103 protein-coding genes (2 of these 103 running past the window's edge) are annotated in these 113168 nt (G+C 61.8%); 53 read left to right on the top strand and 50 right to left on the bottom strand.

The window, feature by feature from the left end:
- From BLW55_RS07840 to BLW55_RS07815, 6 genes are all read left to right on the top strand, one after another.
- A protein-coding gene (locus BLW55_RS07840; RefSeq protein ID WP_090328025.1) for a polyamine ABC transporter substrate-binding protein crosses the window boundary here: on the top strand, positions 1 to 309 show its 3' portion. It extends 714 nt beyond the left edge of the window; only the last 309 of its 1023 coding nucleotides appear in the window; its start codon lies off the left edge, out of view; it ends in the stop codon at positions 307 to 309.
- 73 nt (positions 310 to 382) lie between these two features.
- Positions 383 to 1210: an ABC transporter permease gene (locus BLW55_RS07835; protein WP_090328023.1), complete on the top strand. Its 828-nt coding sequence runs from the start codon at positions 383 to 385 to the stop codon at positions 1208 to 1210.
- Complete coding sequence (locus tag BLW55_RS07830; RefSeq protein ID WP_025030355.1) at positions 1207 to 1986, top strand: ABC transporter permease; 780 nt, start codon at positions 1207 to 1209, stop codon at positions 1984 to 1986. Before BLW55_RS07835 ends, BLW55_RS07830 begins: the two co-directional genes overlap by 4 nt.
- Positions 1979 to 3004: an ABC transporter ATP-binding protein gene (locus tag BLW55_RS07825; RefSeq protein WP_090328020.1), complete on the top strand. Its 1026-nt coding sequence runs from the start codon at positions 1979 to 1981 to the stop codon at positions 3002 to 3004. Before BLW55_RS07830 ends, BLW55_RS07825 begins: the two co-directional genes overlap by 8 nt.
- Before the next feature lie 16 nt (positions 3005 to 3020).
- Positions 3021 to 3938, top strand: coding sequence for a nucleoside hydrolase (locus BLW55_RS07820; RefSeq protein ID WP_090328018.1), 918 nt, complete (start codon positions 3021 to 3023; stop codon positions 3936 to 3938).
- Positions 3935 to 5713 (top strand): adenine deaminase, encoded by a 1779-nt coding sequence (locus BLW55_RS07815; protein ID WP_090328016.1) that lies wholly within the window; start codon positions 3935 to 3937, stop codon positions 5711 to 5713. Before BLW55_RS07820 ends, BLW55_RS07815 begins: the two co-directional genes overlap by 4 nt.
- 34 nt (positions 5714 to 5747) lie before the next feature.
- On the opposite strand, the gene BLW55_RS07810 is transcribed toward BLW55_RS07815, so the two are convergent.
- A complete protein-coding gene (locus BLW55_RS07810; protein ID WP_007008934.1) occupies positions 5748 to 6917 on the bottom strand; it encodes a M20 aminoacylase family protein in 1170 nt (389 codons plus the stop codon).
- Positions 6918 to 7063: 146 nt separating this feature from the next.
- Between BLW55_RS07810 and BLW55_RS07805 the strand changes: the two genes are divergently transcribed.
- The 7 genes from BLW55_RS07805 to BLW55_RS07775 all read left to right on the top strand — a co-directional run bounded on the left by BLW55_RS07805 (position 7064) and on the right by BLW55_RS07775 (position 15507).
- A complete protein-coding gene (locus BLW55_RS07805; protein ID WP_007008933.1) occupies positions 7064 to 7774 on the top strand; it encodes a phosphoribosyltransferase in 711 nt (236 codons plus the stop codon).
- A gap of 65 nt (positions 7775 to 7839) precedes the next feature.
- Positions 7840 to 9621, top strand: a complete 1782-nt coding sequence (locus tag BLW55_RS07800) for a sugar phosphorylase (protein ID WP_007008932.1) — start codon at positions 7840 to 7842, stop codon at positions 9619 to 9621.
- A complete protein-coding gene (locus tag BLW55_RS07795) occupies positions 9618 to 10412 on the top strand; it encodes an HAD-IIB family hydrolase (RefSeq protein WP_090328013.1) in 795 nt (264 codons plus the stop codon). Before BLW55_RS07800 ends, BLW55_RS07795 begins: the two co-directional genes overlap by 4 nt.
- Before the next feature lie 14 nt (positions 10413 to 10426).
- A complete protein-coding gene (locus BLW55_RS07790) occupies positions 10427 to 11650 on the top strand; it encodes a glycosyltransferase family protein (RefSeq protein WP_090328011.1) in 1224 nt (407 codons plus the stop codon).
- A 175-nt stretch (positions 11651 to 11825) separates the two neighbouring features.
- On the top strand, positions 11826 to 12839 hold the full coding sequence (ftsZ, locus tag BLW55_RS07785; RefSeq protein ID WP_025030346.1) for a cell division protein FtsZ: 1014 nt from the start codon (positions 11826 to 11828) through the stop codon (positions 12837 to 12839).
- Positions 12840 to 13067: 228 nt separating this feature from the next.
- The gene (locus BLW55_RS07780) at positions 13068 to 14318 is read left to right on the top strand and encodes a glycoside hydrolase family 5 protein (RefSeq protein WP_090328008.1); all 1251 of its coding nucleotides are present in this window, start codon (positions 13068 to 13070) and stop codon (positions 14316 to 14318) included.
- Positions 14319 to 14343: 25 nt separating this feature from the next.
- The gene (locus tag BLW55_RS07775; protein ID WP_090328005.1) at positions 14344 to 15507 is read left to right on the top strand and encodes a Gfo/Idh/MocA family protein; all 1164 of its coding nucleotides are present in this window, start codon (positions 14344 to 14346) and stop codon (positions 15505 to 15507) included.
- A gap of 4 nt (positions 15508 to 15511) precedes the next feature.
- Here the strand turns inward: BLW55_RS07775 and BLW55_RS07770 are convergent, their stop codons facing one another.
- Both BLW55_RS07770 and BLW55_RS07765 read right to left on the bottom strand, forming a co-directional pair.
- Complete coding sequence (locus tag BLW55_RS07770; protein WP_090328002.1) at positions 15512 to 16582, bottom strand: Gfo/Idh/MocA family protein; 1071 nt, start codon at positions 16580 to 16582, stop codon at positions 15512 to 15514.
- A 77-nt stretch (positions 16583 to 16659) separates the two neighbouring features.
- The gene (locus BLW55_RS07765) at positions 16660 to 17097 is read right to left on the bottom strand and encodes an Lrp/AsnC family transcriptional regulator (RefSeq protein ID WP_007008925.1); all 438 of its coding nucleotides are present in this window, start codon (positions 17095 to 17097) and stop codon (positions 16660 to 16662) included.
- A gap of 130 nt (positions 17098 to 17227) precedes the next feature.
- Between BLW55_RS07765 and rocF the strand changes: the two genes are divergently transcribed.
- Positions 17228 to 18148 carry an arginase gene (gene rocF, locus BLW55_RS07760; protein WP_090328000.1) on the top strand — a complete coding sequence of 307 codons (921 nt, stop codon included), beginning with the start codon at positions 17228 to 17230 and terminating at the stop codon, positions 18146 to 18148.
- A gap of 2 nt (positions 18149 to 18150) precedes the next feature.
- Entirely contained in the window at positions 18151 to 19236 is a 1086-nt protein-coding gene (locus BLW55_RS07755) for an ornithine cyclodeaminase (protein WP_090327997.1), read from the top strand.
- Here BLW55_RS07755 and nadE read toward each other — a convergent pair whose 3' ends face one another.
- The 5 genes from nadE to BLW55_RS07730 form a co-directional block, all read right to left on the bottom strand.
- A complete protein-coding gene (gene nadE, locus BLW55_RS07750; RefSeq protein WP_090327995.1) occupies positions 19237 to 20229 on the bottom strand; it encodes an NAD(+) synthase in 993 nt (330 codons plus the stop codon). It abuts the gene before it with no gap.
- On the bottom strand, positions 20226 to 21785 hold the full coding sequence (locus BLW55_RS07745; RefSeq protein ID WP_090327992.1) for a class I adenylate-forming enzyme family protein: 1560 nt from the start codon (positions 21783 to 21785) through the stop codon (positions 20226 to 20228). Before BLW55_RS07745 ends, nadE begins: the two co-directional genes overlap by 4 nt.
- Before the next feature lie 10 nt (positions 21786 to 21795).
- The gene (locus BLW55_RS07740) at positions 21796 to 22074 is read right to left on the bottom strand and encodes an acyl carrier protein (protein ID WP_007008922.1); all 279 of its coding nucleotides are present in this window, start codon (positions 22072 to 22074) and stop codon (positions 21796 to 21798) included.
- A 17-nt stretch (positions 22075 to 22091) separates the two neighbouring features.
- On the bottom strand, positions 22092 to 24038 hold the full coding sequence (gene asnB / locus BLW55_RS07735; protein ID WP_090327989.1) for an asparagine synthase (glutamine-hydrolyzing): 1947 nt from the start codon (positions 24036 to 24038) through the stop codon (positions 22092 to 22094).
- Between the two features lie 72 nt (positions 24039 to 24110).
- Positions 24111 to 25220 (bottom strand): hypothetical protein, encoded by a 1110-nt coding sequence (locus BLW55_RS07730; RefSeq protein WP_244509014.1) that lies wholly within the window; start codon positions 25218 to 25220, stop codon positions 24111 to 24113.
- Positions 25221 to 25482: 262 nt separating this feature from the next.
- Between BLW55_RS07730 and BLW55_RS07725 the strand changes: the two genes are divergently transcribed.
- Complete coding sequence (locus BLW55_RS07725; RefSeq protein WP_090327986.1) at positions 25483 to 26376, top strand: LysR family transcriptional regulator; 894 nt, start codon at positions 25483 to 25485, stop codon at positions 26374 to 26376.
- Between the two features lie 15 nt (positions 26377 to 26391).
- On the opposite strand, the gene BLW55_RS07720 is transcribed toward BLW55_RS07725, so the two are convergent.
- The 10 genes from BLW55_RS07720 to BLW55_RS07675 all read right to left on the bottom strand — a co-directional run bounded on the left by BLW55_RS07720 (position 26392) and on the right by BLW55_RS07675 (position 37184).
- Positions 26392 to 27759: an N-acyl-D-amino-acid deacylase family protein gene (locus tag BLW55_RS07720; RefSeq protein WP_210184095.1), complete on the bottom strand. Its 1368-nt coding sequence runs from the start codon at positions 27757 to 27759 to the stop codon at positions 26392 to 26394.
- Positions 27760 to 27866: 107 nt separating this feature from the next.
- Entirely contained in the window at positions 27867 to 29267 is a 1401-nt protein-coding gene (locus BLW55_RS07715; RefSeq protein ID WP_090327985.1) for an amidase, read from the bottom strand.
- A gap of 68 nt (positions 29268 to 29335) precedes the next feature.
- A complete protein-coding gene (locus tag BLW55_RS07710) occupies positions 29336 to 30553 on the bottom strand; it encodes an amino acid ABC transporter substrate-binding protein (protein ID WP_177175044.1) in 1218 nt (405 codons plus the stop codon).
- A gap of 47 nt (positions 30554 to 30600) precedes the next feature.
- Positions 30601 to 31344 (bottom strand): ABC transporter ATP-binding protein, encoded by a 744-nt coding sequence (locus BLW55_RS07705; RefSeq protein ID WP_090327982.1) that lies wholly within the window; start codon positions 31342 to 31344, stop codon positions 30601 to 30603.
- Between the two features lie 2 nt (positions 31345 to 31346).
- The gene (locus tag BLW55_RS07700; RefSeq protein ID WP_090327979.1) at positions 31347 to 32054 is read right to left on the bottom strand and encodes an ABC transporter ATP-binding protein; all 708 of its coding nucleotides are present in this window, start codon (positions 32052 to 32054) and stop codon (positions 31347 to 31349) included.
- Positions 32055 to 32058: 4 nt separating this feature from the next.
- On the bottom strand, positions 32059 to 32940 hold the full coding sequence (locus tag BLW55_RS07695) for a branched-chain amino acid ABC transporter permease (protein ID WP_007008912.1): 882 nt from the start codon (positions 32938 to 32940) through the stop codon (positions 32059 to 32061).
- 22 nt (positions 32941 to 32962) lie between these two features.
- Positions 32963 to 33925 (bottom strand): branched-chain amino acid ABC transporter permease, encoded by a 963-nt coding sequence (locus tag BLW55_RS07690; protein ID WP_090327976.1) that lies wholly within the window; start codon positions 33923 to 33925, stop codon positions 32963 to 32965.
- Between the two features lie 229 nt (positions 33926 to 34154).
- Positions 34155 to 34943, bottom strand: coding sequence for an ABC transporter permease (locus tag BLW55_RS07685; RefSeq protein WP_007008910.1), 789 nt, complete (start codon positions 34941 to 34943; stop codon positions 34155 to 34157).
- A 1-nt stretch (position 34944) separates the two neighbouring features.
- Positions 34945 to 36120, bottom strand: coding sequence for an ABC transporter permease (locus tag BLW55_RS07680; protein ID WP_090327973.1), 1176 nt, complete (start codon positions 36118 to 36120; stop codon positions 34945 to 34947).
- Entirely contained in the window at positions 36117 to 37184 is a 1068-nt protein-coding gene (locus BLW55_RS07675; protein ID WP_007008908.1) for an ABC transporter ATP-binding protein, read from the bottom strand. Before BLW55_RS07675 ends, BLW55_RS07680 begins: the two co-directional genes overlap by 4 nt.
- Here BLW55_RS07675 and BLW55_RS20770 point away from each other — a divergent pair.
- Positions 37168 to 37344: a hypothetical protein gene (locus BLW55_RS20770; protein ID WP_177175043.1), complete on the top strand. Its 177-nt coding sequence runs from the start codon at positions 37168 to 37170 to the stop codon at positions 37342 to 37344. The two genes, BLW55_RS07675 and BLW55_RS20770, sit on opposite strands and share 17 nt — an antisense overlap.
- On the opposite strand, the gene BLW55_RS07670 is transcribed toward BLW55_RS20770, so the two are convergent.
- Both BLW55_RS07670 and BLW55_RS07665 read right to left on the bottom strand, forming a co-directional pair.
- Entirely contained in the window at positions 37300 to 38343 is a 1044-nt protein-coding gene (locus BLW55_RS07670) for an ABC transporter substrate-binding protein (RefSeq protein ID WP_425286776.1), read from the bottom strand. The genes BLW55_RS20770 and BLW55_RS07670 overlap by 45 nt on opposite strands.
- Before the next feature lie 56 nt (positions 38344 to 38399).
- Positions 38400 to 39785 (bottom strand): aspartate aminotransferase family protein, encoded by a 1386-nt coding sequence (locus BLW55_RS07665; protein ID WP_090329923.1) that lies wholly within the window; start codon positions 39783 to 39785, stop codon positions 38400 to 38402.
- A gap of 293 nt (positions 39786 to 40078) precedes the next feature.
- Here BLW55_RS07665 and BLW55_RS07660 point away from each other — a divergent pair, with 293 nt between their 5' ends.
- The 7 genes from BLW55_RS07660 (at position 40079) to BLW55_RS07630 (ending at position 48605) form a co-directional block, all read left to right on the top strand.
- Positions 40079 to 40660, top strand: a complete 582-nt coding sequence (locus BLW55_RS07660) for a cupin domain-containing protein (RefSeq protein WP_025031753.1) — start codon at positions 40079 to 40081, stop codon at positions 40658 to 40660.
- A 141-nt stretch (positions 40661 to 40801) separates the two neighbouring features.
- A complete protein-coding gene (locus tag BLW55_RS07655; protein ID WP_090327968.1) occupies positions 40802 to 42415 on the top strand; it encodes an ABC transporter substrate-binding protein in 1614 nt (537 codons plus the stop codon).
- 23 nt (positions 42416 to 42438) lie between these two features.
- Positions 42439 to 43428 (top strand): ABC transporter permease, encoded by a 990-nt coding sequence (locus tag BLW55_RS07650; RefSeq protein ID WP_090327965.1) that lies wholly within the window; start codon positions 42439 to 42441, stop codon positions 43426 to 43428.
- A 20-nt stretch (positions 43429 to 43448) separates the two neighbouring features.
- Complete coding sequence (locus BLW55_RS07645; protein WP_177175120.1) at positions 43449 to 44258, top strand: ABC transporter permease; 810 nt, start codon at positions 43449 to 43451, stop codon at positions 44256 to 44258.
- Positions 44255 to 45052, top strand: a complete 798-nt coding sequence (locus BLW55_RS07640; protein WP_090327961.1) for an ATP-binding cassette domain-containing protein — start codon at positions 44255 to 44257, stop codon at positions 45050 to 45052. The genes BLW55_RS07645 and BLW55_RS07640 overlap by 4 nt, the downstream gene beginning before the upstream one ends.
- Entirely contained in the window at positions 45045 to 45830 is a 786-nt protein-coding gene (locus BLW55_RS07635; protein ID WP_090327959.1) for an ABC transporter ATP-binding protein, read from the top strand. The genes BLW55_RS07640 and BLW55_RS07635 overlap by 8 nt, the downstream gene beginning before the upstream one ends.
- Before the next feature lie 99 nt (positions 45831 to 45929).
- Positions 45930 to 48605, top strand: coding sequence for a bifunctional acetate--CoA ligase family protein/GNAT family N-acetyltransferase (locus tag BLW55_RS07630; protein WP_090327956.1), 2676 nt, complete (start codon positions 45930 to 45932; stop codon positions 48603 to 48605).
- Positions 48606 to 48667: 62 nt separating this feature from the next.
- Here the strand turns inward: BLW55_RS07630 and BLW55_RS07625 are convergent, their stop codons facing one another.
- From BLW55_RS07625 to BLW55_RS07595, 7 genes are all read right to left on the bottom strand, one after another.
- The gene (locus BLW55_RS07625) at positions 48668 to 49813 is read right to left on the bottom strand and encodes an iron-containing alcohol dehydrogenase (protein WP_090327954.1); all 1146 of its coding nucleotides are present in this window, start codon (positions 49811 to 49813) and stop codon (positions 48668 to 48670) included.
- Positions 49810 to 51198 (bottom strand): aldehyde dehydrogenase family protein, encoded by a 1389-nt coding sequence (locus tag BLW55_RS07620; protein ID WP_090327951.1) that lies wholly within the window; start codon positions 51196 to 51198, stop codon positions 49810 to 49812. The genes BLW55_RS07625 and BLW55_RS07620 overlap by 4 nt, the downstream gene beginning before the upstream one ends.
- Before the next feature lies 1 nt (position 51199).
- On the bottom strand, positions 51200 to 52567 hold the full coding sequence (locus tag BLW55_RS07615) for a glutamine synthetase family protein (RefSeq protein ID WP_090327949.1): 1368 nt from the start codon (positions 52565 to 52567) through the stop codon (positions 51200 to 51202).
- A gap of 71 nt (positions 52568 to 52638) precedes the next feature.
- The gene (locus BLW55_RS07610; RefSeq protein ID WP_025030459.1) at positions 52639 to 53691 is read right to left on the bottom strand and encodes a TRAP transporter substrate-binding protein; all 1053 of its coding nucleotides are present in this window, start codon (positions 53689 to 53691) and stop codon (positions 52639 to 52641) included.
- A gap of 91 nt (positions 53692 to 53782) precedes the next feature.
- Positions 53783 to 55105 (bottom strand): TRAP transporter large permease, encoded by a 1323-nt coding sequence (locus BLW55_RS07605; RefSeq protein WP_090327946.1) that lies wholly within the window; start codon positions 55103 to 55105, stop codon positions 53783 to 53785.
- Entirely contained in the window at positions 55102 to 55611 is a 510-nt protein-coding gene (locus tag BLW55_RS07600) for a TRAP transporter small permease subunit (RefSeq protein ID WP_007008895.1), read from the bottom strand. The genes BLW55_RS07605 and BLW55_RS07600 overlap by 4 nt, the downstream gene beginning before the upstream one ends.
- 65 nt (positions 55612 to 55676) lie before the next feature.
- The gene (locus BLW55_RS07595; RefSeq protein WP_090327943.1) at positions 55677 to 56477 is read right to left on the bottom strand and encodes an N-formylglutamate amidohydrolase; all 801 of its coding nucleotides are present in this window, start codon (positions 56475 to 56477) and stop codon (positions 55677 to 55679) included.
- Positions 56478 to 56635: 158 nt separating this feature from the next.
- On the opposite strand from BLW55_RS07595, the gene BLW55_RS07590 reads away from it, so the two are divergent.
- Positions 56636 to 57481, top strand: a complete 846-nt coding sequence (locus BLW55_RS07590) for a MurR/RpiR family transcriptional regulator (RefSeq protein ID WP_007008893.1) — start codon at positions 56636 to 56638, stop codon at positions 57479 to 57481.
- Positions 57482 to 57538: 57 nt separating this feature from the next.
- Here BLW55_RS07590 and BLW55_RS07585 read toward each other — a convergent pair whose 3' ends face one another.
- From BLW55_RS07585 to BLW55_RS07555, 7 genes are all read right to left on the bottom strand, one after another.
- Positions 57539 to 58303, bottom strand: coding sequence for an isocitrate lyase/PEP mutase family protein (locus tag BLW55_RS07585; protein WP_090327942.1), 765 nt, complete (start codon positions 58301 to 58303; stop codon positions 57539 to 57541).
- A gap of 109 nt (positions 58304 to 58412) precedes the next feature.
- The gene (locus tag BLW55_RS07580) at positions 58413 to 59093 is read right to left on the bottom strand and encodes a GntR family transcriptional regulator (RefSeq protein ID WP_090327939.1); all 681 of its coding nucleotides are present in this window, start codon (positions 59091 to 59093) and stop codon (positions 58413 to 58415) included.
- Positions 59094 to 59295: 202 nt separating this feature from the next.
- Positions 59296 to 60306 (bottom strand): ABC transporter ATP-binding protein, encoded by a 1011-nt coding sequence (locus tag BLW55_RS07575; protein WP_090327938.1) that lies wholly within the window; start codon positions 60304 to 60306, stop codon positions 59296 to 59298.
- A gap of 9 nt (positions 60307 to 60315) precedes the next feature.
- Entirely contained in the window at positions 60316 to 61380 is a 1065-nt protein-coding gene (locus tag BLW55_RS07570) for a Gfo/Idh/MocA family protein (RefSeq protein ID WP_090327935.1), read from the bottom strand.
- A complete protein-coding gene (locus BLW55_RS07565; RefSeq protein ID WP_090327933.1) occupies positions 61377 to 62216 on the bottom strand; it encodes a carbohydrate ABC transporter permease in 840 nt (279 codons plus the stop codon). The genes BLW55_RS07570 and BLW55_RS07565 overlap by 4 nt, the downstream gene beginning before the upstream one ends.
- 16 nt (positions 62217 to 62232) lie before the next feature.
- Entirely contained in the window at positions 62233 to 63156 is a 924-nt protein-coding gene (locus BLW55_RS07560; protein WP_090329922.1) for a carbohydrate ABC transporter permease, read from the bottom strand.
- A 68-nt stretch (positions 63157 to 63224) separates the two neighbouring features.
- Positions 63225 to 64481: an ABC transporter substrate-binding protein gene (locus tag BLW55_RS07555; protein WP_007008885.1), complete on the bottom strand. Its 1257-nt coding sequence runs from the start codon at positions 64479 to 64481 to the stop codon at positions 63225 to 63227.
- A gap of 402 nt (positions 64482 to 64883) precedes the next feature.
- Between BLW55_RS07555 and BLW55_RS07550 the strand changes: the two genes are divergently transcribed.
- From BLW55_RS07550 to BLW55_RS07525, 6 genes are all read left to right on the top strand, one after another.
- On the top strand, positions 64884 to 65777 hold the full coding sequence (locus BLW55_RS07550) for a glucosamine kinase nucleotide-binding domain-containing protein (protein ID WP_090327931.1): 894 nt from the start codon (positions 64884 to 64886) through the stop codon (positions 65775 to 65777).
- A complete protein-coding gene (locus tag BLW55_RS07545) occupies positions 65774 to 66532 on the top strand; it encodes a GntR family transcriptional regulator (protein ID WP_025030448.1) in 759 nt (252 codons plus the stop codon). The genes BLW55_RS07550 and BLW55_RS07545 overlap by 4 nt, the downstream gene beginning before the upstream one ends.
- A gap of 26 nt (positions 66533 to 66558) precedes the next feature.
- The gene (gene nagA, locus BLW55_RS07540) at positions 66559 to 67719 is read left to right on the top strand and encodes an N-acetylglucosamine-6-phosphate deacetylase (RefSeq protein WP_090327929.1); all 1161 of its coding nucleotides are present in this window, start codon (positions 66559 to 66561) and stop codon (positions 67717 to 67719) included.
- 84 nt (positions 67720 to 67803) lie between these two features.
- Complete coding sequence (locus BLW55_RS07535) at positions 67804 to 70050, top strand: heavy metal translocating P-type ATPase (RefSeq protein WP_090327926.1); 2247 nt, start codon at positions 67804 to 67806, stop codon at positions 70048 to 70050.
- Positions 70051 to 70636: 586 nt separating this feature from the next.
- Positions 70637 to 71539 (top strand): LysR family transcriptional regulator, encoded by a 903-nt coding sequence (locus tag BLW55_RS07530; protein WP_244509013.1) that lies wholly within the window; start codon positions 70637 to 70639, stop codon positions 71537 to 71539.
- 121 nt (positions 71540 to 71660) lie between these two features.
- On the top strand, positions 71661 to 71918 hold the full coding sequence (locus tag BLW55_RS07525) for a hypothetical protein (RefSeq protein WP_090327922.1): 258 nt from the start codon (positions 71661 to 71663) through the stop codon (positions 71916 to 71918).
- 50 nt (positions 71919 to 71968) lie between these two features.
- On the opposite strand, the gene BLW55_RS07520 is transcribed toward BLW55_RS07525, so the two are convergent.
- Positions 71969 to 72757, bottom strand: a complete 789-nt coding sequence (locus BLW55_RS07520; RefSeq protein WP_090327920.1) for an IclR family transcriptional regulator domain-containing protein — start codon at positions 72755 to 72757, stop codon at positions 71969 to 71971.
- 56 nt (positions 72758 to 72813) lie between these two features.
- On the opposite strand from BLW55_RS07520, the gene BLW55_RS07515 reads away from it, so the two are divergent.
- From BLW55_RS07515 to pcaF, 3 genes are read left to right on the top strand one after another with little or no spacing between them, the layout of a single operon-like run.
- Positions 72814 to 73671 (top strand): CoA transferase subunit A, encoded by an 858-nt coding sequence (locus BLW55_RS07515; RefSeq protein WP_007008876.1) that lies wholly within the window; start codon positions 72814 to 72816, stop codon positions 73669 to 73671.
- Positions 73668 to 74444, top strand: coding sequence for a CoA-transferase subunit beta (locus BLW55_RS07510; protein WP_007008875.1), 777 nt, complete (start codon positions 73668 to 73670; stop codon positions 74442 to 74444). The genes BLW55_RS07515 and BLW55_RS07510 overlap by 4 nt, the downstream gene beginning before the upstream one ends.
- Before the next feature lie 47 nt (positions 74445 to 74491).
- Entirely contained in the window at positions 74492 to 75697 is a 1206-nt protein-coding gene (gene pcaF, locus BLW55_RS07505; protein ID WP_090327917.1) for a 3-oxoadipyl-CoA thiolase, read from the top strand.
- Positions 75698 to 75878: 181 nt separating this feature from the next.
- On the opposite strand, the gene BLW55_RS07500 is transcribed toward pcaF, so the two are convergent.
- From BLW55_RS07500 to puuE, 4 genes are read right to left on the bottom strand one after another with little or no spacing between them, the layout of a single operon-like run.
- A complete protein-coding gene (locus tag BLW55_RS07500) occupies positions 75879 to 76472 on the bottom strand; it encodes a nucleoside deaminase (RefSeq protein ID WP_090327916.1) in 594 nt (197 codons plus the stop codon).
- Complete coding sequence (locus BLW55_RS07495) at positions 76469 to 76969, bottom strand: ureidoglycolate lyase (RefSeq protein ID WP_090327913.1); 501 nt, start codon at positions 76967 to 76969, stop codon at positions 76469 to 76471. The genes BLW55_RS07500 and BLW55_RS07495 overlap by 4 nt, the downstream gene beginning before the upstream one ends.
- Entirely contained in the window at positions 76966 to 77802 is an 837-nt protein-coding gene (locus tag BLW55_RS07490; protein ID WP_090327912.1) for a bifunctional allantoicase/(S)-ureidoglycine aminohydrolase, read from the bottom strand. The genes BLW55_RS07495 and BLW55_RS07490 overlap by 4 nt, the downstream gene beginning before the upstream one ends.
- Positions 77803 to 77818: 16 nt before the next feature.
- Positions 77819 to 79255 (bottom strand): allantoinase PuuE, encoded by a 1437-nt coding sequence (gene puuE, locus BLW55_RS07485; RefSeq protein ID WP_090327910.1) that lies wholly within the window; start codon positions 79253 to 79255, stop codon positions 77819 to 77821.
- Positions 79256 to 79438: 183 nt separating this feature from the next.
- On the opposite strand from puuE, the gene uraH reads away from it, so the two are divergent.
- From uraH to BLW55_RS07455, 6 genes are read left to right on the top strand one after another with little or no spacing between them, the layout of a single operon-like run.
- On the top strand, positions 79439 to 79804 hold the full coding sequence (gene uraH, locus BLW55_RS07480) for a hydroxyisourate hydrolase (protein WP_007008869.1): 366 nt from the start codon (positions 79439 to 79441) through the stop codon (positions 79802 to 79804).
- On the top strand, positions 79804 to 81267 hold the full coding sequence (gene xdhA / locus BLW55_RS07475; RefSeq protein ID WP_090327908.1) for a xanthine dehydrogenase small subunit: 1464 nt from the start codon (positions 79804 to 79806) through the stop codon (positions 81265 to 81267). The genes uraH and xdhA overlap by 1 nt, the downstream gene beginning before the upstream one ends.
- Positions 81268 to 81269: 2 nt before the next feature.
- Positions 81270 to 83612 carry a xanthine dehydrogenase molybdopterin binding subunit gene (xdhB, locus tag BLW55_RS07470; protein WP_090327906.1) on the top strand — a complete coding sequence of 781 codons (2343 nt, stop codon included), beginning with the start codon at positions 81270 to 81272 and terminating at the stop codon, positions 83610 to 83612.
- 5 nt (positions 83613 to 83617) lie between these two features.
- The gene (gene xdhC / locus BLW55_RS07465; protein ID WP_090327902.1) at positions 83618 to 84421 is read left to right on the top strand and encodes a xanthine dehydrogenase accessory protein XdhC; all 804 of its coding nucleotides are present in this window, start codon (positions 83618 to 83620) and stop codon (positions 84419 to 84421) included.
- A gap of 38 nt (positions 84422 to 84459) precedes the next feature.
- Positions 84460 to 84768 carry a BrnT family toxin gene (locus tag BLW55_RS07460; protein ID WP_090327900.1) on the top strand — a complete coding sequence of 103 codons (309 nt, stop codon included), beginning with the start codon at positions 84460 to 84462 and terminating at the stop codon, positions 84766 to 84768.
- Positions 84734 to 84991 (top strand): CopG family antitoxin, encoded by a 258-nt coding sequence (locus BLW55_RS07455; RefSeq protein WP_065815836.1) that lies wholly within the window; start codon positions 84734 to 84736, stop codon positions 84989 to 84991. Before BLW55_RS07460 ends, BLW55_RS07455 begins: the two co-directional genes overlap by 35 nt.
- Positions 84992 to 84994: 3 nt before the next feature.
- On the opposite strand, the gene BLW55_RS07450 is transcribed toward BLW55_RS07455, so the two are convergent.
- Complete coding sequence (locus tag BLW55_RS07450) at positions 84995 to 85915, bottom strand: LysR family transcriptional regulator (RefSeq protein WP_090327898.1); 921 nt, start codon at positions 85913 to 85915, stop codon at positions 84995 to 84997.
- 125 nt (positions 85916 to 86040) lie between these two features.
- Here BLW55_RS07450 and BLW55_RS07445 point away from each other — a divergent pair, with 125 nt between their 5' ends.
- Genes BLW55_RS07445 through BLW55_RS07435 form a run of 3 tightly spaced genes read left to right on the top strand, consistent with a single transcriptional unit; the run spans position 86041 to position 89853 of the window.
- Positions 86041 to 87255, top strand: coding sequence for a urate hydroxylase PuuD (locus tag BLW55_RS07445; protein WP_090327895.1), 1215 nt, complete (start codon positions 86041 to 86043; stop codon positions 87253 to 87255).
- 3 nt (positions 87256 to 87258) lie between these two features.
- A complete protein-coding gene (gene guaD, locus BLW55_RS07440; protein WP_090327893.1) occupies positions 87259 to 88566 on the top strand; it encodes a guanine deaminase in 1308 nt (435 codons plus the stop codon).
- A 15-nt stretch (positions 88567 to 88581) separates the two neighbouring features.
- Positions 88582 to 89853: a glycerate kinase type-2 family protein gene (locus BLW55_RS07435; protein ID WP_090327891.1), complete on the top strand. Its 1272-nt coding sequence runs from the start codon at positions 88582 to 88584 to the stop codon at positions 89851 to 89853.
- 3 nt (positions 89854 to 89856) lie between these two features.
- On the opposite strand, the gene BLW55_RS07430 is transcribed toward BLW55_RS07435, so the two are convergent.
- The 5 genes from BLW55_RS07430 to BLW55_RS07410 form a co-directional block, all read right to left on the bottom strand.
- A complete protein-coding gene (locus BLW55_RS07430) occupies positions 89857 to 90246 on the bottom strand; it encodes a VOC family protein (RefSeq protein WP_090327888.1) in 390 nt (129 codons plus the stop codon).
- Between the two features lie 36 nt (positions 90247 to 90282).
- Positions 90283 to 90933: a sigma-70 RNA polymerase sigma factor region 4 domain-containing protein gene (locus tag BLW55_RS07425; protein WP_177175041.1), complete on the bottom strand. Its 651-nt coding sequence runs from the start codon at positions 90931 to 90933 to the stop codon at positions 90283 to 90285.
- Between the two features lie 89 nt (positions 90934 to 91022).
- Positions 91023 to 91997 carry a WD40 repeat domain-containing protein gene (locus tag BLW55_RS07420; protein ID WP_090327883.1) on the bottom strand — a complete coding sequence of 325 codons (975 nt, stop codon included), beginning with the start codon at positions 91995 to 91997 and terminating at the stop codon, positions 91023 to 91025.
- A 3-nt stretch (positions 91998 to 92000) separates the two neighbouring features.
- Positions 92001 to 93107: a CobW family GTP-binding protein gene (locus tag BLW55_RS07415; RefSeq protein ID WP_090327880.1), complete on the bottom strand. Its 1107-nt coding sequence runs from the start codon at positions 93105 to 93107 to the stop codon at positions 92001 to 92003.
- Between the two features lie 63 nt (positions 93108 to 93170).
- Complete coding sequence (locus tag BLW55_RS07410) at positions 93171 to 93935, bottom strand: creatininase family protein (protein ID WP_025030477.1); 765 nt, start codon at positions 93933 to 93935, stop codon at positions 93171 to 93173.
- Positions 93936 to 94107: 172 nt separating this feature from the next.
- Here BLW55_RS07410 and BLW55_RS07405 point away from each other — a divergent pair, with 172 nt between their 5' ends.
- The 4 genes from BLW55_RS07405 (at position 94108) to BLW55_RS07390 (ending at position 97418) form a co-directional block, all read left to right on the top strand.
- The gene (locus tag BLW55_RS07405) at positions 94108 to 94584 is read left to right on the top strand and encodes a MarR family winged helix-turn-helix transcriptional regulator (RefSeq protein WP_007008854.1); all 477 of its coding nucleotides are present in this window, start codon (positions 94108 to 94110) and stop codon (positions 94582 to 94584) included.
- 241 nt (positions 94585 to 94825) lie between these two features.
- On the top strand, positions 94826 to 95845 hold the full coding sequence (locus BLW55_RS07400; protein WP_025030476.1) for a LacI family DNA-binding transcriptional regulator: 1020 nt from the start codon (positions 94826 to 94828) through the stop codon (positions 95843 to 95845).
- An 84-nt stretch (positions 95846 to 95929) separates the two neighbouring features.
- Positions 95930 to 96883 carry a 2-hydroxyacid dehydrogenase gene (locus tag BLW55_RS07395; protein WP_090329921.1) on the top strand — a complete coding sequence of 318 codons (954 nt, stop codon included), beginning with the start codon at positions 95930 to 95932 and terminating at the stop codon, positions 96881 to 96883.
- A gap of 133 nt (positions 96884 to 97016) precedes the next feature.
- Entirely contained in the window at positions 97017 to 97418 is a 402-nt protein-coding gene (locus BLW55_RS07390) for a hypothetical protein (protein ID WP_090327877.1), read from the top strand.
- On the opposite strand, the gene BLW55_RS07385 is transcribed toward BLW55_RS07390, so the two are convergent.
- The gene (locus tag BLW55_RS07385; RefSeq protein ID WP_090327875.1) at positions 97419 to 98192 is read right to left on the bottom strand and encodes a gamma-glutamyl-gamma-aminobutyrate hydrolase family protein; all 774 of its coding nucleotides are present in this window, start codon (positions 98190 to 98192) and stop codon (positions 97419 to 97421) included.
- A gap of 269 nt (positions 98193 to 98461) precedes the next feature.
- On the opposite strand from BLW55_RS07385, the gene BLW55_RS07380 reads away from it, so the two are divergent.
- Positions 98462 to 99568 carry a TRAP transporter substrate-binding protein gene (locus BLW55_RS07380; protein WP_090327872.1) on the top strand — a complete coding sequence of 369 codons (1107 nt, stop codon included), beginning with the start codon at positions 98462 to 98464 and terminating at the stop codon, positions 99566 to 99568.
- A gap of 67 nt (positions 99569 to 99635) precedes the next feature.
- On the opposite strand, the gene BLW55_RS07375 is transcribed toward BLW55_RS07380, so the two are convergent.
- Together BLW55_RS07375 and BLW55_RS07370 are read right to left on the bottom strand one after the other, a co-directional pair.
- Complete coding sequence (locus BLW55_RS07375) at positions 99636 to 101495, bottom strand: TRAP transporter large permease (RefSeq protein WP_090327870.1); 1860 nt, start codon at positions 101493 to 101495, stop codon at positions 99636 to 99638.
- The gene (locus BLW55_RS07370; protein WP_007008848.1) at positions 101488 to 102096 is read right to left on the bottom strand and encodes a TRAP transporter small permease subunit; all 609 of its coding nucleotides are present in this window, start codon (positions 102094 to 102096) and stop codon (positions 101488 to 101490) included. The genes BLW55_RS07375 and BLW55_RS07370 overlap by 8 nt, the downstream gene beginning before the upstream one ends.
- A gap of 346 nt (positions 102097 to 102442) precedes the next feature.
- On the opposite strand from BLW55_RS07370, the gene BLW55_RS07365 reads away from it, so the two are divergent.
- Entirely contained in the window at positions 102443 to 103537 is a 1095-nt protein-coding gene (locus BLW55_RS07365; protein ID WP_090329920.1) for a TRAP transporter substrate-binding protein, read from the top strand.
- Between the two features lie 67 nt (positions 103538 to 103604).
- On the opposite strand, the gene BLW55_RS07360 is transcribed toward BLW55_RS07365, so the two are convergent.
- Positions 103605 to 104996, bottom strand: coding sequence for a TRAP transporter large permease (locus BLW55_RS07360; RefSeq protein ID WP_090327867.1), 1392 nt, complete (start codon positions 104994 to 104996; stop codon positions 103605 to 103607).
- Entirely contained in the window at positions 104996 to 105568 is a 573-nt protein-coding gene (locus BLW55_RS07355) for a TRAP transporter small permease subunit (protein ID WP_090327863.1), read from the bottom strand. Before BLW55_RS07355 ends, BLW55_RS07360 begins: the two co-directional genes overlap by 1 nt.
- A 429-nt stretch (positions 105569 to 105997) precedes the next feature.
- On the opposite strand from BLW55_RS07355, the gene BLW55_RS07350 reads away from it, so the two are divergent.
- From BLW55_RS07350 to BLW55_RS07335, 4 genes are all read left to right on the top strand, one after another.
- Positions 105998 to 109495 (top strand): indolepyruvate ferredoxin oxidoreductase family protein, encoded by a 3498-nt coding sequence (locus BLW55_RS07350; protein ID WP_280140490.1) that lies wholly within the window; start codon positions 105998 to 106000, stop codon positions 109493 to 109495.
- A gap of 49 nt (positions 109496 to 109544) precedes the next feature.
- Entirely contained in the window at positions 109545 to 111893 is a 2349-nt protein-coding gene (locus tag BLW55_RS07345; RefSeq protein WP_007008843.1) for a putative bifunctional diguanylate cyclase/phosphodiesterase, read from the top strand.
- Positions 111894 to 112057: 164 nt separating this feature from the next.
- Positions 112058 to 112843 carry an N-acyl amino acid synthase FeeM domain-containing protein gene (locus BLW55_RS07340; protein WP_025030469.1) on the top strand — a complete coding sequence of 262 codons (786 nt, stop codon included), beginning with the start codon at positions 112058 to 112060 and terminating at the stop codon, positions 112841 to 112843.
- A gap of 61 nt (positions 112844 to 112904) precedes the next feature.
- Positions 112905 to 113168, top strand: the 5' portion of a protein-coding gene (locus tag BLW55_RS07335; protein ID WP_007008842.1) for a Crp/Fnr family transcriptional regulator. 411 nt of this gene lie beyond the right edge of the window; the window shows 264 of its 675 coding nt (coding positions 1-264); the start codon lies at positions 112905 to 112907; the stop codon falls past the right edge of the window.

The following is a 113168-nucleotide window of genomic DNA, read 5'->3' as shown; positions in this document are numbered from 1 at the left end:
GCCTGGGCCACCCCGAAGGAAGGCCAGACCGGCGGCATGAACGTCATGATCCTGACCAAGGGCGCGAAGAACGAAGATCTCGCCTATGAGTTCATGGATTTCTGGCTTTCCACCGAGATCCAGACGAAGCTTGCCGAGGCGCTGGTGGACAGCCCCGCCAATTCCGAGGTGAAGGTCTCCGACGAGATCGCCGAAAACCTCACCTATGGCGCCGAGACCGTCGAGAGCCTCCAGCTTCTCGACCCGGCCGTCATCCTCGACAACCGCGAGAGCTGGCTCTCGGAGTGGAATGCTCAGATCGGCCAGTAAGCCGTTAAGCTGATGCGATGGTCCGGGGGCGGGCGGAGCGCCTGCCCCCGGACCCAACACAAGGTTCCAACACATGTTTCAGAATCGGATGGAAGGACTGGCGCTGGCGTTGCCCGCGGCGGTCTTCGCGGCGATCGTTTTTCTCGTTCCCGTGGGCATCCTGCTTTCCGAGGGCTTTCGCGCCGAGGGAAGCTGGACGCTGGCGTCCTATGCCGGCTTCTTTGAAAGCGAGCTCAACCGCACCGTCTTCTGGCGCACGCTGAAGCTCGGCGCGATCGTAACCGCCGTGTCGGCGGTCATCGGCTATGCCACGGCCTATTCCATCGTCACGCTGCCGCCCACCGCGCGCGGTCGCATGATCGGCCTCGTCGTCATGCCGCTGATGATTTCGCCCGTCGCCCGCACCTATGCCTGGATCGTCATTCTGGGCCGCACCGGCTTCGTCAACGAAACCATTGTCTGGCTCGGTCTTTCCGACACGCCCATCCGGTTCCTGTTCACCGAAACGGCCGTCTTCATCGGTCTTCTGCAGCTCTTCCTGCCGCTCATGATCCTGTCGCTGATCAGCGCGCTGGAAAACATGCCCAAGGATGCCGTGCCCGCCGCGCGCGTTCTGGGCGCCAACTGGCTGCAGGTTTTCGTCAAGGTCATTCTTCCGCTGACCAAGGAAGGGCTCGTCATCGGCGGCACGCTGGTCTTCACCGGCTCGCTCACGGCCTACATCACCCCCGCCATTCTCGGCGGCTCCAAGGTCTTGATGCTGGAAACGCTGCTCTATCAGCGCGTCACCGTCGCCAACGATTTCGCCTCGGCAAGCATCATCGCCATGATCCTCATGGTCATGAGCTTCTCCGCCAACCTGCTTCTGAAACGCCTGGCCACCGCGAGGAACAAGCGATGACCTCCCGCCTTCTGTCCTACGTCACGCTGACGCTCGTCCTCATCTTCCTGCTAGGGCCGTTCGTCATCATCGTCGCGGCGGCCCTTTCGGGCGGCGAAACGCTCGCCTTCCCGCCGCAGGGCCTGTCGCTCAAATGGGTGATGAAAGTGTTCGAGGTGGAGAGCTTTAGGGCAAGCTTCGCGCTTTCCATGTTCCTCGCCATCTTCGGCACGCTCGCCGCCCTCGTGCTTGGCGTGCCGGTGGCCTATGCCGCCTCGCGCTATCGTCTGCCGTTCGGCGAGACCATCCGCACCATCGTCTCCGCGCCGATCATCGTGCCGGGCATCATCGTCGGTCTCGCGCTTCTGCGCTATCTGGTGATCCCGCTCGATGTCAGCGTCGGCGTGGCGCTGTTCATCGCCCACACGGCGCTGATCCTGCCCTATGCGGTGCGCGTGGTTTCGGCCTCGCTCGACAATCTGCGCAGCGACATTGAGGAGGCTGCGGTCATCCTCGGCTCTTCGCGGGTCGCGACCTTCTTCCGGATCGTGCTGCCCAACATTCAGAGCGGCATTCTGGCGGCCTTCATTCTGGGCTTCGTCACCAGCTTCAATCAGGTGCCGGTGTCGCTCTTCCTTTCAGGACCGGGCGTGCGCACGCTGCCCATCGACATGATCTGGTACATGGAAATCACCTATGATCCGTCGGTGGCCGCTCTTGCCGCGCTGCTCGCCTTCCTGTCCATTTCCATCGTTTTCCTCGCGGAACGTTTCCTGGGGTTCTCCCGCTATGTCTGATGAAACCTATCTCGATCTGAGCGATCTGACGCTCGCCTATGGCAAGACCGTTGCGGTCGAAAGCCTCAACCTGTCCATCCGCAAGGGCGAGCTGATTGCGTTGCTCGGCCCCTCCGGTTGCGGCAAGACCACCACCATGCGCGCCATCACCGGCCTTCTGCGTCCGGCGTCCGGCAAGATCACGCTGGATGGTGCGGACATCACCTATGTGCCGGCCAACAAGCGTCATGTCGGTCTGGTGTTCCAGTCCTACGCGCTGTTCCCGCACCTGACCGTGTTTGAGAATGTCGCCTTCGGCCTGCGCCTGAAAAAGCTCCCCACGGTGGAGATCAACCAGCGGGTCGAGGCCGGCCTCGCCATGGTCGGGCTCGGAAAATTCCACAGCCGAAAGCCGGCGGAACTCTCCGGCGGTCAGCAGCAGCGCGTTGCGCTTGCCCGCTCGCTGGTCATGGAGCCCAAGGTGCTTTTGCTCGATGAGCCGCTGTCCAACCTTGATGCGCGCCTGCGTCTGGAAATGCGCACCGAGCTGCAGCGCGTCCAGCGCGAGAGCGGCGTCACCATGGTCTTCGTCACGCATGACCAGAACGAGGCGCTGGCGCTGGCCGACCGCATCGTCGTCATGAAGGAAGGCGCAATCGAGCAGGTCGGTTCGCCCGAGGATGTCTACAACCGTCCTCGTTCGCGCTTCGTTGCCGATTTCGTCGGCTTTGAAAACATCTTTGCCGTCAAGGACGGGAAGATCGTTACAGACAACGGCGCAGTGGATCTCGCCGGTGCGTCTGCCGTCAATGCGCCGGGGCTTGCCTGGCGTCCGCACATGGTCACCCTCGGGGAGGGGCGCTTTCAAGGCGAGGTGCTTGGCGCTGCCTTTGCCGGTGGCTCGCGCGAATACCTTCTGAAGAGCCCGCTCGGCCCCATCAAGGCCGAGATGGATGCATCCGCCCCCGCCTTTGAACCGGGCAGCACAGTTGCCTTCGACCTGCCGCCGGAGCGCGCTGCCGTTCTCGAACGCATGTAGAAAGGGAGTGTCCGCCTTGGTCTGGATCGACACGGATATGGGCTTCGACGACATTCTGGCGGTGATGATGGTCGCCGCCTCGTCGAAGCCGGTCGCTGGCGTCTCGCTGGTGTTCGGCAACGCGCCGATGGATGCGGTGCGCGCCAATGCCGCCGGAGCCGTATCGCTGCTTGGCTGGCGCTTCCCGATCCACACCGGCGCGGAACGGGCGATCCTGGGCGGGGTGGAAACACCCGCCCATGTTCTCGGGCCCACCGGCATTCCCACCCGTGGGCGCAGCCTTCCTCAAGCCGAGGCGTTACCGCGCACCGATGCGCTTGCGGCCCTGACCGCGTGGCTTGAAGGGCTCGATGCGCCGGGCGAAATCCTGGCGCTCGGGCCGCTTACCAACATCGCGATCCTGTCGCTCGCCCGCCCGGATCTGCTTTCAAAGATCGACAGCGTGACCTGGATGGGCGGCGGCGCGACGCGCGGCAACCACACGGCGTCCGCCGAGTTCAACGCCTTCGCCGATCCGGAGGCCGTTGCCATCGTTTTCGCAAGCGGCATTTCGCTTCGTGTTGCCGATCTCGATCTCTGCCGTCAGGTGCTCGTCGGCCCTGAAGATGTGGATGTCGTGCGCGCCGTTGGCACGCAAAAGGCAGAAATTCTCGCCGATCTTCTTGGCGCCTATGTCGACATTGCGCTCAACAGCGGACGGAGCGCCATGGCCCTTTACGATCCCACCGCCGCCGCCGCCTTTGTCGCGCCCGACGCCTTCGTCTTCGAAGACGCGGAGGTGACGATGGAGCTTGCCGGCGCGCACACGCGTGGCCGCACCATTGTCGACCAGCGCCCGCATGTGAAACCCAACGCCCTGTGGGGCATGCGCGCCGATGCCGCCCGCGTTCGCGCGCTGGCGCTCGACGCCCTCGTGGAGGCAGCCCGCTCATGACCGCTGAACCCCACGACCTCAACGATCCTACCCTGCGCGACCGCGCCGTTGCCGCAGCACGCGGCGATGCGCCGTTTGATCTTCTCATTCGCGGCGGCACTCTGCTCGATGCGGTGACCGGCGAACTGCGCCCCGCCGATATCGGCATTGTCGGCGCGCTCATCGCCAGCGTCCACGAGCGGGGCGCGCGCGACGACGCAGCCGAGATCATCGAGGCAGAAGGGCTCACCGTCACGCCCGGCCTGATCGACATGCACATGCATGTGGAAAGCTCCATGATCACGCCTGCCGCTTATGCAGAGGCCGTGCTGCCGCGCGGCGTCACCACCGTTCAGTGGGACCCGCATGAATTCGCCAATGTGCACGGGCTCGACGGCGTCAGCTGGGCGCTGGAGGCGGCAGCCGATCTGCCGCTGCGCATGATCGTGCTCGCGCCGTCCTGCGTTCCCGCAGCCCCCGGGCTTGAATGTTCCGCCGCCGATTTCGGCGGCGCCGAGCTTGCCGATATGCTGGCGCGTCCCGGCATTGGCGGCGTTGCCGAGGTCATGAATATGCGCGGCGTCATCGACCGCACCGCGCCCATGCGCGATGTGGTGCAGGCCGGCCTTGAAAGCGGCAAGCCCGTCTTCGGCCATGCCCGCAGCCTCAAAGGCGCAGACCTCAATGCCTTCATGGCCGCTGGCGTCAGCTCCGATCACGAACTCGTCTCCGGCGATGATCTGATGGCCAAGCTGCGCGCTGGCCTCGCCATCGAGATGCGCGGCTCGCACGATCACCTCCTGCCTGAATTCGTCGAAGCGCTGAACGCGCTCGGGCGGCTGCCTTCCACGGTCACGCTGTGCACCGACGACGTTTTCCCGGATTCACTTCTGAACGAAGGCGGGCTTGATGATGTGGTGCGCCGTCTGGTGCGCTACGGCATGCCGGCCACCTGGGCCATTCAGGCGGCAACGCTCAACGCCGCGCACCGGCTTGCGCGCCCTGATCTCGGTCTTGTCGCCGCCGGTCGTCGCGCCGACATCGCGCTGTTTGACGATCTGGAGAATTTCCGCGCCGCCGCCGTCGTCGCCGATGGCGTCGTGGTCGCGCGCGATGGCGCTTTGACCGCCCCGGTGAAGGCGCATTCCACCGCGCCGCTCAAAGGCTCCATCAAATGCCCCATTTTCACGCCCGATGATTTTCGCGTCCGGGCGGATGGGAAGCGTGTGCGCGTCGCCACCATTCACCGCCCCCGCTTCACCGAGTGGGGCGAGGCGGAAGCGTCGGTGCGCGGCGGCTTCGTCGTGCCGCCCGAAGGCGCGACGCTCATCAGCGTCATTCACCGACATGGCCGCGCGCCGGCCATTCCGCGTGTGGGCTACCTCACCGGCTGGGGCTCCTGGCGCGGCGCGTTCTGCACCACGGTTTCCCACGACAGCCACAACGTCACGGTCTTCGGCGGCAATGAAGAGGATGTGGCGGCAGGGGCCAATTGGGTGATCGAGGCTGGCGGCGGCATGGCCGTTGCGCAGGGCGGTCGCATCGTCGCCTCTCTGGCGCTGCCCCTGTCGGGCCTCGTTTCCGATGAACCGCTGGCCGATGTGGCGGCGGGCTTTGCGGCCCTGCGCTCCGCCATGGACGACATTGTCGACTGGGAGCCGCCCTATCTGGTGTTCAAGGCCTGTTTCGGCGCAACGCTCGCCTGCAATGCCGGCCCGCACCAGACCGATCTCGGCATTGCCGACAATGCCCGCCCCGCCGTTATGGAAACACCGGTTCTCGAAATTCTGGGATAGGTTTCAGAAGCCGGCGCTCGCCCCTCATCAAAAATCAGGCAGCCAGTTCCTGCTCCACCAGCGTCGTCCAGAATTTTACGCCGGTGCCAATCGCCCCGTCATTGAAGTCATAAGCCGTGTTGTGGTGCAGCGCGCCGTCCACGGCCGGGCCATTGCCGAGCCACACATAGGCCCCTGGCACATCTTGCGAGAAAAACGCAAAATCGTCGCCCGCCGTCGAAGGCGGAAAGTCGGTGCGCACCTTGTCGCCGCACACGGCCTGTGCCGCCGCCAGCGCACGCGCCGTCGCATCCGCATCGTTCACCACGGGCGGAATGCGGCGGATGAAGCGGTATTCCGCCTCGATGCCGAACATCGCAGCAACGCCGTTCGCCAGCCGGCCGATCTCTTCTTCCAGCTGGTCGCGCACGCGTGGCGTATAGGCGCGCGCCGTGCCGGCAATGTCCATGAAATCGGGGATCACGTTGAGCGCATTGGGGTCGCCCGCCTGCACCGAGCAGGCGCTCACAACGGCGGGCTGGAGCGGGTCCACCACACGGCCGACAATCGTCTGCAGGCTGGAAACGAAGTGCCCGCCCGCCGTCACCGGGTCCTTGCCCAGATGCGGTTTTGCGCCATGGGTGCCGACACCGCGAAAGCGCACCTGCCAGCTGTCGGAAGAGGCAAGCTGCGGGCCGGCCACAACCGCCATCTCGTCGGTGTCGAGGCCGGGCATGTTGTGCAGGCCATAGACCGCATCGCATGGGAAAAGCTTGAAAAGACCGTCCTCCACCATGCGCTTTGCGCCGCCACGACCTTCTTCCGCCGGCTGGAAGATGAAATGCACGGTTCCGGCGAAATTGCGCGTGCGCGCCAGTTCGCGCGCTGCGCCCAGAAGCAGCGTCGTGTGTCCGTCATGGCCGCAGGCATGCATCTTGCCGGGCACGGTGGATTTATAGGGGCGGTCGGCGGTTTCGGGCATGGCGAGCGCGTCCATGTCGGCGCGAAGGCCGATGGTGCGCGGGCCGTTGCCCACCGTCAGCGTGCCCACCACGCCGGTGCCGCCAAGGCCGCGATGCACCTTCATGCCGGTCTCTGTCAGATGTTCGGCGACGATCTGGCTGGTGCGCTCTTCCTCGAAGCCCAGTTCGGGATGGGCGTGCAGGTCGCGTCGCAATGCGGCGAGAAAATCCAGCTCCGCGCGAACATCCTCGTTAACAGCCATCAATACGCCCTTTCCATTTACGCGTCTGCCCGGATAAAAGGTGCCTTCCGCAGCAAGGCGGCCGGCGTGGAGATTGTCGCTCTGTCCGGGAACAGAAATCCAAGGTGAAAACAGCTCATTCTTAACGCGGGGCCTTTCGGCAGACAATGACGCATTCCGATTTCCAGATCGATCCCCAGGCATTCTGGCAGGTGCTCGAACCGGCAGGAACCTTTGAGCGCGCGCCGCACGGCGGCCACAAGGGGTTCTTCCCCGCGGAGCTGCCCGATGGGCGTCAGCTCGGCCTCCCGATCCGCGTTCTTTCAGGTGGGGAGCGGGCGCTTGCCTCGCTCATCGTCAACCAGGCGAGCTTCACCGTTTCCGACGCGCTGGCAAAGGCGCTCGCCGAAAAGGCGTCGGCCTTCAGGCCGGATGTTGTCGTCGGCCTGCCCACCCTCGGCCTCACGCTCGCCTCGCAGGTCGCGCGTGCGCTCGGTCACAGCCGCTATGTGCCGCTCAGCACGTCGCGCAAGTTCTGGTATGAGGAAGAGCGTTCGGTTCCGCTGCGCTCCGTCACCAGCCCCGATCAGCAGAAGCGGCTTTACGTGGACCCGCGCATGCTGCCGCTCATCGAGGGTCGCCGCGTGCTTCTGGTGGATGATGTCATCAGCACCGGCAGTTCCATTGTCGCCGGTCTCAAACTCCTCAAACTGTGTAACATTGAGCCCGTCGCCATCGGTGCTGCGATGCTCCAGACGACGCGCTGGCGCGAGGCGCTTTCGGCTGAAAGCGCAGGCATCTGCGAACGCGTGGTCGGCGTGTTCGAAACGCCGGCACTGGCGCCGACGCCCGAAGGCGGGTGGCTGCCGGAAAACTGATGGCCCCTTGCCATTGTCGTCGTCGCACGCCATCATGTTGCAATGCAGCATGACCGGTTCGGCACATGACGGTAACGGGAGCAGAGCGCAGGGCGCGAGCGACGACGCCCGTCAGGCTGCACAATGGTCTCAGCCAGCTCCTAGGCTCCATTTATCCTGACCAGGACCCCGTCGCGCTCGCAGAGCGGGTGCTGGCCGCGTTCTTCGGAAAGAAGGGAAAACCGCGCAGACGTGGCAGGGTCCCGGCAAACTCCCTGTGGAGCGAGAAAGACAACTACGTCATCACGTATGGCAACACGCTGGTGGATGGCGAACACAAGCCCCTCGATCTGCTGCATGATTTTTCCGAGCGCTATCTGGCGGGCGTCTTCACAGGCATTCACATCCTGCCCTTCTTTCCGTTCACTTCGGATGATGGGTTCGCCGTTACCGACTATCGCGAGGTGAACAGCCAGTTGGGCGACTGGGCCGATATTTCGCGCATCGCCGGCCGTTTCCGTCTCATGTCCGATCTGGTGATGAACCATTGCTCCAGCCAGAGCCGCATGTTCTCGGATTTCCTGCAGGGCCACGAACCCTGGGATCGGTTCTTCAAGATGGCGAGCCCCGAAGATGATCTGAGTGCGGTGGTGCGACCCCGCACGCATCCACTCTTGCGCGCCTTCGAAACGGAAAGCGGTACCAAACATGTCTGGTGCACCTTCAGCCACGATCAGGTGGATTTCGATTTTTCCAATCCGCGTGTCCTGTTCGAATTTCTCGATATCATCCGCGAACATATAGAGCGTGGCGTGCGCACCATTCGCCTCGATGCGGTAGCCTTCCTCTGGAAGGAGATCGGGACTAGCTGTATCCATTTACGCCAGACGCACGAGATCATCCGCCTTATCCGGCTCTTGTGCGATTATCGCGAAGAGCCGATTGTTCTCATCACCGAGACCAATGTCCCGAATGTCGAGAACCTCAGCTATTTCGGCAATCGCAACGAAGCGCACATGATCTACAATTTTGCGCTGCCGCCGCTTCTCCTGCATGCGCTGCTTGGCGGTACGTCGAAATATCTCAACGCCTGGCAGATGGCGATGCCGCCGGCGCAACTCGGCTGTGCCTATTTCAATTTTTCCGCCTCGCATGATGGCGTTGGTCTGCGTCCGGCGGAGGGGCTGATCCCTGAAAACGAGATCGCGCGGGTGATCGAAACCGTGCAGGGTTTCGGTGGCCGCGTGTCCTATTACAGTCGGCCTGATGGAGACAGGCCCTATGAGCTAAATGTGGCCCTCTTCGACGCCTTCGCCGGCACACATCAGGGCACGGACCACCTGCAGGTCGAACGCTTCCTGTGCAGCCAGGCCATTGTCATGGGGTTGGAGGGCATTCCCGCATTTTACATCCACTCCCTGCTGGCCACGCGCAATGATTATGACGGTGTTGAAAAGCTGGGTTACAATCGCGCGATCAACCGGAAGCGACTGGACTATGCGATGCTGCGCAAGGAGCTCGATGACCCGAACACGCTCTCGGCCCGTGTCCTTTCAGGGTTGAAGGAGATGGTGCGCGTGCGCTCAGCGCAGCCCGCGTTCCATCCCAATGCCACGCAGTTCACACTCCAGCTTGGCGAAGCATTTTTCGGGTTTTGGCGCCAGAGCCTCGACAGGTCGCAGAGCATTTTCGCAGTATCGAATCTGACCAGTCAGAAACGATCTATCCCCTCCATGTCACTCAACCTCATTGAGGGGGATGCGTGGCATGACCTTCTGTCTGGTGAGCCGGTGGCACAGCTTTCCGGCGAGATAGCCTTTGCTCCGTATCAGACTCGCTGGATCTCCAACCGGCAAACGGTTTCATGATCATCAGGCCGCGCCTCGTCGTGTTCAGCGACCTGGATGGTACGCTGCTGGATCACGAGACCTATGATTTCACGCCCGCTCTGCCCGCGATAAAGGCGTTGCGCGCGCGCTTTGGCGCGCTCATTCTCGCCTCCAGCAAAACGGCTGCTGAAATCGCGCCGCTGCGTCGCGCTCTGGATTTTTCCCACTGTCCGGCCATCGTGGAAAATGGGGCTGGCATCCTTGCTTCCGAGCGGGGCAGTCAACATGAGAGCGGTGGCCGCTACGAGGAGCTCATCGGCCATCTCGATGCTCTGCCTCCAGAGCTGCGGCAATGCTATTCCAGCTTTTCGGACTGGGATGAGCAGGAGGTGGCCGCGCGCACGGGCTTGAGCTTGGAGGCAGCGCAACTGGCCAAACAGCGTGAGTATTCCGAACCGGGCATCTGGAGCGGAACGGAAGAGGCGTTTGCCGCGTTCTGTCAGGCACTGAGCAGGAGGGGCATTTACATCCAGAAGGGCGGTCGGTTTGTCACGCTGTCGTTTGGTGGCACAAAGGGACAAAGGGTCAGGGAGCTTCTGGCCCGGCTTGAAGACAAGCGCGTGCCAGCGATCAGCATCGCACTTGGTGATGCACCGAACGACAGGGACATGCTGGAAAGCGTCGATATTGCGATTGAAATTCCCAACCCTGCGCACGCAGGGATCGGCAAGATTGCCCGTGGTCGAAATCAGGTGCTGAGAAGGGCGCGTCTTGCGGGGCCGGCAGGCTGGAACGAAGAAATGCTCGCAGTGCTGGAAGAGATCGAATAGCGGGGAGGAACATCATGTCGGATTTTCAGCAGAGCGGAAGCGTCGCCACGCTGCACAATCTCGGCACCATTGCACCCGAAGAGATGGAGCGACAGCTCAACCTTTTCGCCGGCCGTCGCAAGATCACGCTCATCCTGCCCTCGCTGTTTTCGGAGCTTGAAGCCCCGGCGCTTGGCCAGATCGTCGATGAACTCTGCAAGGTGGGCTACATCAATCACATCGTCATCGGGCTTGATCGCGCGGACGAAAGTCAGTTTCGTTTCGCGCAGGACTACTTTGCGCGCCTGCCGCAGCAGCATTCGATCCTGTGGAATGATGGTCCGCGCCTCAAAGCGGTTCAGGAGCGCCTCGCCTCTCTTGGGCTCGCGCCGGAAGAGCCCGGCAAGGGGCGCAATGTCTGGTATTGCATGGGTTACACGCTTGCATGCCAGGACAGCGATGTGGTGGCCCTGCACGATTGCGACATCACCACCTATTCGTGCGAAATGCTCATGCGGCTTGTCTATCCGCTGGCCAACCCTTCCTTTCCCTACCAGTTCTGCAAGGGATACTATCCGCGTATCGCAGACGGAAAACTGAATGGCCGGGTCAGCCGGCTGTTGATCGCGCCGCTTTTGCAGGCGTTGCAGCGCACCTTCGGCCACAGCGATTATGTCGAATATCTGCAGGCTTTCCGCTATCCGCTGGCGGGCGAGTTCGCCATGCGAACGTCCATCCTCCCGGACATCCGCATTCCCTCCGACTGGGGGCTGGAGATCGGCGTTCTTTCAGAAGTCTGGCGCAATCTCGGTCGCCACTCGGTCTGCCAGGTGGACATCTGCGACCGCTACGACCACAAGCACCAGCCGCTGTCGGCAGAAGATGCCGCACGTGGGCTTTCGCGCATGTCCATTGACATTTCCAAGGCGATTTTCCGCAAGCTGGCAACCGACGGCATGGTGTTCAGCCAGGAGCATTTCAGGACCCTCAAGGCCACCTACTACCGGCTCGCTCTTGATCTAATCGAGCGCTATTACAATGACGCCATCATGAACGGTCTGCATGTCGATCGCCACAAGGAGGAAAAGGCCGTGGAACTCTTTGCCGCGAATATCGTCGAGGCGGGGCACACCTTTCTGGAGCACCCGATGGAAACGCCTTTCATCGCCAATTGGAGCCGTGTGCAGTCGGCCGACCCGGATGTTTTGAGGCTCCTGCGTGAAAGCGTCATTGCCGACAATGCCGAGGTTCCGTCCTGACGGTTACCAGTCGAGCGTTACAGGACGTCATCAGATTTGTATTGGAGCCGTATTGTGGCGGCATTCGTGGCGTAGCGCGCACTTGAACTAGCGTGCGCACTCTGATTCCCTGATGCGGACGCGCGGGCGGAGCGATTCGCTGTCGCCGCCTGCCCCCAGGAAGGACCAAGGCCCAATGACGGACGAAAAGAAGCCCGAAATCTCAGAAATGCGCCCCAAGATCACCATTGTCGGTGTCGGCGGCGGCGGCGGCAACGCCGTCAACAACATGATCACGCAAAATTTGCAGGGGGTGGACTTCATCGCCGCAAACACGGATGCGCAGGCGCTCACCATGTCGAAGGCCGAACGGCTGATCCAGCTTGGCGCGAACTCGACTGAGGGGCTGGGTGCGGGGTCGCTGCCGGAGATCGGCCAGGCCGCCGCCGAAGAGACCATCGACGAGATCATGGATCACCTGTCGGGCACGCATATGTGCTTCGTCACGGCCGGTATGGGCGGAGGCACGGGCACGGGTGCCGCGCCGATCATTGCCGCTGCGGCCCGCAATGCCGGCATCCTGACCGTCGCCGTGGTGACCAAGCCGTTCACCTTCGAGGGCAATCGCCGCATGGCCATCGCCGAGCAGGGGATAGAACTTCTGCGGCAGGCGGCGGATACGGTCATTGTCATTCCCAACCAGAATCTTTTCCGCATCGCCGACGCCAAGACCACCTTTGCCGAAGCGTTCGAACTGGCCGACAAGGTTCTTTATTCGGGCGTTCGCTGCATCACCGATCTGATCGTCAAGGAAGGTCTGATCAATCTCGACTTTGCCGATGTGCGTTCGGTTATGCGCGACATGGGTCGCGCCATGATGGGCACTGGCGAGGCGACGGGCGACGCCCGGGCGATGAAGGCGGCTGAAGCCGCCATCGCCAACCCGCTTTTGGACGAAGCCAACATGAAGGGTGCGCGCGGCGTGCTGGTCTCCATTTCCGGTGGCCGCGACATGACACTCTTCGAGGTGGACGAAGCAGCCACCCGCATCCGCGAAGAAGTCGGCGACGATGCCGAGATCATCGTCGGCGCTATCTTCGATGACAAGCTGGAGGGTGTCTTCCGGGTCTCTGTCGTCGCCGCCGGGCTGGCAAGCGAGACGGATGTGCAGGTCGGTGAGAGCGGTCACGCCGAGGCACTGCGCGCCTAGGTGGCGCGATGATTTTTCGGGCGGTACAGAGCCGCCCGAATTTCGGAATTTGACCGGTTTTCCATTATTTCAGAGCGAATTTCAGAATTTCAAACCGGAATTTCCCAAATTTGTAAGGGCGTGCTGAAGCACAGGTTGCCAACGTCTATCACCATGTTTCGTTAATCCGCGGCTGGTATCCGGAGGGTGTGGTGATTGCCGCACGGATCAGGAAACGGGGGCCGCTGAATGGCGAGCAGAACGGCATGGTTGAAGCGCGGGCTGGCCGCGGCCGGCCTTTTGGCGCTGGCTTCCGGGCCGCTTGAGGCCGCAACCTTCTCGCCCGAGCGCGGCCTCAATCTCGATCTGTGGGATACCTGGCCGAACGAGGCAGAGTGGTCGCGCGACGGCGTGCTCCTGCCATATCCCGAATGGCGACGCAGGCTGGATGCGGAAGATCTGGTATTTCTGAAAAATGTTGGGTTCGATTTCCTGCGCATGCCGGTCGATCCCATTCCATTTCTCTCTCCGAAGGCAGACCACTTGCGCGAGCGCCTTCTGATGTCGGTTCTGGAGGGCGTGCGCACCATCAACGCCGCCGGGCTGAAGGCGATCGTCGATCTACACCCCATCCCGCGTGGTGCCGACCGGTTTGCAGGGGTAGAAGAGCTTCTGCGCGACGATGCGCTGTTCGAGCGCTATCTGGATCTCGTGCGTGACATGGGCCGTACGCTGGCCGCAGAGGACCCCGAGCGCGTTGCCTTCGAACTGTTGAATGAGCCCGTGACGGGCTGCGAAGGCGCGGAGGCTGCAACCTGGGACGATCAGCTTGGCCGGCTTTTCGCAGCGGCCCGATCTTCTGCGCCGCGCACTACGCTCATTCTGTCCGGTGCGTGCTGGGGATCGGCCAGCGGGCTTGCCGCACTCAACCCCAACAGCATTCCGGACGACAACATCCTGTGGGGGTTTCATTCCTACGATCCCTTCATCCTGACCACGCAGGGCGCCCTGTGGGCAGGCGACTTCATTCGCTATGTGACGGGCGTTCCATACCCTCCCTACGAGCACAAGGCGGAACTGGAAGCTGCGCTTTCAAAGGCGCGCGCGCGTATTCGCGCTGACGCACCCTTTATGCGCCGCTCCGGCATGCTTGATTATCTTGATGAGCAGATCGCGGGCATCGACACGGAGCAGGAACTGGATGCTCAGATGGATGCGCCCTTCAAGACGGTGGCGGACTGGACCGCGCGATATGGCGTCGACCCGGAGAACATACTGCTCGGCGAGTTCGGCATGATCCGGCAGGAATACGGGAATCCCGACGTGATCCCCGGCGCGTGGCGCGCAGCCTATATTCGAGACATGATCGAAAAGGCAGAACAACGCGGTTTTGCCTGGTCCATCTGGGGTTATGGCGGGGCTTTCGGCATTGTCGAGGAATTTGGTGGCAATCCTGCCGAAGACGATGTGCTGCGCATGATCCGCTCACTGAAGAAGTAAGGTCAGGACCTGTTTGAGACTTCCAATGACGAAAATCGCTTTTGTCGGCACGGGCTTCGTTGCCGATTATTACATGACGACGCTCCAGAACCACCCCGGTCTCCAACTGGCGGGTGTCTGGGACCTTGATGCGGCAAGGCTCAGCCAGTTCTGCGATTTTCATGGTGCGCGCGCCTATGCGGACATGCAGTCCCTTCTTGATGACGGGGATGTCCGGATCGTCGTCAATCTGACGAACCCGGAGAGCCACTACGCGGTCAACAGGGCGTGTCTCGAAGCCGGCAAGCATGTCTATTGCGAGAAGCCGCTGGCCATGAACGTCGATGAGGCGGAAGCGCTGGCGAAGCTTGCTGCAGAACGCGGCCTGACCGTCTGTTGCGCCCCCGCCAATGCGCTAAGCACCGCGCACGAGGCTTTTGTCCGCCTCATGGCCAAAGGTGAGATCGGCCGCCCGCGCCTCGTCTATGCCGAGATGGAGGACGGCCCCGTCTTCCGTGCCGACTGGCAGAACTGGCGAAGCCGGTCGGGCGCGCGCTGGCCTGGCGCGGAAGAGTTCAAGATCGGCTGCACGCTGGAGCATGCAGGCTATGCGCTGAGCTGGCTGGTCGATCTCTTTGGCCCGGTTGTGCATCTTTCAGCGTCTTCTGCGCTGTGCTTTCCGGACAAGGGTGTCGGGTGTGACGAAGTGCTCGCGCCTGATTTTTCCGTAGGTCTCCTGACCTTCGAGAGCGGCGTCAGGGCGCGACTGACCTGCGGGCTCGCCGCACCGCGCGATCGCTCGCTCACCGTTCTCGGAGACAGGGGCAGTCTGATCCTGCGCGATCTCTGGGATGACAATTCGCCTATTCATCTGTCCGCGCCGGGACGTGAACGATCTTTTCTGGAACGGGCGCTGAACGCAATCGAACATCGAATCGGCCGAACCCTGCCGGTAAGCGTTTTTCCGGGAAAGCGGGTGTCCAGCCATAGGGCAGGCAGGAAGAAGACGCTGCCGTCCTATCCTTCGCAGATCGACTTCATGCGCGGTATTGCAGAGCAGGCTAGCGCGCTCGAGGATGGAACCACACCCTTCTTTTCGGGAGATGTGGCGTTGCACCTGACCGAGCTGGTTCTCGCGCTCAATGCCGGAGAACACGACTACACGCCGAAGACCCGTTTCGATTTCAGCCCGCGCTGGGGCGAAGGCTGACAAATCAGGTCAGACGATTGGCCTCGTCGAGAACGGTTTCCACGATCTCCAGAGTGCGCGCACTGTCCAGCGGGGACATGAGGCGATGATGGGTGTTGCCCGAGCGCATGGCTTCTGAAGCCGCTTCAATTTCAAAGCCGAGGCCATGTCCCGCATAGGGAAAGGCATGTTGCCGGATTCCCGGGAACGGCAGGCGGGCGGCGAGTTTGCGGATCGTACGCGACGGGACGGATCGACCCGGAAACGCCGCGAGCTGCGCGGCAAGCCCATTTGAGCATTGCAGAACGGCCCGTGCCGCGATGAACGGGGCGGGAAGCACCAGCGTGCCCCTGCTGCCTTCGATGATGAAGCAGTTTTCGCCCTCGTGATCGAACGCGCAGGAAAGATGCGCCTTCACGTCGCCAGAGAAGTTGAGGGTCAGGGATGCGGACATATCGACACCTGTCGGCGCTGCGCGCCATTCTCCCGCAACTTCAATGGGTTCACCCATCAAAAGCCGGGCAAGCGAGATGCCGTACACTCCTAGATCCAGCATCGCGCCGCCCCCATGCTCTTTCGCGTAGAAACGGCTTTCGGGATCGAAGGGGTGGTAGAAGGCGAGGCTTCCGCGCAGGCGCGTCACCTCACCGATTGCGCCTTCCTCGATCAGCGACCTGGCTTTGGCGATGGCCGGCAGGAAGCGTGTCCACATCGCTTCCATCAGAAAGACACCCTGTTCCGCAGCGAGCGTGGCCAGGCGGACGGCCTGCGCGCTCGTGGTGACAAGCGGTTTTTCCACCAAAACACCCTTGCCGCTCTCGGAGGCCGCGCAGGCGAGGGGGAAGTGCGTGTCATTGGGCGTGGCGATATAGATGGCATCCACTGTGCTGTCGCCCAGCAGGTCCGTGTGCGTGGTGTGGGCCGTCACGTGGTCGCCGTAGCGCGCCGCGAAGGCCTTTGCCTTGTCTGCGTTTCTCGAAGAAACGGCAGCAAGCTCGGCGCCCTCCGACAGACGCAGGTCTTCGGCGAATTGTCCGGCCATGGTTCCCGTGCCGACAATTCCCCAGCGAATGGGTTCGGAGCTTCTGTCTGGCATTGTGGTTCGCTCGTCGGTTTGCGGTGGGGCAGGGCCTCAGGCTAGGGCCTTCAGGTTAACGCAGCCATAAATGGCGCTCACAGTCTGGCGCGGGTGCTGTGGGGGGTGGCCAGAAGCAGGCTTGTTTCGCTGTTCATGATGCCGGGAATGAGACGAATGCGGCGCAGCACCGCGTCGAGATCGGTCAGTGTCGATGCACCGAGCTCCACCACGACGTCCCAGCGGCCATTGGTGGTGTGAACGGCGGAAACTTCTGGAAAACCCTCCAGCGCGTGGATCACCCGGTCGGCGGAGCGCCCTTCGATCTCCACCATGGTGATGCCGCGCACGGGCGCTTCCACCGTGTCGGCCCGCAGGATGACTGTGTACCCGACAATGTGCCCGGCCTTCTCCAGCCGCTCCATGCGCGCGCGCACGGTGGCGCGCGACACGCCCAGATCCATCGCCAGATCCGAGATGCTGCGGCGCGCATCATGGCGCAGAAGGGTGATCAGGCGTTCGTCGAGTTCATCCATGATTGTGCAAAATGAAATCCATAATTAGCAAAATGATAAATGCTTATAGAATTTTTGGCAATTTGGTTTGTTCATTCTGCCGACGATCCGGGGTCGAATAATGGGAACTGTTCAATGGGTCGGTGGCGCTATGCATTGCAAGATCTTGGGTATTCCGGTGCAGGATGGCGCCGGGCGCATGGGGTGCGAAATGGGACCGAGCGCCTTGCGTACGGCCGGTCTCGTGGCGGCGCTTGGCGAGCTTGGCCATCAGGTTTCCGATCTCGGAACCGTTGTTCCAAAACAGCAGGATGTGAAGCCGCATGGCAACCCCGCGCTGAAGGCGTTGCCGGAGATCGTCGCCTGGACGGATGCGATCAGCGAGGCGGCTTACGCTGCGGGAGAAGACGGCATGCCGATCTTTCTTGGCGGCGACCACAGCATGGCGGCGGGCACGCTTTCCGGGATGGCGCGCCGGGCAGCGGAAGCCGACAGACCGCTTTTCGTTCTCTGGCTCGATGCGCATCCGGATTTTCACACGCTCGACACCACCGCCAGCGGCAATCTGCATGGCGTGCCACTCGCCTATGCGAGTGGGCAGGCGGGTTTCGACGGTTTCTTTCCGCGCCTTCACACACCGATCGATCCCACCCGCATCTGCGCGCTTGGCCTGCGCAGCGTGGACCCGGCAGAGCACACGGCGCTGCGCGGGGCGGGCGTGACCGTTCATGACATGCGCGCCATCGATGAGCATGGGATAGCGCCGCTGCTGCGCGCTTTTCTGGAGCGGGTGGCCGCCGAGGGCGGACGCCTGCATGTGAGCCTCGACGTGGACTTTCTCGATCCCGCCATCGCGCCGGCGGTGGGCACCACAGTGCCCGGCGGCGCAACCTTCCGCGAGGCGCATCTGGCGATGGAGATGCTGCATGACAGCGGCCTCGTCACCAGCCTTGACCTCGTGGAACTCAACCCTTTTCTCGATGAGCGCGGTCGCACGGCGACCCTGCTTGTCGACCTCACAGCCAGTCTGCTTGGCCGGCGCATCATGGATCGGCCTACCAGGAGCCATTGACGATGACCTACACCCCTTCGATCGACAAGCTGAACCTCGTTCCCTTCGTCAGTGTGCATCACATGATGGAGCTGGTGCTGGAGATTGGCGTGGAGCGCGTTCTGGCGGAACTGACAGGCTATATCGAGGAAGACTTCCGCCGCTGGGAGGATTTCGACAAGACGCCGCGTGTGGCCGCGCATAGCCGCGAAGGCGTGATCGAGCTGATGCCGACGAGCGACGGCAGGCATTACGGCTTCAAATATGTGAACGGTCACCCCAAGAACACCCGCGAGGGGCGGCAGACGGTGACGGCATTCGGCGTCTATGCCGATGTGGGCAATGGCTATCCGCTGCTGATCACGGAAATGACGATCCTGACGGCGCTGCGCACGGCGGCGACATCTGCTCTGGCGGCGAAATATCTTGCGCCCGAGGGCTCGCGCACCATGGCGCTCATTGGCAATGGCGCGCAGTCTGAATTTCAGGCGATGGCGTTCAAGGCGGCACTCGGCGTCGACCGGCTGCGGCTCTATGACATCGATGGCGGCGCGACGAAAAAGTGCCTGCGCAATCTCTCAGGGCTGGGTTTCGAACTGACCGTCTGCACGACGCCGGAAGAGGCGGTGGAGGGAGCGGACATCATCACCACCGCGACCGCCGACAAGCAATATGCGACGATCCTGACCGACAACATGGTTGGCTCCGGCGTGCACATCAACGCGGTGGGCGGCGACTGCCCGGGCAAGACCGAGCTGCATCGCGACATTCTCACCCGTTCCGACATTTTCGTGGAATATCCGCCGCAGACGCGCATCGAGGGCGAGATCCAGCAGCTTGCGGAAGATCATCCGGTGGAAGAGCTGTGGCAGGTGATCGCCGGAAAGGTGAAGGGGCGGCGCGAACCGCGTCAGATCACGCTGTTCGATTCCGTCGGTTTCGCAACGGAGGATTTCTCGGCGCTGCGCTATGTCTATGACCGGGTGCGCGAGACCGATCACTTCATCGAGCTCGACCTTCTGGCCGACCCCGATGAACCGCGCGATCTCTTCGGCATGCTTCTGCGTTTCCCCGGCTCTTCGCTGCTCGCGGCCAAAAAGGCTGGCTGATCAGGAGGCGGTGATCTCCTCGACCATCTGCGGCGGCAGGTGCAGATAGTGGGCGACCTTGCGTTTTGCGGCAATGTCGCGCCACACAAGCCCCACCTGCCGCTCGCTGAGACCGGTGGCGCAGGCGACCTTCTTGGCGGGAATGGCGTGGTCGAGCCCGTAGAGGCACAGATCCATCTCGCGATAGGGGAGCGCGAAATAGAACTCCTCCTGTGACTGGGCGAGCGAATAGGTGTCTGTCGTGGGCATGCGGCGGCGGATTTCGGCGGGGACGCCGAGATATTTCGCGAGCTGGTAGACCTGCGACTTGTAGAGGTGGGCGATGGGTTTCACATCGGCTGCGCCATCGCCATTCTTCACGAAGAAACCCTGATCATATTCCAGCCGGTTGGGCGTGCCGATGACCGCATAATTCAGCCGGTCGGCATGGTAATATTCAAGCTGTTTGCGGGTGCGCTGCTTCATGTTGGTGGCGGCGACGATGCCGAGATAGACCTCTGGCGGGAGCCGGTGCTTCTCGACCGTGCCGTCGGGCCGCCGCACCACCAGATAGGAGATGTTGTAGGCTTTGGTGGTGAGGGCGTTGGCAATGGCGATTTTCATCGACCAGCCTGCGCCATAGTCCGGCACGACCTGGCGAATGAAGGCGTCGCGGCGCTCATAGCAGCCCATGGCGGCGAGCGACGGGCCGATATCCTCGATCACGCTGGAGAGACCGAAAGTCGTTGCGACTTCCTGGCCGAGCCGCAGGCTCTCCGGGTCGGAATCATATTCCGGCATGAACAGGCAGAAGACGCGCTCTGGCCCGAGCGCACGGGCGGCAAGCGCCGCGCAGACGCTGGAATCGATGCCGCCGGACAGGCCGAGCACTAATCCCCGCTTGCGCAGTCTGCTGCGCATCTGCGCGCGCAGCGCGGTGACGATGCGCTGGGTCTCGGCGGCGGGATCGATCTTCAGATCGTCGATGGAAAAGCTGATGTTCATGTCGTTCATGATGCTTTCAGAGCCTCCATGGCGGCGAGGCGGCGGCTGGTTTTTCCGTTTGCCGTTTTCGGCAGTTCCGCCTGGAAAATGAATGACTTCGGGACCATCGTGTCCGGTAAGCGATGCTTGCAGTGCCGGGCGAGCATGCGCTCGGTGAGGCCGGGATCGTCGGCAACGACGAGCGCGTCGAGCCGATGGCCGAAGACGGGATCGGGCGTGGTGAATGAAAGCGCCTCGCGCACGCCGGGGCAGGCGACCAGAACGGCGTCCACCTGTCCGGGCGAGACCTTTTCGCCGCGGATCTTCACCACCTCGTCCCGGCGGCCGACGAAATGGAGGAAGCCTTCCGCATCGCGTTTGAAGAGGTCGCCCGTGTGGAGCCGCTTTCCGCTGCCGTCCGGCGCATCGCGCAGCGCAAGCGCGGTTGCCTCCGGATTGTTCCAGTAGCCCTGCATGACATGTGGTCCGCGGATGACGAGTTCGCCCGTGACGTCCGTCTCGGCTTCGTTGCCGTCTTCATCGATGACAAGGGCCTCGGTGCCCGGCAGGGCCTTGCCAACGGAGGTGGGATGCCGGTCGAGATCTTCCGGCGCGAGAAAGGTTGCCCGCGCGCATTCGGTGAGACCGTACATGGAGTAGATGCGCGCCGCCGGGAAAAGCGCGCGCAGCGCCTGAATATGGGCGGGGGGCAGATGGGCTGCGGCATTGGTGATGTAGCGCAGCGGCGGCAGGCGATCGGGCTTCAGTCCTTCGAGCGCGGCGAGCATGGCCGCCATGGTGGGCACGAGGGGAAACCCGGTGACGCCTTCGGCATGCGCCTTTTCCAGAACCGCATGCGGGAAGGCGAAGCTCTTTTCCAGAACGAGCGTCGCGCCGCTGCGCACGGCCACGAGGAGCTGATACAGCCCGTAGGTGAAGGAAAGCGGCAGTGCGGACAGCACCACGTCCCTGTCGTCGTTTTCCAGATAATCGGCGATCATCGCCGCTGCCGCATCGACATTGCGGTGGCTCATCATCACGCCCTTCGGCCTGCCGGATGAGCCGGAGGTGTAGATCAGAAAGGCGAGATCCCGGTCGTTGTCCCGCCGGGCAGGTAAGGGCACCTCTAAATCGAGGCAGGCGTCGAAGGCGATGGCGTCGCTGAGCGTGGCCCTGTCCGTTCGCGTGACGATGTCCGTCCGGGCGACGATGGAAAGGGGCGTGTGGCCCGCCGCAGCAATCGCCTCGTTGCACAGACCGATGTGCCGGGCCTCGTGAATGAGGGCTTTCGGCGTGCAGTCCATTAACAAGTGGGCGAGGCCCTCGGCCCTGAGGCCGGGGTTGACCGGAACGACCGTCGCGCCGGCCCTGAGACCGGCAAAGATGGCGATGGCCATCTCCCGGCTGTTGTCCATGCAAAGCGCAACCCGGTCGCCGGGCTCGACCCCGTGAGCGCATAAGGCCCCGGCCAGACGGTCGGCCAGACGGTCGAAATCGGCGTAGCTTAACCGGTCCGGCCCCGTGACGAGCGCGGTGGGGGAGGGGGCAAGCCCTGCACGGTCTTTCAGTAAGGTCTCAACGCGCATTGCGTCGCTCCTATGCGCCGGCTGGCGCGGTCTCCCTGGCCTTCTTCTTGCCCGCGACAAAGGCGCTTAAGCGGGCAATCGTGTCGAAGTTTTCCGGCACGATCTCCGGGTCGGCGACATCGATGGCGAAGTGCTCCTCGAGAAACGAGACCATCTCCAGAATGCCGGTGGAATCGACAATGTCGTTCTCGATCAGAGAGGCATCGTCTTCCGGGGCGTCCGCCTCATCGCCGAACAGGAAGTTTTCGATAATGAAGGCGCGGATATCGGCATTGATGGACTGGGGCATGGTGCTTCCTTTCACGGTCAGGCACGAACCGCCAGAGGTTGATCCGTTATCCGAACCGGCCTGGCGAACTGCTGGGACCAAAGCTGTGTCGACAGAATGCCGACGAATGCTGCGTTGTCTCGAAAACCGGTGAAACTATTTAGCCGGCTTTTTTTATACAATCTGGCTGTTTTTTCAACGTGGAAGTTTCCGTTTTCTTCCAGCGCCGATTTCTCGAATGCTTCTTCCACATAGGCCTGCGCGTGATCGGTGAAGGCGCTTGCCTCTGGCGCGCGATAGGGCTGTTTGGGCCGGTCGGCGATCTGTGGCGGCACGACATCGCGCATCGTTTCGCGCAGAAGATGCTTCTCCCGGAGCCCTTTGAGCTTGATGCTTGCCGGTGTCTGCGCGGCATGCATGACCAGCCGGTGGTCGAGGAAGGGAAAGCGTGTTTCGATCCCGTGCGCCATCGCCATGCGGTCGCCCTGGCTGGAGAGAATGTAGCCGGGCAGGAGAAAGCGGGTTTCCAGATACTGCGCCTGATGCAGGGGATGCCATTCGCTGAAGGCGTCGGGAAGTGTGGCGGCGAGTTCGTCTGCCGCATCATAATCGCCGAGCGTTGCCTTGAGCGCATCGGAGAAGAAGAGTTTCGTGCCGGCGGTGCTGCGCATGCGCGGACGATGCGAGAACAGCGGATCGTTCAGATCGTCGCTGGCAACGCCGAAAAAGGCGGCGAGATAATCCGGTGTCTGGCGCTTCAGATTGGAGAGATAGGGGTAGATGCGGCGGAACAGGTGCGGCCGCAATTGCGAACCCGGCTGGCGCGCGCAGAAGCGCCGGATGCGCGCCTCCTTGAAAATGTCGTAACCGGCAAAGACCTCGTCTGCCCCTTCGCCGGAAAGAACCGCCTTGATGCCTTTCGAGCGCACCAGACCGGACAGCCGGTAGAGCGGCGCGGGACCGGTGCGCAGGATCGGCTGCTCCGTGTGGCGGATGACCTGCGGAAACACGGTGGCGATCTCATCCATGTCGCAATCGACCGTGTGGTGCTCCGTGCCGAGCGCACGCACCATCTCGTTCTGAAACGCGCTTTCGTCGAAGGCAGGGTCGGAAAAGGTGACGGCGAAACTGGTCAGGCCAGCAGGCGCCATGCGCCTGGCGAGTGCAGCGATGATGGAGGAATCGAGCCCGCCCGACAGATAGGTTCCCACCTCCACATCGGCGCGCAGGCGAATGCGCGTTGCGTCTTCCAGAAGCGCGCGGGTCTCCTCCGCCATCTGCGTCTCGGAACGGTCGTGCCGGACGTTTGAGAAATCCAGATCCCAGTAGCGCTGCGTGCGGGCTGCGCCGTTCTCGACGATCATCCAGTGCGCCGGCGGCAGTTCGCTGACGCCTTCAAACGCCGTGCGCGGTGGAATGGGGGCCCAGAGCGTAAAGATCTGGTCGAGCGCGAAGGGATCGAGCCGCGCCTCCATGCCGGGAATGGTCAGGAGCGCCTTGATCTCGGACGCGAAATGGAACCGGCCCTGACGCCATGTGTGGTAAAGCGGGCGCACGCCCATGCGGTCGCGGGCGAGGAAAAGGCGCTTGCGGTGCGCATCGTGGATCGCGAAGGCGAAGTCGCCATTGAGCTGCTCAACGCAATCCGGCCCGAACGCATCATAGAGGTGCAGAATGACTTCGGTGTCGCTTGATGTGCGAAAGCGATGACCGCGGCTTTCAAGCTCCTGCCTCAGTTCGGCGTGATTGAAGATCTCGCCATTATAGGTGATGTGGAGCTGCCCGTCGGCGCTCGTCATGGGCTGCTGGCCATCCACCAGATCGACAATGGAAAGACGGCGATGGGCAAGGCCCACATCGTCTGTCACGTGGATGCCGGCTTCGTCCGGGCCGCGATGGGCGATTGTGGCGGACATGGCCGCAAGAAGCCTTTCAGCTTCCTGCGGGTGAAGACCCGCTCCGCAATAACCCGCTATTCCGCACATTTACAAATCACCCCTGAAGGCCATTCGGCCCTGTCTCGCTCTGGCTGCACGTCCGCTTTTTCTGGAATTGCTCTAGTCGAAACGGTCGCCCAGAAGCCGCGTCCAGGATTCTCCCGCAAAACCGTTGAAAAAAGCCTGTCCCGTGATGAACGGTTCGAGCAGCGTCTTGTCTTTCGCATGAACAATGCTGGACGACGCATGGACGAAAGCGAAGCGGCGACCGAGCATAGCGTTGATGAGGGGCGGCTGTCCGCGCCCGCGCAGAGCCACCAGCCCGCGTTCGGTCGCGTCCGCCAGCATCGCGTCGATGACCGCACCTTCCTGACCGGGGAGTGACAGGATCTGGATCACGCGCCCGATGCCGCCCGTATTGCCGTAGAAAAGGAAGAGGCCGACCGGCTTGCCGCTGCGCGAGAGCACTTTGCGGCGCACCATCGCGCCGTAATCCGCCTTGCTCTGCGATTCATCCACCATGCGTTGAAGCTCGCTCTCCGTCCATTGAGGATGCAGGGCGAAGGCGGAGACGAATTGCTGGAACAGCGACACCGTTTCAGCCGCGTCGGCGTCCTCGGTGGTGAGTGTCTTGCCCGCAAATTCCGCATCCGACACATGGGTCCACTGGGGTGGAGCGCCTCTGCGCCGCAAAAGGGCATCGAAGGGCCGTGCGAGCGGTTTTGCGATGGCGGCAGGCGCGAACGCAGATGCGGCCATGGCGGCGATGAAGCCGGCCGGGCGCAGGATGCGCAGCCATTCGAGACTGTAGTCGGGCAGGATCGTGCCGCGCAGCTTGCGCCACATGGTTGTGGAAACATCGTTGGCTGTTTCGGTCAACGAGAGATCCTGCGGGCCGGACTGGAAGGCGCGTAGAAGACGCGCGCCGGCATAGGGGTCCTGTTCGTGACCGTCGACCATGAAGCTGCCGCCGATGGCGCTCTTCAGGGTCTTGCCCTGATAGACGAAGGGCATGGGAAGCACACCCATGAAACCGTTGACCGTGCCGTCTTCACGAAGATGCACAAGTGAATGGATGTCGTCGTCGCGGTAGGGTGGATCGAGAAAAAGCGTCTCTAGATATTCGCGCGCGCCAAGCGGCGCAGGGCCGTGTCCCTTGCGCAATATGCGCTGGAACATCTCCGCAATGGCGGAAATGTCATCCCGCTCCAATGGACGGATTTCACTCACGGACAACTACGCGCCCCGGTTGAATACGAATACTCTCGGGGCCAATGTGTGGCCTAAAGTTGTTTATGAATTCTTTTGCGTCGGAAAGTTTTTGTGCATGGCATTCCGGTGAGCGTGTATGATTGCTGGCAAGCGCAGCCACAAGACTGCGGATGGGAACACGCAGTAGCAAAATCGGGCGAGGGCAGAACCTGCTGATGTGGCTGCAATGGTCGGCCTGATTTGCACAGGCTACTTTGTCGAAAGCCCTTGAAAGACGTTAATGAATCTTCGGCACATAGAGGTTTTTCACGCGATCCGTCTGGCCGGGTCAATCAATGCTGCGGCTGAAAGACTGAATGTCTCGCAGCCGGCGCTCAGCCGGACGCTTAAGCACGCGGAATCGCTTCTCGGCTTCAAGCTGTTCGATCGCGTGAAGCAGCGCCTCGTTCCGACGCGCGAGGCGGAGCTTCTGTTTGCCGAAGCGGTGGATGTGCATGGCGCGCTGGAGCGTTTCCGCACGCTCGCCCGCAATCTCGGGCGCAATCCCGACGATGTGCTGCGGGTTGGCTTTCTGCCGAGCCTCGGCGTGGGGCTTGCGCCGAAAGTTGTGTCGAACCTGCCCAAGCACTGGGAAGGTTTTAAGGTCGAGCTGTTCACCCATCATTACGACGTGCTTTTGAAGCGCCTTCACGCGCTTGATCTCGATCTGGCCGTGGCGTTCAATCTTGTAGAGACGCCGGGGATCAACTCCACCACGGTGGGCACGATGAGCCTGACCTATCTGGAGACGGACGATCCAGCAAAACCGTTCAACCCCTCGCCGGTGCATCTGAGCGAGATCGACATGCAGTCCTTTGTCGGACTTGAGAAGGAATCGCCCGTGGGCGTGTTCCTGAAGGCGGCATTTGACGAGCAGGGGCTTCCTTATGAGCCACGGATATCGGTGCACACCTATTCGGTGGCGGCGGCCTGTGTCAGCCAGGGCGTGGGCTGCGCTATCGTGGACGAGTTTTCCGCACGGTTCACGCGCGGTGTGCGACTGCGCCCGCTGGTGCCCGACCTGAAATTCTCGATCACGGCGCTGACGTCGGAGAACCGTGCGATCTCAAACGCCGAGGAAATGTTCATCAGGATTCTGAAATCGGCCTGCCAGGAACTGCACCGCGAAGCGTGACGCGTCTCCTGCCGGTCAGGCCTCGCCATGGGCCACGAACCGGCCGCCACGCGCGCCGGTGACCGCGCCATTGGCCAGCACTGCGACGCCATTGACGAAGACATGCTCAATGCCGGCCGAAGGGCGGTCTGGCGTGTCGTAATCGGCTAAATCCAGAACCGTTTCGGCATCAAAGGCCACGAGGTCAGCGTGGAAGCCTTCCTGCAGCCTGCCGCGCCGGGCGAAGCCGAAGATCTGGGCGGGCAGGGAGGTCATCTTGCGGATGGCTTCTTCCAGCGGCAGGACGCCATCTTCGCGTACATAGCGGCCAAGCACGCGGGGGAAGGTGCCCCAGAGGCGCGGATGGGCCTGCGGGCCGGGAATGCCGTCGGAGCCGATCATGGTGCGCGGATGCTGCATGATGCGGTTGATGTCTTCCGGCGACATCTGGAAATAGATGCCGCGCGCGGGCGAAAGCCTGCGGGCCGCTTCTTCCTGATCACAGCCCATTTTCTCCGCGACTTTGGAAAGCTCCAGCCCGTTGAACTCGGGATGGGCGGCGGAATCGATGACCAGAATGCGCTCCGCATGACGGGTCAGCTCCGGCAGGAGCACGGTCGAGCTTGCCTCATAGGGATAGACATCCATGGCGATGTCCTGATGGCGAAGCGCGCTGTCGATCATTGACAGTGTTTTCGCCGAGCGCCCGTAATTGTGGCGGCCGATGCATTTGTGATGCGAGATCACCACCGGGACGCCGGCGCGCCGACCGATGGCGATGGTCTCGCCGACTGATTCTTCCACCCGGTCGCGTTCATCGCGCATATGGGTGACGTAGAGCGCGCCGGGGAAGGCGGCGAGTGTCTGTGAAAGAGCCACCACCTCGTCGGTGGGCGCGTGGCGGGCGACCGGATAGGCAAGGCCGGTGCTGAGGCCCAGAACGCCTGCCTCCAGCGCTTCTTCGAGCAGGACGCGCATGGCCGCGATCTGGCCTTCCGAGGCGGGTGCATCCGTGTCTTCGAGCGTCATGGCGCGCAGCGTACCATGGCCGGCAAGCGCGGCCACATTGACGGCGACGCCGGCTGCATCCACCGCCTTGCGGTAGGCGGCAAAGGAACCGAAGCGATAGTCTTCCGCTGTGCCGAGAAGGCCGAGCGGGGGCACCAGTTCGGCGGGCTTTTCGTATGGTGCGAGGCTGATGCCGCAATTGCCGACGATCACGCTGGTTACGCCCTGCGTGATCTTGGGCTCCATCGCGCTGTCGTTCAGGACAGCGAGATCGTCATGGGTGTGAACGTCGATGAAGCCGGGCGCGAGGCTGAGACCGTCTAGGTCGATCGTCTCTTTTGCCTGCCAGCCGGAAACATCACCGACCGCGGCGATGCGGCCATTGCAGAGTGCCACGCCGCCGCGGATCGGTTGCCCCCCAGGCCATCGAACAGCAAAGCGTTTGTCAAAAGCGTGTCGCAGGTGGATTGCGTCATCGGAAACTCCTTGCTGTCCGTATTGATTCAGGCTGCCGTGAGGTGCGGTTGCCGGTCCGTCGTCGAGATGCACTGCTCAAGCGCTGCGCCGAGCGCAAGCAACGGCTCCTCGGCGAAGGCTGCGCCCATGAGCTGCACGGAGAGTGGCAGGCCCGTTTCGGTGAAGCCGGCCGGCAGCGCCAGGCCGCAGGCACCGACATAGTTTGCCGGGCGGCCATAGGCGGCCATCGGAACCGCACTCTCGTCCACCTCCGACACGGGGATGGCGGGGAAGGGCACCGTCGGTGTGAGCAGCGCGTCGAAAGGCTTCATGAAGTCGGCATAGACCGCCTTCATGCGCCTGTGGTCGGCGAGCGTCTCGATATAGTCGTTGGCGCTGACATTGGCCCCGGCGAGCACGCGCTGGCGCACATAGGGGCCGATGGGTACGCTCTCGTCGTGGATGTAATCGCGATGAACCGCATAGGCTTCGGCGGCGATGATGCGGCCGTTGCTCTCCGTCAGCTCGTTGAAGGCGAAGGGCAGGTCGGCAGGAACCAGCGTCACGCCGAGGCTGATGAGCGCTTCCTTTGCCTGATCGTAGCCGGCCTGGCTTTCGGCATCTAGCGGGATCGGGAAATCCTCTTCGCGCATGACCGCGACCCGCATGCCCTGCGTGCGCATGCCCTGCCATGCGTCGGGCTTCAGCGCCGGTGCAAGACGGGTGGCCGGATCGCTGGCGTCAGGCCCGGAAAGCGCGTCGAGCAGAAGGGCCGCATCGGCGACGGTGCGCGTCATCGGGCCGATGGAATCAAGTGTGCTGGAAAGCGGGAAACAGCCTTTCAGGCTGATCCGTCCATAGGTGGGTTTCAGGCCCACAATGCCGTTGAGTGCGGCGGGAATGCGCACGGAACCGCCCGTGTCGCTGCCGATGGCCGCCGGCGCAAGGCCGGCGGCAACGGCCACGCCCGAGCCGCTGGAGGAGCCTCCGGGAATGCGGTGTGTCTGCATGTCCCAGGGATTGCGCGGTGTTCCGCATATCGGATTCGTGCCCCAGCCTCCGAATGCGAATTCGACCATTGCTGTGCGGCCGATTGGAATCATGCCGGCGGCAAGCAGTTTGCGCATGACGGTGGCGTCGCTGGTTGAGCGCCGGTCTTTCCAGGCGGCGCTGCCCACCGTGCAGGTTTCGTCCTGCCAGTCGACCAGGTCCTTCACGGCAATTGGCAGGCCGTGAAGCGGGCCGTAGACCACGCCAGACGCGCGCAGCTTGTCGAGCCCCTCCGCCATGGACATTGCCTGCTCGGCATCGACATGAACGAAGGCGCCGAGGGCCTTGTCATGCCTGGCGATGCGCTCCAGGAAATGTCGGGTGATGGTGCTGGACGTGAGCGAGCCTTCGCTCAGCGCTTTCGAGAGGTCCGCGAGGGACGCGAATGACGGATCCATGATATTCTTTTCTTGAGAAAATGCGCCCGACGCCGAGGGAGACGTTTCGGAAGCCGGGCGCAAGGTCGCTAGTCTCGTTGATCCCAACCGGGGATCGGGTACACAGGCTCGGCAACGGCGACTTCTTTAGGCCACACGGTCACAAGCCCCTTGCCCGGCTGCAACTGCACGACCGGGAAAGGCATTTTCAGCTGCTTGCCGGTTTCGTCGATCGCGTAAGGACCGGCGAGGACCGTCAGATTGTCGCTGAGTTCCATGGCCGCCTTCTTCATGTCGGCGGCGTCGAAGCTGTCTGCGTTCTCGATGATTTCGCCGGCGATGACGGCGGCGCCATAGGCGAGAACGGTCTGGAAGTCCGGCTCATAGGAGACGTCCGGGAAGAGCTTTTCATAAGCTGCCAGGAAGCCTTTACGGTCGAGGCCGGCATTGACCTCCCAGTTGATGGTCGGATGGAAATTGGTGTGGCTGTAGATGTACTGCGCGTCGTCGCCGATCTCGATGAACTGCGGCGTCGAGGCGTAGACCATGAACGAGAACGGGAAGTTCACGTTCATCTGGTGCATCTGCCGCACCATGGAGATCAGGTCGCCCTCATAGCTGGTGGGGAAGAACACGTCGGCGCCAGCCGCGCGCGCCTTCTGCAGGAGCAGGCTGAAATCCTTCGTGCCCTTCGGATAGTCTTCCTTCAGGACCACTTCCATGCCGAGCTTTTCTGCTATCGCTTCCGCGCCATCGGCGAGACCGGCCGGGAAGGGCTCGTCCACATTGACGATGGCGACCTTCTTGTTGCCAAGTGCGGCAGCGGCTTCGAGACCGGCCGACGGCATGCGCGACACCGGCATCTGGGTTGCCGAGACGATGTTCTTGAAGCCCTGGTCGTACAGCGCGTCGGAAGCCGCGGACCAGATGACCATGAACTTGCCGAGACGCTCGGTCACCGTGGCGGCGGCTGCCGTCAGGGTGGAGCCGAACGGAGCCATCAGCACGTCGACATTCTCATTGGCGATCAGGTCTTCATAGACGCGCGCCACCATCTGCTTGTCGGAGCGGTCATCGCGCTTGACGAGTTCGACGAGGCGCTTCTCGCCATTCACTTCCAGGCCGCCATTGGCGTTGACTTCATCGACCCAGATTTCCACGCCGCGCACACCCGACTGCGAGGCGAGCGCGAAGTTGCCGGACGACGAAACCGTCATGCCGATCCGGATCTTTTCCTGCGCCTGGCCGGCGACCGGCAGCGCAAAGCAGGCAAGCAGCGTGCCTGCCATGAAGCTTCGTTTGGTCATATTCCACATGGGCATTCCCCTTTTGTTGATCTTGGATAAACGACGCCTCACACGTCGATCTTGTAGTTCATCCACTCGGCGACCATCTCCTTGAGCTGGCCATCGGTGGCGAAGTCCTCCCTGGTGCCTTCCGCCTTGTTGCGGCCAAGCTCCAGAATGTAGAGGCGGTCCGAAATCGTGGCGCACTGGCGCACGTTCTGGTCCACCAGAATGATGGTGGCGCCCTGGTCTGCGAGATCGCGGGTGAGCGCGTAGATGTCCTTGGAAATCTTCGGCGCGATCATGGCCGTGGGCTCATCGAGCAGGATCACCTTCGGCTCGGTGACGAGCGCGCGGGCGATTTCCAGAAAGCGCTGCTGACCGCCGCTCATGGAGCCGGCAAGACTGGAGCGCTTTTCCTTCAGGATCGGGAACCGCTCGAAAATGCCATCGATGGCGCGTTCGATGCGGGCCTTGTCCTTGCGGAAGGGCCAGCAGCCCAGAAGCAGGTTGTCGTAGACCGACAGGCCCGCAAAGGCGCTGCGGTTCTGCGGCACGAAGGACACGCCTTCGAGTGCGCGCTGGAACGCCTTGAGATTGGTGATGTCGCGGCCGCCCATGGTGATGGTGCCGGTCTTGGTGGAGAGAAGGCCGAAGATGGTCTTCAGAACGGTCGACTTGCCCGCGCCGTTCGGCCCGATGATGCCGGTGACCTCGCCGGGCTTTGCCCGCAGCGCCACTTCCTTGAGAACCGTGATGTCTCCGTTGTAGGCGACGGAGATGTTCTCCATGCTCAGTTCAACGCCATGCATGGTCAGGCTCCCAGATAGGCTTCGATGACGTCCGGATTCTTCTGGATCGCTTCGGCGTCGCCCTCTGCAAGGACACGGCCTTCATGCATGACCAGAATGTTGTCGGACAGTTCGTAGACGGAGGTGAGGTCGTGGCTGACGAGAAGCACCGAGCAGCCCAGCTCCTTCGGCATTTCGCGGATGATGTTGATGAGCAGCAGTGCGAGGCTCGGATTGACGCCGGCGAACGGCTCGTCGAGCAGCACCAGCTTCGGATTGGCCACCATGATGCGGGCGAGTTCCAGAAGCTTCTGCTGGCCGCCCGAAAGCTCTTCCGCATAGTTGTGGCGCAGACGGTAAAGCTCCACCTTTTTGAGCCAGTAGGCGCTGATCTTGGCAATCTCGGCATTGCTCAGCCCCTTGTTGAGGAGCGCGACCGAGAGATTTTCCAGGAGCGACATCTGAGGGAAGATGCGCGGCACCTGGAAGGTGCGTCCCACGCCTTCGGAGAACACCGCATGCGGGGCCTTGCCAATGAGACTAACGCCGTCGAGCGTGATTTTGCCGGCGGTCGCGTCATAAAGACCGTTGATGCAGTTCAGCATCGTCGTCTTGCCGGAGCCGTTCATACCCAGAACGCCGAGGATCGACCGGTCGGGGAGGGTGAGGCTGATGCCGTCGAGTGCTGTGACGCCACCGAATTTCTTTACGAGGTTTTCGACTTTCAGCATGAGGTCACCGCGAGTTCTGCACGCCGAACAGGCCGGCGGGGCGAATGAGAATGACGGCGATCAGGAGCACGAAGCCGAGGAGCATCGCCACGGTTCCGCTGAAGAACACCATGGCCGTCTGCTCGGCCAGCCCGAACAGGATGCCGCCGGCGACTGCGCCGATCGGATGGCCGAGGCCGCCCAGAACGATCACGATGAAGCCGATCAGGGTGTAGTCCTGGCCGATGAAGGGGGAGAAGGAGGGGAAGATCATCGACACGAGGATGCCGGTGATGCCCGCCAGGCCAAGGCCGAGACCGAAGGTCAGGGCCGACAGGTGGTTCAGGTCCACGCCGACGATCTGGATCGCATCACGGTTCATGATGATGGCGCGCAGCGCTTTGCCCGGCAGTGTGCGGTAGAGGAAGAACGCCAGCGCACCGGTGACCACGACCGCAACCGCAAGACCAAGCAGCTTGGTGGTCGGCAGGATGATGTTGCCGAACATCAGGAAGGGCGGGTCGAGCGTGAAGTTGAGCGAGCGTGCATCCGCCTCGAAGGCGAGCAGCATGAGTGCGCCCAGCACGAGCGACAGGCCGAACATGACCAGAAGCGAGGCGTGCTCGGGATCGTTGGAGCGCGCAAGACGCTTCACCAGCACGAAATAGAGGCCGTAACCCATCATTCCGAAGACGACAAAGATCAGCGGCATTGCGAGCAGCGGAGACAGGCCGAGCCAGGCCTGGGCGAAATAGGCGCCGTAGGCACCCAGCACGATGAATTCGCCATGGGCGAAGTTGACGACGCGCAGGACGCCGAAGATCACGTTGAGGCTGACGCCGATCAGCGCGTAGATCAGCCCGACGACGATGCCGTTGACGAGGCCTTGAAGCAGAAGTTCGTTCATCTTTGTTTCAATCCTGTACGTCTTACGGAATGAAGCGCCGGAGGCGCGAGAAGCGCTGGGCGAAGGCCCCGACGATGCCACGCGGCAGGAGCAGCATCAGTGCGATGATGACCACGCCGAGAATGAGCAGGTTGAGGGTCGGGAAATGCCGCCAGATCAGCTGGTCGATGCCGTAGAGCGTGGATGCGCCGATGATCGGGCCGACCAGGAAGCCGAGGCCGCCGGCCATGGCGTAGACGATGCTCTTTGCCGTCACCAGCAGATTGAAGGAGGAATCGAGGTCGATGGCATTCGTGTACCAGGCCTCGACGCCGCCCACGAGGGCAGGGAACATGGTGGCCATGATCCAGGCCTTGAGGCGGGTTCCCACCACATTGACGCCGACCACTTCTGCGGCCTCGCTGTCATCGCGGATGGCGCGCAGCGCCGTGCCGAGGCGCGACATGGTAAGCCAGGTGCCGGCTGCCAGAGCGCCCATCAGCACCACGAACATGGCGTAATAGGCGGCCACGGGATCGTTTGCCGCTGAAAGGATAAGGCCGAGGCTGCCGCCGGTGATGTCGCTCGGCATGAGCGAGATCACGAGCTTCATGGCCATGGCGAGCGCGAGGCTGACAATGCCGAAATAAACGCCCTTGAGCCGCAGTGTGGGCGCGACCAGAAGGCCGATGGTGACACCGGCCAGCGCCGCACCGGCAAGCGCCACGGGAATGGGCAGGCCGAAGGTCTTGTACAGAACGCCGGTGGCGTAAGCGCCGATGCCGTAGAACGCCACATAACCAAAAGGCATATATCCGGCCAGGCCAGCGACGAAATTGAACGACGTCGCCATGGTGATCCACAGCATCATGTAGAAGAGGAAGGAGAGATTGCTGGCAAACAATGGAGCCGGCAAAAAGACGGCGACAATGGCCGCGACCACGATGCCCCATATCAAGAATTTGATATGGCTTGATTTTTCAGTATTTTCCTGGGGCGCGGACATCGGCACACCTGTACCCTCCCGCGTCTCCTGAATTTGATCTGTCACTGTTGGACCTCAATAGGGAACGCTTTCCGCGACCCTATAGCGCAGGAAGTGCGCTGTCCTATCGCAATTTCAGACTCAATTATAACTTAAAAACATAAGCCTGTTTTGCTGAGCGAAAACAGCCCGCAACCGGAAGGGTTGCGGGCTGTTCCATGGTTACGAAAGCGCGGGTTTGCGGGGTGAGTTAGCCTCCGCGCCGCGCGGCAATCTGCCGGCGCACAAGCAGTGCGATGATGGCGAGTGCGATGGTGCCGACAATGAACAGGAAGGCTGCGGCGGCGATGGCCGGGCTGATGTTCTCGCGGATCGTGGCGAACATCTGCCGCGCCAACGTGCGCTGGTTGGGGCCTGCCACGAAAAGCGTGAGAACCACCTCGTCCAGCGATGTGGCGAAGGCCAAGACAGCGCCGGACAGGATGCCGGGCATGGCGAGCGGCAGGGTCACGCGCCGGAACACGGTGACCGGGGATGCGCCGAGGCTGGCCGCCGCCAGTTCCACACGCCGGTCGATGCCGCCGAGGCCGCCGATCACGCTCACCACCACGAAGGGGATGGCGACGATGGTGTGGGCGACGATGACGCCGAAATAGCTCGACGCGATGCCGAACTGCACGAACAGCACCTGCATGCCCACGCCCATGACCACGGCGGGAACCACCATGGGCAGAAGGAAGAGGGTGCGCACCGTGCCCTTGAAGGGCAGGTTCCAGTTGCGCAGGCCAAGGGCGGCGAGCGTGCCCAGAACGGTGGCGAGCACGGTCGTGCCGCCGCCGATGACAAGGCTGTTGAAGATCGCCCGACGCCAGGCGGCGGCGGTGAACAGCTCGTCGAACCAGCGCAACGAGAATTCCGGGATCGGATAGGTGAGGAACTGGCTGGAGGTGAAGGCCAGCGGCAGGATGGCAACCAGCGGCGCAAGCAGGAAGATCACTGCCAGCGTGCCAAATGTGAGCCGGGCGCTCTTCAACAGCATGTCAGTTTCTCCTTTCTTCGGCCGCCGACAGTCGACCGTAGACCGCATAAAGCAGGAGGGTGACGACAAGCAGCACGATGCCGAGCGCTCCGGCCATGCCCCAGTTGGCCGAACCGGTTGCGTAGAATGCGATGACGGAACTGATCATCTGGTCGCCCGCGCCGCCGATGAGCGCCGGCGTGATGTAGTAGCCGATGGCGGTCATGAACACGAGCAGCGAGCCGGAGGCGACGCCACGCAGGCTGAGCGGCAGAAGCACCCGCACGAAGGCGCGCAGCGGATGCGCGCCGAGCGAGGCGGCTGCCGGCATCAGGTTGCCCGGGATCGAAATCAGGACGCTGTAGATCGGCAGCACCATGAGCGGCAGAAGCACATGGGTCATGGCGATCACGACGCCGGTGCGGTTGAAGATCAGGGCCAGCGGTTCGCTGGAGATGCCAAGCCCGGTGATGACCGCATTTATGAGGCCGTTGTCCTGCAGGATGATGAACCAGGCGGCGGTGCGCACCAGAAGCGAGGTCCACAGCGGCAGGAGAACCGCGCCGAGCAGGAGCTGGCGTTTCCACCCTTCCGTGGAGGCGATCAGCATCGCGTAGGGAAAGCCGATGGCCAGGCAGGCGAGCGTGACGAGCGCGCCGATCCAGAAGGTTCGGATCATGATATCGCGGTTGGCGGACGCCTCTTCGGGCATGGCGACAATATTGCCGGAAACATCGCGCTCCAGATCGACGGCGGCGAGCAGATAGCGGTCCGTGGTTGGTGAAAGCGCGCCGGTGATCGCCTGCCAGAAACGGGGATCGTCCCAGCGTTCGTCGATCTCGGAAAGCGGTGGCGCGTCATCCTTGCGCAGCGCGCGCGTGGTGCGCGACATGAGCGTGCGGAAGCCGGGCTGGGCGCTGTTGAGACGGCGCGTCATGTCGCCCACGGCCTGTCGGTCATCAGCGGCGCGAAGATCGGCGGCGAGCGCTTCCTTCATCTCTGCCGTCGGTGGCGTTTCCGGATCCCACTTCGCTGCGACCTTCGCCGTCTGCGGGAGGATGCGCAGGACGGCGGTGTCGGAGACGGCCTGTGACATCATCGTGCCAAGCGGCCACAGGAAGAAAACCGCGATGAAGAGGAAGAGCGGCGCGACCAGCGCGATCGCGCTCAGATGTCCTTTTCCGCCCGTGCCGCTCATGAGCGGATCACCCAGCAGTCGTCCGGCTGGAAGCGGGCGGTGACATCTGCGCCGGGCGCGTGCTGCTCGGCCTTGCGGTCCAGATGGATGACGAAATCATGCGCCTGCTCGTCGAGCTGGATGCGCAAATGATTGCCCTGATAGACGCTGTCGGCAATTTTGGCCGCAAACTGGTTGTCGCCGCCATGCAGCGCGTCGAGGCGAATGCGCTCCGGCCGGATGGAGACGAGCACGTTTTCGCCCGGTGTGTAATTGTCGGACGCCGAGGCCGTCAGTTCCGCGCCATTGGCGAGGCGGACGCGCAAACCGTCTGCGGACCTGCCCGCGACTGTGCCTTCCAGAAGATTGGTTTCGCCGATGAAATTCGCGACGAAGCGCGTCTGCGGATGGTCGTAGATCTCGCGCGGGGTGCCGATCTGCTCGATCTTGCCCTTGTTGAAGACGGCGATCCGGTCGGACATGGTGAGCGCTTCCGACTGGTCGTGCGTGACGAACACGATGGTCAGGCCGAGCCGGTTGTGCAGCGCGCGGATGTCGAGTTGCATCTGCTCGCGCAGATTTTTGTCGAGCGCGCCAAGCGGCTCGTCCATGAGCACCACGCGGGGCTCGAAAACGAGGGCGCGGGCGAGCGCCACGCGCTGCTGCTGGCCGCCGGAAAGCTGGGCCGGCCACCGGTCTGAAAGTGCGCTGAGCTGCACCATGTCGAGCGCTCTGGCGACGCGTTCGGCGATTTCGGCCTTGCCGACGCCGCGCATCTGGAGCGGGAAGGCGATGTTGTCGCCGACACTCATATGCGGGAAGAGTGCGTAATTCTGGAAGACGACGCCCATGTCGCGCTTGTAGGTGGGGGTCGTGTCCACCACCGCGCCATCGACCAGAATGCGGCCTTTGGTCGGGCGCTCGAAGCCGGCGAGCATCATCAAAAGCGTGGTCTTGCCGGAGCCGGACGGTCCAAGAAGGCTGACGAACTCGCCTTTTGCGATATCCAGTTCCAGATCGTCGACCACGCATAACGACCCAAAGCACTTGGTCACATGGTCAAATCGAATGCGTAATTCGCTCAAGAGCCTCTCCCCCGGCTGGCTTGATGTCGCGCTGTCGGAAACGATGGATCGTTTCGATGAGAGCCGCGCCGGTCAGGGGATGGACGCCCTGCCCGGTGCGGCTCTCGACTGGTTCTTATTGAGCCAGCCAGGCGTTGAAACGCCCGGTCAGGGCTTCTGAATTGTCGATCCAGAAATCGACATCGAGCGCGATTGCGTCGGTGAGGTTTTCCTCGGTGGTCGGCAGCTCTGCCTTCTGCTCGTCGCTCACCATTTTGGCGGCTTCGTTGTTGGGCAGGCCGTAGGCCACATATTCGGGCAGCTTCTTCTGGTTTTCCGGTTCGCTGGCGAAGGCGATGAAATCCATGCCCGCATCGCGGTTCTCGGCGTCCTTCAGGATCACCCAGCTGTCGACCGCATAGATGCTGCCGGGCCAGACGACCTTGAAGTTGCGGCCCTCGGTGCGGTTGATGCCGGTGATGCGGCCATTGTAGGCGGACGCCATGGCGACTTCGCCGGAGGCCAGGAACTGGAGCGGCTGCGCGCCGGCTTCCCACCAGACCACATCGTCGCGGATTTCTTCGAGTTTGGCGAAGGCGCGGTCGATGCCCTCGGGCGTGGCGAGCACGTCGTAGATCTCGTCCTTGTCGACGCCGTCGGCAAGGAGCGCGAACTCCAGCGTGTATTTCGGGCCCTTGCGCAGCGAGCGCTTGCCGGGGAAGTTTTCGGTGTCCCAGAAATCGGCCCAGGAGGCCGGGCCGCCATCGGGCAGCTTGTCGGCGTCATAGGCGATTGCCGTGGACCAGACGATTGCGCCGACGCCGCAATCATGCACGGCGCTATCCAGGAACTTGTCCTCGCCGCCGAGCCTGTCCCAGTCGATATATTCGAAGAGACCGTCGCCGCAGCCCAGCTCAAGCTCCTCGGCTTCGACCTGAACGACATCCCAGTTGGGTGCGCCGGCCTTCACCTTGGCCTGAAGAACGCCGTAGCCGCCGTTCCATGCCTCATCGAGAAGCGGTTTGCCGGCCTTTTCGGCAAACGGCTTGAAGTAGATCTCGCGCTGGGCGTCCTGATAGGTGCCGCCCCACGAGACGACCGTGAGGTCGCGTGCGTTTGCGGTGGTGGCGGAGAAACCCGCCACCGCAGCAAGCGCGGTCATTGCAAGCCAGTTCTTCATCTTCATAAGCATTCTCCTCCCATTGTGCTTTTCCGATTATGTGCTGGCGGTGCCCGTTATGCCGGCATTGCCTCCCTGGGCAGTTCGGCGAGCGCCTTGTCGAGGCCGGTCTTGAAGCGAGCGAGCAGGTCGTCGACCTCGCTTTCGGAGATGATGAGCGGCGGGCAGAAGGCGACGGCATCGGCCATGGCGCGGCTGATGAGGCCGGCTTCCTGAAGATGCGCGTTGACCAGTGCGCCAAGCGCGCCGGGTGTCTCGAGCGCCGTCTTGTTTGCCTTGTCGGTGACGAGCTCGACGGCAGCGATGAGGCCGACGCCACGCACTTCGCCAACCAGCGGATGATCGGCCAGTGCGGCAAGTCCGTTGCGCAGGCGTTCGCCCATGCGTGCGGCATTGCCCACCAGATCGCGCTCCTCGATGATCTTGAGGTTTTCAAGCGCAACGGCTGCGACAACTGGATGGCCGCTTGCCGTGTAGCCATGGCCGAGCGTGCCGATGCGGCCGCTTTCTTCCATGATCGGCTCGAACACCCGGTCGTTGATCATCAGGGCCGAGGCCGGCAGGTAGGACGACGAAAGCTGCTTGGACATGACCATGATGTCCGGCTTGATGTCGTAGGTGGTGGAGCCGAACATGGTGCCCGTGCGGCCGAAGCCGCAGATCACTTCGTCGGCGACCAGCAGGATGTCGTATTTGTTCAGGACGGCCTGCACCTTTTCCCAATAGGTGGCGGGCGGGACGACCACGCCGCCGGCGCCCTGCACCGGCTCGCCGAAGAAGGCGGCAATGGTTTCGGGGCCTTCGGCCAGAATGGTGTCTTCCAGTTCTTTGGCAAGGCGGGTTGCGAAATCTTCCTCGCTTTCGCCCGGCATTGCTTCACGCCAGTGGTGCGGGGCGGTCATGCGCAGCACGTTCGGCACGATCAGATCGAAGGATTTGTGGTTTGCCGGCAGGCTGGTGAGGCATGCGCCGGCGATGGTCACGCCGTGATAGGCGCGGTTGCGGACGATGATCTTCTTCTTTTCCGGCTTTCCGAGCGCGTTGGAGCGGTACCAGATCAGCTTCAGCGCGGTGTCGATGGCTTCCGAGCCGGAATTGGTGAAGAACGCCTTGCTCATCGGCACCGGGGCCATGCCGATCAGCTTTTCGGAAAGCTCGATCACCGGTCCGTGCGATTTGTGCGTGAAGGTGTGATAGTAGGGCAGCTTCTCCATCTGCTCGGTCGCGGCCTTCACAAGGCGCTTCTCGTTGAAGCCGAGCGCGACGCTCCACAGGCCGGCCATGCCCTCGATGTACTGCTTGCCATTGTTGTCGTAGACATGGACACCTTCGCCGCGATCGATGATCAGCGGTCCGGCCTCGAGATGTTTTTTCGCATTCGTATAAGGATGCAGGTGATAGGCGATATCGCGCGCTTCTGGGGAATTTGGCTTGTCGGTCATCGGCTTGTCCTGCGTCGAAATGAAGGTATTGTTGCGGGATGAGGCTGTCTCATCGCCTCTCTCCTCTTTCTCTAGCGGTAGCACTCATTTTGCGGCTAGGCAATTCTCTGTTCTATATTTTGAGCGCTCATTCTCATTGTGACTTCGAAGTTGCTGAAAATTATGCGCATCTGCGCATTGTGAAATTGCCTGGAGGCTAATATCTTGAGCGGATAGCAGCGTGTTTGCACGGTTCTGGCCCTGCGAGCGCGATGATGGAAACCAGAACGGGCAAAGGGTGCGGCGAAGGATTTATGGACGATTTCGACATTGGCTCCCGTCTGAAGGCCATGCGTACGGCCGGCAATCTCTCGCAGCGGCAGCTCGCCGAGCAGGCGGGCGTGCCCCATGCACAGATTTCCAACATCGAGAAGAACAAGATCAGCCCGTCCATCTCCACTCTGCGTAAAGTGCTGGGCGGCATGGGCGTCAGCATGGCGGATTTCTTCGAGCCTGAGCGGGAGGACAATCCCGGCCCCTTTTTCGGCAGGGATGAGCTTATCGATCTCACTTCGCGGGTGGCTATAAATGCAAACGCGCCGGAGAGCGGGCTTCTGGTTCTCAGGCAGATCGGCGACGCGCGCCTGCACAATCTCCAGATCCTGCACGAGGTCTATGAACCGGGGGCGGATACGGGCGAGACCATGCTGCAACACGCCTCAAGCGAGGGCGGCTATGTGGTGGAGGGCGAGCTGGCGCTGACCGTGGGTGACGAAATGCGCGTTCTGAAGGCGGGTGAGGCCTATCTGTTCGACAGCCGCCAGCCGCACCGTTTCCAGAATCTCTCCGACAGGCGCACAATCGTCGTTTCCGCCTGCACGCCGCCTTATCTTTGATGGTCCGTCTTCAACAGGCTGGACCAACGCAACGCAATCATGGCCCTGTTCGCGCGGGGCGCTGCTTTTAAACTCCAGCAATGACGTTTTCGGGAACCCGAACCACCCGGAAACGGTTGGCTCGTAGAACGAGGGTTTCCGATGGCCGGTCTTTTGATTTCGAGGCGCAATCTTCTTCTTGGCGCGGGCGGTGTGCTGGCGACTTCCGGCCTGCCGCGCAGCATGGCGTGGGCCGACGACGCGCCGCGTGGCGGGCGGCTGGTGGTGGCAGCCGATTCCGAACCGCGCACGCTGAACCCGGCAATCGTTGCGTCGAACGGTGTGTTTTTCATCGCCAGCAAGGTGATCGAGCCGCTGGCTGAAGCCATGATGGATGGCGAGGGCGGGCTTGCGCCACGCCTGGCCACAAGCTGGGAAGGCTCCGAAGACGGGCTTTCCATCACCTTCAGACTGCGCGAGGGCGTGACCTGGCACGATGGCGCGCCGTTCACCTCGGCGGATGTGGCCTTCTCCGCAATGGAGGTCTGGAAGCCGCTGCAAAATCTCGGCCGCGTGGTGTTCGCCAATCTCGACACGGTGGAAACGCCCGACGCGCACACTGCCATTTTCCGCTTTTCCGCGCCCACGCCGATCCAGCTCATTCGCAATGCGCTGCCGGTGGTGACGAGCGTTCTGCCAAAGCATCTCTATGAGGGCACAGATATTGCCGCCAACCCGACCAACAAGGCGCCGGTGGGAACGGGGCCGTTCAAATTCGCCGAGCACAGGCCCGGCGAATATTATCGCCTTACCCGCAATGACGCCTATTGGGGCGAGGGGCTGCCGAAGCTGGACGAGATCATCTTCCGCGTTCTGCCCGACCGGGCGGCGGCGGCTTCCGCGCTGGAGGCAGGCGAAATCCAGCTTGCGGCCTTCTCGCAGGTGCCGCTGGTGGATCTGGAGCGCATTGCCAGCGTGCCGGGGCTGAAAGTGGTGACGGAAGGCTATGAGGCGCTCACCTATCAGCTTGTGGTGGAGATCAACCACCGCAACGAGATCCTCGCCAACCGGAAGGTGCGGCAGGCCCTGTCGCACGCCATCGACCGGGATTTCGTGGTCGATACGGTGTTTCTTGGCTATGCGCAGGCGGCCACCGGCCCGGTGCCGCAGAACGCGCCGCAATTCTACAATCCCGATGTGAAACCCTATTCCTTCGATACCGAGCGGGCCAACGCGCTTCTCGACGAGGCAGGCTATCCGCGCGGCGAGGATGGCAAGCGCTTCTCGCTGCGCCTTCTGCCGGCGCCGTTCTTCAGCGAAACGCGCCAGTTCGGCGATTATCTGCGTCAGGCGCTCGGCAAGGTGGGCATCGACGTGACGCTGGTGAACAACGACACGCCGGCGCATCTGAAGGCCGTCTACACGGATCATGATTTCGACATTTCTGTCGGCTCGCCGGTGTTTCGCGGCGATCCGGCCATCTCGACCACGATCCTCGTGCAGTCGGGCATTCCTGACGGCGTGCCGTTTTCCAACCAGGGCGGCTATGCCAATGCCGAGCTCGACACGATCATCGATCAGGCGGCCGAGACCATCGATACGGAAGCGCGCACCGCGCTCTACAACGACTTCCAGCGCATCGTGGTGGAAGACCTGCCGCTGATCAATGTGGCCGAGTGGGGCTTTACCACGGTTGCCAGTGACACCGTTCTCAATGTGGGCAACAATCCGCGCTGGGCGGTTTCCAATTGGGCGGATACGGCACTCGCTTCCTGAGAACGCAAGGAACACGCAATCGCATGCACCGGGCCCTGACTTTGACGCGGCGGCGTATCGTCAGCAGCATCCCGGTGCTGCTGATCGTCATTGTGGGCACGTTTCTGCTTCTGGAAGCCGCACCTGGCGATGCGGTGGACGCTTATCTGCTTTCGCTGGGCGGGGGCGATGCGGGCCTCGTGGCGGAGCTTCGCCAGAGCTATGGGCTCGACCAGTCGCTCGTGAAGCGGCTGACGCTTTATGTGGGCGCGCTGCTGCGGTTCGATCTTGGCTGGTCGGTGGCGTTCGACCGGCCGGTTCTCGACCTGATCGCGGAGCGACTGCCCAACACGCTGTGGCTGATGGGAGCGGCGACGGCGCTTGCCTTCTCGCTTGGGTCGCTTCTGGGCATTGTTGCCGGCGCGCGGCCGGGCAGCCTGACGGACCGGGCGCTTTCCATCGGGTCGCTGGCGCTTTACGCGGTTCCGAGCTTCTGGCTTGGTCTTGTTCTGGTTCTGGTGTTCGCGGTCGATCTGCGCTGGTTTCCCACGGCGGGCATCGAAACCATCGCTTCCGGCAAGACCGGGCTGGCGCGCGTGGCCGACATTGCCTGGCATCTGGTGCTGCCGGTCTCCGCGCTCGGTTTCATTTATCTGGCTCTTTTTCTGCGCATGATGCGGACCGGCATGGCGGAAGCCTGGCGGCAGGATTTCGTGCTTTTTGCGCGCGCCAAGGGGCTGGCGCGGCGGCGCATCGTGCTGCGCCACGTGGCGCGCAATGCGCTTCTGCCACTGGTCACCATGCTTGGCCTGCAGGCGGCGGCCATGCTGGGCGGCAGTGTGGTGGTGGAAAGCGTGTTCGCCATTCCGGGGTTCGGGCGGCTTGCGCATGAAGCGGTTTCCAGCCGCGATGCGCCGCTTCTGACCGGCATTATCATTGTCAGCGCGGTGCTCGTGATCGTCGTCAATCTTCTGGTGGACATCGCCTATGCGGCTCTCGACCCGCGTGTTGGCAGCGGGGAGGCGTCGTCGTGAAGCGCGTTGCGGGCCGTCTCATGCGTTCGCCGGAAGGGGTGGCGGGGCTTTGTCTTCTGGTGCTGCTTGCCGCCATGGCGCTTGCAGCGCCGCTTCTTTTTCCGGGCGATCCGCTGGCGATTGTCGGGCGACCGATGACTGCACCCTTCACCGATCCGGCGCTTCCGCTCGGCACGGATCGGTTGGGCCGGGATGTGGCTGCGGGCCTGATGCATGGCGCGCAGACATCGCTTCTGGTCGGGCTTGCCACAGCGCTGGTGGCGCTCACCGCTGGTGCGCTTGTGGGCACGGTTGCCGGGCTTGCCGGCGGGCTGGTGGACGAGGCGCTGATGCGCGTGGTCGATGCGTTTCAGATCGTGCCGGGCTTCCTTCTGGCGCTCGCCTTTGTCAGCGTCGCCGGGGCGTCGCTTCCGGTGATCATTCTCGCCATTGCCCTTGGCGCGTGGACCGGGCCGGCGCGGCTGGTGCGGGCGGAAGTCCTGTCGATCCGCGAACGCGACTATGTGTCGGCGGCGCGGGTGATCGGCATGCACCCGGCCGAGATTGCTTTGCGCGAAGTGCTGCCCAATGCGCTGCCGCCGGTTCTGGCGCTGACGGCGGTGATCGTCGCCACGGCGGTTCTGGTGGAGGCGGCGCTTTCGTTTCTCGGGCTTGGCGATCCCAATGTGGTGACCTGGGGCTCGATGATTGCCGAGGGGCGCAACGTGCTGCGCATCGCACCGCATCTTTCCATCGTGCCGGGGCTGGGGCTCGTGGCCACGGTGCTTGGCGTCTATCTTCTGGGCGAGGGGCTGGCGGATGCGATGGCAGGCCGAAAGGGGCGCGGATGAGCGTGCCGCTGGCCGAAATCCGGGGCCTTTCCGTCTCCTACGGGTGTGACGATGCGCAAAGCTTCGCGCTTCAGGGCGTCGATCTCGACATTGCGAAGGGCCGCCGGCTGGCGGTGATCGGCGAAAGCGGGTCGGGCAAGAGCACGCTAGCGCTGGCGCTTGCCGAGCTGCTGCCGCCGCAGGCGCGGATTGAGGGAACCGTCGGCTGGTCTGGTCTTGCACATGCGCCTGTGGCGGGGCGCGACATTGGCATGGTGTTTCAGGATCCTGGCGGCAGCCTCAACCCGGTTCTGACCATTGGTGAACAGGTGGCGGAAGGCGCGGTGCGTCATCTGGGGCTTGGCTGGCGGGCGGCGCGGTCGCACGCGCTGGCGCTGCTTGAGCGGGTGCGCATTCCCGATCCGCAGGCCGCACTTCGCGCCTTTCCGCATCAGTTTTCCGGCGGGCAGCGCCAGCGCATCGCCATTGCCGCAGCCATTGCGGCAAAGCCGGGGCTGCTGATCGCCGACGAGCCCACCAGCGCGCTCGACATGGTGGTGCAGGCCGAGATCGTGGTGCTGCTTGACACGTTGGTGCGCGAGGCGGGCATGACGCTGGTTTTCATCACGCACGACATTGCGCTCGCCTCCGGACTGGCCGACGACATTGCCGTGTTTCAGCGGGCGCGGCTGGTGGAGAAAGGTTCGGCGCAGGCGGTTCTGACGAAGCCGGCGCATGCCTATACGAAGCACCTTCTTGCCGCGCAGATCGATTTTTCGACGCCGCGCCTGATCGACGGGGTGGGCGATGCCTGAGCCGCTTCTCGTTGCGCAGAACCTCTGCAAGACCTTCACAAGCCGTGGGCGCAGGGTGACCGCACTTGACGATGTGAGCCTGACGCTTGCTCCCGGCGAAACGCTCGGGCTGGTGGGCGCGTCCGGCAGCGGCAAGTCGACGCTCGCGCGGGTGCTGCTTAGGCTTCTGCCGGCGGATGCGGGGGCGGTGCGGCTTCAGGGTGAAGACTGGCTTCAGCTTCGCGGGCGGGCGCTGCGGAGGCAGCGCCGGGCAATCCAGATGGTGTTTCAGGATCCGCTTGCGGCCTTCAATCCGCGCGCGACCATTGGCGCCGTGCTGGCGGACCCGCTGCGCATCCATGGCCTTGCGGATCGTGCGGTGCGCCCGGTGCGGGTGGGCGCGCTTCTGGAGCGGGTCGGGCTTCCCGCAGGCTATGCCGCGCGCGGCGTTCACGACGTGTCGGGCGGCGAGCGCCAGCGGGTCGCCATCGCGCGTGCCTTGGCTGCGCGCCCCTCGTTGATCGTGTTCGACGAGCCGGTTTCCGCGCTCGACCAGTCGATACGTGGAGAGATCCTGAAACTCATCGCTGATTTGCAGAAAAGCGAAGGCCTCTCCTACCTCTTCATCGCGCACGATCTCGCGGTCGTGCGCCTTGTTTCCCACCGGGTGGCGATCATGGAGAGCGGCCGTGTTGTCGAGACGGGACCGACTTCGCAAATCATCGACAGCCCGCAATCGCCGGCTGGCAAGGCGCTCGTGGCGGCGGTGCCGCGGCTGGAGTTTCCTCGAGCTCAATAGGCTGAGGGCAACCGCATATCGCGGGTTGCGCAGTTGCTGCGCCATGCCGCTATAGTGATGCCGAAACGCACAACTCGCGCGAACCCGGAGCCATCGTTCATGACGATCCGCAATCTTGAATTCGCCGCCCGTCCACGCTCTGTTGCCGTCATCGGTGCTTCAAAGAGGCCCGGCGCCGTCGGTCATATCGTGATGCAAAACCTGCAGGATGGCGGGTTTGACGGCGAGATCTGGCCCGTCAATCCGAAATACAGGGAAGTGGCAGGCCGGCGCTGCTACAAGCGCGCTGCCGACATTCCAGGCATTCCGGACATTGCCGTCATCGTCACGCCTCCCAAAACGGTGCCGGGGATCATCTCCGAGCTTGGCGAGAAGGGAACGCGCACCGCTGTCGTCATCACCGCCGGGCTGACACGGGAGAACGGGTTGCGTCAGGCCATGCTCGACGCGGCAAAGCCCTATCTCTTCCGGATCATCGGTCCGAACACGGTGGGGCTGATCGTGCCGCCGATGAATTTCAACGCCAGCTTCGCGCATATGCAGGCCAGGCCCGGCGGGCTCGCTCTGCTTTCGCAATCAGGCGCGATTGCCACGTCGCTTGTGGACTGGGCGGCGGCCGAGGGCGTTGGCTTCTCGCACATCGTCTCGCTGGGCGACATGGCCGATGTGGATGTGGGCGACTATCTGGAAATGCTCGCTGGCGACGGGCGCACGCGCGGCATTCTCATGTATCTCGAAACAATCCCCAATCCGCGCAAATTCATGACCGCCGCTCGGGCCGCCGCCCGGCTGAAACCGGTGATCGCCATCAAGGCCGGCCGCCATGCGCAGGCCGCACAGGCGGCAGCAACGCACACCGGCGCGCTTTCGGGTGCGGACAGGGTGGTGGAGGCCGCATTGCGCCGTGCCGGCATTCTGCGGGTGCTCGATCTGGGCGAACTGTTCGACGCCGCCGAGGTTCTGGCGCGCTTCCGTCCGCTGCAACGCGCGCAGGTGGGCATTGTCAGCAATGGCGGCGGGGCCGGTGTTCTGGCCGTGGACCGGCTCAACGATCTGGGCGGGACTCTGGCGGAGTTTTCGCCCGAAACCATCGCCCGTCTGGACCGGGCGCTGCCGCCGAACTGGTCGCATTCCAACCCCGCCGACATTATCGGCGATGCGCCGCCTGAGCGTTATAGCGAGGCGCTTCTGGCGGTGGCCGACGATCCCGACACGGATGCCGTTCTGGTGTTCAACTGCCCGACCGGGCTTGCCTCGCCCTCCGATGCGGCCCGCGCCGTTGCCGCACATGCCGACAAGGGGCGGGTGAACGGCAAGCCGCTCATCACCTGCTGGCTGGGTGAGGAGACCGCGCGCGAGGGGCGTCGTATCCTGCAGGAAGCGGGCATTGCAAACTTCAGCACCCCATCGAGCGCCACTGCGGCGCTTTCCTATCTCGGTGAATGGTCACGCGCCCAGAAGGCGTTGACCCGTGTGCCTTCGAGCCGCAGCGAGGATGTTGAGGGAGACCGCGAAAGCCTGCGTGCCATTCTCGAAAAGGTCGCCGCCGAAGGCCGTCGCATGCTGACGGAGCCGGAGGCCAAGGCTGCCATTGCCACTTACGGAATTCCCGTGCCTGAAACCGTGATTGTCGAGACACCAGAAGCTGTGAGTGAGGCCGCTGCACGGTTGCTCGAAAGCTCGGAAAGGGTTGTCGTCAAACTTCTTTCCAGAACCATCACGCACAAATCGGATGTCGGCGGCGTGGTGCTTGGTCTCAAGACGCCGGAAGCGGCGCAGAAGGCCGCCGAGAACATCATGAAGCGGCTGGACGACGCGGGCATGGCCGACGGGCTTGAAGGCTTTGCCGTTCAGCCCATGGTGGTGCGCAAACACGCCCATGAACTCATTCTCGGGGTCAGTCAGGATCCGATTTTCGGGCCGGTGGTGATGTTTGGTGCGGGCGGCACGGCGGTGGAGGTGATGGAGGATACGGCCATTGCGCTGCCGCCGCTCGATGACGTTCTGGCCGGCGACCTAATGGCGTCGACCCGCATCGGAAAACTGCTGGCTGGATACCGCGATCGCGCGCCCGCCGACAGTGATGCGATTGCTGGCGCCCTCAACGCCGTATCGCAGATGATCGTCGACTTCCCCTGCATCAAGGGCATGGACATCAACCCGCTGCTGGCCGACGCCGACGGTGTTGTGGCGCTCGATGCACGCATCGAGATCGAGCCTGCGGAGATCCACCGCAAGGGTCCGAACCCGGACCTTGCCATCCGCCCTTATCCGGATGGCTGGGAAAAGGATGTAAACCTGGAGGGGCACCGCTACCATCTGCGTCCGATCAAGCCCGCGGATGTGGCGTTGTTTCCGGATTTCCTGGCGCGCGTTTCGCCGGAGGATATCCGGTTCCGCTTCCTCGCCCCGCGCAAGCACTTTCCAGACGAAATGCTGGAACGGCTGACCCAGCTCGACTACGAGCGTGACATGGCCTTCATCGCGCTCAGGGAAGAGGATGGGGAAATGGCGGGCATTGGCCGTCTTTCCGCCGATCCTGACAAGGAGATCGCCGAGTATGGCCTGCTCGTGCGCACGGACCTGCAGGGCCACGGGCTTGGTTTTGCGCTGCTGAAACAGCTCATCGATTATGGCAGGGAAGAGGGCATTGGCGCCATTGAGGGCATTGTCCTGAGCGACAACACCAAAATGCTCGCCATGTGCCGCGATTTCGGTTTCGTGGTGAAGGACAGCGGCGAGGCTGGCGTGATCACGGTGGTGCTGGAGCTTTAGGCAGACCCACTGTAGCCCCTCACCCGTCTGGCGGATGAGGGGTGTTTGACAGCGGTCAAACGTCAGATACAGGCTTCGAACAGCGCCTTCGTGTTGGCAACGGTGAGCTTCACCGGGTTGCCGCCGGCACTCGGATCCTCCAGTGCCATGGCCACCATCTCATCGATGCGGTCCGTTCCGACGCCCATTTCCCCAAGCCTCTCAGGGATGCCGAGCTCTGCGCGAAGGCCCATGACGAAATCGAAGAATCCATCGAACCCGCCCGCAATGCCCAGATAGGCGGCAGCCGCATCGATGCGTTCCTCGATCTCCGGCCGGTTGAGTTTCAGCACAGCCGGCATCACCACCGCATTCGTGGTTCCATGGTGTGTGTTGTAGATCGCCCCGACCGGGTGCGACACCGCATGGATGGCGCCGAGCCCTTTCTGGAAGGCGACCGCGCCCATGGCGGCTGCGCTCATCATCTGCGCACGGGCTTCCAGATCGCTTCCGTTCTGATAAGCCCGGGGGAGATATTCCTTCACCAGACGAAGTCCTTCGAGCGCGATGCCCTGGCTCATCGGGTGGTAGAAGGGTGAGGAATAGGCCTCCAGACAATGCGCAAAGGCGTCCATCCCCGTGCCGGCGGTGATGGCCTTCGGCATGCCAACCGTGAGTTCCGGGTCGCAGACGACCACGGAGGGAAGCACTTTGGGATGGAAGATGATCTTCTTCACATGGGTTTCGGAGTTCGTGAGAACGCCGGCGCGACCCACTTCCGAGCCGGTGCCGGCTGTCGTGGGAACGGCCACGTTCGGTGCGATTTTCGATGCATCCGCGCGGGTCCACCAGTCGCCAATGTCTTCGAAATCCCACACCGGTCTAGTCTGGCCCGCCATGAAGGCGATCAGCTTACCGAGATCGAGACCGGAGCCGCCGCCAAAGGCGACGACGCCATCATGACCGCCATCCCTGAAAACCTTCACACCGGCTTCGAGGTTCTTGTCATTCGGGTTGGGATCGACTTCCGAGAACATGGTGCGCCCGAGGCCCGCCGCCTCCAGAATGTCGAGCGCGTTCTTCGTGATGTCCATGCCGGCCAGCCCACGGTCGGTAACGAGCAGGGGCTTTGAAATGCCGGCTGCCTTGCAGGCCTCGGCCAGTTCCCTGATGCGCCCGGCGCCAAACCGTATTGCGGTGGGATAGGACCAGTTTCCTTCGAGCTTCATGCCTGCTTCTTTCTCATGTGGTAGGATTTCGGGCGGGTCAGATTGTGGTAGCCGATTTCCGACAATGCGCCACCGCGCCCCGTGTTCTTGCAGCCGGTCCAGCACAATGCGGGATCGAGATAATCGGCACGGTTCATGAAGACGGTGCCCGTTTCGATGTCTGCACCGATAGCCGCCGCACGCTCGGGGTCGGCGGTCCACAGCGAGGCGGTCAGGCCGAACTCGCAATCGTTCATGAGGTCGAGTGCTTCGGCATCGTCCTTCACCGGCATGATGCCGACAACCGGACCGAAACTCTCTTCGCGCATCACCCGCATCTGGTGGTTCACGTCCACCAGTATCTGCGGCATGAGATAGGTGCCGCCATCATCTTCCGGAAAACGCTTGGGATCGACAAGGGCCTTCGCCCCCTGCGCCAATGCGTCTTCAGTCTGGCTACGCACTTCGGCTGCGAACCGCTTGTTGGCCATCGGGCCAATCGTGGTGCCCTCATCCAGCGGGCTGCCGAGCTTCAGCTTGCCCACCCAGTCCACTGATTTCTCGACAAAACTGTCGAAATGCTTCTCCGCGACATAGATGCGTTCGATGCCGCAGCAGCACTGGCCGGCATTGAACATCGCGCCGTCCATCAGCACATCGACGGCCCAGTCGATGTCGGCATCCTCCATCACATAGGCGGGGTCTTTGCCGCCAAGTTCGAGCCCGAGCCCGGTGAAGGTGCCGGCTGCGGCGCGCTCGATGGCGCGTCCACCGCCGACGGAGCCTGTGAAATTGATGAAGTCGAAGGAGCGCTTCCCGATCAACTTTTCAGTACCGGCATGGTCAAGGAAGAGATTGACGAACAGCTCTTCGGGAATGCCCGCTTCATGGAAGGCGCGGACGATGCGCTCACCCACGAGCAGCGTCTGCGTGGCGTGCTTGACCGCGACGGCATTGCCGGCAATGAGGGCCGGCACGATGGTGTTCATGGCGGTCATGTAAGGGTAGTTCCACGGCGCGATGACGCCGACCAGCCCGTGGGGCACGCGTTCGATGCGGCGCGCGAAGCTTTCCGAGTCTTCCAGAACGATGGGTGCGAGGGCACGCTCGACAATCTCCGCCATATAGGCGGAGCGCTCGTTCATGCCGCCGAACTCGCCGCCATAGCGCACCGGGCGGCCCATCATGTGGGCAAGCTCTGGCACCACCTCGTCTTTCATCTCGTTGAGGCGGGCAACGCCGGCATTCACCAGCTTGATACGCTCATCGAGCGGACGTGCGGCCCAGGCCTTTTGAGCATGGCGGGCATTGGCGAGAAGCTTGGCCGCCTTGTCGGGGTCCATCACGGGCCGCTCGGCAAAGACCGTTCCGTCGATGGGGGAAATGCATTGCAGGGTTTTCGTCATGTCATGCTCTCTCAAAACCGCGCCTGACCTCCCAGTCGGTGACGCGGCGGTCATATTCGGATTGTTCCCAGCGGGCTGCGTGGACATAGTGATCGACAACGTCATCACCAAAGGTCGCACGCAGCATTTTTGAACCGTCGAGCGCGGTGGCGGCATCGCGCAGGGTTTTGGGGATCTCGCGGATCCCTTCGCCCTCATACGCGTCGCCGACAAAGGCCGGCTCCAGCTCTCTCTTGTTTTCGATGCCATCAATGCCTGCCGCGATCAGGGCCGCGAAGGCAAGATAGGGGTTCAGGTCGGCGCCGCCGACCCGGCATTCCACGCGCACTGCTTTCGTGTCCTCACCGCAGACGCGGTAGCCCGCCGTGCGGTTGTCGAACGACCAGATCGCCTTGGTGGGGGCGAAGGTGCCGGCCGCAAAGCGCTTGTAGGAATTGATGTAGGGCGCGAGGAAATAGGTGATTTCGCCGGCATGGGCGAGCAGGCCTGCCATATAGCGTTTCATCATCTCCGACATGCCGTGTTCGCCCGCAGGGTCGAAGAAGAGCGGCTTGCCGTCGAGCGTCCATAGCGATTGATGGACGTGCGAGGAACTGCCGGCGGCCTTGTCGTCCCACTTGGCCATGAAACTGATGGCGCGACCGGCCTTCCAGGCGATTTCCTTGCAGCCGTTTTTCACGATGGCGTGGCGGTCGGCCATGGTGAGCGCATCGGTGTAGCGGACGTTGATCTCCGCCTGCCCCGCATCGGCCTCGCCCTTGGAGTTTTCCACCGGCACATCCGCGCCGTTGAGGCCGTTGCGGATCGCCCGCATCACATCCTCCTCCTTGGTTGTCTGGAAGATGTGGTAATCCTCATTGTAGGTGCTGATGCGCTCCAGTCCGCGATAGCCCTTGGCGGCGGCTTCCTCGAATGTGTCGCGGAAGAGGAAGAACTCCAGTTCCGAGGCCATCATCGCCTTCATGCCCATGGCTTCCAGCCGCGCGACCTGTTTTTTCAGGATGGCGCGCGGCGAATGGGGCACGTCGTCATGCGTGTGGTGGTCGAGCACGTCGCACAGAACCAGTGCCGTGCCTTCCAGCCAGGGAATGCGGCGCATGGTCGAGAGGTCCGGCTTCATCGTGTAATCGCCATAGCCCGCCGACCAGCTCGTCGCGCGATAGCCCTCGACTGTGAACATCTCCATGTCGGTGGCGAGCAGGTAGTTGCAGCTATGGGTTTCCTCAAACGCGCTTTCGAGGAAGAAATCCACATGGAAACGCTTGCCCATCAGGCGCCCCTGCATGTCGACCAGCGCGACGAGCACCGTGTCGATCTCGCCGGCTTCCGCTGCCGCCTTGAGGCTTTCCAAAGTCAGTTTGCCCGCCATTCAATTCGTCCTGTCGGTGGTTTTTGGGTTTGGCCCCGGCAATAGGACCGGGGCCATGTGTCTTTTTCGGATCAGCCGTAGCGATAGGGCGGACCGGCTTTCTGCATGAGGGAACGGTAGTTGCGCAGGATTTGAACCACGCGCTCCTTGCGGCCGCCTTCGGCAGCGATCTCGTCCCAGAATTTTTCCGCCTCGGCTTCTACCGTCGCCCATTCGGCATCGGGGATGGTGGTGAGTTCCATCTTGCCGCCATTGACGCGCAGGTCCGCTTCGCCGGCCCAGTACCAGTGCAGGCGGTAATAATGCGAGGAGTCCATCGCCAGCCGGAAGAGCTGCTTGAGATGATCCGGCACCTCGTTCCAGCGGTCGGAATTGGCGAAGAAGGAGCCAACCCAGGCACCGCAGATATTGTTGGTGAGCAGATACGGCGTCACGTCGGCCCAGCCCACCGTGTAATCCTCGGTGATGCCCGACCAGGCGATGCCGTCGAGCTCGCCCGTCTGCACGGCCACTTCCACGTCTTCCCATGGAAGCGTTACGGGAACGACACCGAAGCGGGAGAGGAACTTGCCGGCTGTCGGGAAGGTGAAGACACGCTTGCCCTTGAGATCTTCAAGGCTCTTGATGGGTTCCTTGGTGTTGAAGTGGCAGGGGTCCCATGAACCCGCCGAAAGCCATGTAACGCCTTCGACCTCGCCGTAGGCTTCTTCCCATATCTCGGCCAGGCCATGCTTGTAGAAGAGCGCCTGCACATCGAGCGAATAGCGCGTGGCAAAGGGGAAATAGCCGCCGAAGACCGACACATCGACCGGCGCTGCCATGGAATCGTCGTCCGATTGCACGGCGTCGATCGTGCCGTTCTGCATGGCGCGGAAAAGCTCACCCGTCGGTACGAGCTGGTCGGCATAGTAGAGCTCGATTTCCATCTCGCCATTGGCCGCCTTGTTGAAGGCGTCGATGGCCGGTTTGACCACATGTTCGGCAAGGGCCGCTCCGGCATAGGTCTGCAGCCGCCAGCGGATCGGGCTTTGCGCATGAACATAGGGCGTTGCAAGGGCCGTGGTTCCGGCTGCTGCCGCCGATGCCATGCCCGCTTTCTTCAGAAAGTCGCGTCTGTTTTGCATCTTCGTTCACTCCTCTGGTTGTTGTCCCGGTCGTTGTTGCCGGGCATTGCCGCAGGCTTGTTCTGGTCGTCACCTCCTTGGTTGTGCGGTTTCAGCGCGCATAGACATGCTCCGGGAGCCAAAGTGCGATCTGAGGAAAGACCATCACGATGATGAGCGCGAATACCATCACCGCAACGAACGGAATAATGGACCGGTATATGTCTCCGAGCTTGATTTCCGGCGGCGCCATGGCCCGCATCAGGAACAGATTGTAGCCGAAGGGCGGGGTCATGTAGGCGATCTGGCAGGTGATCGTGTAGAGCACGCCGTACCAGATGAGGTCGAAACCAAGCAGCTTGACGAGCGGCACATAGAGCGGGGCGACGATGACGAGCATCGCCGTGTCGTCCAAAAACATGCCCATGATGAGATAGGAAAGCTGCATCAGGATCAGCACTTCCCACGGCGACAGGCCGAGCTGATCCAAGAAGAATCCCTCGATGGCCCTGACGGCACCCAGACCGTCAAACACCGCGCCGAAGCACAGCGCGGCCAGGATGATCCACATGAACATGCACGAGACGGAAAGCGTCTTGCGCACCGTGTCGTGGATCACCTTCAACGTGAGCCGGCCACGGATAGCGGCGGCGGCGGTCGCCGAAACCGCGCCGATGGCGGAGCTTTCGACAAGGCTGGTGACGCCCATGACGAAAAGCCCGGTCATCAGGAAGAAGATCATGAAGGGCAGAATGCCGGCCGACAGGAGCTTGAGCTTTTCCGACATGGGGATGCGGCGCTCTTCGGAAGGAAGAACCGGCCCGAGATTGGGCTGCAGCCAGCACCGGACCGCGATGTAGAGAATGAAGAGCCCGGCCATGAGCAAGCCCGGAAACACGCCTGCAAGCCAGAGCTGGCCGACCGGCTGGCGCGCGATCATGGCGTAAAGCACCAGCACCACGCTGGGCGGGACGAGAATGCCAAGCGATGAGCCTGCCTGAATGACGCCGGTCACCATGATCTTGTCGTAGCCGCGTCTGAGTAGTTCCGGCAGAGCGATTGTCGCGCCGATGGCCATGCCGGCGACGGAGAGGCCGTTCATGGCGGAGATAACCACCATGAGGGCAATCGTTCCGATGGCAAGCCCGCCGCGCACCGGGCCAAACCAGACATGGAACATCTTGTAGAGATCGTCGGCAATGCCCGATTCCGACAGCATGTAGCCCATATAAATAAAGAGCGGCAGCGTCAGCAGCGCGTACCATTTCATCAGCTTCATCGCGGCGGAGAAGGCGATCTCGGAACCACCCGTGCCCCAGAGAAGAAGCGCGAAGGCCACGGCAATGAAGCCGATGGCGCCGAAGACGCGCTGTCCCGTCAGGAGGAGGCCCATCATGCCGCTGAACATGAGGATCGCGGTCAGTTCATAGCTCATGACAGCTCCTCCCCGCGTGCCCGCGCGACATCCTTGAAGAGCTGGGCAACGGCCTGAAGCAGTGTCAGCGCGATGCCGATGCACATGATGATTTTGATGGGCGCCATGTAGGGTGACCATGCCGAGTAGCTGGTCTCACCGTATTTCAGTGCATAGGAGGTGGAGGAAAAACCGCCATAGAGCAGAAGCGAGAGATAGAAGATCAGGAACAGAACGGTGATGGAATCGACAAGCGCCTTCGTGCGGGGCGACCATCGGGCATAGATCAGGTCCATGCGCACATGCGCGTCGTTCTGCAATGCCCAGCCGCCGCCGACCATGTAGTAGGCAACCATGGCGAACTGGGCCATTTCAAGCGTCCAGAGCGGCGGAATGGCCACGGTTTTCATGATCGACGAATAGAGCAATATGCCGATCATCAGGAAGATCATGTACATGACCACCAGGCCGACATAATGATTTGTACGATCGATCAGACGCACATAGCGCCTTATGGCATTCGGCATCGCTTCCCGTCTCCCATTTTATCTCCTTTGTCTTCCCGCTCTGGTTCTGCGCCGGCCTGTTCTTGTCAGGCTTGTTGTGGTCCGGCGGCGTGTATGTCGATGTGAAAGCGCTCCAGTGCTGCTTCAAGCAGTCTTGCCGTGCGCCCGGCCCATTCGTCCTGCCCCGGTTCGGTGTCGATCAGGTCGCTGCAGTATTCGATCATGACGTTGAGCAGACCGTGCTGAACGGCATGAAGGCGCAGCGTGTGCGTGACACCGTCATCGGGCCCATAGGGGTAGTTGCGCATCGCGTTGGTGATGCCCTCATTCTCGGCAAGCTGCAGCATGGCATCCGCCAACCGCCTGTCGCGATCGTGCAGAAGGCCGATTGCGCGATGGCGGGCAATCCCGAAATAAACCCGCGTGAAAGAATGGATCGTGACGATAACCGGCTGTTTCGCCGGACCGGTGCGCGCTGCGACAAGGTCCGCGAGCGCCTGGCGAAAGGGTTCGTAGATTTCCGCGATACGCTGTTGTCGCGCTTCGTCCGGCAGATTGCGATTGCCGGGGATTGCATGGACTTCGCTCATCTCCGGAATGGCGTCGGGCGCCTCTGGCGGACGGTTGCAATCGTAGACAAGGCGCGAGAAACGCTGGTGGATGAGCGGAGCGTCGAGCAGAGCCGAGAGCTTTTGCGCTGTCGCCAATGCGCCGATGTCCCAGGCGGCATGGCTTGTCAGCGTGTCCGGCTTCGCACCGAGTGTCGAGAGCGAACGGGGAATGGTGCGCGATGCGTGTTCGCATACCAGAATGACGGGCGATTGCCCGTCGATGCGTTCTATCTGGAACGGCTCTCCATCGGATGGAACAAGCAGCGCCCTGGCCATCAAACCTCCCTGTGGATCTGCTTGCCCCTGTCATCTTCCCGGTGAAAGGTCATCGTGCAGCAGATTTGTAATAATGATTAGCATTGCCGCGATTTTGTCAATCGTGTAATTTTTGTTACGGATCGAAATCCGGATTGGCGGGAGAGACGCGTTTGGGAATGAAAGAGCAGGTTCACGGGGCACTCGGTCAGATGACCGATGCCGAGCGCAAGGTGGCACACACGTTTCTTGCCAACTATCCAAGCAGTGGCCTGTCGACCGTTGCCGAATTTGCCGGCCTTGCCGGCACCAGCGCCCCAACCGTTCTGCGCTTCGTGTCGCGGCTGGGCTTTTCCGGATATCCTGAATTTCAGCGGGCCCTGCGCGCCGAAATCCAGGCGGAACTGCTCTCACCGCTTGAGAAGGGGGACAGTTCGGCCGCGCGCAGCCTGGATGGGTCTGCGCTCGGCGCTTATTTTTCGCGCGCAACCGCCAACATTCAGGCGACACTCGAGGCCATACCCGAAAGCGAGTTTGAGGCGGCCTGTGCGCTGCTCTCCGATCCGAAGGCCTCCTGCTACACGCTCGGAGGGCGTTTCAGCGATGCCATCGCGCGCTATATGGCGGCGCATCTGCGGATTGTGCGGCCCAATGTGCGCCGGTTTCAGGACCAGACCTCCACGTGGGATGATCAGTTGCTTGACGTAAAGGCGGGCGATGTGGTGGTGCTCTTCGATATTCGCCGCTACCAGCGCGACCTTGTCCATCTGAGCGAGCTTCTGTGCGAGCGCAGGGCGCGTATCGTGTTGATCACCGATAGCTGGCTGTCACCGATCTCACGCTACGCCAAGGTGGTTCTGCCCTGTGCGATCGATTCCGGTCGCACGTGGGATTCCGGCGTGGTGCTGATGGCGCTGGTGGAGGCGATTGTTGATCGCGTGACACACCGGGACTGGGATTCCGCGCGCGGCCGCATTCAGGCGCTGGAGCACATCCACTGGAACAAGCCGCCTGCCGCAGACTGACCGGTCTGGTCCTTCTGAAGCCGCCAGGCGCCAGAGCGCCCGGTGCAAACCCGTCCGCTATCCGTAAATCCCGCTCGCCGCCTCTTTGAGCCACGCCATGGCGGCGCGGTAGGGGCCGGGACCGTGGCTGATGCGGGCAACGCCCAGCCGCCCGAGTGTCGCGGCATCCGGCGCAGTCTTCATCGCCATGATGTTGACGGGCAGGCTGGAAGCGCCGCAAAGGTCTTCGATCAGGGCTTCATCCACCAGTGCAGGGGCAAAGAAGCCGCTGGCACCGGCATCGGCAAAGGCTCTGGCGCGCTCCTTCGCCTCGGCGAGCAGCGCTGGATGCCGGTCACGGTCGCTTTCCTTGAGGAACAGATCAGTGCGCGCATTGATGAAGAGCGGTATCCCCCGTTTCTCCGCCATGGCGCGGATGGCGGAGATGCGTTTCACCTGATCGGCAATCTCATGCAGGCCGTCGCCACCGACGATCTGATCTTCGAAATTGATGCCCACCGCGCCTGCGTCGAGAATGCGTGAGACATTGTCAGCCGCCCCCTGTGGGTCAGTGGCATAGGCGCCTTCGAAATCCACAGAGAGGGGCAGGTTCACGGTTTCCACGATGCGCCCGGCCACCTGGGCGAGATACGCAAGCGGGATTTTCTCGCCGTCGCCATAGCCATGGGCCGCGGCGACCGACCAGCTTCCCGTGGCCAGAGCCTGCGCACCCGCGCTCGCCACCGCTGCTGCCGAACCTGCATCCCAGATATTATAGAGAACGAGGGGCTCTCCCTTCACATGCAGGGCGTGGAAAGTGCGGGCCTTGTCATTCTGGTTCATGGCAAATCTCCGGGTAGCGGAATAGATTTGTCGTCAGTTTTTCACGTTCCAGCCCCCGGCGCTTGCTCCAAAGCGCCTTCCGGCGCGGGCCAGTCGTCAATATGCGACTTCAATCGCAAAGCGGGCGAAGCAGAGTCTGTGTGGATTTGATGTCTTCGCTGATTGCCTGGCGCACACCGGCTCCGTCGCGCTGGCGTAACGCTGCGATCGCATCGTGATGATGGCGGGTGTATGTTTCGCCCTCGTGCGAGCGGAGTGTCGGCTCCAGGTGGCGCGTCAGCATGCGCATGTAGGGGCCGAAGCGCAGCCATAGCGACTCGGCCAGTTGCAACAGCACTTCAGAACCGGAGCCCTGATAAAGGGTGAAGTGAAATTCCTGGTTCTTCACCAGCATCGTGTAGATGCTCTCTTCGTGACTGGAGGTCTCGTGGGCCTTCACCAACTCTTCAAGCGCGGTGATATCGGCGTCGCTTGTGTTGGGGGCCGCAAGCTCTGCAGCGAGACCTTCGATGGCGATGCGTGCGCGGCAAAGATCGTCGAGCCGCGCCTTGCTGATGGCTGGAACGCGTGCAGATCCGTTCGGCGCAATTTCAAGTGCGTTTTCGGCCGCCAACCGACGAAGAGCTTCTCGAACCGGCATGTGGCTGGTGCCGAAGGTGTCAGAGAGCGATGCTATGGTCAGCGTCTGGCCCGGGTCGAAGCGACCGACCATGAGTGCATGACGAAGCTGCTGGTACACACCATCCTGTATGGTGACGCGCCTGGATACCGGAACGAATTCACTTTCCATTGCCGAGCCACCCTTCGTCCATCTCGCCATCTCCGATACAGCTTCCGTGTGTACCGTTAACGATCGACTAAGCGCGCTTTTCTTGCGATGCAAGGTTTTCAGGCGAGGAGAAGCTTTAAGTCACATGATTCCGTTACAAAATGGCACAATGTTGCATTCAGGCAGCGGTCCGGGCCGCTGACCGAAATCTCGATCAGGCGTGTCAGGGTGTGCGGCGGATAGCCTTGCCCTGATCATCGAACCGGAACACCCGGGTTTCATCAAACTTTGCGTTCAGCTCGCTGTCGATCTCGAACTGGTGTTCCCCGAACAGGCGTGCGCACAGAAGGCCCGCATCGCCGCAGTCGAGATAGAGGTTTGTATCCGCGCCCAGATGCTCGATGTGGGATACGCGCCCCTTGATGTCGCCGTTGGTGGGCACGATGGAGATGTGCTCCGGGCGGATGCCAATGGTCTTTGCATCTTCGCGGCCGAGCAGTCCGGCGTCAATGAAGTTCATCTGGGGCGAGCCGATGAAACCGGCGACGAAGAGGTTCGCCGGGTCGTTGTAAAGCTCCATGGGCGTGCCGACCTGCTCGATCCTGCCGCCGTTCAGAACCACGATGCGGTCAGCGAGCGTCATGGCTTCGGTCTGGTCGTGGGTGACGTAGACCATGGTTGCACCCAGTTCGCGGTGAAGGCGCGCAATCTCCAGCCGTGTGTTGACGCGGAGCGCAGCATCCAGATTGGAGAGCGGTTCGTCGAACAGGAAGAGCTTGGGCTTGCGCACCACCGCGCGGCCAATGGCGACGCGCTGCCGCTGGCCGCCGGAGAGTTCGGCCGGCCGGCGGTCGAGATAGGGCTCGAGCGACAGCATCTTCGAGGCGAAATCGACACGTTCGGCGATGTGCGCGGCAGGATGTTTTGCCTGTTTCAGGCCAAGGCTCATATTGTCCCGCACGGTGAGATGCGGATAGAGCGCATAGGTCTGGAAAACCATGGCGATGCCCCGCCTGGAAGGGGGCGTTGAGCTCACATCGGCGCTGTCGATGGCAATGCTGCCGCCACTGGCGTCTTCCAGGCCGGCGATGATGCGCAGAAGGGTGGATTTGCCGCAGCCCGACGGGCCGACGAAGATGACGAGTTCGCCGTCCTGAACCTCCAGATCCACGCCCTTGATGACGTCGACCTGGCCGAACGACTTGGTGATGTTCTTGAGTGCGAGTGAGCCCACGGTTTCGTCCTACAGTTCTATTTCCTTGCCGCTTCGCACGCTTTCGTCGGCGGCGAGGCAGATGTTGAGGGATTGCACGGCATCGTTCATGTGCCGTGTGAGATCGATGTCTTCGCGGATGGCTTTGAGAACGAAGGCCTGTTCGCGATCGCACAGTTCCTGATGTCCCGGCTCGCCTTCCATGGAGAGGAGCGTGTCCTCTTTTGCAAAGCGGCCCTCGGCGTCGGTTTCGGCCTTGTGGATGCGGATGCGCGAGGTCTGCGTGTGCGCGTCGATGTCGTCGGATTTCGCGCCCTCGTCCATGACGATGGAGACGCAGCCTTTCGGCGACACGATGTCCTTCACGAAGAAGGCGGTCTCCGACATCATCGGCCCCCAGCCGGCTTCATACCAGCCGACCGAGCCATCCTCGAAAATCACCTGGAAATGCCCGTAATTGTACATGTCCGGAGCGATCTCGTCTGAGAGCCGAACGCCCATGCCGCGCACTTTCACCGGCTTCGCGTCGGTGATCTGGCACATCACGTCCACATAGTGCACACCGCAATCGACGATGGGCGGCGTGGTCTCCATGAGCTGTTTGTGCGTGTGCCAGCTTGGGCCGGAGGACTGCTGGTTCAGGTTCAGCCGGAACACATAGGGTCCGCCGAGCCCGCGCGCTTCCTCGATCAGTTTCACCCAGGAGGGGTGGTGGCGCAGGATGTAGCCCACCACGAGCTTGCGATTGTGCGTTTTCGCCGTCTCCACCACACGCCTTGCATCGGCGACATTGGTCGCCAGCGGCTTTTCCACGAAGACGTGGGCGCCGGCTTCCATCGCCGCGATGGCGTAGGGCGCATGGCTGTCGGAGTAGGTGTTGATGGAGGCCAGGTCCGGTTTGGTCTTGGTCAACGCCTCTTCGAAGCTCGTGCAATGCGGATAGTCTTTCAGCGCATCCGGCAGATCCGGCTTTGAGCGCGAGACGAGGCCGACAATCTCGAAGCCGGGATTGGCGTGATAGGCGAGGGCGTGGCTCATGCCCATATTGCCGAGGCCTGCTACCAGAACCCGCACGGGTTTTTCCTGCGCACTCATTTCACGGCTCCTGAGGTGATGCCGCGGATCAGCTGGCGCGAGAAGATCAGATAGAGGATCAGTACCGGCAGGATGGCGAGCGACAGGGCTGCCAGAACCGCGTTCCAGTTGGTGACGAACTGGCCGATGAAGACCTGTGCGCCGAGCGTGATTGTCTTTGTCGCCTCGGCAGGCGCTAGGATCAGCGGGAACCACAGATCGTTCCAGATCGGGATCATCGTGAAGACAGCAACGGTGGCCATGGCCGGGCGCACAAGCGGCAGGACGAGGCGGAAGAAGATGCGGTATTCGCTGAGCCCGTCGATGCGACCGGCGTTTTTCAGGTCATCGGAGACCTGCCGCATGAACTCCGACAGGATGAATATGGCCAGCGGCAGACCCTGTGCCGTGTAGACGAGGATCAGCGAGGTCAGCGTGTTGACGAGGCCGGAAGCGGCCATCATCTGGAGGATCGCCACGGTGCCGAGCCGGATCGGGATCATGATGCCGAGCGCCAGGTAAAGGCCCATCAGCGAATTGCCCTTGAAGCGGTATTCGGCAAGCGCGAAGGCGGCCATGGCGCCGAAAAGCAGCACCATGAACAGCGATACCACGGTGACGACGAAGCTGTTCTGGAAGTAGAGCAGGAAATCGCCCTGTTTCAGAACCGTTTCGAAGCCGACCAGGCTGAAGGTTTCCGCATTGGGCAGCTCCAGCGGCGTGCGGAAGATGGCCTTGCGCGACTTGAAGGCATTGATGACGATCACGAACACCGGAAAGAGCGCGATGATCGTGTAGGTGGCCAGCACCGCATGGGCGGCGATGGAGCGGGCAGGGGAGTGTCTGGCTGTGCTCATGGTTTCTGCCTCCGGCTCAGAACTGGTAGCGGCGCAGCCGCCGCTGGATGCCGAAGAGGTAGATCGACACGCCGATGAGGATGATGGCGAACATGGCTGTTGCGATGGCCGCGCCCAGATTCGGATCACCGAGCTGAAGCTGGAAGCCGAAGAAGGTGCGGAACATGAAGGTGCCCAGGATGTCGGTCGAGAAATCCGGTCCCGCCAGTGCGCCCTGCGTGGCGTAGATCAGGTCGAAGGCGTTGAAATTGCCGACGAAGGTGAGGATCGAGATAATGCCGATGGCGGGCAGGATCAGTGGCAGCTTTACCTTCCAGAACTGCGACATGCCGGTGATGCCGTCGCATTCGGCGGCTTCGAGAAGCTCGTCGGGAATGGAAAGAAGCGCAGCATAGATCAGCATCATCGGAATGCCGACGAACTGCCAGACCGAGATGAGCGCCAGCGTCGTCAATGCATAGGCTTCCTTGCCAAGCCACGGCTGGAACAGGCTTTTTAAGCCAACGAGATCAAGCAGGTTGGGCGCCACGCCCCAAAGCGGACTCAAGATCAGCTTCCAGGCAAAGCCTGCAATCACGAAGGAAAGGATCGTCGGGATGAAGATGGCCGTGCGATAGAAGGAGCGCATGCGTAAGCGCGGGCTTGAAAGCAGCGCAGCCAGAAGGATGCCGATCGGGTTCTGCACGATCATGTGCACGATGAAGAACCAGGTGTTGTTCTTAAGCGCGTTCCAGAACTGGTCCGACCATTGCGGATCGCCGAACAGGGCCCGGAAATTCTGAAGGCCGACAAAGACCTGGCTGTTCTCCACCTCGCTATAGAGGGCGAGCTGGAGCGTGCTGAAAAGCGGAATGATCATGATCGCCGTATAGATCAGCACGGCGGGCGCCAGAAACACGGCAATATGCCAGCGTCGGGGCTTCTTTGTCGCTTGGGCCATGGAGCGTCTCTCTATGGTGCCGGGCCCGCGCATGGGGCGGACCCGGCTTCCTGTTCAGGGATCAGGATTTACTGCTGGGGCTCGTACCAGCCGGCCAGACCGTCCTGAAGCTGCTTTGCACCGTCTTCTGGCGCCTGTGCGCCGCGCAGGACATTGGCCGAGACATTCCACATCTCGTTCCAGAGGTTCGGCGTGCCACGCGAGAGGATCTGGTGCGCGGGACGGATGGTCGATTTGCAGTTTTCACGCCAGGAGACGAACTCCCTGGCAAGCGGGTCTTCCATCTCGACGGTCTCGCTGGAAAGCGAGAAGAAACCCGGCAGCGAGTTGGCGTAGAGTGAAGCGAATTCGGCCGAGCCGACCCAGTTCAGGAAGGTGCGGGCAGCTTCCGCATTCTCCGTCTTGGCGTTCATGCCGATGCCGATATCCGTGTGATCGGAAATGTAGCATTCGTCGCCTGCATTCTGCACCGGCGGGGGGAACGCGCCAAGCTTGAAGTCCGCCTGGTCGTTGAAGATGGCGATTTCCCAGGAGCCGGCCGGGAAGATCGCGGCGCGGCCAAGCGTGAAAAGGTTCTGGCTGTCGGGATAGGCCTGTGCCTCAAAGCCATCGCCCAGATACGGAGCCCATTTGGCGATCTCGCCGAGCGGCTTGACCCACTGCTCGTCCGTGAGCTTCTGCTCACCGCTGATCAGCGCCAGACGGCCTTCTTCGCCTTTCCAGTAGTTCGGGCCGATATTGGTGTAGCCCATTGTGGCGGCTTCCCACTGGTCCTTGGCGCCCATCGCCATGGGAATGTAGGTGCCGTCTTCCTTGATCTTTTCGAGGACCGCGTAGAATTCCTCGTTGGTCTTCGGCGGCTCGATGCCGAGCTCTTCGAAGGCGTCGGCATTGTAGATGAAGCCGTGGATCACGGATGCCATGGGCACGCAGAACGTCGCAGAACCGTCGTCCGTGCTCCACGCGGCCTTTGCCACGTCGGAGAAGTTCGACATGTTCTCGAGATCCTTGAGATCCGTCAGATGGCCCTTTTCATAAAGGCTGAGCGAGGCGTCGAACGGGCGGCAGGTGATGAGGTCGCCGGCCGTGCCTGCATCGAGTTTGGAGTTGAGAACAGCATTGTACTCGGTCGGAGCGCTTGGCGCGAAGGTCACCTTGATGCCGGGGTGCTTGGCCTCGAAGGCCGGGATGAGCTTTTCCTGCCAGATCGTCAGGTCGTCATTGCGCCAGCTTTCGATGGTGAGTTCGGCATCCTGTGCCATCGCCATACCGGTTGCACCCAGCATGGTCGCGGCAAGCAATGCCAGTCTGGTGGATTTCATCATGATCTTCTCCCTGTTGTGCCCGGGAGGTGTCTCCGTGGCCTGACGCGCAAGCCTGGAGCGCGCCCCGGGGCGCTGCTGAATTTCCCATGGAGGTAATTCGGTGTGTTTCGTGAGCCCCACGAAGCGTTGTCAGCGTTTCCGGATTGCCCTGCGCGGCTGGGAACGTTCTTTCGTGTCCCTTGTACGCGCGGCTCCCCGGACCCCTCTGCCTCCTCCAATGCGGAAATTAAAGGCCAAAAAGATACCATTTGTCCAGCCTGATTTCGTCACTTTCGGGGCGGGCTTCTGAAATCTGCGCTAATTATGATTTTTAATCAGATAGTTATGCTGATTTCTGGGGCTTATGATTTTTTGTTGTTTCCTGGAGGTATCTTTTTGGTATTATTCATTGGAGGAGTAATCATGAGCGAATACGTCATAGCCATAGATGGTGGAGGAACCAGTTGCAGGGCAGCGTTGGCTGACCGTCACGGCCGGGTTGTCGGGCGCGGCAAGCGCGGCTCCGCCAACATCTTCACCACATCGGATGCAATCGGCAAAAACATTGTTGCAGCCGCTGGCGAAGCCCTGAAGGATGCGGGAGTTGATGTCGACAGGTTGTCGGAGATTCCTGCCTTTCTCGGCCTTGCGGGGATCAATGTTGGCGAGCGCCAGCAGGAACTCGCAAAAGCACTCCCCTTCGCAGATACCCGGTTCGTTCATGACGGTCTGATCGCTCTTCAGGGTGCGCTGGGCGACGAGGATGGCGTGATGGCCATACTCGGCACCGGCTCGGTGTATGTGTCGCGTTCAAACGGTGCGCTGCGCAATGTGGGTGGCTGGGGATTTGCCATTGGCGATCAGGCGAGCGGCGCCGTAATTGGCCGGACATTGCTGCAGCAGACCCTGCTCGCCCATGACGGTATCCGTGAGCACACGCCGTTAAGCCGTGCGGTCATGGCGCGGTTTGACGATGATCCCGAGGCGATGGTGGAATTTGCCCAGCAGAGCGCACGACCCGCCGACTATGGTGCCTTCGCGCCGTTGATCTTCGAACACGACAGCAAGGGCGATCTCCTCGCCAGGGACATCCTGCTCGATGCCGTGCGCGACATCACCATGGCGCTGGATGCTGTGGTTTTTAGGGGGTGTGACAGGCTTTGCCTTCTTGGTGGGCTGGCGCAGGAATATGCTAGGCGGCTTGCGCCGCGACACCGGGCGATTCTTAAAGAGCCGCAGGGAGATGCCCTTTCAGGCGCAGTTCAGCTTGCGCTGCGCGCGTTTGCGCATGAAATGGCGGGGGAGGAGCGACGATGACCGCACCGGGCCTCTTTACCGCAGATCGGGTCGCGGCCATGGGGTCGGGGCCGCTCTATCTGCGCTTGCGTCGTCTGCTGGAAGACGCAATTGCCGGTGGTGTTCTGGGTGAAGGGGAGGCCCTTCCGACTGAGCGCGACATTGCCGAACTGACAGAACTAAGCCGTGTCACCGTGCGCCGTGCGGTGGACGATCTTGTAAAGCAGGGGCGGCTTATCCGCCGTCACGGTTCGGGAACGTTCGTGGCGCCTTCGGTTTCGCGCGTTGAGCAATCGCTGTCACTTCTGACCTCGTTCACCGAGGATATGGCCCGACGGGGTCTCACGTCGCGTTCGGAATGGCTGGAGCGCATTGTCGCTGCCCCGTCACCGGACGAGATGATGGTGCTGGGCCTTTCGGTGGGGGATACGGTTTCGAGGCTTGAGCGCCTGCGCATTGCTGACGACGTGCCCATGGCCATCGAGCGGGCTTCAATCATCGGCAGCTTCCTGCCCGATCCGGCCTCGGTGACGGATTCTCTCTACGATGCCCTCGACAGGCGTTCGGCCCGGCCCTGCCGTGCCACGCAGCGCATCTCGGCCCGCAATGTGGACGAGCGTGAAGCTTCGCTCCTCAAGGTCGCCACCGGGGAGGCTGCTCTCTATATCGAACGTGTTTCCTATCTGCCCAATGGGCGGGTGATCGAATTCACCCGCTCGGTCTATCGCGGTGATGCCTATGATTTCGTTGCCGAACTGAAAATTCCCGAACGCTGACAGACTCTCAAACACCGGAACGCACCATGTCTTCTTTTGCCCTCGCCGGCGCGCGTATTTTTGACGGTCAGACCTGGCTGGACGACCATGTATTGACTGTTGAGAACGGAAAGATCGCCGGGCTCGAAGTGCGCGGAAAAATGGCTCGCGATCTTCCGGTGCGCGAAGCGGGCGGGGCCATGATCGTGCCGGGCTTCATAGACCTTCAGGTGAATGGCGGCGGCGGTGTGATGTTCGACGGTGACTGTGGCGTCGAGGGTCTTGAGAGAATGTGCCGGGCGCACGCGATGTTCGGCACCACCGGTCTTTTGCCCACTCTTATTACCGACACGCGCGGGTCGACTGAGACTTCGGTTGCCGCCGGGCAGGAAGCTGCGCGTGCGGGAATGCCTGGCTTTCTCGGCCTGCATCTTGAGGGCCCGCATCTTTCCATCGAGCGCAAGGGCGCACACGATCCGGCACTGATCCGGCCGATGGAGGACGCCGACCTTGCTGCCCTGATTGAGGCGCGTGACGGTCTCCCGGCGTTGATGGTGACGCTTGCCCCGGAAAACGTGACGGTCGATCAGGTGCGGGCGCTCGTTGATGGTGGGGTGAAGGTCAGCCTTGGTCACACGAACACGACCTGCCGTACCGCGCTCGCCTATGCGCAGGCAGGTGCGTCGCTTGTTACGCACCTTTTTAATGCGATGAGCCCGCTGGGACATCGTGAACCGGGTGTCGTGGGGGCGGCGCTAGAAAGCGGACAGCTCTGGGTGGGTATTATTGCCGACGGTGTTCATGTCGATCCGGTGGCCATTGGCGTTGCATTGCGGGCCAAGAACGGCCCGGCGCGCATTTTTGCCGTGACGGATGCCATGTCGACCATCGGAACGGACATAAAGTCGTTCGAGTTGAACGGGCGGACCATCAAGCGGGAGAACGGGCGCCTGACGCTGGAGGATGGAACTCTGGCCGGTGCGGATATCGATATGATCTCCACCGTGTCTTATCTCTACCGTAACGTCGGCCTGTCACTGGACGAAGCTTTTCGCATGGTGAGCCTCTATCCTGCACAGGCCATCGGGCTGGATCACGCCAAGGGGCGTCTGGAGGCGGGCATGGACGCCGACTTTGTCGTGCTCGATGACGATCTGGGGGTCGTTTCGACGTGGATTGGCGGCGATGCGGTGTATTCCTCCCTCTAACCAAAAACATCACTTTCCCTCTTGAAGCTCTAGTGACTAGAGGTCCTATCTTGCGGTCGTTGATAGACTGCAAGGAGAATCATCGTGTCCTTGAAACAGGATGATCGCGCCGCAAACACCCATTCCTGGACCGTGGGCGGCATGGATTGCGCAAGTTGCGCGAGCAAGATCCGGACAGCGCTTGAGCGCCTGCCCGGTGTGAGCGACGTGAGGGTTTCGGTTATGTCCGAAACGCTGGCGCTGGCGCTCGATGAGGGCAGGACCGAACGCGGAAAGGTTGAGCGGACGGTCGAGAGGCTCGGCTATACGGTTTCCACGCGGCAGAACCCCGGCGCGCTCGACAGCGACGACCCCACCGCCGGCGCGTGCTGTGGCGGTCATGGGAGCCGGCAGGATCGGGAACCCAGACCGTCCGATCCGGGACACGGTGCAGCCGGTCACGTTCATGGTGCGGACGATGGTGGCAAGAGCTGGTACCGGACCGGAAAGGGACGTCTCGTCATCTTCACCGGCCTTTTGCTGGCGGCTGCATGGGGCGCAGAGTTCGCGCTGCCGGGTGAGCTGGGTATGTGGGCATTTGTGGCGGCCTGCCTGATCGGCGTCGCGCCGGTCGCACGCCGGGCTTTTGCCGCTCTGCGTGCCGGCATGCCCTTTACAATCGAAATGCTGATGACGGTGGCGGCGGCCGGCGCGCTCTTTATCGGTGCGGCCGAGGAAGCCGCGCTGGTGGTCTTTCTCTTTGCCGTCGGCGAACTTCTGGAGGGTGTGGCGGCAAACCGTGCGCGGGCGGGTATCCGGGCGCTGGGGGACCTTGTTCCCAAGACGGCGCTGCTCGAGGAAAACGGCAAGACCCGGAAGGTGCAGGCGTCGGAACTCGCCATCGGACAGATCGTCGTTGTGCGGCCGGGCGACCGGATACCCGCTGACGGCGCGATCGTCGACGGGATGGCCGGTATTGATGAGGCTCCGGTGACGGGCGAATCCGTGCCAAAAACGAAGGGTGAAGGCGACGAGGTCTTTGCCGGATCGATCAGCACCGACGCGGCGATCAAGGTGCGTGTAACGCGTGCGCCCGAAGACAACACCATCGCGCGCATCATCCGCCTTGTCGAAGAGGCGCAGGAGGCGCGTGCACCCACCGAGCGCTTCATCGACCGGTTCAGCCGCTATTATATGCCGGCAATCGTGGCCCTCGCCATTCTGGTTGCAATCGTGCCGCCGCTGGCTGCAGGTGCGGCCTGGGATGTCTGGGTATACCGCGCGCTGGCGCTGCTCTTGATCGGGTGTCCGTGTGCGCTGGTGATCTCCGTGCCGGCTTCCATCGCTTCCTCCCTCTCAGCGGGGGCGCGTCGCGGACTGCTGTTGAAAGGCGGTGCGGTGATCGAGGCCGCCGCGCGGGTCAACCTGGTGACGTTCGACAAGACCGGCACGCTCACGGTCGGCCGCCCCGTGGTCACGGATGTGTGGTCGCCTGAAGGGGATGAGAAGGCGGTGCTGGCGCTGGCTACCGGTGTCGAAGCCGGTTCAAGTCATCCCTTGGCGGAGGCGGTGCTCGCCCATGCCGAAGGGCAGGGCATAGCTTTCGAGGCGGGGCGTGACGCGCGCGCCATCCCCGGCCGGGGCGTGGAGGCGCAGCTTGGCGGGGAGATCGTATTTGTCGGCTCGCCACGGTATGCCGAAGAGCGGGGAGCGATGACCCCGGATGCGAAAGCGCGCATTGAAGCGCTCGAGGCAGAGGGCAAGACTGTTGCGGCTGTCTTCCGGGCTAATGCGCTTTCCGGCGTGATCGCCCTGCGGGACGAGCCCCGCGAGGATGCCGCTGCTGCAATGCATGATCTCAGGGAACTCGGCGTGCGCTCGGTGATGCTCACCGGAGACAATGCCCGTACAGCCGAAGCCATCGCAGGGAGCCTGTCGATGGAATACCGTGCCGAACTTCTGCCTGACGACAAAGTGTCTGCCATTCGTGAACTGACTGCCGGGCATACGGTGATGATGATCGGCGATGGGATCAACGATGCACCGGCGCTGGCCACGGCCGATGTGGGAGTGGCCATGGGGTCGGGCACTGACGTGGCGCTTGAGTCGGCAGACGGGGCGCTGTTGCGCAATCGTGTGGGTGATGTCGCGGGGCTGCTGCGTCTGGCGCGGGCGACGATGGCCAACATCCGCCAGAACATCACGATCGCCCTCGGTCTAAAGGCCGTGTTCCTGGTCACAACGGTGCTCGGCATCACGGGGTTGTGGATCGCCATCCTCGCCGATACTGGCGCTACGGTGCTTGTGACGCTGAACGCGCTGCGACTTCTCGGTTTTCGCCCGGAACGCTGACCCGCGCGATACGGTTACACCCTCTGAGCACATGGACGCCGGCCCTTCGGGTCGGCGTTTTACATGGTTGTATACGTATATAGATACGCTGATTGTATCGGAAAGGCAGCATTTCCGATCTGCTCGAGCATTGGCGAATTTTTATCTTATCATACTGAAAAATATGGATAGTTTTTAAATCCCACGCGATCTTGTGCGTGTAAATTGAGAAGATATCCACATAATCTACTATAGGTTGTATATGTAATCAGAATCCGCTATCGTTCATGCATTGTATGGATCAGAGGGGGCGTGAGGGTTGTGGGGGAGCGTGTGTTTCAGCGGACAGGTGTTTAGCGCCGCAGAGATCGCGATCCGACGCCATTAAGGCTTCGGAAGCGATGAGTTGGTGTCGCATTGGCAGCGTTCTGCGCGGCTGATGCATGGCGGTGCCGAAAGTGCCGCAGAGCCGCACGGCGCGAATGAAGCGCGTTGTGCGGGCAGACGGTTATTGCCGTCTTTCAAAAGTGTTGCGTGCCGCCTTCGCGGCGGCGTCCTTCGGGTCAGATTTCCACCTCTTATCAAGCGAGGCGTAGAGCATATGGGCATGCACAAACAGGATGGACTTTCATTTGCAACTTTGCGGGCCGCAGAAGCGGTCATCGACACACGCAGCCTGACTGGCGCGGCGCAGAAGCTGGGCATCAGCCAGCCGGCAGTCAGCATGCATCTGGGGCGTCTGGAGCGGGCAATCGGGACGCCACTCATCAAGAAACTCGGCAACCGGATTATCGTCAAGGAAGAGATCTCGGGGCTGATACGGCAGATGCTCGACCTTGAACGCCGTCTTCGCACGGTCGGCTACGAAAAAAACGTCTCCAAGCTCAAAGTGGGGATATGCACCTATACGGCTCCGCTTCTTCTGGGCGGTCTTGGGCGTCTGGGCAAGATCAAGGAGACCGTAAGCTGGCGCATCTCGGATTCCAGACGGCTTGAGGAGATGTACGACCTTGGGCAGGTGGATGCAGCGTTCCGGGCGCTTTACCCCAATGAAATGGGGCCTGATCTGGTCTGCGACTACTCCATGCGGTGGATAGGGTCACGCGAGCTGAGCGATCTGATCAAGCGCAACTCGGCCACAATCCCCGTGGTTCTTGCCAATCCGCAGTCTCCGCTCGGGATCGTGGCTCGAGATTGGCTGCGCCAGCGGAATGTGGCCTACGAGGTGATTGGCGAAGTGGACGACATCACCAGCGCCATGAAACTCGTGGTCAGCGGTGTGGCCGCGTCCCCGCTGCCTGGCTTCGTCTTTGACGGCAACTCCTCTTCGCTGGAAGACTGCGGCGAGATCATCCCTGGCGGTCTCGATATCCGCTACGGCATGTTCTTTGACGACAAGCGTTTCAACCTGCGGCTGGCGATGGATATTTTCGAGCTTCTGCAGGGCGAGCTTCATCGTCTCACGCCGCCGCCGGCTGCCTATCAGGGGCATAGCCTGGCCCGTCAATAAACCCCGCTCAGACCTGACGCCGCGCAGCTCGCTGCGCGGCGCGGTTATGCCTAGAAACTGTCGTCAAAATTTCACCCAGCCGCCGCTTTGCCGTCAGGTTCGGCGCGCAAGATTCCAGACCATGAGCAGATCGATTCACAACGCCCGTTCGGACGCGCAGACTGATGCGCAAATCGAGGCTCTCCTGTCGCCACAGGATGAGGTTTCCATCGTTGATTCACTTTTCGCAATGTCGAAAGGGCATGCGGCCCCGGGGGCACGCGACGTGCTTGCGCGCGTTCTTGAAGCGCGGCTTGAAGCCCGCCTTGCGCGCCGCATGCGCCAGACCATCGAAAAATCTCCCGATCATCCAACCGGATCATCAAGGAGTGCGGCATGACACGCTACACTTTTCCTTTGGACGATGCTTCTGTCGTGTGTGACAAGGCGCTATTGCAGAGCGAGAAAGTCCTCGATTTCCCGCGCACCCGCCTGCAGAAGAGGCAGGATTGTCTGCTCCATCTCTGTGCAGGTGAAGCGCGCCGACTGGGTGGAGACATTGAGCGCGGCGGTGATGCGTCCCGTCTTGTCGCGAATTGGCACTGCAATCGACCGCAGGCCGAGTTCCAGTTCCTGATCGACAATGGCGTATCCACGCGTGCCGGCCTGCATCACGGCTTTGGTGATCTGGGTCCGGTCCGTCATCGTTCTTTCGGTCTTGGCGCTGATCGCCGCCTGCGCGAGAAAACGGGTGAGTTCGGACGCATCCAGGTCTGACAGAAGTATTCGCCCCATCGACGTGCAGTAGGCAGGCAGACGCGTGCCGACATTGAGGGCGACCGAAACGATGCGTCGCCCTGCCACCCGTGCCACATAGACCACTTCCTCTCCCTCAAGGACGGCTGCAGAGCAGGATTCGCCGAGGGTTTCCGAGATGCGCCGCATGATGGGTTCTGCATAGTGCCAGAGCGCGGCGCCGCCCATCCAGGTCCGTGCCAGCCCGAGCAGCCTGGCGGACAGCAAAAAACGACGCTCTTCCTGGCGTGCATAACCGCTCGCCACCAGTGTGAGGAGCAGCCGCCGCGCGCCTGCGCGTGTCAGCCCGGCCTCCGTCGCCACTTCCGTCAGCGTCATGCCGTCCGGCGCATTTGCCAGAATCTCCAGAACGCCAAGCCCCTTCTGCAGCGATCCGACGATATCGCGGGTCTCACTGTTGTTTGACTCGGTTTCATTCTCCATTTAATAAGTATCGCATATAAAACTTATGTTCGCAATACGAACTTTTGAGGAAAGCCATGGCGCGTTTTGTTCCGCTGTCGCAGGCGGTCGCGGAGAATCTCGGCAATGGCGACAGTGTCGCTTTCGAAGGCTTCACCCATCTCATTCCCACCGCCGCCGCTCATGAGGCGATCCGCCAAGGTTTCCGTGATCTCACGCTGATCCGCATGACCCCCGATGTGGTCTACGACCAGATGATCGGCATGGGCCTCGCCCGCAAGCTCATCTTTTCCTATGCCGGTAATCCGGGGGTGGGGCTTCTACGCCGCCTGCGCGATGCGGTGGAAAACGGCTTTCCGCACAAGCTCGAGATCGAGGAACATTCGCACGCCGCCATGGCCAATGCCTATGAGGCGGGCGCGGCCGGGCTTCCCTGTGCGATTTTCCGTGGCTATCGCGGCGCGGAGCTTGCCCGTGTGAACCCGAACATCAAGTTCATCGAGTGCCCCTTCACGGGCGAGAGCCTGGCCGCCGTGCCGGCGCTGCGGCCCGATGTCGTCTTCATTCATGCGCAGAAGGCGGACCGGAAGGGCAATGTTCTGGTCGAGGGCATTGTAGGTATTCAGAAAGAGGCGGTACTGGCGGCGAAACGCGCTGTCGTGACCGTCGAAGAAGTCGTCGACGATTTCTCCGACCTGCACCCCAATCTGACCATTCTGCCGCATTGGACGGTGACGGACATCGCCGTGGTGCCGGGGGGCGCGCATCCCTCCTACACGCATGGCTATTACGCGCGCGACAATGCCGAATATCTGAAATGGGACAAGATCGCTGCAGACCGCGACCTGTTCCGCGACTGGATGCAGAAGAATGTGCTCGATGCGACGCCGGAGGATTTCGTGGACCGTGTCGAGAAGCTGAGGGACGCAGGATGAGCAAGCCCGAATTCACTCCCAATGAAATGATGACGATTGCCGCCTCGCGCGCGCTGAAGAATGACGATGTGTGCTTTGTCGGCATCGGCGCGCCCTCGGCTGCCTGCAACATTGCGCGTCTGACGCATGCGCCCGACATCACGCTGATCTACGAATCTGGCACCATCGGCACCGCGCCCGATGTGCTGCCGCTCTCGATTGGCGATGGCGAGCTGTGCGACACTGCCTTGACCACCGTGCCGGTGCCGGAGATGTTCCGCTACTGGCTGCAGGGCGGACGCATCACCATCGGCTTTCTGGGCGCGGCCCAGATCGACAAATACGGCAACATCAACACCACCGTCATCGGTGACTATGACAGCCCGAAGACGCGGCTTCCCGGCGGCGGTGGCGCTCCCGAAATCGCCACCTCCTCGCAGGAGGTCTACATCACGCTCGCCCAGTCGAAGCGGGGCATGGTGGAGAAGATCGATTTCTACACCTCCTTTGGACATGGCGATGGCGGCGACCACCGCCAGAAGCTGGGCATCGACACCAAGGGGCCGACGCTGCTCATCACCGATCTTGCGATCTGGAAGCCCGACCCGGTGACGAAGGAGTTCACTATCGTGTCGCTGCACCCGGGCGTCACGCGCGATCAGGTGCAGGAAACCTGCGGCTGGACTGTGAGCTTCGCCGCCAATGTCGAAGAGACGCCGCCGCCCACCGAACTCGAGCTTGCGACACTGCGCGACTTGAAAGCCCGTACTGAAGCGGCTCATAAGGGTGCATGATCTTTCTGCCGGGCGCTGCCGGTATTGATGGTTAGGAGACCTCACGCATGGCTGAAGCATTCATTTGCGATTACATCCGCACGCCGATCGGCCGCTTCGGCGGCGCGCTTTCCTCCGTTCGCGCCGACGATCTGGCTGCCCTGCCGATCAAGGCGCTGATGGAGCGCAACCCGAAGGTCGATTGGGCGGCACTCGACGATGTGTTCTATGGCTGCGCCAATCAGGCGGGCGAGGACAACCGCAACGTGGCGCGCATGGCCGTGCTTCTTGCGGGCCTGCCCATAGAGGTGCCGGGCTCCACTGTGAACCGCCTGTGCGGTTCGGGCATGGACGCGATCACCATCGCCGCGCGCGCCATCAAGGCGGGTGAAGCCGAGATCATGATCGCCGGCGGCGTGGAATCCATGAGCCGCGCTCCCTTCGTCATGCCGAAAGCCGAAACGGCCTTCTCGCGCCACGCGGAAATCTACGACACCACGATTGGCTGGCGTTTCGTCAACAAGCTGCTCAAGACGCAGTATGGCGTCGATTCCATGCCAGAGACGGGTGAGAACGTGGCGGCGGATTTCTCCGTCAGCCGCGCCGATCAGGATGCCTTTGCCGTGCGCAGCCAGAACAAGGCTGTGGCCGCGCAGGAAAACGGGCGTCTCGCAAAGGAAATCGTTCCCGTGACCATTCCCCAGCGCAAGGGCGGCCCGGTGGTGGTCGAAAAGGACGAGCATCCGCGTCCCGGCACCACGGTGGAAAAGCTCGGCAAGCTGCCGACGCCTTTCCGCGAGGGCGGCAGCGTGACCGCCGGCAACGCTTCCGGCGTCAATGACGGTGCGGGGGCGCTCATCATCGCTTCGGAGGAGGCTGCGAAGAAATATGGCCTGACGCCGATTGCCCGGATTCTCGGCGGTGCGACAGCCGGCGTTCCGCCGCGCATCATGGGCATCGGCCCGGCACCGGCAACGCAGCGCCTTTGCGCGCGGCTTGGCCTAAAACCTTCGGATTTCGACGTGATCGAGCTCAACGAGGCGTTCGCCTCGCAGGGCATCGCCGTGCTGCGCGAACTGGGCCTTGCCGAGGATGCGTCGCATGTGAACCCGAATGGCGGCGCGATTGCGCTTGGCCATCCGCTCGGCATGTCGGGCGCGCGCATCTCCGGCACCGCCGCGCTTGAGCTACAGGCCACCGGCGGCAAATTGGCGCTCGCCACCATGTGCATCGGCGTCGGCCAAGGCATCGCGCTGGCGCTGGAGCGGGTCTAAGCGCCGGCAAATCACAGCTCTCATCCTGAGCTCGTCGAAGGGCGAGGGCGGGATGGCGCGCGCAGGTGGCGACGCTGTGCGTGCCTTCACCCCGCCCTTCGACACGCTCAGGGTGAGGTGAAGGCAGACAAAGGTAAGGCATGCCCCGGCGGGGCTGCTGGGAGTGGCCCTGCCTTCCTCTTCAATTAAGCGGAATGTCGTTCTCCGCCTTGCTGTCCTGATAGCGTTGGGAAAGGGCGGCATAGGCTGCGGCGAGCGTTGCAATGCGCGCCTTCAGCGCCTCAGCCTCCGGCAGCGCCGTAGCGAGAGCGGGCAGGGCATAGCTTTTCCAGAAGGCGTTTTCGGCATTGTAGCCGCCGGGCTCCAGCGTGAAGACCTCTTTCAAAATTTTCAGATCGTGCGGGATCGCGAAGGCGTCACGCGAATCCTCGTGGCTGAAGAGGTAGTAGAAATTGTCGAAGCCGGTCCATGTGATCGCCGAAAGACACAGCGAACAGGGTTCGTGTGTGGAGAGAAAAATGCAGTCCGTCGTGTCGGGGCGCTCCTCCTTCGGCAGTTCGTAAAACCGCTTCAGCGTGTGCACCTCGCCATGCCAGAGCGGGTTTTCCAGCTCATTGTTGGTCTCGGCAAGCACCAGCGAAAGGTCGCTTTTCTTCAGGATCGCCGCGCCGAAGAGCTTGTTGCCATGGGCGACGCCTTCCGCGGTTTTCGGCAGGATGTCCTGTTCGATCACGTCGAGCAGCCTGTTGATGAGGTGAATGTCGGGGGCGGTCATGTGAGCGATGGCACCGTAATTTCAAAGGGGTCGGGGAAGTGGAATTCTTCCAGATTGTTGCCGTCTCCGCCACGGTCGACCACCACAAAATCCTGCGGTTCGCCGATGGGCGTCAAAACGCCATGCCAGGTGCCGCGTGCATAGTTCACGCCCTGTCCCGGCCGTGTGACGAAGGCGCGGGGTTCGCCGGGCTTCCCACCTTCATCCGGGCACACGATCACCAGAAAGGGAGCGGGCGAAAGCGGCATGAAGGCCTGGGTTCCAAGCGGGTGCCGCTCGACCATGGAAAGCTGCAGCGGCAGCGCATAAGGCGTGCCGCGAAAGATGTTGATCAGAACACGCGCATTCTCACCCGCCGTTTCGACGCTCGCCAGATCGTGAAAGCGGCGGCACTTGTCGGCATTGATGAGGAAGCTTGCCGCGCCCTCGGTCTCGATCACGTCGCCGAAGGGCGCGAAAGCGTCGCGTGTGAGCTTCCCGGCCTCGATCCGTTTCATCGTGCGAAGCTGCCGCCCAGCCGGGCGTGCCGGTTGACGTCCTTGTAAAGCAGGTAGCGGAATTTGCCCGGCCCGCCGGCATAGCAGGCCTGCGGGCAGAAGGCGCGCAGCCACATGAAATCGCCGGCTTCCACCTCCACCCAGTCCTGATTGAGCCTGTAGACGGCCTTGCCTTCCAGCACATAGAGACCGTGTTCCATGACATGCGTTTCGGCGAAGGGGATCACAGCACCTGGTTCCAGGGTGACAATGGTCACATGCATGTCGTGGCGCAGATCGGCCGGATCGACGAAGCGCGTCGTTGCCCATTTCCCATCCGTTCCCGGCATGGGAGAGGGCGCGATATCGGCCTCGTTCAGAAACAGTGGATCAGGCGTGTCGAGGCCGTTGACGGGCTCATAGGCCTTGCGGATCCAGTGGAACCGCGCGGACGCGTCGCCCCGATTGTGCGCGGTCCAGCCGCTCGATGGCGGCAGATAGGCGTAGCCGCCGGGCGTCATCCTGTGCGTTTCGCCGGCGATCTCGACGGTCAGTTCGCCCTCGACGATGAAGAGCACGCCTTCCGCGGTCTCATCGAGTTCGGCCCGGTCGCTGCCGCCGCCGGGCTCCACTTCCATGATGTATTGCGAAAAGGTCTCGGCGAAGCCGGACAGAGGCCGCGCGATGATCCAGCAGCGGGTCTTTTCCCAAAACGGCAGCAGGCTGGTGACGATGTCCTGCATGACGCCCTTCGGCATCAGCGCATAGGCGTCCGTCAGAACCGCGCGGTCAGTCAGGAGCTGGGTCTGCGGCGGATGCCCGCCATGCGGGGCGTAATAGGTGCGGGCGTTCATCTTCTTTGTCCTGAACTCATGCGGGAAGGATGTCGTTGAGCCGCAGGCGGGCGATCCGCTCCACCTGCCTGCAGGCGGTGGCGAATTCCTCGTCGCGGCTGTTCTCTAACCGGGTTTCGAAGGCCTTCAAAATGCTGTCTTTCGTGTTGTCCTTGACGGCGATGATGAAGGGAAACCCGAATTTCTGCGTATAGGCGGTGTTGAGTTCGGTGAAGCGGGCGCGCTCGCTGTCGGTAAGCGCATCGAGCCCGGCCGAAGCCTGCTCCTTGCTCGATTCCTCGGTCAGCCTTTTGGCTGCCGCTAGTTTCCCTGCCAGATCGGGATGCGCTTTCAGAACATCAAGCCGCTCGTCTTCGCTGGCGGAACGGAAGGCGCGGGCGAGCGCATTGGCAAGCCCTCCCGCTGTGTCATGCGCGGGGCCGAGCTCCAGCTTCACCGCGCGTTCGGCGATCCATGGCGAATGCTCGTAGATGCTGCCGAACCGCTCGATGAATTCCGGTTCGCTCATGCGGCACGGGCGCAGCGCGGGCGCTTCATAAGGGTGCTTCTCACGCCAGTGCCGGGCGATCTCGCCGCGCGTTGCAAGCCACACATGGTCGTGGCTTTTCACATAGTCGATGAAGCGCTGAAGCGCCGCGGCGCGCCCCGGGCGGCCGATGAGGCGGCAGTGAAGCCCGATGCTCATCATGGCCGGGCGACCGGCAGCCCCCTCGGCATAGAGCGTGTCGAAAGCGTCTTTCAGATAGCTGAAGAACTGATCGCCGGAATTGAACCCCTGAGCCGTGGCGAACCGCATGTCGTTTGCGTCGAGTGTATAGGGAATGGCCAGTTGCGCCCGCGTGCCATGCCCATGGCCGTCATGGTCGATCCAGTAGGGCAGATCGTCGTCATAGGTGTCGGAGATCCAGTCGAACCCGCCTTCCTCAATGGCCAGTTTCACCGAATTGACCGAGGTGCGGCCGAGATAAAGGCCGCGCGGGCGCTCGCCCACCACTTCGGTGTGCAGCCGGATGGCTTCCAGAAGGTCGGCGCGCTCGCTTTCTTCCGAATGGGCGCGGTAGTCGATCCATTTCAGGCCGTGCGAGGCGATTTCCCAGCCGGCGTCCTGCATGGCGGCAAGCTGGTCGGGGCTGCGGGCAAGGGCCGAGGCGACGCCGAAAACGGTGACGGGGATATTGGCTGCCGTTAACATGCGGTGGAGCCGCCAGAAGCCGGCACACGCGCCATACTCATAGATAGATTCCATGTTCCAGTGGCGCATGCCGGGCCAGGGGGCCGCGCCCACCACTTCGGAAAGAAAGGCCTCCGAGGCCTCGTCGCCATGCAGGATGCAGTTTTCGCCGCCCTCCTCGTAATTGACGACGAACTGCACCGCGACTTTTGCGTCGCCGGGCCAGTCGGCGTTCGGTGGTGTCTGGCCATAGCCGATCATGTTTCTCAGGTAGCGGGTCATGCAATCTGTCCGAAATTCATCATTGGCAAGGATAATAGATGGAATGCGGGAGGTACTTTCCTGAAAAAATTGAAAGAGTTTAGTTGTCGATCCTCCGCAGGGCCTCTTATGCTCGCAGCCGATTTGCCTCACAATCAACTATATATAGGGCAAGTGGCTTGAGCGAATTCAAAGGGAGGCCGCATGAGCAATGCGGGTGAGGGCCGTCTGACGACCCACGTGCTGGACACCGCCAGCGGAAAACCGGCGGGAGGGCTGGAGATCGCGCTCTATCGTCTGGAGGGCGAGGCGCGGGTTCATGTGAAAACCGTCACGACCAACAGCGATGGTCGCTGCGATGCGCCGCTGCTTGAAGGTGAGGCGTTTCGCACGGGTTTTTATGAACTGGTGTTTGAGGCCGGCGCCTATCTGCGGGCCCACGGTGCCGATCTACCGGCCCCGGCCTTTCTCGATCAGGTGCCGATCCGCTTTGGCATGGCCGAGCAGGCGCATTATCATGTGCCATTGCTTCTCTCGCCCTATGGCTACTCCACCTACAGGGGAAGCTGATGAAAGCGCGTTCTGAAATCCGCTTTCTGTTGAACGGCACGCCGGTGGCGCTGGGCAATGCCCGCCCGGACGAAACGCTCCTCGATTATCTGCGCCTGCGCCAGCGTCTGACAGGCACCAAGGAAGGCTGCGCGGAAGGCGATTGCGGCGCCTGCACCGTTCTTGTCGGGCGGCTGCGCAAGGGCGAACTCGTTTATGAGAGCGTCAATGCCTGCATTCGTTTCCTCGGTTCGCTTGATGCCTGCCATGTGGTGACGGTGGAGCATCTGAAACGCGCCGATGGCAGTCTGCATCCGGTGCAGCAGGCGATGGTCGATTATCACGGTTCGCAATGCGGATTTTGCACACCGGGCTTCGTCATGTCGCTTTACGCGCTCTGGATGCGCGAACCGCAGCCCACCGAGCGCGCTGTCGAAAAGGCACTGCAAGGCAATCTCTGCCGCTGCACTGGCTATGAACCCATTGTGCGCGCCGCGCTGGCCGCCTCCACCTATGGTAATGCGATGTCGGATCCGTTGGCGACGGAGCGTGCTGCGGTCATCGCCGCGCTCAACCAGATGAAGGATGGCGCAAGGGTGGAGATCGGTTCCGCCCAGGACCGCCTGCTTATTCCCGCAAATGTCGACGATTTCGCAGCGATTCTCGAAGCCGAGCCAAAGGCCACCATCGTTGCCGGTGCTACGGATGTGGGGCTCTGGGTCACGAAATTCATGCGCGAGATTGCGCCGGTGGTGTTCATTGGCGGGCTCGATGAATTGCGCGATATTGGGGAAGAGAATGGCGCAATCCACATCGGTGCTGGCGTCAGCTATTCCGATGCGTTCGCGCTTTTGGCAAAGCGCATCCCTCCACTTGGCGCGCTGATCGACCGCATCGGTGGCGAGCAGGTGCGCAATATGGGCACCATTGGCGGGAACATCGCCAACGGCTCGCCCATCGGTGATACACCTCCGCCATTGATCGCCCTTGGCGCAACCCTTACGCTGCGCAAGGGCAATACCCGCCGCACGATTCCACTGGAAGATTTCTTCATCGACTATGGCAAACAGGACCGCGCGCCCGGCGAGTTCGTCGAGGCGGTGCATGTGCCGTTGCCCGATGCGGCCTCCCGTTTCGCGGTCTGGAAAATCTCCAAGCGCCGCGATGAAGACATCACGGCAGTGCTTGGCGCTTTCGACATCAGTATCGCCGATGGCCGGGTTGAAGCCGCCCGCATCGCCTATGGCGGCATGGCGGCGACACCAAAACGCGCCAAAGCCGTTGAGGTAGCGCTTGTTGGAAAGCCGTGGACTGAGGAAACTGTCGAGGCAGCACTTTCGGCCTATGAGGAAGATTTCCAGCCGATCAGCGACATGCGTGCCTCCGCCGGCTATCGCATGATGGCCGCGAAAAACCTGCTCCGCCGCTTCTATCTTGAAAGCACGGGCGGCTCGGCAAAGCTCTCCAGATATGAGGCGGCCTGATCATGACACGGCACGAAACGCTTGATCTGGAAAAGGCAAGGATCGCCGGTGGCGTCGCCAGCGATCAGAAGCACGATTCCGCGCACAAGCATGTCAGCGGCGAAGCCGTCTATATCGACGACATGCCCGAACCGGCGGGCACGCTGCATGCCTGTCTCGGCCTTTCCGAAGTGGCGCATGGCACGATCACGAGCATGGACCTTTCAAAAGTGCGTGCCGCGCCCGGTGTTGTCACCGTTCTGACGGCAGACGACATTCCCGGCGAAAACGACATCAGCCCCACCGGTCTGCATGACGAACCCATTCTAGCCAGTGACCGGGTTCAGTTCTTCGGCCAACCGGTGTTTGCCGTCATTGCCGAAACGCGCGATGCGGCGCGGCGTGCCTGCCGTTTGGCCAAGATCGAGTATGCGGAAGAACCCGCACTGATTGATATTGCCGATGCGGGCGCCGATGCGCGGCTTGTCACCGCACCTCTCAAGCTTGAGCGCGGCGACAGTGCCGCGGCCATCGCAGCCGCCCCACGTTCCATCAAGGGCCAGATGCGCGTCGGCGGGCAGGACCATTTCTATCTGGAAGGGCAAATCGCCTTCGCCATGCCGGGCGAGGATGGCGACGTCACCGTGTTTTCCTCCACCCAGCACCCGAGCGAGGTGCAGCACATGGTGGCGCATGCGCTGGGCGTTTCCTCCCACGCCGTCACCATCGAGGTGCGGCGCATGGGCGGCGGGTTCGGCGGCAAGGAAACGCAGGCCAATTTGTTTGCGGTGATTTCGGCCATTGCCGCCAAAAAGCTCAACCGTCCCGTAAAGCTGCGTCCGGACCGCGACGACGACATGACGGCGACCGGCAAGCGCCACGATTTCCTGATCGACTATGAAGTCGGCTTCGATGATGAGGGAAACATTCTCGGCGTCGATCTCACCTATGCCGCGCGCTGCGGCTATGCGGCCGATCTCTCCGGTCCGGTGACGGACCGGGCGCTGTTTCATTGCGACAACGCCTATTTCTACCCCGCCGCCCGCGCCGTCTCGCGCCCGCTTTACACCAACACTGTGTCCAACACCGCGTTTCGCGGTTTCGGTGGGCCGCAGGGCATGGTCGGCGCAGAGCGCATCATCGATGAGGTGGCCTTTGCGCTCGGCAAAGACCCGCTCGAAATCCGCAAGAAGAACCTCTACGGCACCGACGACCGTAACGTCACGCCCTATCACCAGACGGTGGAGGACAATGTCGCAGAACGGGTCATCGCCGAGCTGGAGGCAAGTGCCGATTATGCCGCGCGTCGGCGTGAAATCGCGGTCTTCAATGCAAAAAGCCAGGTCATCAAGCGCGGCCTTGCGCTGACGCCGGTCAAGTTCGGCATCTCCTTCACGGCCACGCATTTCAACCAGGCCGGGGCGCTGGTGCATGTCTATACGGACGGCTCCGTGCATCTGAATCACGGTGGCACCGAAATGGGGCAGGGGCTCTACACCAAAGTGGCGCAGGTGGTGGCCGAGGAATTCCAGATCGACATCGACCAGGTGAAGATCACCGCCACGACCACCGGAAAGGTGCCCAACACCTCCGCTACGGCGGCTTCATCCGGGTCCGATCTGAACGGAATGGCCGCGCAGGATGCAGCGCGCCAGATCAAGACCCGCCTGATCGACTTCGCGTCCGAAGCCCATGACGTGCCGAAGGATCAGGTCGTGTTCCTTCCGGGGCGCGTGCGCATCGGCAACCGCGAAATCCCCTTTGCCGACCTCATCCGCGAGGCCTATATGGCCCGCATCCAGCTTTCGGCTGCCGGTTTCTACAAGACGCCGAAGATCCATTGGGACCGCGACAAGGGGCAGGGGCGGCCATTCTACTATTTCGCCTATGGCGCGGCCTGTGCCGAGGTTTCCATCGACACGCTGACCGGCGAATACATGGTCGAGCGCGTCGACATCCTGCACGAGACAGGGCGTTCGCTGAACCGCGCCATCGACATCGGCCAGATCGAGGGTGGCTTCATTCAGGGCATGGGCTGGCTGACGACCGAAGAACTGGTCTGGGATGGCAAGGGGCGGCTTCGAACCCATGCACCTTCCACCTACAAGATCCCGCTCGCGTCCGATCGCCCAAAGGTGTTCAACGTGGCGCTTGCCGACTGGGCGGAAAATGCCGAACCGACGGTGCACCGTTCCAAGGCCGTGGGCGAGCCGCCCTTCATGCTCGCCATGTGCGTGCTTCACGCGCTGTCCGATGCGGTGGCGAGTGTTGCCGATCACAAGGTCTGCCCGCGTCTCGATGCGCCGGCCACGCCTGAGCGTGTGCTGATGGCGGTGGAGCGGGTCCGGGCGGAAGGTGCGCGCTGATCGATATGGCCGATTCGACCTCCGGTCTCAAAACCTTCCTGCAAGCCTCGCCTTCCCTTGCGCTTGTCGAGGTGCGCGAGGCGAAAGGCTCTACCCCGCGCGAAGAGGGCGCGTGGATGCTGGTTTCGCCCGAATCGATTTTCGGCACCATCGGTGGCGGCCAGCTTGAATTCATGGCGATTGCCAAAGCGCGTGCGCTCATCTCGGATAATCTCGCAACTGGCGCTCTCGACATTCCGCTTGGACCGGAAATCGGCCAGTGCTGCGGTGGCCGGGTGGCGCTCGACATTCGCGTTCCAGATCAAGAGGAACGCAGCGCCATCCTGAAACGCGCCAGCGAAGAGGCGGCTTCCTTCCCTCAGGTGATCCTGTTTGGCGGGGGGCATGTCGGCCATGCGCTGGCGGCAGCGCTGACCCCGCTGCCCGTGCGGGTGCTGGTGGTCGAGACCCGCAAGGAGGCGCTTGAGGATTTTCCGGACGATGTGGAGACGCGCCTTACGGCCCTGCCGGAAGAGGCGGTGCGTGAAGCCCCCACCGGAACCGCCTTCGTGATCCTGACCCACGATCACGCGCTCGATTTTCTGCTGGTTGCCGAGGCGCTGGCACGTGACGATGCGGCCTATGTCGGCATGATCGGCTCGAAGACCAAGCGCGCGACCTTCAAGAGCTGGTATCTCAAGAATGGCGGCGATGAAGACCGTTTATCGAAGCTCGTCACCCCCATCGGCGGCGATGCCGTACACGACAAACGCCCCGCCGTCATCGCGGCGATGGCGGCTGCGGAGATACTGACGGCTTTGCAGTCGTGATGTTGACATTTGTGTGTACAAAACTACATACTTGATGAATGAAGATCGCGGGCTTTGACTGGGATGCCGGAAACTGGCCGAAATGCGCAAAGCATGGTGTCTCGAAGGACGAGATCGAATATGCGCTTTTTCATGATCCGTTGATTGCGCCTGATCCCGCACACTCTGGGCCCGAAGACCGCTACATCGTTATCGGACGCAACCGGCAGGGCCGCCCCATGTTCATGGGCGTGACCTTTCGTATGGTTGATGGGAAGCGTCTTATTCGTCCGATCACAGCGCGCTATATGCATGCCAAGGAGGTGAAACGCTATGAAACGCAGCGTTCCCAAACTGAAAACCGATAAGGATGCGGAAGACTTCCTCGATCAGGATCTTTCCGATCTGGATTTTGGCGCGTTCAAACCCGCCGGGTTCGAGTTCGAGAACAAGGCGGCAAGGGTGAATATGCGCATGCCGCAAAGCCAGTTGGATGCCGTGAAGGCTGAGGCGAAGAAGCGCGGCGTTCCCTATCAGCGGCTCATGCGCGAGCTTGTTCAACGCGGTCTGGAAAGCCTGCGTGCAGGCTGACCATCATTGCTCCGACAGGGTCTCGCCGATCATCTTCTGGCAACGGCTTGCCATGAAGTCGACCAGCAACCGCACTTTCGGGTCCTGAAATTTCTTGTGCGGGTAGAGCGCGGCGAGTTTCACCGGCACGGGCGGTGTGTCGGGCAAAACCACCTGGAGCCGCCCGTCGCGCAGGAATGGCTCGATCTCGAAGCGGGGCTTGTTGACGATGCCGCGCCCGGCAAGCGCCCAGTCGGTGATCACGTCGCCATCGTCGGAATCGAACGGGCCGCCCACTTCGAATTTTCGCGCGCCCTCTGGCGTCTGTAGCACCCAGAAATGCTCACGTGCGCCGGGAAAGCGCAGCATCAGGCAATCGTGACGCTCATCGATCAGCGCTTCGGGCGTCTTCGGTTCGCCGCGTCGTTGCAGATAATCGGGCGCTGCCGCCAGAACGCGCTCGCAATCCATGATGCCGCGCATGCGGAACGAGGAGTTCTCGAGAATCCCAAGCTTGAAGGCAACGTCGATGCCCTCGCGCATCATGTCGACCTCATGGTCGGAGAGCCGTAAGCGAACCTCGATCTCGGGATATCGGTCACGAAATTCGGGAATGCCGCTGGCGATCAGCCGCTTGCCGATGCCGAGCGGCGCGGTGACGCGGATCGTCCCGCGCGGCTGGCCGGAAAGATCGGCCACCGATGCTTCGGCTTCCGCCACCGCTTCGAGCACCTTGCGCGCGCCCTCATAGAAGACGCGACCCTGCTCGGTGGGGGTGAGCTGGCGCGTGGTGCGGTTGAACAGCCGCACTCCAAGGTGCTTTTCGAGCTCCTTCACCCGGTTCGAGGCGACAGCGGGTGAAAGCCGCATGTCGCGTCCGGCAGAAGACAAATTGCCAAGCTCCACCACGCGGACGAAAACGGCGATGTTGTCGAGATAGGCCATGCGATTCCTTTAGGGTTTCGCGCGCATTATTTTCCAGATTTTTTTGAAAGTCATCGTGATCTTATCCGCTTTCCGTTTATACCGGACTCCTTCACCCTGTGCCTCGTGGAGCTGAGGAAATTGGCATGAACGATTACGCGGTTTTGTGGGACTGGCTGTCTTTCGGGGTGCGCTGGCTGCATGTGGTCACTGCCATCGCATGGATCGGCTCGTCCTTCTACTTCATCGCGCTCGATCTGGGGCTGGTGAAGCGGCCGGGCTTGCCGGAGGGCGTTCATGGCGAGGAGTGGCAGGTTCACGGCGGCGGCTTCTACCACATCCAGAAATACCTGGTCGCGCCCGCCTCCATGCCGGAGCACTTGACCTGGTTCAAATGGGAATCCTATTCCACCTGGCTGTCCGGTTTCGCGCTGCTTGCCATCGTCTATTATGCAGGCGCGGATCTTTATCTGATCGACCGCAATGTGCTCGATGTGCCGGCCTGGGGCGGCATCCTGATCTCACTCGCCTCCATCGGGCTTGGCTGGCTGCTTTACGACCTTCTGTGCAAATCGCCGCTCGGCAAAAACGATACGGTGCTGATGCTGGTGCTCTATGCCATCCTCGTTGCGATGGCGTGGGGCTATACGCAGCTTTTCACCGGCCGCGCCGCCTTCCTGCATCTGGGCGCGTTCACCGCAACGATCATGACGGCGAATGTCTTCCTCATCATCATTCCCAATCAGAAGATCGTGGTGGCCGATCTGAAGGCAGGACGAACGCCCGCGCCGAAGCTTGGCTTGCAGGCCAAGCAGCGTTCTCTGCACAACAACTACCTGACGCTGCCCGTCGTCTTCCTCATGCTGTCGAACCATTATCCGCTGGCCTTCGGCACCCAGTTCAACTGGGTCATCGCATCGCTCATCTTCATCATCGGTGTGCTGATCCGCCACTATTTCAACACCGTGCATGCCCGTAAGGGCACACCGCACTGGACCTGGGGGCTGGCCGGCGTTCTCTTCATCGTCATCATGTGGCTTTCCACCGTCCCGCAGGTTCTGACCGGCGAGACCAAGCTTTCGGCGACGGGACAGAGCTTCGTCACCTCGACCCATTTCCCGGCAGTGCGTGACACGGTGATGGGGCGTTGCGCCATGTGCCATGCGGTGGTGCCGGGCTATGAGGGCATACCCTACCCACCGAAGAATGTTGTGCTCGACACGGATGCTTCTATTGCCGAGCACGCGCGCGAAATCTATCTGCAGGCAGGCCGCAGCCACGCCATGCCGCCCGGCAATGTTTCGGGCATTACGGAGGAGGAGCGGCGGCTGATCGTTACTTGGTTCGAAGAGGCGCGCTAGCACATGGCACAGAAACTTATCCGTGGACGGCTTCTGTCCTTCAAGGCCGAACCGCGGAGCATCGACGACCACGACGCTTATATCTTTGACGAGGATGGTGCGGTTCTGGTCGAAGATGGCGTCATCCTCGCATCCGGCGGTTTCGCGCAGGTCGCAGCCGGAGCCGAAGCAGGGTACGCGGTGGTGGACCATCGTCCGCATCTCATCCTGCCGGGCTTCATCGACGCGCATGCGCATTTCCCGCAGATGCAGGTGATCGCCAGCTACGGCGCGGAGCTTCTGGACTGGCTGAACGACTACACCTTCCCCGAAGAAACCAGGTTCTCCGACATTCAGCACGGCCGGCACATCGCCCGGCTGTTCTTCGATGAGCTGCTGCGCAACGGCACGACCACGGTGGCGGCCTATTGCTCCGTTCACAAGGAAAGCGCTGAGGCCTTTTTCGCCGAGGCGCTGGCGCGCAACATGTGCGTTGTGGGAGGCAAGGTGATGATGGACCGCAACGCGCCGGCCGCACTCACCGACACGCCGCAGTCCTCTTACGACGACACGAAGGCGCTGATCGGCGAATGGCACGGCAGGGGCCGGCTCAACTATGCCGTCACGCCGCGTTTCGCCATCACCTCCAGCCCCGAGCAGCTGGAGATGGCCGCAGCACTGATGCGCGAATTCCCCGACCTCCACATGCAGACGCATCTCTCCGAAAATCACGACGAGATCGCGCTGACGGCGGAGGTTTATCCCGACGCGCCGGACTATACCGGCATCTACGAGCAATACGGCCTGCTCGGCCCCAAGGCGCTGCTCGGCCATTGCATTCATCTTTCCGAGCGCGAGGCGGATGTGCTTTCGGACACGGGCTCGGTCGCCGTGTTCTGCCCCACCTCCAACCTCTTCCTCGGCTCCGGCCTGTTCGATTATCAGCGCTATCGCAAACGCGAAAAGCCGCTCCGCCTCGCCTCGGCGACGGATGTGGGCGGCGGCACCAATTACTCCATGTTGCGCACCATGGATGAGGGCTACAAGGTGATCGCGCTCAATGGCGAGAAGCTGAACCCGCTGGCCTCCTTCTGGCAGATCACGCGCGGCAATGCCGAGGCGCTTTCCCTGTCGGAGCGCGTTGGCACGCTGGAACCGGGCACCGACGCCGATATCGTGGTTCTGAACGCGCGCGCAACGCCGGTCATGGAGTTGCGCATGGAGCGTGTGGAAACTCTCGCCGAGGAGCTTTTCCTGCTCCAGACGCTTGCCGATGACCGCGCCATCGTGGAAACCTATGTCGCAGGAGAGGCTGCCAAAAGCGCCTTGTAGATTAAGGGGGCGCATGTGACCGGCAGCATCGATCCGAAGGCGTTTTTCACAACACTGTTCGACGCTGCCGTCGCTGCCGCCGACCCGGCCAAGACCATTCGCGCATTCCTGCCGGAAAAGCCCCGGGGCCGCACCATTGTGGTCGGGGCTGGCAAGGGCGCGGCCCAGATGGCGGCTGCGCTGGAAGATTCCTGGGATGGGCCTCTGGGAGGCGTGGTTGTCACCCGCTACGGTTATGGCGCGCCGGCCCGCATGATCGATGTTCTGGAGGCGGCGCACCCGGTGCCGGATGAGGCGGGCCTCTCCGGCGCGCGGCGTCTCATGGAGAGCGTGACCGGGCTTGGCCCGGACGATCTGGTGATCGCGCTTGTGTGCGGCGGCGGTTCCGCTCTGCTCCCCGCACCGGCAGGCGATCTGACACTTGCAGACGAGATGGCCGTCAACGAGACGCTTCTGGCGTCTGGCGCGCCGATCTCGGCCATGAACACGGTGCGCAAGCACATTTCCGCAATCAAGGGCGGCAGGCTGGCCGCCGCGGCCCATCCCGCGCGCGTCGTCTCGCTGATCGTTTCGGACATTCCCGGCGATGACCCGGCACTTGTTTCATCCGGTCCGACCGTGCCCGACACGGCAAGCCGCGCGGACGCGCTCGCCGTGATCGAGACCTATGGCATGCAGCTGCCCGATGCGGTGATGCGGCATCTAGCATCACCTGCGGCAGACGCACCAAAGCCGGATGATCCACGTTTTGCAGGACATGAGGTTCACGTCATCGCCTCGGCCGCGCGCTCGCTGGAAGCTGCTTCGGCTGCTGCCGAAGCGCAGGGCGTGCCTGCCGTCATCCTGTCGGATGCGATTGAGGGTGAGGCGCGCGAGGTGGGCGGCGTTCATGCGGCGATTGCCCGCGAGGTGGCGTTGCGCGACCGGCCTTTCAGAAAACCGGTCGTGCTGCTTTCAGGCGGTGAAACCACGGTCACGCTGCGCCGAAGCGGCGGGCGCGGTGGGCGCAACACCGAGTTCCTTCTGTCGCTGGCGCTCGGCATTGAAGGCGTGCCCGGCATCTCCGCTTTCGCTGCCGATACGGATGGCATCGACGGTTCGGAGGAGAATGCCGGCGCCTTCGCCGATCACCGCACCGTCGCGCGGCTGCGCTCTGTCGGTCACGACCCGAAGGCGCTGCTCGCCGCACACGACGCCTGGGGCGCCTTCGATGCACTGGGCGATCTTTTCGTGCCGGGGCCGACCGGCACGAATGTCAACGATTTGCGAGCGGTGCTCGTGCGGTAGCTTTTACGCGCTTTTGCGCGGGCGCTCTTCCGACTGGTAGACGGACAGGACATGGCCGTCCGGGTCGGCAAATTCGGCAGACCAGCCGCCCGGAGCATGGCTGACAGGCGTCACGATCGTCGCGCCTTTCTCCGCAAGACCCTCCACGACGGTATCGATGCCGCCCTCGGAGAGGTCGAACACCACAATGGGCGTGTTCCCGGGACGCGACTCCATCTTGAAGAAGATGAGTTCGATATTGTTCTCGATGCTGGCCAGCAGCCAGTCGCCCGTCTCCTCGTCTCCTTCCATCCTCTGGACATTCAGCCCGATCACATCGCGGTAAAACGTCTCCGTGCGGTCAATGTCGTTGACGTAGTAGCAGATGTTGCCGATGCGGACGTTGGAAAGCATGTCTGTCTCCTGATGTTACAAGGTTGGTTCTGTTTCTTAATTGCCGCGGGCACCCAGTTTGTGAGCTTTGAGATGAAAAAAACTTACCGCAAAGAGGTGTCCGTCCGGATCGTGGCTTGCCAGGAATGCCGTGTTGCGCCCGGTCAGCGGAAGAAGGTTCTGCCGGATCCTGCCGAAGGCGAGCGTGCCCGCCAGAAGCTTTCCGGGAAGGGTTTCGGCATTGGGAGCGGCATCGCGCCAACGCCAGCGCAGGCCGGCAATCCGCTGGCGCAGGCTCGCATCGGAAATGCGCAGAAGGTGGCGGATTTCATTGCGCGTATGGCCGCCGAGAGCGAGAAGTGCGACGATTCTCTGGCTTCGTGGCAGGCTTGAGAGGAATTCCGTTGGAACTTCGCTGTCGTCCGTGGGCTCGATAACCAGGGTGGCGTTCTCGCGCCGTGATCGGCGGTAGGCGGAGCGCCGTTTCGTCGCCGCCACGTTCCGCATGACGCCCTGAAGCCAGGCGCGGTTCTCCACACATGGGCGGTTGCCGGCAGTCAGTGCGGCGATCAGCGTTTCATGCAGCAGGTCTTCCGCTTCGATCTGGTGCGATGCGTGGCGGTGCGCCGTTTTCAGAAGATGGTGATAGGTCGCGGGGGTGAGTTCAAGCCGGGCAGGCATCTCCTGCGCTGTGCGCCTACTATCCACCGCTCGCTCCCCCATGCTTCCCGTCAGGTGAGGAAGCTACAGGACGCGGCGCGCGCTGCAAGCGAAGACTGAGGCACGGGGCGTGAAATTCAACCGGCGATATCCACCACGCCGCTTTCACCGGTCTCGGAGCCAAAGGCGAGGCGGCGGCCTTCATTGTCCCATGCCATGGCGGTGATCGCACCCTTGCCCGATCTGCGCAGAAGGATTTCCTTCTGATCGGCAAAGCGCGCGGCCAGGATCATGCCGTCGGCATAGCCGATGGCGGCAATCTCTTCGGTGGGGTGACAACAGACCTGCGTCACCATCGCATCGCCGCGGGTTCCCAGCTCAAGCGGCGCCTTGCCCATGGGGCCGTCCTTGGCCTGAAAGGGCCAGACGATTGCGCCCGGTGCGCCCGAAGTGGCGAGCCACTTGCCCTTCGCGCTCCACGAAAAACACTTCACCTTGCCCGGATAGCCGGCCATGCGCATATGCTTGCCATCGGCCAGTTTCCAGCCATGCAGGGCATTTTCCTGCATGGTGGTGACGAGGAATTTTCCATCCGGCGAGAAGGTGATGCCGGTGTGCGCGCCGGCCCATTCCAGCTCCGTCGGCTTGCCGTCGGTTGCGGGAAAATGCAGCGTTGCGCCATTGTAGCGGGCGACCGCAAGCCGCATCCCCTTTGGTGCGAAGGCGATGCCTTCCACCGAGCGCGGGTGCTGGAATTCGCGCTGTTTGCCATCGGCAAAGAGCACATAGGCGCTGCGCCCGACAGCAAAGCCGACCGCGCCCTGCGGGCCGGCGGCAATGCTGGTCACCCATTTGCGGCCGATCTCTGCCAGCGTTTTCACCGTGCCGTCTGCCGAAAGCGCCGTCACGCGGCCATCCTCACCGCCGGTGATGAGACGCGCATGGTCTGCATCGGGGCAGGCGGCCAGAAGCCCGTCGTGAACCTCTGCCCATTTGTGGCCATTGTCGAGACGATGCACCACGCCATCGGCGAGCGCGAAATGCGGACTGTCGTTAAGCCAGGCAATGGCAATGCAATGGCTGTCGAGGTCGAGCGGAGCAATGGTGGGCATGCGTCAGGCCAGGCAGGCTTCGAAGGTGCGTTGCAGGCGCTCGGTGTCCAGATCGCGGCCGATGAACACGAGGCGCGTCTCGCGCTTTTCATCGTCCCGCCATGGGCGCTGATGGTCGCCCTCGACGATCATGTGAACCCCCTGAACCACGAAACGGTCGGGATCGTCGGCAAATGCGATGATGCCCTTGAGACGCAGAATGTTCGGCCCGTCGATCTGCGTGGTCTTCTCCAGCCAGGGAAGGAACTTTTTTGGGTCCATTTCGCCGGCGCGCAGGGAGAGCGACTTCACGCCCGCATCGTGGATGGGAGACGCCGCGTCATGGTGATGGTCGTGTCCGTGATTGTGGTCATGCCCATGCTCATGCCCATGATCGTGATGATGGTGGTCATGATCGCAGTCGGGGCCGCACACATGGTCCGGGTGGCCGTGCTCGAGGAAGTGCGGGTCGTTGTCGAGCACACGCTTCAGGTCGAAGGCGCCACGGTCGAGCACATCGCTCAGCGCAACGCCGGCGCGCTCTGCGCGGTGGATGCGGGCCATCGGGTTGATCGCCCGGATCGTCGCCTCGACAGTTGCCAGTTCCTCAGGCGTCACGAGATCGGTCTTGTTGACGATCACGACATCGGCGAAGGCGATCTGGTCTTCCGCCTCGTTGGAATCCTTGAGGCGCAGTGGCAGGTGCTTGGCGTCGACCAGCGCCACCACCGCGTCGAGCCGGGTTTTGGCGCGCACATCGTCGTCCATGAAAAAGGTCTGCGCCACGGGCGCGGGATCCGCCAGTCCCGTGGTTTCCACCACGATGGCGTCGAACCGGCCGGTGCGCCGTGTCAGTCCCTCGACCACACGCACCAGATCGCCGCGCACCGTGCAGCACACGCAGCCATTGTTCATCTCGTAGATTTCCTCGTCGGATTCGACGATCAGGTCGTTGTCGATGCCGATCTCGCCGAACTCGTTGACGATCACCGCATAGCGCTTGCCGTGATCCTCGGTGAGGATGCGGTTGAGGAGTGTCGTCTTGCCTGACCCCAGATAGCCGGTCAGCACGGTGACGGGAATCTGTGTCGTTTCGGCTTCGCTAGGTGTCTCGGTCTGCGTCTCGGACATGATTTCTCGCAAAACTGGAATTGTTTCTCGACTATATAAGACGGCGTCCGGGCGATTGCACGGTCAGTGTTCGAAGTGGGACAGGTCGAACCGGTCGACATCGTGGAGCAGATCCAGGAAGCCGGTCACGCTGTGGGCGATGATGCGTTTTCCTGCTTCTGCGCTCGCCCCGGCAGCGTTGCCGGTGACGCCCTCGCGGGCGAGGTCGCGCATCATCCAGCCGAAAGCATGAGGACCATAAGCGCGCAAATGTGTGAAATCCCGGCAAAAATCGGCCTGGGCGGATTTGAAGTCTGCTGCCTTTCGCATGTCGACCATGTCGGGGCGCAGAGCCAGCATGACGGAGGTTTCGATAAATCCGCCATGGATACCCAAAGCGCGTTCTTCCTCGGAGACGATATCCGGCGGATAACCAAAGCGCGTCCAGCTCGTGGCAGCGGCCAACATGCCGAATCGCACGCGCAGTTCAGTCGTTACAATGGTGAGCAATGGTGAGTTGCCACCATGGGCGTTGAGAATGACGAGTTTGCGCAGACCGGCCCTGAACTGGGCCTCCCCGATGCCGATCCACCGATTGGCGGCCTCTTCGAATGTCATGGATTGCGTTTGAGAAGAATCTGAATGCTCGATTGAGTAGCCAATCTTCTCGACTGGAAGAAAAACAGTATCGAGATTTTCTGGAAGTTCCCTTTTGACTGCCTCTACAATGCCTTGCGCAATGATCCAGTCAGTCTCGGGGGGTAGATGAGGGCCGTGCTGTTCAGTGGCTCCTATTGGCAGGATCGCAATTTTCTTTGCCGGCGTAGGTTTATTTTCTTGTGTGTTCACAGCATGCCTCGCGATGTATCAAGACAATTGCCGGGCAAAACTTTTATACGAAAGTAGAGCATAATTATTTGTCTGGGCAAGAGCAATCTATGGTTGCAATGGGATTCGTTAGAGCTATTTTGTTCAAGGGGCGTTCTATCTTATCGTTGAGGATGTCTAAAGGGGAGTTTTTATGGCCAAAGCTGTAAAGGGCGCGACAATTGGTTTGCTACAGTCGGCCGCTCGGCTTTCACGTACCGCTCTGGCCGAGCGGCTTCTGGAGCATGGGCTATATGCGGGGCAAGACAAGTTAATGCTGGCGTTATCGGTGGAGAACGGGCAGACGCCCAGCCAGCTTGCCACTCTTTTAGGTGTGCGACCGCCGACAATTACCAAAACCATCAACCGACTGACGAATCAGGGCTTTCTTGAAAAGCGATTATCGGAGGAAGACGGACGCCGCGCGTATGTTTTCTTAACCGAAGAGGGAGAGCAGGCCATCCGGTCCATTGAGAAGTCGGTGCGTAAGACCGAAAAAATTGCGCTTAAAGGGTTCGACAAGAAAGAGCAGAAGGTCTTGACGCGCCTTCTCTTCAAAGTCGAAGCGAATCTGAATGGCACCAGTTTTGACGATGTCGATGATGAAGATGGCATCGAGGTTGAAGCCTAGGTGTTTAGTCCCGGCATCTGATCGTCCAGCCTGTTTCCTGCAGAACCGAGCCGATTTCGCTGAAAGGCGACGTTGCTGCCGCGTATCCTGATTGACCTTTTGGCCGTCCGTGGCGTAAGCAGGTCTTTAAACAGTTTAGCTGGGTGCGACTGCGGGCCCGTCGCAGCACGAGCAGACGGAGCGATCATGGATCGCGTTGCGCCCGGTGGTGAAGGCCATCGGCACGTTGGGGGAATTCAGGCTGGCGCAGAAGATCAAGCTTTCGACCATCGCCGAGGCGCTCGGCGTCTCAACGGCTACTGTTTCTCTGGCGTTGCGTGACAGTCCGCTGGTCGCTGATGCAACGCGTCAGCGGATCAAGGAGCATGCGCGCGAAATCGGTTATATCTACAATCGTCGCGCAGCGAGCCTGCGGACCTCCCGATCCGGCATTATCGGGGTCGTGGTTCACGACATCATGAACCCCTTCTTTGCCGAGATTCTCCGCTCGATCGAGACCGAGCTTGACCGGTCGCGGCAGACCTTTCTCCTATCCAACCATTACGACCAGCTGGAAAAGCAGCGCACGTTCATCGACACGCTTTTGCAACTGGGGGCCGACGGGGTCATCATGTCGCCGGCTATCGGTACGCCGCCACAGGATATTCGCCTTGTGGAGGAAAACGGTTTGCCGACAGTGTTAATCGCCCGATCCGTCGAAGGTGCGCGGGTACCGGTGTTTCGTGGCGACGATGCCTATGGCACCGGGCTTGCGACCAATCACTTGATCTCGCTTGGACACACGCGAATTGCCATGATCGGAGGCACTGACCAGACATCGACCGGCCGCGACCGGTATCAGGGCTACGTGGATGCGATGGGCAAGGCGGGGCTGGAGATCAAGCCGCAGTGGCGGTTTCCGGGGCCACGCACCAAGCAGGCCGGCTTCGAGATAGCGGGAGCGTTTCTCGCACTCAAGGACAAGCCCACAGCGGCGGTCTGCTGGAACGATCTCGTGGCCATCGGTCTCATGAACGGCATTGCCCGTGCCGGACTGGTGCCCGGCGTCGACATTTCTGTAACCGGCTACGATGACCTTGAAGAGGCGGCAATTGCCACGCCCGCACTGACCACCGTCTGGAACGGACAGCGGGATGTGGGGCGTCGGGCAGCGCGCGTTCTGCTCGACAGATTGAACGGGGCTGAGGTGAACCCGGCTCAGGAGCTTATCAAACCGGAGCTTCACGTGCGCCAGTCGACGGGCAAGCCCGTCGAGCGCTGATCTGTTGCAATAAATTTGCCGGCTTATCTGATCGGGAGGAATGATTTGGCTGAAACACGAGACATCGCCGTCCTGGTTCCGGGCATGCTGCATCCACATGCGAGGGAGCGCATCGCCGGGTGTTTCGAGCTCGTGACGCTCGACAAGGCAGATCCGGCTCTTGTAACGGAAGAGATGGCCGCAAGAGTACACGGCATGGCGGCCATGACGGTGGTTGATGCAGCGTTTATAGACGCATTGCCCCATCTGGAGATCATCGCAAATTTTGGTGTCGGCTATGACGCGGTGGATGCCGCGCATGCCGGTCGCCGCGATGTTATGGTCACCAACACGCCCGACGTTCTTACGGAAGAGGTCGCCGACACGGCGGTGGGCCTGCTTCTCAACACGCTGCGCGAACTGCCGCGTGCGGAGACATGGCTGCGTGAGGGGCGCTGGGCGCGCGATGGGGCCTATCGTTTTTCGCGTGGTTCGCTGCGCGGGCGGACAGTTGGCATTTTCGGCATGGGGCGCATCGGCCGCGCCATCGCGCAGCGGCTTGCCGCCTTTGGTCTGCCGATCGCCTATCACAATCGCCGGAAGCTCGATGACGTGCCGTATGTCTATCACGATACGCTTCCGGGACTTGCTGCAGCCGTCGATACCCTGATCTGTGTCGCCCCCGGAGGGCCGGAAACACACAGGGCCGTCAATGCCGATGTGTTTGAGGCACTGGGCGCAAACGGTGTCTTCATCAATATCGGCCGTGGCAGCACGGTAGACGAGGCTGCGCTGATTCAGGCGTTGCAGAGTGGCACGATCTTCGCGGCGGGACTGGACGTGTTCGAGAACGAGCCGCATGTGCCGGAGGCATTGATTGCGCTGGAGAACGCATCGCTTCTGCCACACGTGGGATCGGCCTCGGTTGCGACACGCCAGGCTATGGCGGATCTGGTGGTCGACAATCTTGTCACCTGGTTCACACAGGACCGCGCAATCACACCTGTTCCTGAGACCGGCCATGTGAAGCGCCGGAGCGTTTCGCAGTCTCTCGGTTGATGCTGAAAGGCCGCAAGGTTCCTGAATGCGGCTGGGTGCAGGACGCCTTAAAGTTGTACTCGTTAGCAATCGATTAACCAGAAAAATGGAAGCTCCCAGGACGATATCCCGATGACGATGGAGCTCCTAATTCATGAAACTGGTTGTGTCAGGGGCGCTGGTCTTGGCGCTGGTGGGCTCGCTCGGCTATTTTTCCGATCAGGGGGCGACGGGTAACGCCCCGGGTCCGGAACCAGAGGAGGCTGGCCCTGCAGCCACTTCCGAGTTCATATTGACGGGTATCGGTGTCAACGAGGACTGTCGTGTGCGCCATTCGCCGGGAGAGGGAAGCGCACAGCTTGATCTCGACCGAAGCTGTGCTCGGATACTGCCGCGTCTTGTGGATGCCCGCATCTGGGAGGAGCGGCCTGACGGGACGGTTGTCTTCGTGTCGGCGGCAGGCGAGGCGCTGGTGGAGTTTTATCCGGGCGATGGCGCAGCCTATGAATCGCTGCGCCCGCGTACACCCCTGCTCAGCCTGTATCGGGAAAACTGATCACTCAGCCGCGATGCCCGCTCTCTCGCGGGCTGCGGCGTGTAGGCGGACGGCTTCGCCGAACGCCCTGAAGATCCGTGCCGAGGAATCGTCCCTGTGCGCCCAGTATTCGGGGTGCCACTGAACACCGACAGCGAAGCCCGGCGCCTCCTTCACGGAGACGGCCTCCACTGTGCCATCGTCTGCCACTGCCTCGACCTGAAGACGCGGAGCGGGCCTATCCACGCCCTGTCTGTGGACTGAGTTCACACGGACTTCCGACGTATCGAATATGCGTGCGAGGCATCCGCCGGGCGCCACCTTCACCGTCTGGCGGATGGCGAAACGGGTGTCGTGACCGGCATCCTGCGGACCGCGATGATCGAAAGCCCCTTCGCGTTCGTGAATCTCCGTTGCGAGCGTTCCGCCGAGCGCCACGTTCAGTTCCTGGATCCCGCGGCAGATGGCCAGCAGCGGCACACCCTTCTCGATGGCCTTGCGGATGAGGGGGAGGGTGGTGGCGTCGCGGGCATGGTCGTAGGGACCGTTCTCTTCGCTGGCTTCCCCACCGTAGAGTTCAGGATAGACGTTTGACCTCGATCCCGTCACGAGCACGCCGTCTATGGTCTCCAGCAGGCTGTCCAGATCGAGCCTGTCGCCGAGCGAGGGAAGCAGCACCGGCAGCAAGCCGGCGGTGGAGACGGCCGCGTCGAGATAGGGCTGTGGGGTGGCATGCCACGTGTAGTTCTCGAAATCCTTTGCATCCGTCGAGACGGCTATCAGTGGGGTGCGCATTCGAAAATCCGTTTTCTGGCGGTCGCTCTCAGAGATGGGAATGTAGAGATTTCGCGCGCCTTTCCAATGGGCAGTTTCGGGATTTCGTTGGGCCTTCGACATTGGTCGCAGAACAGGGGTCGCGCGCTGGACTTGGGCCGCCATGCATGCATTGATACCAGTGGTTTTCGGTGCCCGATAAAAGCAAACAGCGTGGGGGCGGCGAAGCCGGCATGAAGCCGGGTGCCAAAGGCACTGCGGCAGACGGTTCCAGAATGGGAGGAGAACATATGGACCGCAGAACCTTCTTCAAGAAGGCAGGCATGGCAGGAACGGGCGTTGCCGCTGCGTCGGCGCTGGCCTCACCCGCCATAGCCCAGTCAATGCCAAAGATCACATGGCGCTGCACGTCTTCGTTCCCGAAGGCGCTGGACACGATCTATGGCGCAGCCGAAACAATGGCCGAATTCGTGAAAGGGGCAACGGACGGCAATTTCGAGATTCAGGTCTTCGCAGCCGGCGAGATCGTGCCCGGCCTTCAGGCGGCGGATGCGGCGGCTGCCGGCACCGTCGAAATGGCGCATACGGCGTCATATTATTATTGGGGCAAGGACGCGACCTACGCGCTGGGCACAGCCATCCCGTTCGGGCTCAACTATCGCCAGCAGAACGCCTGGCTTTACTATGGCGGCGGCAATGAGCTGTTGAACGAGTTCTACCACACTGAAGGGCTCCACACTCTTCCGTGCGGCAATACCGGTGCGCAGATGGGCGGCTGGTTTCGAAAGGAGATCAACACCGTTGACGATCTCAAGGGCCTCAAGATGCGCATTGGCGGCATGGGCGGCAAGATCATCGAGAAGCTCGGTGTGGTTCCCCAGCAGATCGCCGGCGGCGATATCTACCCCGCGCTCGAAAAAGGCACGATCGACGCAACCGAGTGGGTCGGTCCCTATGACGACCAGAAACTCGGCTTCAACAAGGTCGCCCAGTACTACTATTATCCCGGATGGTGGGAAGGCGGTCCGGTCCTGAACGCCATGTTCAACAAGGCAAAGTGGGATGAACTGCCTGCAGCCTATCAGTCGGTTCTCGATGCGGCCTGTCGTGCAGCCAATGCCGACATGATGGCGAGCTACGATTACAAGAACCCGGCGGCTTTGCGCCAGTTGGTGGCAGATGGTGCGCAGCTCCGCCCGTTCAGTCAGGAAATCCTCGAGGCGTGCTACAACGCTGCGATGGAAACCTATGACGAGATCAACGCGTCAAATCCCACCTTCAAGAAGATCTACGACAATCAGCTGGCGTTCAAGAAGGATGCGTATCTCTGGGCGCAATTGTCCGAGTATACGTTTGACACATTCATGATGATCCAGCAGCGCGCTGGTAAACTCTGATCTGTCCCTCAAACTGCAGAAAACCCCGGAGTGCTGCTCCGGGGTTTTCTTTTGCGGTCTTGCCGTGTCAGTCAAAACTCGGCGGCTGGCTCAGATCCGGGGCTGCCGGCTGCTCCTGTGGCGTTTCGCCCGGGGCGTCACTTGCGTCACCGGGCTGCGTGCCCAGCGGTGGCAGGCCGCCGATGCCTGGCAGCTGCAATCCGTTGTTCTGTTGCCCGTTTCCGTCGCCTGGAGAGGTTGTGGGTGGTGAACCGAACGGGGAGCCGCTCAGTCCGCCCGGCAGACCGAATGCTGGTCCTCCGTCGCTGCCGCCACCGAAGGTGGGAATGGTGATCTCAACCTCGTTCGGATTGACGGTGCTCTCCTGCTTGTAATGCGTGACAAGGCCGGGAAACGCAATCACCAGTATGATCATCAGAAACTGGATGATGATGAAGGGGATGGCGCCCTTGTAGATCTCCGTCGTCTTGACGGCGGGCAGGATGCGTCCGGAAACTTCGTCTTTCCACTCCTTCATCGGCGCGATCGATCTCAGATAGAACAGCGAGAAGCCGAAGGGCGGGGTCAGGAACGATGTCTGCAGATTGATGCCAAGAATGACGCCGAACCAAATCAGGTCGATGCCGAGCGTCTCCGCGGCGGGCACCAGGAGCGGGACCATGATGAAGGCGATCTCGAAGAAGTCGAGAAAACAGCCGAGAATGAAGACGATGACGGTGACGGTGAGCAGGAAGCCGATTTCGCCACCAGGCAGCGCCAGAAGAAGCTCCTCGATCCAGACATTGCCGTTGATCCCGTAGAAGGTCAGGCCGAAGACACGCGCGCCAATCAGGATGAACATCACGAAGGCGGCAAGTTTCGTTGTGGCGTCCAGCGCCTGTTTGAGGACCGAGAAGGACAGCCTGCGCTTGACCAGGGCCAGCACGAGTGCGCCGGTCGCTCCCATGGCGCCGCCTTCGGTTGGTGTGGCGATGCCGAGAAAGATGGTTCCAAGGACGAGAAAGATCAGCGCCAGGGGCGGGATCAGCACGATCACCACCTGCTCGGCGAGCCGCGAAAGAATGTTCAGTTTCAGATGGCGATTGGCAAGGCTGAGGGCGAGAGCGAAGACCGTTGCCGTCGTGGCCGCCCAGACCAGTCTGACCTCGCTGCGCATCTCGGCGAAAACGGTGTGATATGTGGCCAGATAGATGCCGACTGACGCAACCAGCAGGAGGACCAGAGAGGTCACGCCACCGCCGAGCGTGCGTGTTTCCGGCGGCAGGGCCGGAGCCCAGTGCGGTTTGATGATGGTGACGGCAAAGACAAGCAGGCAGTAGGCGCCGATGATGACAAGGGCCGGCAGAAGCGCGCCCACATACATGTCTCCCACAGAACGGCCGAGCTGATCGGCCATCACGATCAGGACGAGCGACGGGGGGACGATCTGCGCCAGTGTTCCGGACGCGGCGATGGTGCCGGTGGCAAAGCCGCGATTGTAATTGTACCGCATCATGATCGGCAGCGAGATGAGGCCCATCGCGATCACCGAGGCGGCGACAACTCCTGTCGTGGCGGCGAGGAGGGCGCCCACCAGCACTGCCGCATAGGCAAGCCCGCCACGCACCGGCCCGAAGAGCTGGCCGATCGTGTCAAGCAGGTCTTCCGCCATCCGGGATCGCTCCAGGATCAGCCCCATGAAGGTGAAAAACGGAATGGCGAGCAGCGTGTCGTTGTACATGATCCCGTAGATGCGTTCGGGATGCGACTGCAGGAGCGGCCAGAAAAGACGGATTTCACTGGAGATATGTGAGAGCTCAACGCCGATCACGAAGAAGAGGAGGCCGCCGGCAGCCAGTGTGAAGGCAACCGGATAGCCGATCAGCAGCATCGCCATGACGGTGACGAACATGATGGGCGCGAGATTGTGCGCGATCAGGTCAATCATCGCGCTTCTCCTCCATCTCAATGGCGGCTTCTGCGGCCGGATGCATTTCATGCTGCGGGTTCGGTTCGTCGATCAGACCGCGCAGGACCGCGTATCGCTTGACGATCTCGGAGACGGCCTGCGCCGTCAAAAGGATGAAGCCGGCGAGGACCATGAATTTGGCGGGCCAGATGATCAGGCCGCTCGCATTGGCGGAAATCTCGCCCGAGATGAAGGAGCGCTGGAACCAGGGCCAGCTCAGCCACACGATCAGCGATACGAATGGAAGCAGGAAGAAGACGTGGCAGAAAAGGTCGATCCAGTCCCGGGTCCGCTTCGTGAACAGGCTCGAAACGATGTCGATGCGGATGTGCTCATTGCGCTGCAGCGTATAGGCGGAGGCCAGCAGGAACACGGTGCCGTAGAGGTACCATTGCAGTTCGAGCAGGCTGTTGGAGGCTCTCGGTATCGGCAGGTAGGCGGGCAGGCCGTCTCCCAGAAAGCGGATGATGGCATTGTAAGCGGACACAAGCACCGCAACCAGGATCAGCCATGAAACCTGCTTTCCGATGAATTGATTAATAGCGTCAATCAGGCGCGAAAGGCCAAGAAGCCCCGCCATGCTTTCCTCCCAGCAATGTGTTCCCCCCGGATCGTTTTTGTGATTCTCGGGCCTTATGCTTTGTCTTGCATCTGCAGCCTGCCTTCAAGTGAGCCAAAAGTCGACGTTGAAGACGCAGGCACGGCACTATGGGAAGTCAGGAAGTCGCAACAGGGTGAAAAAGCGGCCAGCTCGGACACAGGTCCCAAATCGTTACCCCCTGCATGTCGTGGTCTGGACAGTTGTGTTTGTGCGTGTATTGATAAGTTTCCGCTGCGCCGGAAAGGATGTTGCCGGCGCTTTAGAAAAGTCGAAGAGGCCGTTCTGCGGCCCTTTTTTTCGCTTGATGTTCTTTTGGGAGGTATTCATGGATCGTCGTTCTTTCCTCAGGAAAGCGGGACTGGCCGGTGCCGGGGCGGGCGCTGCTGCGTTAGCCACGCCTGCGATCGCTCAGGGCAACCAGACCTGGCGCATGGTCACCACGTGGCCGAAGAATTTTCCGGGTCTGGGTGTCGGCGCCCAGCGGCTTGCAGATCGCATCACGGCGGCTTCGGACGGTCGGCTGACCGTGCAGGTTTATTCGGCGGGTGAACTCGTTCCGCCGCTGCAGTCGCTCGATGCCGTGATCGACGGTTCGGCCGAGATGAGCCATGGTGCGGCTTATTACTGGCAGAACAAGAGCCCGGCCCTGTCCTTCTTTACCGGTGTGCCCTACGGCATGACCTCGCGTGAAATGGCGGCATGGGTCCGCTATATGGGCGGGCAGGAGATCTGGGACGAGATTTACGACCAGTTCGGCGTTCAGGGCTTCCTGTCCGGCGATACGGGCACACAGGCCGGTGGCTGGTTCCGCGAGGAGCTGACGGGTCTCGATTCCGTAAAAGGTCTGCGCTTCCGCACGCCGGGCCTCGGCGGCCGGGTATGGGAGAAGCTTGGCGCGACGGTGACCAACATGGCTGCCGGCGAAATCTTCCAGGCGCTCCAGTCGGGCACGCTCGATGCGGCCGAGTTCGTCGGTCCCTACAACGATCTGGCGCTCGGTTTCTACCAGGTTGCCAAGAATTACTACTTCCCGAGCTTTGTGGAGCCGGGTCTGGCAACCGAGCTGGTGGTCAACAAGTCCAAGTATCAGGAGCTGCCCTCCGACCTGCAGGCGATCGTCAAGGATGTCTGCCAGGCGGAATATGATCAGGTGGCTTCGGACTTCTACGCCAATGATCCGCGTGCTCTGAAGACACTGGTCGACGAGCACGGCGTCAATGTGCGACAGTTCCCCGACGATATCGTTGAGGCAGGTGCGAAGGCAGCGGCCGAGATTCTCGGCGAGCTGCGGGATTCCGGCGATGCGCTGACGAAGAAGACGACAGAGAGCTTCATCGAGTCGCTCAACATCCTGCGCACCCGCACGGAAGGCACGGACGGTGCTTTCGTCGAGGCTCGCAAGAAATACTTCTCGATCTGATCTCGGTTGAGGTCGACGAAAAAGCCCGGCATCGAGCCGGGCTTTTTTGTTTTCTGGTGTCTGGATCCTAGCTGTAGATCGCTCTCGGAAGCCAGGTAGCAATCTCAGGGAACATGAACATGATGGCGATGGCCAGGAGTTGCAGCAGCACGAAAGGCAGTACTCCCTTATAGATCATCGACGTTTTCACGGAACCCGGTGCGACCCCGCGCAGATAAAACAGCGCGAAGCCGAAGGGCGGTGTCAGGAAGCTTGTCTGCAGGTTCACGCCGACCAGAACGCCGAGCCAGACCGGGTCCACATCGAGGGCCAGCAGGATCGGTGCGGTGATCGGGATCACGATGAAGATGATCTCGAACGTGTCGAGGATGAAACCCAGCAGGAACATGATCAGCATGACCACGGCCACGGCCGCCAGCGTGCCGCCCGGCAGGTTGGCGAGGAACTCATGCACCAGATTGTCGCCGCCCATGAGACGGAAGACGATGGAGAACACCGAGGCGCCGAACAGGATGATGAACACCATGCAGGTGATGGAGGCGGTGGCGATCGCCGTTTCGCGCAGAACGGCAAAGGAAAGCCGCCAGCGGAAGGCGGCAAGCACCATGGCGCCGACGGCGCCCACGGAGGCGGCTTCTGTCGGCGTTGCGATGCCGCCGAGGATGGATCCCAGAACGGCCATGATCAGCAGGAGCGGGGGTAAGAGCGCGACGGCGACCTCGCCCATCAACTCCTTCTTCTCTTCGGGCGGAACCGGCGTGGCGGGGCAGGAGGCAGGGTCGAAGATGGCCTTGAGAAGCGTCCATCCGAGATAAAGCCCGACCAAAAGCACACCGGGAAGAAGTGCGCCGGCGAAGAGGTCGCCCACCGATACGGGAACCGGGGCGAAATTGCCCTTCGCCATCTGCACCTGCGCGTTGATGCCCGAAAGCATGTCGCCCATGAAGATGAGAACGGTGGAGGGCGGGATGATCTGTCCAAGCGTGCCGGAGGCGCAGATGACGCCGGTCGCAAGCTTCGGATCGTAGTTCGCACGAAGCATTGCCGGGAGCGAGATCAGGCCCATGGTCACGACGGTGGCACCCACCACGCCGGTCGATGCGGCCAGAAGCGCGCCGACGATGATGACCGACATGCCAAGCCCGCCGCGCAGATTGCCAAACAGCTTGCCCATGGTGAGAAGCAGTTGCTCGGCGATCTTGGAACGTTCCAGCATCACGCCCATGAAGATGAAGAGCGGGACAGCCACCAGCACTTCATTGGTCATGTAGCCGATATAGCGGTTTGCCAGGCTGCCGAAATTCGACGGGTCGAAAACGCCGAACCATATGCCGACAAGACCGAACATGAGCGACACGCCGGCCAGCGTGAAGGCGACGGGAAAGCCCAGAAGAAGAAAGCCGATAATGCCGAAGAACATGAGCCCCGAAAGGAGCTCGCCAATCAGAACCGGATCCATCAGTCGCTCGCCTCCGGCTGCTCTTCGTCATTGGTTTCGTATCTCAGTTTCGCCGGCAGCAGGGTTTCATTGCCGCTGAGGACAAGGATCGAGCGCAGCGCCATGGCAATGCCCTGCAGGGCGAGCAGCACGGCAAAGCCGAGGATGAAACCCTTGAGGATGAAAAGCCCCGGCATGCCACCGACATTGGCAGAAGCTTCACCCAGCCGCCAGGAGCGGCTGACGAAGCTCCATCCGTAATAGAACACGACCCAGGAGAACGGCATCAGGAACAGGACCACGCCAGCCAGATCCACGATTGCCTTGCGCCGCGTGCTCGCCGGCCGGTAGAAAATGTCGACCCGCACATGGTCGTTTCGCAGAAGTGCGAAGCCGGCGACGGCGGTGAACATCGCTCCGTTCAGCCAGATATAGAGGTCCTGCATCCACACAAAGCTCGTCGCAAAGACGTAGCGCTGCACGACGACGGTGAAACACACCAGGACGATGGCCAGTGACAGCCACGAAAAGATATTGCCGACAAGGGCATTCAGGCCGCTGATTATGCGGACCAGAAAAGCGATTGCGCGCACGGTCAGTTACCTCCGCCGTTGGCGCGCACGGCGAGCGGCGCGTGATGGTGTGCCATGAGGCCCTCTTGCATTTCCCCGATGCGGGCGGAAGTTGTTTCCTGTCCTGCCCTTCAACCTGTTAACCAGGCAGCGCCTGATTAGCAGCTTTGTTTCTGGCGAAAAAGTAACCGTGCGGGAAAAGTCGCCTTTTTGCCTTTCGAACCTAAATTATGAAGTGAATATGCCGGACTGGCTGCTGCGTTCGGGGAGCAGGCAGGTATACTCCGGTCAGATTCGTGCGCCGTTCATGCGGCCCGGCTAATAAAATGTCCTCGGAAATGCCGTGTTTGTGTTGGCGTTGCGCATTGTTGTGGAGCCCGCAAATTCGTTTGACGGGATGCCGGGCGAATAGAAAACTACCCTTGCGGAAACGTTTCCAACCGTGATCCGCTGAGGAGGAATGCAAATATGACGCTTCACGACGTCACGCTTAATGACAAGTTCGATTTAACGAAGGAGCGCATCTTCGTGTCCGGCGCGCAGGCGATCGTCCGGATGCTCCTGATGCAGCGTGAGCGTGATCGACGTGCGGGGCTGAACACTGCCGGTTTCGTTTCCGGCTATCGCGGGTCGCCCATTGGCGGGCTCGATCAGCAGCTCTGGAAAGCGAAAAAGCAGCTCCAAGCATCCAATGTGATCTTCCAGCCCGGCCTGAACGAGGAACTGGCGGCAACCGCCTGCTGGGGCTCGCAGCAGACCGAGATTCTGGGTGAAGGCAAATATGACGGGGTGTTCGGCGTCTGGTACGGCAAAGGCCCGGGCGTAGACCGCTCCGGCGATGTTTTTCGCCACGCCAACCATGCGGGCTCTTCGAAACATGGCGGTGTGCTCGCGCTCATGGGCGATGACCACACAGCCGAATCCTCAACAGTCGCCAATGCCAGCGAATTCGCTTTCGTTGACGCGATGATCCCGATCCTGAACCCGGCCGGCGTTCAGGAACTCATAGACTACGGTCTTTATGGCTATGCATTGTCGCGTTTTGCCGGCACCTGGACGGCCATCAAATGCGTCAAGGACAACATTGAATCGACAGCCGCCGTGGATGTGTCGCTTGAGCGGCTGAACATCGTCACTCCCGAATTCGAAATGCCGCCCGGCGGTCTGAACATCCGCAACGAGATCAACATGCTCGGGCAGGAAGCGCGGCTCTACGACTTCAAGCGCGCCGCCGCCGCTGCGTTCGTCCAGGCAAACAATCTCAACCGCATCATCTATTCCGGCGGTTCGAAGGCGAAGATCGGCATTGTCACGCTTGGCAAGAGCTATCTCGACACGCGGCAGGCGCTGGACGATCTGGGGATCGACGAAGCGCGGGCGAACCAGCTTGGCATTCGCCTCTTCAAGGTGGCCTGTCCCTGGCCTTTCGACGTGGAGCATATGCGCGAATTCGCGCGCGGCCTCGACATGGTGATCGTGGTCGAGGAAAAGCGTTCGCTGATCGAAGTGCAGTTGCGCGAGAACCTTTACGGTACGGCCAATCAGCCGGAAATCATCGGCAAGGTGGATGAGAAGGGCGGGCGCCTTTTTGCGCCCACGGCAGCGCTCGATCCCAATGAGATCGCCATCGCCATCGGCGAGCGGATCCTGCGGATCATCGGCCCATCGGAAGAGATCGCGGCCCATGTGTCGCGGCTGCGCCAGTTTCAGGCAATGCTTGCGGATACGCAGGACGTGTCAGGCCGCACGCCCTATTTCTGCTCGGGCTGCCCGCACAATACCTCGACCAATGTTCCCGAGGGCTCGATCGCAGGTGGCGGCATTGGCTGCCATTTCATGGCCACCTGGATGGACCGGTCCAATGTCGGCTTCACGGCCATGGGCGGCGAGGGCGCGCAGTTTATCGGCCAGGCACCGTTTTCCAGCCGAGAGCATTTCTTCCAGAATCTCGGCGATGGCACCTACAATCATTCCGGTTCCATGGCGATCCGCTTTGCGCGCGCTTCGGGCGCAAACATCACCTACAAAATTCTCTACAATGACGCGGTCGCCATGACGGGCGGCCAGCCGCATGAAGGTGACCTCACCGTTGACATGATCGCTGATCAGGTGCGTGCGGAAGGCGTGCAGCGCATCGCGGTCGTGAGCGACGAGCCGGAAAAATATGCCGGCGCTGTCAACTTCCCGCAGGGCACGACGATCAACCACCGTGACGATCTCGATCAGGTGCAGCGCGAGCTGCGCGAGGTAAAGGGCGTTTCAGTCCTGCTCTACGATCAGACCTGTGCAGCCGAGAAACGACGCCGGCGTAAACGCGGGACGTTCCCCGATCCGGACAAACGCGTCTTCATCAACGAACTCGTGTGCGAAGGCTGTGGAGACTGCGGGGTCAAGTCGAACTGCGTTTCGGTCCAGCCGCAGGAGACCGAATTCGGTCGCAAGCGCCGCATCGACCAGTCCAGCTGCAACAAGGATTTTTCCTGCGTGAACGGGTTTTGCCCGTCCTTTGTGACGGTGCACGGTGCCAAGCTGAAGAAGGCGAAAGGCGCGACGGGCGCCAACGATCCGCTGGAAGGCGTTCCCGAGCCGAAACTTTACGATCTCGCGCGAGGCTGGTCGGCGGTGGTGGACGGGATAGGCGGCACCGGCGTTGTCACCATTGGTGCGATCGTCGGCATGGCTGCGCATCTGGAAGGCAAGGGCGCAGGCATCATCGACATGGCGGGGCTGGCGCAGAAGGGCGGAGCGGTTTTCACCCATCTGCGTGTCGCCGGGACGCCGGAAGACATTCACGCGATCCGCGTGTCCGCCGGCGAGGCCGATCTCGTTCTTGGCTGCGACCTGGTGGTTTCCGGCGCGAAGAAGGTTCTCGCAGCCGCCCGTGAAGGGCATACCCTGTTCATGGCCAACACCGCGGAAGTGATGCCGGGAGATTTCGCCCGCTCAGCCGATTTCTCGCTTCCCACAGAGCGCCTGAAAAAGGCGATCCGCGCGGCCGTCGGCGAAGACAGGGCGCATTTCTTCGACGCGACGCGAACCGCGAGCGTCCTCTTCGGTAATTCCGTGGGCGCAAACATGCTCATGCTTGGCATGGCCTATCAGCTCGGCGGGCTGCCGGTTTCGGCTGAAGCCATCGAAAAGGCGATTGGGCTCAATGGCCAGGCGGTGTCCATGAACGTTTCGGCGTTCCGCTGGGGACGCCGCGCGGCGCATGACGCCGATTTTGTGAGCCGGCTGGTCGCAAAATCCTCAAATGGCGATGTCCGGCAGCCCGTATCGCAGACGCTCGATGAGGTCATCGACCGGCGTGCGACGTTCCTGGCTAGCTACCAGAACCAGGCTTATGCGGAGCGCTATCGCAGCCGCATCGCCCGTTTGCGTTCCAAAGAAGAAAAAGCTGTGCCGGGTTCCACCACGGTGACGGAAGCTGCAGCACGCAATCTTTTCAAGCTCATGGCCATAAAAGACGAATACGAAGTGGCGCGTCTCTACACGGACGGCTCCTTCAGGCGCCAGCTTAACGCTGAATTCGAGAGCTTTGATCGCCTTGAGTTTCATCTTGCCCCGCCGGTTCTCGGTCGCCGTGACGCCGCAGGGCATCCGCGAAAGTCGAGCTTTGGTCCCTGGATGATGTCGGCCTTTCGCCTACTTGCGCGCATGCGTGGCCTGCGGGGCACGGTTTTCGACCTTTTCGGCCGCACCGAAGAACGCCGGATGGAACGGCGCCTGCTCACCGAATATGAAGGTGATCTCGATCGCATCGAGGCGCTGCTTTCTCCTGAACGGGCGGATGCTGCGGCGGCACTGGCATCGGTGCCGGCGCTCATTCGCGGCTATGGTCACATCAAGGAAGCCAATGCTGAGAAAGCGGCGCAGGAGCGGGCGAGGCTTGTTCGGCGTCTGGAAGACGGAGACAGGGCGGGTCCTGTTCTGAAAGCGGCGGAGTAGCCGGCTTTCTTTAGGGCAGAGGCGAGAAAACTTCACTAAACCTTTCTTAATGCTGTTGTGGCATATCTTGCCCGTCAATCGGGCTCGTGCGGTGAAAAACAGCAAAAACAGCATTCCGGAAGACGTCTACGTTGGGTACATCCGTTCGTTGTTTCAGGACGTCGGCGTGCTCCCCGTTGGCGCGGCCTGCTACGGCCTGATTGCTCTTTTACTATACTACAAGACAGGTCAGGGGGCCTATCTCGTCTTCGGGCCGGCCATGTTCATTGCCGGCGTCTGGCGCTACTTCAAGATTACGCGCGTCGATCATGCGCTGATCTCCGACTATCCGTCCGCACTCGCCTGGGAAGCCCGATATCTCTGGTGGGGTAGCATCCACGGATTTGTCGTCGGGGCATTCGGCTTCTTTGCCACCATGTGGTCGCAAGACAATTTCAGCGAACTCGCCGCTGTTTCGGCCATTCTAAGCGGCGCAATCACCATTGCCGGGCGCAATTACGGCTCCCACAAGATGGTGTCGATCCTGACGCTGACCATCGTGTTCCCGATGACGCTCGGTCTGATGCTGAAGGGCGATTTCTATCATTTCGTGCTTGGGCTTTTCATCGCACCGTTCATGTTGGTCGTGACCAAGATGGCCGATCTCGTACGCACGGTCCTGTTCACCGCCATCAGCGAGGAAAAGCGCTCCACACGGCTGGCGCAGCGCTTCGACCGCGCGCTGAACACCATGCACCACGGTCTGCTCATGCTGAACAATGAGGAACGCGTGGTGGTGAGCAACACCCAGGCGGCGGAGATGCTCGGGTTCAAGTCCTCCGAGCAGATGCTGGGCCGGACGCTGAAATCGCTCTTGATGCGCGGTGTGGCGAGCGGCCTTCTTTCGGAGCGCGATTATGCTTATGCCGAGGAGCAGCTTTCGCGGGCTTTGCGCGAAGGCCGCAACCGCAAGGTCCTGTTACGCATGACCAATGGCCGGCATTTTGAGTTCGCTGCCCGTGAAGGGCATGACGAGGTGGGGGTTCTGACCTTCGAAGAGGTCACGAGCCGCGTCGAGGCGGAGGAGAAAATCCGCTTCATGGCGCGTTATGACAGCCTCACCAGCCTGCCCAATCGCGCCTATTTTCACGAGAAGGTCACTGAAGCGATGGCGGCGGGCGATCAGGACAGGCTCTGCGGACTTGGCGTTCTCGACCTCGATGATTTCAAGACCGTGAACGATACTCTGGGTCATCCGGTCGGTGATGGTTTGATCTATGCCGTGGCGGAGCGTCTCTCCGCGTTCGAGAGCCCGAATGTTCGCATCAGTCGGTTCGGCGGCGATGAATTCATGATCTACTTCAACCGGGTGACCGACGAAGGCGAGTTTTCCCGGCAGTTCGAGGAGATCTTTGCCTCTCTTGCCGGTGAAGTCGACGTGGCCGGCCATGCCATGCGCATTCAGGCGAGTGGCGGGGCGGTGGTTGTGCCGGTGCGGTCAGGCGATGTGGACTCGATGGTCGTCAAGGCGGATCTGGCACTTTACAGAGCCAAGGAACTCGGCAAGAACGCCTGGAGCCTGTTTGAAACGGAGATGGATGTCGCCTTCCGCAATCGGCAGGTGATGAAGGCTGACCTGCGCAGTGCCATCGAAGCGCGCAATCTGCGTGTCGTCTACCAGCCGATCGTCGATGCTGCCACCATGCGTGTTTCGAGCTGTGAAGCCCTGTGCCGCTGGGACCATCCGGAACTCGGGCTTGTATCGCCGGCGATCTTCATCCCCCTTGCGGAGGAAATGGGTCTGATCTCCGAGATCAGCACGATCGTTCTTGAAGCGGCCTGCCAAGAGTGCGCGAAATGGCCGGAGCATGTCGGGGTGTCCGTGAACCTTTCGGCCAAGGATTTTCGTTCTGATGAAGTGATCGGCAAAGTGGAACGAGCGCTCGACGGGGCAGGCCTGAAGCCCGACCGTCTCGAGATCGAGGTCACCGAAACCGCACTCCTTAACGATACGGAGGCGACGGTCCGCTACATCAACACGCTGAAGAAGCTCGGCGTGCGCATCGCGCTGGACGATTTCGGGACCGGCTATTCCTCGCTGAGCTACCTGCACACCCTGCCGCTCGACAAAATCAAGATCGACGGAAGTTTCGTCGCCAATCTGAAGGAGGGAGAGCGGTCGCTTCACCTCCTGCAGGGTGTGGTCGATCTTTCGCGCAAGCTGGGCCTTGCGGTCACCGTTGAAGGTGTCGAGCGGTTCGATCAGCTGAAGCTGCTTGAAAGCGCGGTCAAACCCGATCTCCTTCAGGGCTTTCTCTTCGGCCCCGCCTTGACGGCATCCGGCATCGAGACCATGGCTGAAATGAAGCAGCCTTACGCACCCGGGCAGATTTCCGCCAAAGCGCGCGCATCCATCTGACTTTTCGCACATTCCCTATATGCAAGGTGAACGCGTAGAAACCTTCTGTTAAGGTTAATAAAACCTAAACAAGTTTCATACGACTTTCAGCTTTACATCGCTCGTCAGGCGATTACGCTTGTATTGTACGAGAGGTAGTAAAAGTCGACGTGGGGCATGCGGCAATGGTCACGAGTACCGGCCTGGTCGGCCTGAAACCGGGGGCAGAGCGCTTTGCTCGCGACCCGGCCAAGAAGTCCTCAAGCTTCATAGATGGCGTGATGGCACTTCTGGAGCGCACCGAATACCGACGGTGCGAATCTGGCGAAGACCGAGAAGAGATATTTCATCTGCGGTACCGTTCCTACCGGGCGCACGGCTTTGTGCCCCAGACTGGGCAACAGATCGTCAAGGACGATCTCGACGATCTTCCCAACTGCTACAACTTCGCCGTCTATATAGACAAACGCCTCGTCAGTACGGTGCGTCTGCATCAGATCGACCGGGAAAACCCGCTCGGTCCGGTGACGAAAGGGTTCGGCGACGTCATGTCCCCGCTGATCGAGCAGGGCGACACCTGTATCAATCCAAGCATGCTCGCTGCCGATCCTGATCTCGCGCGCGAATACCGGGCTCTTCCCTATGTCTCGCTGCGCCTGGTGATCGCGGCCTACGAATATTTCCGTTCGACCTATTGCGCCTGTCTCATTCGCCAGGAGCACACGGCTTTCTATCGGCGGATCTTTGGTGCCCGTCAGATGAGCCCCGAGCGTGCCTATCCGCCGATAAGCATACCGTTAATGTTGTTCGGCGGGGTCTGTGCCCGGGAATTCGGCCCCATTGTCGAGCGGTTCCCTTTCTTCCTCTCTACGCGATCGGAGCAGAGAATGCTGTTCGAGCGCACGGCGTCTGGAATATCGGCGCCGCTCACCATTCTACCGACAGCCAAATATCTGCAGCACGCTGCCTGACCCGGATGCTCTGACGGGATCGCTGCTTGTCGCTGACAGGTTGTCGGGCTATCGAATAGGCATGACTACAAAACGCGACATTGCCGGGGAGGCCATCTGGGCTGCCGAGCTCACGGACGACGAACTGGACCGGGCGCGCCGCGGGTTGACGGAGCGGTTGTTTTCCAAAGGCAGTTATATCTGCCACCGGGGTGACCGGCTTGATCACTGGACCGGTGTTGTGGAGGGGCTCATCAAGATCAGCGCCATTTCCGCCGCCGGCAAGGCGATGACCTTTGCGGGGGTGACGGATGGCGGCTGGTTCGGTGAGGGGTCGGTGCTCAAG

This window comes from Nitratireductor aquibiodomus, assembly GCF_900105565.1.
GTDB classification, from domain to species: Bacteria; Pseudomonadota; Alphaproteobacteria; order Rhizobiales; family Rhizobiaceae; genus Nitratireductor; species Nitratireductor aquibiodomus.
Note: the sequence above shows the minus strand (reverse complement) of the source record. Positions and strands in the feature narration are given on the sequence as shown.

What these genes read in the sequence shown, in the direction of transcription:
- BLW55_RS07835 (WP_090328023.1), top strand. Translation starts at nt 383, where the DNA reads ATGTTTCAGAATCGGATGGAAGGACTGGCGCTGGCGTTGCCCGCGGCG.
- BLW55_RS07830 (WP_025030355.1), top strand. Translation starts at nt 1,207, where the DNA reads ATGACCTCCCGCCTTCTGTCCTACGTCACGCTGACGCTCGTCCTCATC.
- BLW55_RS07825 (WP_090328020.1), top strand. Translation starts at nt 1,979, where the DNA reads ATGTCTGATGAAACCTATCTCGATCTGAGCGATCTGACGCTCGCCTAT.
- BLW55_RS07815 (WP_090328016.1), top strand. Translation starts at nt 3,935, where the DNA reads ATGACCGCTGAACCCCACGACCTCAACGATCCTACCCTGCGCGACCGC.
- BLW55_RS07810 (WP_007008934.1), bottom strand. Translation starts at nt 6,917, where the DNA reads ATGGCTGTTAACGAGGATGTTCGCGCGGAGCTGGATTTTCTCGCCGCA.
- BLW55_RS07805 (WP_007008933.1), top strand. Translation starts at nt 7,064, where the DNA reads ATGACGCATTCCGATTTCCAGATCGATCCCCAGGCATTCTGGCAGGTG.
- BLW55_RS07800 (WP_007008932.1), top strand. Translation starts at nt 7,840, where the DNA reads ATGACGGTAACGGGAGCAGAGCGCAGGGCGCGAGCGACGACGCCCGTC.
- BLW55_RS07795 (WP_090328013.1), top strand. Translation starts at nt 9,618, where the DNA reads ATGATCATCAGGCCGCGCCTCGTCGTGTTCAGCGACCTGGATGGTACG.
- BLW55_RS07790 (WP_090328011.1), top strand. Translation starts at nt 10,427, where the DNA reads ATGTCGGATTTTCAGCAGAGCGGAAGCGTCGCCACGCTGCACAATCTC.
- ftsZ (WP_025030346.1), top strand. Translation starts at nt 11,826, where the DNA reads ATGACGGACGAAAAGAAGCCCGAAATCTCAGAAATGCGCCCCAAGATC.
- BLW55_RS07780 (WP_090328008.1), top strand. Translation starts at nt 13,068, where the DNA reads ATGGCGAGCAGAACGGCATGGTTGAAGCGCGGGCTGGCCGCGGCCGGC.
- BLW55_RS07775 (WP_090328005.1), top strand. Translation starts at nt 14,344, where the DNA reads ATGACGAAAATCGCTTTTGTCGGCACGGGCTTCGTTGCCGATTATTAC.
- BLW55_RS07770 (WP_090328002.1), bottom strand. Translation starts at nt 16,582, where the DNA reads ATGCCAGACAGAAGCTCCGAACCCATTCGCTGGGGAATTGTCGGCACG.
- BLW55_RS07765 (WP_007008925.1), bottom strand. Translation starts at nt 17,097, where the DNA reads ATGGATGAACTCGACGAACGCCTGATCACCCTTCTGCGCCATGATGCG.
- rocF (WP_090328000.1), top strand. Translation starts at nt 17,228, where the DNA reads ATGCATTGCAAGATCTTGGGTATTCCGGTGCAGGATGGCGCCGGGCGC.
- BLW55_RS07755 (WP_090327997.1), top strand. Translation starts at nt 18,151, where the DNA reads ATGACCTACACCCCTTCGATCGACAAGCTGAACCTCGTTCCCTTCGTC.
- nadE (WP_090327995.1), bottom strand. Translation starts at nt 20,229, where the DNA reads ATGAACGACATGAACATCAGCTTTTCCATCGACGATCTGAAGATCGAT.
- BLW55_RS07745 (WP_090327992.1), bottom strand. Translation starts at nt 21,785, where the DNA reads ATGCGCGTTGAGACCTTACTGAAAGACCGTGCAGGGCTTGCCCCCTCC.
- BLW55_RS07740 (WP_007008922.1), bottom strand. Translation starts at nt 22,074, where the DNA reads ATGCCCCAGTCCATCAATGCCGATATCCGCGCCTTCATTATCGAAAAC.
- asnB (WP_090327989.1), bottom strand. Translation starts at nt 24,038, where the DNA reads ATGTGCGGAATAGCGGGTTATTGCGGAGCGGGTCTTCACCCGCAGGAA.
- BLW55_RS07725 (WP_090327986.1), top strand. Translation starts at nt 25,483, where the DNA reads ATGAATCTTCGGCACATAGAGGTTTTTCACGCGATCCGTCTGGCCGGG.
- BLW55_RS07715 (WP_090327985.1), bottom strand. Translation starts at nt 29,267, where the DNA reads ATGGATCCGTCATTCGCGTCCCTCGCGGACCTCTCGAAAGCGCTGAGC.
- BLW55_RS07710 (WP_177175044.1), bottom strand. Translation starts at nt 30,553, where the DNA reads ATGACCAAACGAAGCTTCATGGCAGGCACGCTGCTTGCCTGCTTTGCG.
- BLW55_RS07705 (WP_090327982.1), bottom strand. Translation starts at nt 31,344, where the DNA reads ATGCATGGCGTTGAACTGAGCATGGAGAACATCTCCGTCGCCTACAAC.
- BLW55_RS07700 (WP_090327979.1), bottom strand. Translation starts at nt 32,054, where the DNA reads ATGCTGAAAGTCGAAAACCTCGTAAAGAAATTCGGTGGCGTCACAGCA.
- BLW55_RS07695 (WP_007008912.1), bottom strand. Translation starts at nt 32,940, where the DNA reads ATGAACGAACTTCTGCTTCAAGGCCTCGTCAACGGCATCGTCGTCGGG.
- BLW55_RS07690 (WP_090327976.1), bottom strand. Translation starts at nt 33,925, where the DNA reads ATGTCCGCGCCCCAGGAAAATACTGAAAAATCAAGCCATATCAAATTC.
- BLW55_RS07685 (WP_007008910.1), bottom strand. Translation starts at nt 34,943, where the DNA reads ATGCTGTTGAAGAGCGCCCGGCTCACATTTGGCACGCTGGCAGTGATC.
- BLW55_RS07680 (WP_090327973.1), bottom strand. Translation starts at nt 36,120, where the DNA reads ATGAGCGGCACGGGCGGAAAAGGACATCTGAGCGCGATCGCGCTGGTC.
- BLW55_RS20770 (WP_177175043.1), top strand. Translation starts at nt 37,168, where the DNA reads ATGCGTAATTCGCTCAAGAGCCTCTCCCCCGGCTGGCTTGATGTCGCG.
- BLW55_RS07670 (WP_425286776.1), bottom strand. Translation starts at nt 38,343, where the DNA reads ATGAAGAACTGGCTTGCAATGACCGCGCTTGCTGCGGTGGCGGGTTTC.
- BLW55_RS07665 (WP_090329923.1), bottom strand. Translation starts at nt 39,785, where the DNA reads ATGACCGACAAGCCAAATTCCCCAGAAGCGCGCGATATCGCCTATCAC.
- BLW55_RS07660 (WP_025031753.1), top strand. Translation starts at nt 40,079, where the DNA reads ATGGACGATTTCGACATTGGCTCCCGTCTGAAGGCCATGCGTACGGCC.
- BLW55_RS07655 (WP_090327968.1), top strand. Translation starts at nt 40,802, where the DNA reads ATGGCCGGTCTTTTGATTTCGAGGCGCAATCTTCTTCTTGGCGCGGGC.
- BLW55_RS07650 (WP_090327965.1), top strand. Translation starts at nt 42,439, where the DNA reads ATGCACCGGGCCCTGACTTTGACGCGGCGGCGTATCGTCAGCAGCATC.
- BLW55_RS07645 (WP_177175120.1), top strand. Translation starts at nt 43,449, where the DNA reads ATGCGTTCGCCGGAAGGGGTGGCGGGGCTTTGTCTTCTGGTGCTGCTT.
- BLW55_RS07640 (WP_090327961.1), top strand. Translation starts at nt 44,255, where the DNA reads ATGAGCGTGCCGCTGGCCGAAATCCGGGGCCTTTCCGTCTCCTACGGG.
- BLW55_RS07635 (WP_090327959.1), top strand. Translation starts at nt 45,045, where the DNA reads ATGCCTGAGCCGCTTCTCGTTGCGCAGAACCTCTGCAAGACCTTCACA.
- BLW55_RS07630 (WP_090327956.1), top strand. Translation starts at nt 45,930, where the DNA reads ATGACGATCCGCAATCTTGAATTCGCCGCCCGTCCACGCTCTGTTGCC.
- BLW55_RS07625 (WP_090327954.1), bottom strand. Translation starts at nt 49,813, where the DNA reads ATGAAGCTCGAAGGAAACTGGTCCTATCCCACCGCAATACGGTTTGGC.
- BLW55_RS07620 (WP_090327951.1), bottom strand. Translation starts at nt 51,198, where the DNA reads ATGACGAAAACCCTGCAATGCATTTCCCCCATCGACGGAACGGTCTTT.
- BLW55_RS07615 (WP_090327949.1), bottom strand. Translation starts at nt 52,567, where the DNA reads ATGGCGGGCAAACTGACTTTGGAAAGCCTCAAGGCGGCAGCGGAAGCC.
- BLW55_RS07610 (WP_025030459.1), bottom strand. Translation starts at nt 53,691, where the DNA reads ATGCAAAACAGACGCGACTTTCTGAAGAAAGCGGGCATGGCATCGGCG.
- BLW55_RS07605 (WP_090327946.1), bottom strand. Translation starts at nt 55,105, where the DNA reads ATGAGCTATGAACTGACCGCGATCCTCATGTTCAGCGGCATGATGGGC.
- BLW55_RS07600 (WP_007008895.1), bottom strand. Translation starts at nt 55,611, where the DNA reads ATGCCGAATGCCATAAGGCGCTATGTGCGTCTGATCGATCGTACAAAT.
- BLW55_RS07595 (WP_090327943.1), bottom strand. Translation starts at nt 56,477, where the DNA reads ATGGCCAGGGCGCTGCTTGTTCCATCCGATGGAGAGCCGTTCCAGATA.
- BLW55_RS07590 (WP_007008893.1), top strand. Translation starts at nt 56,636, where the DNA reads ATGAAAGAGCAGGTTCACGGGGCACTCGGTCAGATGACCGATGCCGAG.
- BLW55_RS07585 (WP_090327942.1), bottom strand. Translation starts at nt 58,303, where the DNA reads ATGAACCAGAATGACAAGGCCCGCACTTTCCACGCCCTGCATGTGAAG.
- BLW55_RS07580 (WP_090327939.1), bottom strand. Translation starts at nt 59,093, where the DNA reads ATGGAAAGTGAATTCGTTCCGGTATCCAGGCGCGTCACCATACAGGAT.
- BLW55_RS07570 (WP_090327935.1), bottom strand. Translation starts at nt 61,380, where the DNA reads ATGAGTGCGCAGGAAAAACCCGTGCGGGTTCTGGTAGCAGGCCTCGGC.
- BLW55_RS07565 (WP_090327933.1), bottom strand. Translation starts at nt 62,216, where the DNA reads ATGAGCACAGCCAGACACTCCCCTGCCCGCTCCATCGCCGCCCATGCG.
- BLW55_RS07560 (WP_090329922.1), bottom strand. Translation starts at nt 63,156, where the DNA reads ATGGCCCAAGCGACAAAGAAGCCCCGACGCTGGCATATTGCCGTGTTT.
- BLW55_RS07555 (WP_007008885.1), bottom strand. Translation starts at nt 64,481, where the DNA reads ATGATGAAATCCACCAGACTGGCATTGCTTGCCGCGACCATGCTGGGT.
- BLW55_RS07550 (WP_090327931.1), top strand. Translation starts at nt 64,884, where the DNA reads ATGAGCGAATACGTCATAGCCATAGATGGTGGAGGAACCAGTTGCAGG.
- BLW55_RS07545 (WP_025030448.1), top strand. Translation starts at nt 65,774, where the DNA reads ATGACCGCACCGGGCCTCTTTACCGCAGATCGGGTCGCGGCCATGGGG.
- nagA (WP_090327929.1), top strand. Translation starts at nt 66,559, where the DNA reads ATGTCTTCTTTTGCCCTCGCCGGCGCGCGTATTTTTGACGGTCAGACC.
- BLW55_RS07530 (WP_244509013.1), top strand. Translation starts at nt 70,637, where the DNA reads ATGCACAAACAGGATGGACTTTCATTTGCAACTTTGCGGGCCGCAGAA.
- BLW55_RS07525 (WP_090327922.1), top strand. Translation starts at nt 71,661, where the DNA reads ATGAGCAGATCGATTCACAACGCCCGTTCGGACGCGCAGACTGATGCG.
- BLW55_RS07520 (WP_090327920.1), bottom strand. Translation starts at nt 72,757, where the DNA reads ATGGAGAATGAAACCGAGTCAAACAACAGTGAGACCCGCGATATCGTC.
- BLW55_RS07515 (WP_007008876.1), top strand. Translation starts at nt 72,814, where the DNA reads ATGGCGCGTTTTGTTCCGCTGTCGCAGGCGGTCGCGGAGAATCTCGGC.
- BLW55_RS07510 (WP_007008875.1), top strand. Translation starts at nt 73,668, where the DNA reads ATGAGCAAGCCCGAATTCACTCCCAATGAAATGATGACGATTGCCGCC.
- pcaF (WP_090327917.1), top strand. Translation starts at nt 74,492, where the DNA reads ATGGCTGAAGCATTCATTTGCGATTACATCCGCACGCCGATCGGCCGC.
- BLW55_RS07500 (WP_090327916.1), bottom strand. Translation starts at nt 76,472, where the DNA reads ATGACCGCCCCCGACATTCACCTCATCAACAGGCTGCTCGACGTGATC.
- BLW55_RS07495 (WP_090327913.1), bottom strand. Translation starts at nt 76,969, where the DNA reads ATGAAACGGATCGAGGCCGGGAAGCTCACACGCGACGCTTTCGCGCCC.
- BLW55_RS07490 (WP_090327912.1), bottom strand. Translation starts at nt 77,802, where the DNA reads ATGAACGCCCGCACCTATTACGCCCCGCATGGCGGGCATCCGCCGCAG.
- puuE (WP_090327910.1), bottom strand. Translation starts at nt 79,255, where the DNA reads ATGACCCGCTACCTGAGAAACATGATCGGCTATGGCCAGACACCACCG.
- uraH (WP_007008869.1), top strand. Translation starts at nt 79,439, where the DNA reads ATGAGCAATGCGGGTGAGGGCCGTCTGACGACCCACGTGCTGGACACC.
- xdhA (WP_090327908.1), top strand. Translation starts at nt 79,804, where the DNA reads ATGAAAGCGCGTTCTGAAATCCGCTTTCTGTTGAACGGCACGCCGGTG.
- xdhB (WP_090327906.1), top strand. Translation starts at nt 81,270, where the DNA reads ATGACACGGCACGAAACGCTTGATCTGGAAAAGGCAAGGATCGCCGGT.
- xdhC (WP_090327902.1), top strand. Translation starts at nt 83,618, where the DNA reads ATGGCCGATTCGACCTCCGGTCTCAAAACCTTCCTGCAAGCCTCGCCT.
- BLW55_RS07460 (WP_090327900.1), top strand. Translation starts at nt 84,460, where the DNA reads ATGAAGATCGCGGGCTTTGACTGGGATGCCGGAAACTGGCCGAAATGC.
- BLW55_RS07455 (WP_065815836.1), top strand. Translation starts at nt 84,734, where the DNA reads ATGAAACGCAGCGTTCCCAAACTGAAAACCGATAAGGATGCGGAAGAC.
- BLW55_RS07450 (WP_090327898.1), bottom strand. Translation starts at nt 85,915, where the DNA reads ATGGCCTATCTCGACAACATCGCCGTTTTCGTCCGCGTGGTGGAGCTT.
- BLW55_RS07445 (WP_090327895.1), top strand. Translation starts at nt 86,041, where the DNA reads ATGAACGATTACGCGGTTTTGTGGGACTGGCTGTCTTTCGGGGTGCGC.
- guaD (WP_090327893.1), top strand. Translation starts at nt 87,259, where the DNA reads ATGGCACAGAAACTTATCCGTGGACGGCTTCTGTCCTTCAAGGCCGAA.
- BLW55_RS07430 (WP_090327888.1), bottom strand. Translation starts at nt 90,246, where the DNA reads ATGCTTTCCAACGTCCGCATCGGCAACATCTGCTACTACGTCAACGAC.
- BLW55_RS07420 (WP_090327883.1), bottom strand. Translation starts at nt 91,997, where the DNA reads ATGCCCACCATTGCTCCGCTCGACCTCGACAGCCATTGCATTGCCATT.
- BLW55_RS07415 (WP_090327880.1), bottom strand. Translation starts at nt 93,107, where the DNA reads ATGTCCGAGACGCAGACCGAGACACCTAGCGAAGCCGAAACGACACAG.
- BLW55_RS07405 (WP_007008854.1), top strand. Translation starts at nt 94,108, where the DNA reads ATGGCCAAAGCTGTAAAGGGCGCGACAATTGGTTTGCTACAGTCGGCC.
- BLW55_RS07395 (WP_090329921.1), top strand. Translation starts at nt 95,930, where the DNA reads ATGCTGCATCCACATGCGAGGGAGCGCATCGCCGGGTGTTTCGAGCTC.
- BLW55_RS07390 (WP_090327877.1), top strand. Translation starts at nt 97,017, where the DNA reads ATGAAACTGGTTGTGTCAGGGGCGCTGGTCTTGGCGCTGGTGGGCTCG.
- BLW55_RS07385 (WP_090327875.1), bottom strand. Translation starts at nt 98,192, where the DNA reads ATGCGCACCCCACTGATAGCCGTCTCGACGGATGCAAAGGATTTCGAG.
- BLW55_RS07380 (WP_090327872.1), top strand. Translation starts at nt 98,462, where the DNA reads ATGGACCGCAGAACCTTCTTCAAGAAGGCAGGCATGGCAGGAACGGGC.
- BLW55_RS07375 (WP_090327870.1), bottom strand. Translation starts at nt 101,495, where the DNA reads ATGATTGACCTGATCGCGCACAATCTCGCGCCCATCATGTTCGTCACC.
- BLW55_RS07370 (WP_007008848.1), bottom strand. Translation starts at nt 102,096, where the DNA reads ATGGCGGGGCTTCTTGGCCTTTCGCGCCTGATTGACGCTATTAATCAA.
- BLW55_RS07365 (WP_090329920.1), top strand. Translation starts at nt 102,443, where the DNA reads ATGGATCGTCGTTCTTTCCTCAGGAAAGCGGGACTGGCCGGTGCCGGG.
- BLW55_RS07360 (WP_090327867.1), bottom strand. Translation starts at nt 104,996, where the DNA reads ATGGATCCGGTTCTGATTGGCGAGCTCCTTTCGGGGCTCATGTTCTTC.
- BLW55_RS07345 (WP_007008843.1), top strand. Translation starts at nt 109,545, where the DNA reads ATGCTGTTGTGGCATATCTTGCCCGTCAATCGGGCTCGTGCGGTGAAA.
- BLW55_RS07340 (WP_025030469.1), top strand. Translation starts at nt 112,058, where the DNA reads ATGGTCACGAGTACCGGCCTGGTCGGCCTGAAACCGGGGGCAGAGCGC.